This window comes from Variovorax trehalosi (assembly GCF_051216415.1).
In the GTDB taxonomy this organism is placed as follows: domain Bacteria; phylum Pseudomonadota; class Gammaproteobacteria; order Burkholderiales; family Burkholderiaceae_C; genus Variovorax.
Map to the genome: position 1 here is coordinate 556,313 of NZ_JBPJZG010000002.1, position 110,481 is coordinate 666,793.

108 protein-coding genes, 2 pseudogenes and 1 riboswitch (2 of these 111 only partly in view) are annotated in these 110,481 nt (G+C 67.2%); of the genes and pseudogenes, 42 read left to right on the forward strand and 68 right to left on the reverse strand.

Annotated features, from left to right (window positions below; all coding sequences use genetic code 11):
• Window positions 1-986: the 5' portion of an MATE family efflux transporter gene (locus ACSFA7_RS10600; RefSeq protein ID WP_435499312.1), read on the reverse strand. Its footprint begins 499 nt before the window's first position; the window shows 986 of its 1,485 coding nt (coding positions 1-986); its start codon is at window positions 984-986; its stop codon lies beyond the left edge, outside the window.
• 59 nt (window positions 987-1,045) lie between these two features.
• Between ACSFA7_RS10600 and ACSFA7_RS10605 the strand changes: the two genes are divergently transcribed.
• The 6 genes and pseudogenes from ACSFA7_RS10605 to ACSFA7_RS10630 all read left to right on the forward strand — a co-directional run bounded on the left by ACSFA7_RS10605 (window position 1,046) and on the right by ACSFA7_RS10630 (window position 3,406).
• Window positions 1,046-1,216, forward strand: coding sequence for a hypothetical protein (locus ACSFA7_RS10605; RefSeq protein ID WP_172672148.1), 171 nt, complete (start codon window positions 1,046-1,048; stop codon window positions 1,214-1,216).
• Window positions 1,217-1,310: 94 nt separating this feature from the next.
• On the forward strand, window positions 1,311-1,631 hold the full coding sequence (locus ACSFA7_RS10610) for a hypothetical protein (protein ID WP_435499313.1): 321 nt from the start codon (window positions 1,311-1,313) through the stop codon (window positions 1,629-1,631).
• A gap of 8 nt (window positions 1,632-1,639) precedes the next feature.
• Window positions 1,640-2,215: a hypothetical protein gene (locus tag ACSFA7_RS10615; protein WP_435499314.1), complete on the forward strand. Its 576-nt coding sequence runs from the start codon at window positions 1,640-1,642 to the stop codon at window positions 2,213-2,215.
• A 5-nt stretch (window positions 2,216-2,220) separates the two neighbouring features.
• Window positions 2,221-2,322: pseudogene (locus ACSFA7_RS10620) on the forward strand (MerR family DNA-binding transcriptional regulator); the annotation flags it as partial.
• 5 nt (window positions 2,323-2,327) lie between these two features.
• The gene (locus ACSFA7_RS10625) at window positions 2,328-2,483 is read left to right on the forward strand and encodes a hypothetical protein (RefSeq protein ID WP_435499569.1); all 156 of its coding nucleotides are present in this window, start codon (window positions 2,328-2,330) and stop codon (window positions 2,481-2,483) included.
• A gap of 35 nt (window positions 2,484-2,518) precedes the next feature.
• Entirely contained in the window at window positions 2,519-3,406 is an 888-nt protein-coding gene (locus ACSFA7_RS10630) for an EamA family transporter (RefSeq protein ID WP_435499315.1), read from the forward strand.
• Here the strand turns inward: ACSFA7_RS10630 and ACSFA7_RS10635 are convergent.
• The 13 genes from ACSFA7_RS10635 to ACSFA7_RS10695 form a co-directional block, all read right to left on the reverse strand.
• Entirely contained in the window at window positions 3,403-4,335 is a 933-nt protein-coding gene (locus tag ACSFA7_RS10635; RefSeq protein WP_435499316.1) for a fatty acid desaturase family protein, read from the reverse strand. The genes ACSFA7_RS10630 and ACSFA7_RS10635 overlap by 4 nt on opposite strands.
• Window positions 4,336-4,396: 61 nt before the next feature.
• Complete coding sequence (locus ACSFA7_RS10640; RefSeq protein WP_435499317.1) at window positions 4,397-5,065, reverse strand: GntR family transcriptional regulator; 669 nt, start codon at window positions 5,063-5,065, stop codon at window positions 4,397-4,399.
• Between the two features lie 20 nt (window positions 5,066-5,085).
• Window positions 5,086-6,363: an FAD-dependent oxidoreductase gene (locus tag ACSFA7_RS10645; RefSeq protein ID WP_435499318.1), complete on the reverse strand. Its 1,278-nt coding sequence runs from the start codon at window positions 6,361-6,363 to the stop codon at window positions 5,086-5,088.
• Window positions 6,360-6,608, reverse strand: coding sequence for a (2Fe-2S)-binding protein (locus ACSFA7_RS10650; protein ID WP_435499319.1), 249 nt, complete (start codon window positions 6,606-6,608; stop codon window positions 6,360-6,362). Before ACSFA7_RS10650 ends, ACSFA7_RS10645 begins: the two co-directional genes overlap by 4 nt.
• Complete coding sequence (locus ACSFA7_RS10655; protein ID WP_435499320.1) at window positions 6,605-7,708, reverse strand: NAD(P)/FAD-dependent oxidoreductase; 1,104 nt, start codon at window positions 7,706-7,708, stop codon at window positions 6,605-6,607. Before ACSFA7_RS10655 ends, ACSFA7_RS10650 begins: the two co-directional genes overlap by 4 nt.
• A gap of 10 nt (window positions 7,709-7,718) precedes the next feature.
• Complete coding sequence (locus tag ACSFA7_RS10660) at window positions 7,719-8,654, reverse strand: 4-hydroxyproline epimerase (RefSeq protein ID WP_435499321.1); 936 nt, start codon at window positions 8,652-8,654, stop codon at window positions 7,719-7,721.
• Window positions 8,655-8,665: 11 nt separating this feature from the next.
• The gene (locus tag ACSFA7_RS10665) at window positions 8,666-9,799 is read right to left on the reverse strand and encodes a branched-chain amino acid ABC transporter substrate-binding protein (protein ID WP_435499322.1); all 1,134 of its coding nucleotides are present in this window, start codon (window positions 9,797-9,799) and stop codon (window positions 8,666-8,668) included.
• Between the two features lie 36 nt (window positions 9,800-9,835).
• Complete coding sequence (locus ACSFA7_RS10670; RefSeq protein WP_206176293.1) at window positions 9,836-10,750, reverse strand: dihydrodipicolinate synthase family protein; 915 nt, start codon at window positions 10,748-10,750, stop codon at window positions 9,836-9,838.
• A 172-nt stretch (window positions 10,751-10,922) separates the two neighbouring features.
• On the reverse strand, window positions 10,923-11,897 hold the full coding sequence (locus ACSFA7_RS10675; protein ID WP_435499323.1) for a tripartite tricarboxylate transporter substrate-binding protein: 975 nt from the start codon (window positions 11,895-11,897) through the stop codon (window positions 10,923-10,925).
• 37 nt (window positions 11,898-11,934) lie between these two features.
• Window positions 11,935-13,140: a M20 aminoacylase family protein gene (locus ACSFA7_RS10680; protein WP_435499324.1), complete on the reverse strand. Its 1,206-nt coding sequence runs from the start codon at window positions 13,138-13,140 to the stop codon at window positions 11,935-11,937.
• A gap of 106 nt (window positions 13,141-13,246) precedes the next feature.
• Complete coding sequence (locus ACSFA7_RS10685; protein WP_435499325.1) at window positions 13,247-14,101, reverse strand: pirin family protein; 855 nt, start codon at window positions 14,099-14,101, stop codon at window positions 13,247-13,249.
• The gene (locus ACSFA7_RS10690) at window positions 14,098-14,685 is read right to left on the reverse strand and encodes an NADPH-dependent FMN reductase (RefSeq protein WP_435499326.1); all 588 of its coding nucleotides are present in this window, start codon (window positions 14,683-14,685) and stop codon (window positions 14,098-14,100) included. Before ACSFA7_RS10690 ends, ACSFA7_RS10685 begins: the two co-directional genes overlap by 4 nt.
• 40 nt (window positions 14,686-14,725) lie before the next feature.
• Window positions 14,726-15,112 (reverse strand): DoxX family protein, encoded by a 387-nt coding sequence (locus ACSFA7_RS10695; protein WP_435499327.1) that lies wholly within the window; start codon window positions 15,110-15,112, stop codon window positions 14,726-14,728.
• A gap of 85 nt (window positions 15,113-15,197) precedes the next feature.
• Between ACSFA7_RS10695 and ACSFA7_RS10700 the strand changes: the two genes are divergently transcribed.
• Window positions 15,198-16,169 (forward strand): LysR family transcriptional regulator, encoded by a 972-nt coding sequence (locus ACSFA7_RS10700; RefSeq protein WP_435499328.1) that lies wholly within the window; start codon window positions 15,198-15,200, stop codon window positions 16,167-16,169.
• Window positions 16,166-16,642, forward strand: a complete 477-nt coding sequence (locus ACSFA7_RS10705; protein ID WP_435499329.1) for an FKBP-type peptidyl-prolyl cis-trans isomerase — start codon at window positions 16,166-16,168, stop codon at window positions 16,640-16,642. The genes ACSFA7_RS10700 and ACSFA7_RS10705 overlap by 4 nt, the downstream gene beginning before the upstream one ends.
• A 9-nt stretch (window positions 16,643-16,651) precedes the next feature.
• Here ACSFA7_RS10705 and ACSFA7_RS10710 read toward each other — a convergent pair whose 3' ends face one another.
• Window positions 16,652-18,274, reverse strand: coding sequence for a CYTH and CHAD domain-containing protein (locus ACSFA7_RS10710; RefSeq protein ID WP_435499330.1), 1,623 nt, complete (start codon window positions 18,272-18,274; stop codon window positions 16,652-16,654).
• A 174-nt stretch (window positions 18,275-18,448) separates the two neighbouring features.
• Between ACSFA7_RS10710 and ACSFA7_RS10715 the strand changes: the two genes are divergently transcribed.
• Both ACSFA7_RS10715 and ACSFA7_RS10720 read left to right on the forward strand, forming a co-directional pair.
• Entirely contained in the window at window positions 18,449-18,871 is a 423-nt protein-coding gene (locus ACSFA7_RS10715) for a VOC family protein (protein WP_435499331.1), read from the forward strand.
• A 159-nt stretch (window positions 18,872-19,030) separates the two neighbouring features.
• Window positions 19,031-20,086 carry a pirin family protein gene (locus ACSFA7_RS10720; protein WP_435499332.1) on the forward strand — a complete coding sequence of 352 codons (1,056 nt, stop codon included), beginning with the start codon at window positions 19,031-19,033 and terminating at the stop codon, window positions 20,084-20,086.
• Window positions 20,087-20,107: 21 nt separating this feature from the next.
• Here ACSFA7_RS10720 and ACSFA7_RS10725 read toward each other — a convergent pair whose 3' ends face one another.
• From ACSFA7_RS10725 to ACSFA7_RS10735, 3 genes are all read right to left on the reverse strand, one after another.
• Window positions 20,108-20,398, reverse strand: a complete 291-nt coding sequence (locus tag ACSFA7_RS10725) for a YciI family protein (protein WP_435499333.1) — start codon at window positions 20,396-20,398, stop codon at window positions 20,108-20,110.
• Between the two features lie 99 nt (window positions 20,399-20,497).
• Entirely contained in the window at window positions 20,498-21,508 is a 1,011-nt protein-coding gene (locus ACSFA7_RS10730; RefSeq protein ID WP_435499334.1) for a Bug family tripartite tricarboxylate transporter substrate binding protein, read from the reverse strand.
• Window positions 21,509-21,580: 72 nt separating this feature from the next.
• Window positions 21,581-22,672, reverse strand: a complete 1,092-nt coding sequence (locus tag ACSFA7_RS10735; protein ID WP_435499335.1) for a tartrate dehydrogenase — start codon at window positions 22,670-22,672, stop codon at window positions 21,581-21,583.
• Window positions 22,673-22,786: 114 nt separating this feature from the next.
• Here ACSFA7_RS10735 and ACSFA7_RS10740 point away from each other — a divergent pair, with 114 nt between their 5' ends.
• The 3 genes from ACSFA7_RS10740 to ACSFA7_RS10750 all read left to right on the forward strand — a co-directional run bounded on the left by ACSFA7_RS10740 (window position 22,787) and on the right by ACSFA7_RS10750 (window position 25,193).
• Window positions 22,787-23,707, forward strand: coding sequence for a LysR family transcriptional regulator (locus ACSFA7_RS10740; RefSeq protein ID WP_435499336.1), 921 nt, complete (start codon window positions 22,787-22,789; stop codon window positions 23,705-23,707).
• Window positions 23,708-23,793: 86 nt separating this feature from the next.
• Window positions 23,794-24,861, forward strand: coding sequence for a M4 family metallopeptidase (locus ACSFA7_RS10745; protein WP_435499337.1), 1,068 nt, complete (start codon window positions 23,794-23,796; stop codon window positions 24,859-24,861).
• Window positions 24,858-25,193 (forward strand): protealysin inhibitor emfourin, encoded by a 336-nt coding sequence (locus ACSFA7_RS10750; RefSeq protein ID WP_435499338.1) that lies wholly within the window; start codon window positions 24,858-24,860, stop codon window positions 25,191-25,193. Before ACSFA7_RS10745 ends, ACSFA7_RS10750 begins: the two co-directional genes overlap by 4 nt.
• A gap of 3 nt (window positions 25,194-25,196) precedes the next feature.
• Here the strand turns inward: ACSFA7_RS10750 and ACSFA7_RS10755 are convergent, their stop codons facing one another.
• Entirely contained in the window at window positions 25,197-26,525 is a 1,329-nt protein-coding gene (locus ACSFA7_RS10755; RefSeq protein WP_435499339.1) for an Nramp family divalent metal transporter, read from the reverse strand.
• A gap of 118 nt (window positions 26,526-26,643) precedes the next feature.
• On the opposite strand from ACSFA7_RS10755, the gene ACSFA7_RS10760 reads away from it, so the two are divergent.
• The 3 genes from ACSFA7_RS10760 (at window position 26,644) to ACSFA7_RS10770 (ending at window position 28,262) form a co-directional block, all read left to right on the forward strand.
• Window positions 26,644-26,952, forward strand: coding sequence for a putative quinol monooxygenase (locus ACSFA7_RS10760; RefSeq protein ID WP_435499340.1), 309 nt, complete (start codon window positions 26,644-26,646; stop codon window positions 26,950-26,952).
• An 89-nt stretch (window positions 26,953-27,041) separates the two neighbouring features.
• A complete protein-coding gene (locus ACSFA7_RS10765) occupies window positions 27,042-27,647 on the forward strand; it encodes a YajG family lipoprotein (RefSeq protein ID WP_435499341.1) in 606 nt (201 codons plus the stop codon).
• Window positions 27,648-27,662: 15 nt separating this feature from the next.
• Entirely contained in the window at window positions 27,663-28,262 is a 600-nt protein-coding gene (locus ACSFA7_RS10770) for a hypothetical protein (protein WP_435499342.1), read from the forward strand.
• 18 nt (window positions 28,263-28,280) lie between these two features.
• On the opposite strand, the gene ACSFA7_RS10775 is transcribed toward ACSFA7_RS10770, so the two are convergent.
• The 3 genes from ACSFA7_RS10775 to ACSFA7_RS10785 form a co-directional block, all read right to left on the reverse strand.
• Window positions 28,281-28,880, reverse strand: a complete 600-nt coding sequence (locus tag ACSFA7_RS10775; protein WP_435499343.1) for a hypothetical protein — start codon at window positions 28,878-28,880, stop codon at window positions 28,281-28,283.
• 111 nt (window positions 28,881-28,991) lie between these two features.
• Window positions 28,992-29,993: a type I glyceraldehyde-3-phosphate dehydrogenase gene (gene gap / locus ACSFA7_RS10780; protein ID WP_257863071.1), complete on the reverse strand. Its 1,002-nt coding sequence runs from the start codon at window positions 29,991-29,993 to the stop codon at window positions 28,992-28,994.
• A 60-nt stretch (window positions 29,994-30,053) separates the two neighbouring features.
• On the reverse strand, window positions 30,054-32,156 hold the full coding sequence (locus ACSFA7_RS10785; RefSeq protein WP_435499344.1) for a transketolase family protein: 2,103 nt from the start codon (window positions 32,154-32,156) through the stop codon (window positions 30,054-30,056).
• 147 nt (window positions 32,157-32,303) lie between these two features.
• On the opposite strand from ACSFA7_RS10785, the gene speD reads away from it, so the two are divergent.
• From speD to ACSFA7_RS10805, 4 genes are read left to right on the forward strand one after another with little or no spacing between them, the layout of a single operon-like run.
• On the forward strand, window positions 32,304-32,684 hold the full coding sequence (gene speD, locus ACSFA7_RS10790) for an adenosylmethionine decarboxylase (RefSeq protein ID WP_435499345.1): 381 nt from the start codon (window positions 32,304-32,306) through the stop codon (window positions 32,682-32,684).
• 26 nt (window positions 32,685-32,710) lie between these two features.
• Complete coding sequence (locus tag ACSFA7_RS10795; RefSeq protein WP_435499346.1) at window positions 32,711-33,439, forward strand: nucleotidyltransferase family protein; 729 nt, start codon at window positions 32,711-32,713, stop codon at window positions 33,437-33,439.
• Window positions 33,436-34,380, forward strand: coding sequence for a hypothetical protein (locus ACSFA7_RS10800; RefSeq protein WP_435499347.1), 945 nt, complete (start codon window positions 33,436-33,438; stop codon window positions 34,378-34,380). Before ACSFA7_RS10795 ends, ACSFA7_RS10800 begins: the two co-directional genes overlap by 4 nt.
• A 6-nt stretch (window positions 34,381-34,386) precedes the next feature.
• Window positions 34,387-35,790 carry an aminopeptidase P N-terminal domain-containing protein gene (locus tag ACSFA7_RS10805; protein WP_435499348.1) on the forward strand — a complete coding sequence of 468 codons (1,404 nt, stop codon included), beginning with the start codon at window positions 34,387-34,389 and terminating at the stop codon, window positions 35,788-35,790.
• A 19-nt stretch (window positions 35,791-35,809) separates the two neighbouring features.
• On the opposite strand, the gene ACSFA7_RS10810 is transcribed toward ACSFA7_RS10805, so the two are convergent.
• The 14 genes from ACSFA7_RS10810 to ACSFA7_RS10875 all read right to left on the reverse strand — a co-directional run bounded on the left by ACSFA7_RS10810 (window position 35,810) and on the right by ACSFA7_RS10875 (window position 56,270).
• Window positions 35,810-36,175, reverse strand: a complete 366-nt coding sequence (locus tag ACSFA7_RS10810; protein ID WP_435499349.1) for a DUF3325 domain-containing protein — start codon at window positions 36,173-36,175, stop codon at window positions 35,810-35,812.
• On the reverse strand, window positions 36,175-37,815 hold the full coding sequence (locus ACSFA7_RS10815; protein WP_435499350.1) for a PepSY-associated TM helix domain-containing protein: 1,641 nt from the start codon (window positions 37,813-37,815) through the stop codon (window positions 36,175-36,177). The genes ACSFA7_RS10810 and ACSFA7_RS10815 overlap by 1 nt, the downstream gene beginning before the upstream one ends.
• Window positions 37,812-38,120 carry a DUF3649 domain-containing protein gene (locus tag ACSFA7_RS10820; protein WP_435499351.1) on the reverse strand — a complete coding sequence of 103 codons (309 nt, stop codon included), beginning with the start codon at window positions 38,118-38,120 and terminating at the stop codon, window positions 37,812-37,814. Before ACSFA7_RS10820 ends, ACSFA7_RS10815 begins: the two co-directional genes overlap by 4 nt.
• A 153-nt stretch (window positions 38,121-38,273) precedes the next feature.
• Entirely contained in the window at window positions 38,274-39,626 is a 1,353-nt protein-coding gene (locus tag ACSFA7_RS10825; protein WP_435499352.1) for an esterase-like activity of phytase family protein, read from the reverse strand.
• Window positions 39,627-39,701: 75 nt separating this feature from the next.
• Window positions 39,702-42,023 carry a penicillin-binding protein 1C gene (gene pbpC / locus ACSFA7_RS10830; protein WP_435499353.1) on the reverse strand — a complete coding sequence of 774 codons (2,322 nt, stop codon included), beginning with the start codon at window positions 42,021-42,023 and terminating at the stop codon, window positions 39,702-39,704.
• A gap of 20 nt (window positions 42,024-42,043) precedes the next feature.
• Complete coding sequence (locus tag ACSFA7_RS10835; protein WP_435499354.1) at window positions 42,044-48,061, reverse strand: alpha-2-macroglobulin; 6,018 nt, start codon at window positions 48,059-48,061, stop codon at window positions 42,044-42,046.
• Window positions 48,062-48,181: 120 nt separating this feature from the next.
• Complete coding sequence (locus ACSFA7_RS10840; protein WP_435499355.1) at window positions 48,182-48,658, reverse strand: DUF2269 family protein; 477 nt, start codon at window positions 48,656-48,658, stop codon at window positions 48,182-48,184.
• Window positions 48,655-49,035 (reverse strand): DoxX-like family protein, encoded by a 381-nt coding sequence (locus ACSFA7_RS10845; RefSeq protein WP_435499356.1) that lies wholly within the window; start codon window positions 49,033-49,035, stop codon window positions 48,655-48,657. Before ACSFA7_RS10845 ends, ACSFA7_RS10840 begins: the two co-directional genes overlap by 4 nt.
• Window positions 49,032-50,150, reverse strand: a complete 1,119-nt coding sequence (locus ACSFA7_RS10850; protein ID WP_435499357.1) for a saccharopine dehydrogenase family protein — start codon at window positions 50,148-50,150, stop codon at window positions 49,032-49,034. The genes ACSFA7_RS10845 and ACSFA7_RS10850 overlap by 4 nt, the downstream gene beginning before the upstream one ends.
• Window positions 50,147-51,778 (reverse strand): FAD-dependent oxidoreductase, encoded by a 1,632-nt coding sequence (locus ACSFA7_RS10855; protein WP_435499358.1) that lies wholly within the window; start codon window positions 51,776-51,778, stop codon window positions 50,147-50,149. The genes ACSFA7_RS10850 and ACSFA7_RS10855 overlap by 4 nt, the downstream gene beginning before the upstream one ends.
• Window positions 51,779-51,788: 10 nt before the next feature.
• Window positions 51,789-53,330 carry a polyamine aminopropyltransferase gene (locus ACSFA7_RS10860; protein ID WP_435499359.1) on the reverse strand — a complete coding sequence of 514 codons (1,542 nt, stop codon included), beginning with the start codon at window positions 53,328-53,330 and terminating at the stop codon, window positions 51,789-51,791.
• Window positions 53,331-53,344: 14 nt separating this feature from the next.
• Entirely contained in the window at window positions 53,345-53,563 is a 219-nt protein-coding gene (locus ACSFA7_RS10865; RefSeq protein ID WP_093055038.1) for a DUF350 domain-containing protein, read from the reverse strand.
• A 57-nt stretch (window positions 53,564-53,620) separates the two neighbouring features.
• The gene (locus tag ACSFA7_RS10870; RefSeq protein WP_435499360.1) at window positions 53,621-55,108 is read right to left on the reverse strand and encodes a DUF4178 domain-containing protein; all 1,488 of its coding nucleotides are present in this window, start codon (window positions 55,106-55,108) and stop codon (window positions 53,621-53,623) included.
• Window positions 55,109-55,211: 103 nt separating this feature from the next.
• Window positions 55,212-56,270, reverse strand: coding sequence for an SPFH domain-containing protein (locus tag ACSFA7_RS10875; RefSeq protein WP_176661159.1), 1,059 nt, complete (start codon window positions 56,268-56,270; stop codon window positions 55,212-55,214).
• Between the two features lie 178 nt (window positions 56,271-56,448).
• On the opposite strand from ACSFA7_RS10875, the gene ACSFA7_RS10880 reads away from it, so the two are divergent.
• The 4 genes from ACSFA7_RS10880 (at window position 56,449) to ACSFA7_RS10895 (ending at window position 60,097) form a co-directional block, all read left to right on the forward strand.
• Window positions 56,449-58,797, forward strand: a complete 2,349-nt coding sequence (locus ACSFA7_RS10880) for an NADP-dependent malic enzyme (RefSeq protein WP_206176331.1) — start codon at window positions 56,449-56,451, stop codon at window positions 58,795-58,797.
• Window positions 58,798-58,980: 183 nt separating this feature from the next.
• Window positions 58,981-59,394 (forward strand): guanyl-specific ribonuclease, encoded by a 414-nt coding sequence (locus ACSFA7_RS10885; protein ID WP_206176332.1) that lies wholly within the window; start codon window positions 58,981-58,983, stop codon window positions 59,392-59,394.
• Window positions 59,395-59,444: 50 nt separating this feature from the next.
• A complete protein-coding gene (locus tag ACSFA7_RS10890; RefSeq protein ID WP_086011111.1) occupies window positions 59,445-59,870 on the forward strand; it encodes a barstar family protein in 426 nt (141 codons plus the stop codon).
• A 77-nt stretch (window positions 59,871-59,947) separates the two neighbouring features.
• Complete coding sequence (locus tag ACSFA7_RS10895; protein ID WP_176660962.1) at window positions 59,948-60,097, forward strand: hypothetical protein; 150 nt, start codon at window positions 59,948-59,950, stop codon at window positions 60,095-60,097.
• Between the two features lie 49 nt (window positions 60,098-60,146).
• On the opposite strand, the gene rsmA is transcribed toward ACSFA7_RS10895, so the two are convergent.
• Genes rsmA through ACSFA7_RS10910 form a run of 3 tightly spaced genes read right to left on the reverse strand, consistent with a single transcriptional unit; the run spans window position 60,147 to window position 64,962 of the window.
• Window positions 60,147-60,911 (reverse strand): 16S rRNA (adenine(1518)-N(6)/adenine(1519)-N(6))-dimethyltransferase RsmA, encoded by a 765-nt coding sequence (gene rsmA / locus ACSFA7_RS10900; protein WP_435499361.1) that lies wholly within the window; start codon window positions 60,909-60,911, stop codon window positions 60,147-60,149.
• 4 nt (window positions 60,912-60,915) lie between these two features.
• Entirely contained in the window at window positions 60,916-62,325 is a 1,410-nt protein-coding gene (locus ACSFA7_RS10905) for a peptidylprolyl isomerase (RefSeq protein WP_435499362.1), read from the reverse strand.
• Between the two features lie 21 nt (window positions 62,326-62,346).
• On the reverse strand, window positions 62,347-64,962 hold the full coding sequence (locus ACSFA7_RS10910; protein WP_435499363.1) for an LPS-assembly protein LptD: 2,616 nt from the start codon (window positions 64,960-64,962) through the stop codon (window positions 62,347-62,349).
• Window positions 64,963-65,199: 237 nt separating this feature from the next.
• On the opposite strand from ACSFA7_RS10910, the gene ACSFA7_RS10915 reads away from it, so the two are divergent.
• The 5 genes from ACSFA7_RS10915 to ACSFA7_RS10935 all read left to right on the forward strand — a co-directional run bounded on the left by ACSFA7_RS10915 (window position 65,200) and on the right by ACSFA7_RS10935 (window position 70,460).
• Complete coding sequence (locus ACSFA7_RS10915; protein WP_435499364.1) at window positions 65,200-66,378, forward strand: aminoglycoside phosphotransferase family protein; 1,179 nt, start codon at window positions 65,200-65,202, stop codon at window positions 66,376-66,378.
• Window positions 66,379-66,447: 69 nt separating this feature from the next.
• Window positions 66,448-67,191, forward strand: coding sequence for a 16S rRNA (uracil(1498)-N(3))-methyltransferase (locus tag ACSFA7_RS10920; protein WP_435499365.1), 744 nt, complete (start codon window positions 66,448-66,450; stop codon window positions 67,189-67,191).
• Window positions 67,192-67,283: 92 nt separating this feature from the next.
• Complete coding sequence (locus tag ACSFA7_RS10925) at window positions 67,284-68,639, forward strand: M20/M25/M40 family metallo-hydrolase (RefSeq protein WP_435499366.1); 1,356 nt, start codon at window positions 67,284-67,286, stop codon at window positions 68,637-68,639.
• Between the two features lie 99 nt (window positions 68,640-68,738).
• Window positions 68,739-69,200 carry a YidB family protein gene (locus tag ACSFA7_RS10930; protein WP_198785438.1) on the forward strand — a complete coding sequence of 154 codons (462 nt, stop codon included), beginning with the start codon at window positions 68,739-68,741 and terminating at the stop codon, window positions 69,198-69,200.
• Between the two features lie 90 nt (window positions 69,201-69,290).
• Window positions 69,291-70,460 (forward strand): MFS transporter, encoded by a 1,170-nt coding sequence (locus ACSFA7_RS10935; RefSeq protein WP_435499367.1) that lies wholly within the window; start codon window positions 69,291-69,293, stop codon window positions 70,458-70,460.
• 10 nt (window positions 70,461-70,470) lie between these two features.
• Here the strand turns inward: ACSFA7_RS10935 and ACSFA7_RS10940 are convergent, their stop codons facing one another.
• Both ACSFA7_RS10940 and ACSFA7_RS10945 read right to left on the reverse strand, forming a co-directional pair.
• Window positions 70,471-71,325, reverse strand: a complete 855-nt coding sequence (locus ACSFA7_RS10940) for an alpha/beta hydrolase (protein ID WP_435499368.1) — start codon at window positions 71,323-71,325, stop codon at window positions 70,471-70,473.
• A 73-nt stretch (window positions 71,326-71,398) separates the two neighbouring features.
• Window positions 71,399-72,910 (reverse strand): M20 family metallopeptidase, encoded by a 1,512-nt coding sequence (locus ACSFA7_RS10945; protein WP_435499369.1) that lies wholly within the window; start codon window positions 72,908-72,910, stop codon window positions 71,399-71,401.
• A gap of 90 nt (window positions 72,911-73,000) precedes the next feature.
• On the opposite strand from ACSFA7_RS10945, the gene ACSFA7_RS10950 reads away from it, so the two are divergent.
• A complete protein-coding gene (locus ACSFA7_RS10950; protein WP_435499370.1) occupies window positions 73,001-73,783 on the forward strand; it encodes a DUF72 domain-containing protein in 783 nt (260 codons plus the stop codon).
• On the opposite strand, the gene ACSFA7_RS10955 is transcribed toward ACSFA7_RS10950, so the two are convergent.
• A complete protein-coding gene (locus ACSFA7_RS10955) occupies window positions 73,780-74,301 on the reverse strand; it encodes a bactofilin family protein (RefSeq protein WP_435499371.1) in 522 nt (173 codons plus the stop codon). The genes ACSFA7_RS10950 and ACSFA7_RS10955 overlap by 4 nt on opposite strands.
• 134 nt (window positions 74,302-74,435) lie before the next feature.
• Here ACSFA7_RS10955 and ACSFA7_RS10960 point away from each other — a divergent pair, with 134 nt between their 5' ends.
• The gene (locus ACSFA7_RS10960; RefSeq protein WP_435499372.1) at window positions 74,436-75,362 is read left to right on the forward strand and encodes an ion transporter; all 927 of its coding nucleotides are present in this window, start codon (window positions 74,436-74,438) and stop codon (window positions 75,360-75,362) included.
• On the opposite strand, the gene ACSFA7_RS10965 is transcribed toward ACSFA7_RS10960, so the two are convergent.
• From ACSFA7_RS10965 to ACSFA7_RS10980, 4 genes are all read right to left on the reverse strand, one after another.
• Window positions 75,307-75,894 (reverse strand): IMPACT family protein, encoded by a 588-nt coding sequence (locus ACSFA7_RS10965; RefSeq protein WP_435499373.1) that lies wholly within the window; start codon window positions 75,892-75,894, stop codon window positions 75,307-75,309. The genes ACSFA7_RS10960 and ACSFA7_RS10965 overlap by 56 nt on opposite strands.
• A gap of 16 nt (window positions 75,895-75,910) precedes the next feature.
• Window positions 75,911-76,498, reverse strand: coding sequence for a methionine biosynthesis protein MetW (gene metW, locus ACSFA7_RS10970; RefSeq protein ID WP_435499374.1), 588 nt, complete (start codon window positions 76,496-76,498; stop codon window positions 75,911-75,913).
• The gene (gene metX / locus ACSFA7_RS10975; RefSeq protein ID WP_435499375.1) at window positions 76,495-77,652 is read right to left on the reverse strand and encodes a homoserine O-succinyltransferase MetX; all 1,158 of its coding nucleotides are present in this window, start codon (window positions 77,650-77,652) and stop codon (window positions 76,495-76,497) included. The genes metW and metX overlap by 4 nt, the downstream gene beginning before the upstream one ends.
• 122 nt (window positions 77,653-77,774) lie before the next feature.
• Entirely contained in the window at window positions 77,775-78,338 is a 564-nt protein-coding gene (locus ACSFA7_RS10980; protein WP_013544354.1) for a TMEM165/GDT1 family protein, read from the reverse strand.
• 9 nt (window positions 78,339-78,347) lie between these two features.
• Window positions 78,348-78,535: riboswitch (yybP-ykoY riboswitch) on the reverse strand.
• 261 nt (window positions 78,536-78,796) lie between these two features.
• Here ACSFA7_RS10980 and ACSFA7_RS10985 point away from each other — a divergent pair.
• Window positions 78,797-79,351, forward strand: a complete 555-nt coding sequence (locus tag ACSFA7_RS10985; RefSeq protein ID WP_435499376.1) for an RNA recognition motif domain-containing protein — start codon at window positions 78,797-78,799, stop codon at window positions 79,349-79,351.
• A gap of 80 nt (window positions 79,352-79,431) precedes the next feature.
• Here the strand turns inward: ACSFA7_RS10985 and ACSFA7_RS10990 are convergent, their stop codons facing one another.
• From ACSFA7_RS10990 to ACSFA7_RS11005, 4 genes are read right to left on the reverse strand one after another with little or no spacing between them, the layout of a single operon-like run.
• Window positions 79,432-80,220, reverse strand: a complete 789-nt coding sequence (locus tag ACSFA7_RS10990; protein WP_435499377.1) for an SDR family oxidoreductase — start codon at window positions 80,218-80,220, stop codon at window positions 79,432-79,434.
• A 19-nt stretch (window positions 80,221-80,239) separates the two neighbouring features.
• Window positions 80,240-80,893, reverse strand: coding sequence for an LPS export ABC transporter periplasmic protein LptC (gene lptC, locus ACSFA7_RS10995; RefSeq protein ID WP_435499378.1), 654 nt, complete (start codon window positions 80,891-80,893; stop codon window positions 80,240-80,242).
• Complete coding sequence (locus ACSFA7_RS11000) at window positions 80,890-81,438, reverse strand: KdsC family phosphatase (protein WP_206176357.1); 549 nt, start codon at window positions 81,436-81,438, stop codon at window positions 80,890-80,892. The genes lptC and ACSFA7_RS11000 overlap by 4 nt, the downstream gene beginning before the upstream one ends.
• Complete coding sequence (locus ACSFA7_RS11005; RefSeq protein ID WP_435499379.1) at window positions 81,438-82,439, reverse strand: KpsF/GutQ family sugar-phosphate isomerase; 1,002 nt, start codon at window positions 82,437-82,439, stop codon at window positions 81,438-81,440. Before ACSFA7_RS11005 ends, ACSFA7_RS11000 begins: the two co-directional genes overlap by 1 nt.
• A gap of 86 nt (window positions 82,440-82,525) precedes the next feature.
• Here ACSFA7_RS11005 and ACSFA7_RS11010 point away from each other — a divergent pair, with 86 nt between their 5' ends.
• Window positions 82,526-84,511 (forward strand): monovalent cation:proton antiporter family protein, encoded by a 1,986-nt coding sequence (locus tag ACSFA7_RS11010; RefSeq protein ID WP_435499380.1) that lies wholly within the window; start codon window positions 82,526-82,528, stop codon window positions 84,509-84,511.
• A gap of 108 nt (window positions 84,512-84,619) precedes the next feature.
• Here ACSFA7_RS11010 and ACSFA7_RS11015 read toward each other — a convergent pair whose 3' ends face one another.
• The 8 genes and pseudogenes from ACSFA7_RS11015 to rpmH form a co-directional block, all read right to left on the reverse strand.
• Window positions 84,620-85,285, reverse strand: coding sequence for a zinc ribbon domain-containing protein (locus ACSFA7_RS11015; RefSeq protein WP_435499570.1), 666 nt, complete (start codon window positions 85,283-85,285; stop codon window positions 84,620-84,622).
• Window positions 85,286-85,486: 201 nt separating this feature from the next.
• Window positions 85,487-85,558 (reverse strand): annotated as a pseudogene (locus ACSFA7_RS11020) (zinc-ribbon domain-containing protein); the annotation flags it as partial.
• 92 nt (window positions 85,559-85,650) lie between these two features.
• Window positions 85,651-86,112 carry a Crp/Fnr family transcriptional regulator gene (locus ACSFA7_RS11025; protein WP_206176361.1) on the reverse strand — a complete coding sequence of 154 codons (462 nt, stop codon included), beginning with the start codon at window positions 86,110-86,112 and terminating at the stop codon, window positions 85,651-85,653.
• 101 nt (window positions 86,113-86,213) lie between these two features.
• Entirely contained in the window at window positions 86,214-87,626 is a 1,413-nt protein-coding gene (gene mnmE, locus ACSFA7_RS11030) for a tRNA uridine-5-carboxymethylaminomethyl(34) synthesis GTPase MnmE (RefSeq protein WP_435499381.1), read from the reverse strand.
• Window positions 87,627-87,703: 77 nt separating this feature from the next.
• On the reverse strand, window positions 87,704-89,395 hold the full coding sequence (gene yidC / locus ACSFA7_RS11035) for a membrane protein insertase YidC (RefSeq protein WP_435499382.1): 1,692 nt from the start codon (window positions 89,393-89,395) through the stop codon (window positions 87,704-87,706).
• Window positions 89,392-89,679 carry a membrane protein insertion efficiency factor YidD gene (yidD, locus tag ACSFA7_RS11040; protein ID WP_013544365.1) on the reverse strand — a complete coding sequence of 96 codons (288 nt, stop codon included), beginning with the start codon at window positions 89,677-89,679 and terminating at the stop codon, window positions 89,392-89,394. Before yidD ends, yidC begins: the two co-directional genes overlap by 4 nt.
• Window positions 89,676-90,086, reverse strand: a complete 411-nt coding sequence (locus ACSFA7_RS11045) for a ribonuclease P protein component (protein ID WP_435499383.1) — start codon at window positions 90,084-90,086, stop codon at window positions 89,676-89,678. The genes yidD and ACSFA7_RS11045 overlap by 4 nt, the downstream gene beginning before the upstream one ends.
• Window positions 90,087-90,172: 86 nt before the next feature.
• Entirely contained in the window at window positions 90,173-90,307 is a 135-nt protein-coding gene (gene rpmH / locus ACSFA7_RS11050; RefSeq protein ID WP_007834827.1) for a 50S ribosomal protein L34, read from the reverse strand.
• Between the two features lie 300 nt (window positions 90,308-90,607).
• Between rpmH and dnaA the strand changes: the two genes are divergently transcribed.
• The 3 genes from dnaA to gyrB all read left to right on the forward strand — a co-directional run bounded on the left by dnaA (window position 90,608) and on the right by gyrB (window position 95,939).
• Complete coding sequence (gene dnaA / locus ACSFA7_RS11055; protein WP_042577248.1) at window positions 90,608-91,987, forward strand: chromosomal replication initiator protein DnaA; 1,380 nt, start codon at window positions 90,608-90,610, stop codon at window positions 91,985-91,987.
• Window positions 91,988-92,075: 88 nt separating this feature from the next.
• Window positions 92,076-93,182: a DNA polymerase III subunit beta gene (gene dnaN, locus ACSFA7_RS11060; protein WP_206176367.1), complete on the forward strand. Its 1,107-nt coding sequence runs from the start codon at window positions 92,076-92,078 to the stop codon at window positions 93,180-93,182.
• A 135-nt stretch (window positions 93,183-93,317) separates the two neighbouring features.
• Window positions 93,318-95,939, forward strand: coding sequence for a DNA topoisomerase (ATP-hydrolyzing) subunit B (gene gyrB, locus ACSFA7_RS11065; RefSeq protein WP_435499384.1), 2,622 nt, complete (start codon window positions 93,318-93,320; stop codon window positions 95,937-95,939).
• Window positions 95,940-95,985: 46 nt separating this feature from the next.
• Here gyrB and ACSFA7_RS11070 read toward each other — a convergent pair whose 3' ends face one another.
• Entirely contained in the window at window positions 95,986-96,543 is a 558-nt protein-coding gene (locus ACSFA7_RS11070; RefSeq protein WP_435499385.1) for a DsbC family protein, read from the reverse strand.
• A 44-nt stretch (window positions 96,544-96,587) separates the two neighbouring features.
• A complete protein-coding gene (locus ACSFA7_RS11075) occupies window positions 96,588-98,861 on the reverse strand; it encodes an aminotransferase class V-fold PLP-dependent enzyme (RefSeq protein ID WP_435499386.1) in 2,274 nt (757 codons plus the stop codon).
• Between the two features lie 143 nt (window positions 98,862-99,004).
• Here ACSFA7_RS11075 and ACSFA7_RS11080 point away from each other — a divergent pair, with 143 nt between their 5' ends.
• The 4 genes from ACSFA7_RS11080 (at window position 99,005) to ACSFA7_RS11095 (ending at window position 102,243) form a co-directional block, all read left to right on the forward strand.
• Window positions 99,005-99,472, forward strand: a complete 468-nt coding sequence (locus ACSFA7_RS11080; RefSeq protein WP_435499387.1) for an Lrp/AsnC family transcriptional regulator — start codon at window positions 99,005-99,007, stop codon at window positions 99,470-99,472.
• Window positions 99,473-99,729: 257 nt separating this feature from the next.
• Complete coding sequence (locus ACSFA7_RS11085; protein ID WP_206176373.1) at window positions 99,730-100,254, forward strand: hypothetical protein; 525 nt, start codon at window positions 99,730-99,732, stop codon at window positions 100,252-100,254.
• 113 nt (window positions 100,255-100,367) lie between these two features.
• The gene (locus ACSFA7_RS11090) at window positions 100,368-100,862 is read left to right on the forward strand and encodes a hypothetical protein (protein ID WP_435499388.1); all 495 of its coding nucleotides are present in this window, start codon (window positions 100,368-100,370) and stop codon (window positions 100,860-100,862) included.
• Between the two features lie 133 nt (window positions 100,863-100,995).
• The gene (locus ACSFA7_RS11095) at window positions 100,996-102,243 is read left to right on the forward strand and encodes a metallophosphoesterase (protein WP_435499389.1); all 1,248 of its coding nucleotides are present in this window, start codon (window positions 100,996-100,998) and stop codon (window positions 102,241-102,243) included.
• 21 nt (window positions 102,244-102,264) lie between these two features.
• Here ACSFA7_RS11095 and ACSFA7_RS11100 read toward each other — a convergent pair whose 3' ends face one another.
• Window positions 102,265-102,762: a polyhydroxyalkanoate granule-associated phasin gene (locus ACSFA7_RS11100; protein ID WP_435499390.1), complete on the reverse strand. Its 498-nt coding sequence runs from the start codon at window positions 102,760-102,762 to the stop codon at window positions 102,265-102,267.
• 200 nt (window positions 102,763-102,962) lie between these two features.
• Here ACSFA7_RS11100 and ACSFA7_RS11105 point away from each other — a divergent pair, with 200 nt between their 5' ends.
• Entirely contained in the window at window positions 102,963-103,538 is a 576-nt protein-coding gene (locus ACSFA7_RS11105; protein ID WP_435499391.1) for an acyloxyacyl hydrolase, read from the forward strand.
• Between the two features lie 3 nt (window positions 103,539-103,541).
• On the opposite strand, the gene ACSFA7_RS11110 is transcribed toward ACSFA7_RS11105, so the two are convergent.
• From ACSFA7_RS11110 to ACSFA7_RS11120, 3 genes are read right to left on the reverse strand one after another with little or no spacing between them, the layout of a single operon-like run.
• The gene (locus ACSFA7_RS11110; protein ID WP_435499392.1) at window positions 103,542-104,498 is read right to left on the reverse strand and encodes a lysylphosphatidylglycerol synthase domain-containing protein; all 957 of its coding nucleotides are present in this window, start codon (window positions 104,496-104,498) and stop codon (window positions 103,542-103,544) included.
• A 13-nt stretch (window positions 104,499-104,511) separates the two neighbouring features.
• Window positions 104,512-105,774: a cardiolipin synthase ClsB gene (gene clsB / locus ACSFA7_RS11115; protein ID WP_435499393.1), complete on the reverse strand. Its 1,263-nt coding sequence runs from the start codon at window positions 105,772-105,774 to the stop codon at window positions 104,512-104,514.
• A 13-nt stretch (window positions 105,775-105,787) separates the two neighbouring features.
• A complete protein-coding gene (locus tag ACSFA7_RS11120; protein WP_435499394.1) occupies window positions 105,788-106,576 on the reverse strand; it encodes an endonuclease/exonuclease/phosphatase family protein in 789 nt (262 codons plus the stop codon).
• A 244-nt stretch (window positions 106,577-106,820) separates the two neighbouring features.
• Between ACSFA7_RS11120 and ACSFA7_RS11125 the strand changes: the two genes are divergently transcribed.
• Window positions 106,821-107,255: a serine/threonine protein kinase gene (locus ACSFA7_RS11125; RefSeq protein WP_435499395.1), complete on the forward strand. Its 435-nt coding sequence runs from the start codon at window positions 106,821-106,823 to the stop codon at window positions 107,253-107,255.
• A gap of 92 nt (window positions 107,256-107,347) precedes the next feature.
• Here ACSFA7_RS11125 and ACSFA7_RS11130 read toward each other — a convergent pair whose 3' ends face one another.
• From ACSFA7_RS11130 to ACSFA7_RS11145, 4 genes are all read right to left on the reverse strand, one after another.
• Window positions 107,348-107,914, reverse strand: a complete 567-nt coding sequence (locus ACSFA7_RS11130) for a Spy/CpxP family protein refolding chaperone (protein ID WP_435499396.1) — start codon at window positions 107,912-107,914, stop codon at window positions 107,348-107,350.
• A 153-nt stretch (window positions 107,915-108,067) separates the two neighbouring features.
• Window positions 108,068-109,141, reverse strand: coding sequence for a flavodoxin family protein (locus ACSFA7_RS11135; protein ID WP_435499397.1), 1,074 nt, complete (start codon window positions 109,139-109,141; stop codon window positions 108,068-108,070).
• An 80-nt stretch (window positions 109,142-109,221) separates the two neighbouring features.
• The gene (locus ACSFA7_RS11140; RefSeq protein WP_435499398.1) at window positions 109,222-110,118 is read right to left on the reverse strand and encodes a pirin family protein; all 897 of its coding nucleotides are present in this window, start codon (window positions 110,116-110,118) and stop codon (window positions 109,222-109,224) included.
• Window positions 110,119-110,169: 51 nt separating this feature from the next.
• Window positions 110,170-110,481, reverse strand: partial view of a hypothetical protein gene (locus tag ACSFA7_RS11145; RefSeq protein WP_435499399.1) — the 3' portion only. Its footprint extends 246 nt past the window's final position; the window shows 312 of its 558 coding nt (coding positions 247-558); its start codon lies off the right edge, out of view; it ends in the stop codon at window positions 110,170-110,172.

Below are 110,481 nucleotides of genomic sequence, written 5' to 3' on the forward strand. Positions count from 1 at the left end.
ACCATGAAGAGCAGGCTGTCGCGCAGCCCTTCCTGCACGCGGCGGTATTGGCCGGCACCGAGGTTCTGCGCCACGATCGGCCCGACCGCACCGCTCAGCGCGTAGACGAGGCCGAAGGCCACCGGACTCAACCGGTCGATGGTCGCCGCGCCCGCAACAGCCGACGGCCCGAACTGCGCGATCGCATGCGTGACGAACGCAGCGCCCACGGGCGTCGCGAGGTTCGTCAGCACCGCCGGCCCCGCAACGCTCGCGAGGGCACGCGCATCGCCGGCCAATTGCGATGCCTCGAAGCGCCCGAGCATCCGGTGTTTCACCATCACGCCATGCAGCCCGATGGCCGCGAGCACCATGCGCGAGACCACCGCGCTGATGGCAGCACCGTCGAGCCCCAGCCCGAAACCGAAGATCAATATCGGATCGAGCACCGCCGTCACGAAGGCCGCCGCGAGCGTGACCGTCATCGAGCGGCGCGCGTCGCCAATGGAGCGCAGGAGGGCCGAGCACGCCATGCCGAGGCCTAGCAGCGGCAGCGTGTGCACCGTCACCGCGAGGTAGCGCTGCGCGAGCCGCGCCGTCTCGCCCTCGGCGCCGAGCGCGTGCAGGGCAGGGTGCAGGAAGAAGGCCGTGCCGCTTCCCACCACCACCGACGCGGCCGTCATCAGCACGAGGCTCGATGTAGCGATGCGTCGCGCATCCGCGGCGCGCCCCGCGCCCACCGTGCGCGACACCACGGCCGCGATGCCGATCGTCAACCCGATGCACAGCGACGCATGAAAGAACCCCACCACGCCCGCGAAACCGACCGCCGCCGCGGTCTCTTTCTCCCCGAGCAGCGAGATGTAGAAGAGGTTGATCAGGTCGACCGCGAACACCGCGATCAGCCCGATGGCACCGGTGCCGGCCATCACGCAGACATGGCGCAGCAGCGAGCCCGAAACGAAGCGCGGACGCTCGACGGCACCCGCCGTTTCGGTTATTGGCATATGAAATCCTCGATGTGGCCTAATTGCAGGTTCGAACATTACTTTTACCCGAGCTTTTCATGCCCAAGACATTCCGTACCGAAGCCGAACGCGTTGCCACCCCGAAGCCGACGCCGCTGCCCGGCTACACGCTGCCCAAGTCCGGTGGCGGCCAGAAGGTCAGCCTGGAACGTGGCACTGCAACGCGCAGCAAGAAGAACCCTGGCAAGCGCGCCAAGAAGGGCGGCTGATCCAGCCCCTCTGGCTCCCCGGGAGCCACGACGAACGCGCCCCTCGGGCGCGTTTTGTCATTGGGCCAGCCATAAAGCCGCGAACAAAGCTGCCATGTCCGACGACAACCAGATCTTCATTCCGCCCTCGTTCTTCGCGGTCTACAGCGATGCGCGCCAGCGCCTTAGCGAACCGATCGGCGTGGTGCGCGAGCGCTACGAGATCTGCGAGGACCTGGCCAGCCACCTCGTGAACCACGCGCAGATCCAGCACCACACCGAGGTGCCGGTCGAAAGCGAGATCCTGCGGCGCATTCACGCCGGGCTCGCGACGCCGGAATCGGGCGTGTCGCCCGCCGAGGCCGAATGGATCGTGCAGCGGCTGGCCGAGCTGCTGGGCTGGCCCGGCCCCGGACCCGAACCGGCGCAGGCATAGCGCGCACCATGAAGCGCCTGGCCTTCGCCCTGTTGGCGTACGGCGCCCTCGGGCAGGCCATCGGCAAACCAATGGCTTCCTGCACGCTGGGAAGCGACGGGCGCAGCCAAGTCGCGACGCTGTCGAGCCGAAGGCCCATCGCCGACACCGCCATCTACGAACTCCAGCTGGGCAAAGGCCCGCGCCGCGCGTTGTTCGGCAGCCGTGAGCCCGATGATTCGCGCGGCCTGGACGTGCGCGTACGGTGCACGGGCACACACCGCCGGGCCTTGGTCGTGATGGGCGAATTCATGTCCGCCGGCTATCCGCGCGGCGTCGTGATCACCGCCGCGCCGCGCAGCCGCCGCTTCGAGCGCCTCGATTTCGCCGAACGCAATGCACCCGGCTGGCTCTATCTCGGCAAGAAAGACAAGCTGCTGGTGTTCCCGCCCGGCGGACGCATGGAAACCGAGGGCCGCTACCTGGTCTATCGTTTCGTCAACGGCAAAGGGCAGAACAGCGGCGAGGACATCGTCGACGCCCTCCCGGCCGCGCGCGACTACCAGCGCATCCGGCTCGGACCGCTGAAGAAGACCGGAGGCTGAACACCATGCTGCTCAAGGTCGGCGAACTCGCCAAACACACCGGCCTCACGGTGCGCATGCTGCATCACTACGACGCCATCGGGCTGCTCGCCCCCTCGGCGCGGTCGCGAAGATGGGACTCAACATCGCAGCCACCTCGCTCGTGGCGCTTGCGAGCTACCAGCTGCTGGTGCGCTACACGCCCGTCGGCACGCTGCTGAACGGCCGGCGCGCCGAGAAGCGTTCGAATGGGAAGCCGACGAAGGCACGCGTCTTGGCCGCCAAGTGACGCGAGGGGCCGGGCCAACGGGCTAAATTCGGCCCATGACCAGCCGAACCTCCGACGTTCTCCTCACCGCCACCGCGCCCGCCATCTGGGGCAGCACCTACATCGTCACCACCGAACTGCTGCCCGCGAACTACCCGCTGCACGTCGCGCTGCTGCGCGCATTGCCGGCGGGGTTGCTGCTGCTCCTGATCGTGCGCCAACTGCCCGAACGTGCGTGGTGGGGCCGCATCTTCGTGCTGGGCGCGCTGAATTTCTCGATCCTCTGGGCGATGCTGTTCGTCGCGGCCTACCGGCTGCCGGGCGGCGTTGCGGCAACGATCACGTCGATGCAGCCGCTGTTCGTGGTGTTTCTGGCCAGCCTTCTTCTCGCATCGCCGATCCGCGTGTTGTCGATCGCAGCGGCCGTGATCGGGATCGGCGGGGTCGCGCTGCTGGTGCTGACACCCAACGCGGCGCTCGATGCCATCGGCATCGCTGCCGCCATTGCCGCCGCGGTGTCGATGGCCTTCGGCACGGTGCTCAGCCGCCGCTGGCAGCCGCCGGTTTCGGCGCTGACCTTCACGGCATGGCAGCTGACGGCGGGCGGATTGCTGTTGCTGCCGGTCGCGCTGCTGCTGGAGCCGCCGCTGCCCGCGCTCACCGCGCAGAACTGGATCGGCTTCGCCTGGCTCGGCCTTGTGGGCGCCGCGCTGACCTACATCGTGTGGTTCCGCGGCGTGGCGCGGCTGGAGCCCTCGGCGGTCGCGCCGCTGGCCTTCCTGAGCCCGGTGACGGCGGTGATCCTGGGCTGGGCGCTGCTGGGACAAAGCCTGTCGGTGCTGCAGGTCGTGGGCATCGCCATCGTGATCGCGAGCATCTGGCTGAGCCAGCATGCGCAGCGCGGTGTGCAGCCCCCGGTGATCGCGCGGCCAGCGACCCGTTAAGCGGGCTGCGCCGCCGTCGCCTGCCTCAGCAGGTGCAGGTAGCCCGGCTGCACTTCCATCCGTTCCGTGATACCCCGGCGCAGCAGCAGGCGATGCGCCTTCGGCAGCGCCCAGCACGGCAGGCTGGTGAACATGTGGTGTTCGCAGTGGTAGTTGACCCAGTAGGGCGCGATGAAGATGCGCTCGACGAGGTTGGCATGCGTGGTGCGCGCCTGGCGCAGCGGATCGGCCTCGTTCTGCGCGACCAGCGCATGCTCGGCGATGTTGCGCACGCGGCTCACGAGCGGCAGCCAGGTCGCCATCGGCAGCAGCCACATCAGCACCCAGGCCCACCAATAACCTGCCACGGCAAAGGCCAGCAGTCCGAGGCCGTTGCCGACGAGGAAGCGCTTGTTCTTCGCGATCTCGCGGCCGAACACTTTCAATGCCGACTCGCCCGGCGCGCGCTGGCGGATCCCCTCGGCAATGTGCCCGAAGCGCTGCTTGTAGAAGGTCTGCCCGCTCAGGTCGCGCACGACCTTGCGCCACATCGATTCGCGCGTGATCGGAAAGGGCGCCGACAGCACGAGGTCCGGGTCTTCGGTCTGCTGCACGAAGCGGTGGTGCTGCAGGTGGTACGGCCGGTAGTCGCGCAGCGTGGACGAGCACAGCCAGTGGCCCACCCAGTCGTTGACCTTGCGGCTGCGGTGCAGGCCCGCGTGCGCCGCGTCGTGCATGAGGATGAAGAGCCCCAGCTGCCGCGCGCCGACGACCGGCACCATCACTGGAATCGTCCACGGCCACACGATGCCCGCGAGCATCGCCGCGCCGATCACGCCCCAGCAATGCGCCACCAGCCACAGGCCCTTCCATGACGAACGGCTCGTGAGCGACTGCCACTCTTCGGGCGTGAAGAAGTCTTCGGGTTGGGCGCGGGGTGCGACGGCCATCGGGCCAGTATGCGCCGCGGGCCGCGGCAAATCACGCGTAGTTCCCCCGTAGTCCTTCGACCTATTTGTCGATGATCTTGCGGGCGAAAAGCTCGAGGTAATCCATGAGGCGCTCGGCGCCTGCGACCGCTGCGGCCTCGTCGCCGGTCGCGATGCCCTGGGCGAGTTCGAGGTGCGCATTCGCGCCTTCGACGATCTCGCCTTCGTGCTGGTAGGCGTACCAGAAGCGGCGGCATTGCACGATGGGCGGGATGACCGCCTTCACCGCCGAATCGTTGTGGCTCGCCTGGTGGTTGACGAGGTCGAGCGCATGGTCGGCGCGCATGTAGTCGGTCAGGTCGCCGCGGCCCGCGGCCTCGACCATCGCCTCGGCGCAGCGCACGATGTCCTTGCGCTGCAGCGCGGTCGCGCGGCGCGCCGAGCAAGCCGCGATCACGCGTTCGAGCACGCGCCGGGTCTGGATCACGTCCAGGTGATCGGCCAGGTCGATGGCCGACACCAGCAAGCCGCGGCGCGGCTGCTGCACGATGAGCCCGATCGACACCATGCGCATCAGCGCCTCCCGCACCGGCGTGCGGCCCAGGCCCGTGCGCTCGGCGAGGTCGGCCTCGACGATCTGGCTGCCGGGCTGCAGCTGCATGGTGGACAGCAGCGTCTCGATGGCGTCGTAGGCCACGTCGGCGGCGCGGCGCTTGGGCGGGGGGCGGGGAGGGGTCTTCGGGGGGGCCATGGTTTTCTTCGGATGCGGCCTCATTGTCGGGCGTCGCCCGGCCCGGCCAAGCCAGCCAGTGTGGCGATGCGCACCGGCGACAGCGGCGGGCGCGGCGCGGGCGGTGCCCAGCCGAAGAGAAATTGCGCCGCGTCACCGCACACGCGGCCCTGGCAGGCGCCCATGCCGCAGCGGCGGTGGAGCTTGGCGTCGGTCCAGCCGGTGCAATCCGCGAGCGCGGAGAAAGGGACGTCTTCGCAACGGCACACGAGGGTGTCGGGCTGCGGCATCTGCCTGATCTCGGGGGCCAGCGCGAAGCTGCGATGCAGTTGCGCGGCGAAGGCGTCCCAGCGAGCGCGTTCGGCTTCATGTTGTTTCGCGGCGCGCTCGTTGCCGACGGCTGCGTGGCCGGCGATGGAACCTTGCGCGAGCGCGCGTTCGCTGCCGCCGAAGCCGGTGCATTCGCCGGCGGCGTAGACGTCGGGCAGGCTGGTGAGCTGTCGCGTGTCGACGGCCAGCGCCTGCGGGCCTTCGGCCGCGAGGGCGCAACCGAGCAGGCGACCGAGTTGCGTGTTGGGCGTGAGGCCGAAGCCGCAGGCCACGCGGTCGCAGGCGATTTCCACTTCGCGCCTGCCCTGAAGAAGCCGGACCGATTCGACCTGCGTGCCGCCTTGCGCCGAGACGATGCGCGACGCGGTGCGGTACTGCGGATCGGCCAGCGTCACCGACTGCGCGGCCTTGCCCGGCCAGCGCCAGAGGTTCGCGGCAAAGCCCGCGACTGCCGTGAATGAAGCCTGCTCGGCGATGCGCACGACCTTCGCGCCCGCCGCGCGTGCCGTCGAAGCAGCGGCGAGCAACAGCGGACCGCTGCCCGCGATCACGATGCGCTCGCCCTCGACCGGCAGGCCCGCCTTGACGAGGGCCTGCAAACCGCCTGCGCCCGTCACGCCGGGCAGCGTCCAGCCCGGAAAGGGCAGCAGCAGTTCGCGCGCGCCGGTGCAGAGGATCAGCTTCTTCCACTGCATGCGCCAGCCGCGCTCGGCGTCTTCGAGCAGCAGTTCGTTGGGCGCAGGCGCGGCGATCACGCGCGTGCCGCTGCAGATGCGGATGTTGGCGTGGCGCGCGAGTGCATCGCGCCACTTGCGCGCGGCGGCAGGCAACGATGCGCCGGGGCCGTCGCGCCAGATCTGTCCCCCGGGCACGGGGTTATCGTCGATCACGACGATCGATGCGCCGCTCGACGCAGCAGCGACTGCGGCCGCCATGCCGGCAGGGCCCGCGCCGACGATCAACACATCGCAGTGTTCGAGCGCGGTCATTCCGAGGTCTCCACGCGCATGCCTTCGCCGCAGACTGTCTGGCAGGCGAGCCTGCGCCGACCGTCGATCAACACGCGGCATTCCTGGCACACGCCCATGCCGCAGAACGGCGCACGCGACTGGCCCGTGACGGAGGTTCGGGCCACGCCCATGCCACCGGCCACGCGCAACGCGGCGGCGACAGAACTGCCCGCCTTCACGCGCACGAGGTTGCCGTCGATGTGCAGCAGGGTGTGATTGCTCATGCCATCTCTCGCAGGCCGCGCGGCGCATACGGCGCCGCATCGAATTCGGGCGCAGCGCCGGTCATCAGCGCCGCGAGCAGGTGCGCGCTGCCCGGCGCTGTGGTCACACCAAGGCCTTCATGGCCGACAGCGAGCCAGAGCTTTTCTCGCCACGGGTGCTTGCCCAGCAGCGGCAAGCCATCGGGCGAGGCGGCGCGCATGCCGGTCCACGAGCGCACCGCATTGAGGCTCGCGAGACCCGGCAGGTAGTCGAGCGTGCGCTGCAGCATGCGCGCGAGCATCGGCGCTTCGACGGCGGGATCGGTGGTGTCGAACTGGCGCGAGGAGCCAATCAGCAGTTGCCCCGTGGGCCGCGGCTGCACGTTGAAGGCGACCGAGTCGCCGTCGCTGTGATGCGCGCTGGTCACGTAGCCGAGTTCGACGAGCTGGTGGTGCACCGTGCCCGGGTAGCGGTCGGTGATCAGCAGGTGGCCCTTCTTCGGGCGAATGGGAAGTTCGGAGCAGAGCGTCGTCGCCTCGATGCCGTTGGCCAGCACGATCTGCGGTGCGGCGCGGCGGGTGCCGTCGGCGAGACGCAGCGTGCCGTCGTCTTCGATCGTCTCGACCTTCGCGTGCTCGATGCGGATCGCATCGCCGCCCTGGCCGAGCAACCAGCGCGCGGCATTCGGTGCGTAGAGGATGCCGTCGCCCGGCACTTCAAGTGCGCCCGCAAGGCCCTTGCGCAGCGTGGGTTCGGCGCGCGCCAATGCGGCGGCGTCGAGCAGTCGGCTTTCGATGCCGTCCGCGCGCAGGCGTTGCTGCTTGCGTTCGGCCTCGGCCATTTCTTCTGCGTTCGCCGCGATCCAGAGCGTGCCGCAGGCGCTGTAGGCGCAGTCTTCGGGCATGTGCGGAGCGAGTGCGCGCCATCGCGCCGTCGAATCGCGGCTCAATGCGAGCTCCGCCGGGTTGTCGTCCATCACCACGAGGTGACCCATGCCCGCGCCCGTGGCGCCGCCGATGCGCGCGTCGAGCACCAGCACCCGGCGCCCGGCCTGTGCCAGCGCGTGTGCGCAAGCGGCGCCGACGATGCCGGCGCCGATGACGATCACATCCGCGTTCATGCCAGCGGCGTCAGAGACGGATGCCCCATCCGAAGGGATCGTTGTCGTCGACCAGCAGCGTGGCTTCGGCGCTGATGTGCGCGCGGCCGCGCAGGGTCGGGATGACCTTGTCGCCGTCCATCGTGTAGCTGGCTTCGAAGCGGCTGCCGATCACGCTGGCCTGCATCCACGTTTCGCCCGGCGCGAGCTTGCCGTCGGCGGCCAGGCACGCGATCTTGGCGCTGGTGCCGGTACCGCAGGGCGAGCGGTCGTAGGCGTTGCCGGGGCAGAGCACGAAGTTGCGGCTGTCCGCGCCTTCGTCGTCGTTGGCGAAGAGTTCGATGTGGTCGATCTCCGCGCCCTCTGCGCCCGTGATGCCCTGCGCCGCGAGCGCGCGGCGCAATGCGGCGGTGTAGTCGGTCAGCGCCGCGAGGTTGTCGCTCGCCACACGCTGGCCATGTTCGCTCACCAGGAAGAACCAGTTGCCGCCCCAGGCCACATCGCCGCGCACGGCGCCGTGGCCCGGCAGCTCGACCGCCACCTGGTGCAAATGCCGGTATGCCGGCACGTTGCGCACGCTCACCGAGCCATCGGCGTGCAGCGTGGTCGTGACCGTGCCGACCGGCGTCTCGATGCGGTGCTCGCCCACGCCGATGCGCCCCATGTGCGCCAGGCTCGCGACCAGCCCGATGGTGCCGTGGCCGCACATGCCCAGGTACCCGGCGTTGTTGAAGAAGATCACGCCCGCGGCGGCATCGGGCGACACCGGCTCGCACAGCAGCGCACCGACCACTACGTCGCTGCCGCGCGGCTCCAGCACGGTGGCCGCGCGCCATTTGTCGTGCTGGTCGGCCAGCAGCGCACGGCGCTCGGCCATGCTGCCGCCGCCCAGGTCGGGAAACCCGCCGATCACAAGGCGCGTGGGCTCGCCGCCCGTGTGCGAGTCGACGATCTGGATGCGTTGCATGGGCTGTCCGTTCAGTAGCTGGCGATAGGGACGGGAGCGGCGTTCTTGAAGGTGAAAACCGTGATCGGCGCCTGCTTCATGTTGCCCTTGTCGTCGTACGAATAGGTCGCGGCCACGCCCTTGTAGGTGTCCTTGTAGAGCTGTGCGCCCACCTTGTCGGGGTCGATCGAGTTGGCCTTCTTCATCGATTCGCCGATGAACAGCACCTGGTCGTAGTACGAGGCGGCGTACGCATCCGCATCGGCGTTGAAGCGCTTCTTGAACTTCTCCTTGAAGGCCGGGCCGCTCTGCGCCTTCTCGAGGATCGAACCGCCCTGCGCGCAGTACACGAGGTCGTTGACCGCGTCGCCGCCGAGCTTGCCGGTGGCGGGGCTGCAGACGGTGTCGCCGCCCAGGAGCTTGCCGGGCACGGCCAGCTGCTTCATCTGGCGCGCCATCGGCGCGGCCTGCGGCGCATAGCCGCCGAAGAAGATCGCCTCGGGCGCCTTGGCCTTCATGTTGGTCAGGATGGCGGTGAAGTCCACGGCCTTGTCGGTGGTGAATTCCTTGCCGACCACCGTCAGGCCCTGCTTCTGCGCTTCCTTGGTGAACTCTTCGGCGAGACCCTGGCCGAAGGCGGTGCGGTCGTCGATCACGCCGACCTTCTTGACCTTCAGTTCCTTGGCTGCGTACACGGCCATGCTGGAGCCGATCTGGTTGTCGCTCGCGATGATGCGGTACAGGTTCTTGTAGCCGCCCTGGGTCACCTTCGGGTTGGTGCCCACGGTCGAGACCATGGTGCCGCCATCGCTGTAGATGCGCGAGGCGGGAATCGCCACGCCCGAGCAGTACGGGCCCATGACGAACTTGACGCCGTCGTCCACGAACTTCTGCGCCACGCTCACACCGGTCTTGGCGTCGCACTGGTCGTCTTCGGAGACCAACTCGAACTTCAGCGTCTTGCCGCCGACGCTGAGCTTCTTGGCGTTGAGCTCCTCGATCGCGAGGCGCACGCCGTTTTCATTGTCCTTGCCCGCGAACGCGTTGGGACCCGAGAGGGGACCGCTGTGGCCGATCTTGACGACCTGCTCCTGCGCACTGGCCTGGCCTGCGACGGCGAGCGCCACGAGACCGATGAATGGAACCATGCTTGCTTTTGTCTTCATGCTTCTTCCTAGGTTGGGACAATGAAAGGGCGGTTATTACACAACCGATTGGTACTGCGCCGGCCGGGTCGCCAGTGCCTTCTTCACGATGTTCTCGATGAAGGCACGCTCCTCGCCGATGAGCGGCAGGCGCGGGCGGCGCATGTGCTCGGTGCCCACGCCGACCAGCAGGTCGATGAGCTTCAGGTTCTGCACCAGCTTGGTCGATACATCCAGGTGCAGCATCGGCGTCATCCACTGGTAGAGCTTGAGCGCCTCGGCGAACTTGCCGGCCTTCATCAGGTCGTAGAGCGCCACCGTCTCGCGCGGGAACGCGCAACCCACGCCCGCCAGCAGGCCATCGCAGCCGAGCGCCAGGCCTTCATAGGCGAGGTCGTCCACGCCCAGGAACAGCTGGTAGCGGTCGCCCACGGTGTTGCGCAGGTCGGTGATGCGGCGGATGTTGTCGGTGCTCTCCTTGATGGCGGCGATCCACTCGCAATCGGCCAGCTCGACCATGTGCTCGGGCTTGAGGTCCACGCGGTAGGCCACCGGGTTGTTGTAGACCATGATGGGTTTCTGCGCCGCGTTGGCGATGGTGCGCACGTTGAGCATGGCTTCGCGCGCATCGGCCACGTAGATCACAGAGGGCATCACCATGAAGCCGGCCACGCCCAGCTTGTTGGCGCCGTCCACGTAGCGCAGCGCCTCGCGGGTGCTGGTTTCCGACACGTTGGCCAGCACCGGGATGCGGCCGTCGGCGGCTTCGAGGGCGATCTTGGCGACCTGGAGCTTTTCTTCGAGCGTCAGCGTGCTGGCTTCGCCGAGCGAGCCGCAGGTGACCAGGCCGTGGATGCCGTTGCGGATCTGGAAGTCGATGTGGCGCGCGGTGCCCTCGGCATCGATGCTTTCGTCGGCGTGGAACTTGGTGGTGATGGCGGGGAAGATGCCTTGCCAGCGGGGATTGCTCACGGGTTGCTCCTGAGGGATGACGGTGGGAAAGGCCTGCACTTTAAATATATTAAGGATATATCGTCAAGCTGCCCACGACGGATCGGCCCGCTTGTTTCATCGGTGTTTGCCCTGCCATCGAAAGGAATACCGGTGTGACAGGCCGGCGTTCCGGCGCCGGCCACACCGAGGGTCAGTCGATCTTCGCCCCCGAAGCCTTTACCACCACCCCCATCGCATCCCAGTCAGCCCGCAGCAGCTTCTGGAATTCTTCCGCGCTCTGGCTGCGCGGCTCCACCCCCAGCCGCTTGAAGCGCTCCTGGATCGCCGGATCGGCCAGCACCTTGTTGGCCGCGGCGTTGATCCGCTCGACCTCGGCCTTGGGCGTGCCGGCCGGCGCGAGCAGGCCGATCCACGAATCGAAGGCGTAGCCCGGCAGGCCGCTCTCGGCCACGGTCGGCAGCTTGGGCAGGAAGGGGCTGCGCGACTGGCCGGTGGAGGCGAGCAGCTTCATGCGCGCGTCGTCCTGGAAGCCCATCACCCCGATGCTCGAGGAGATGACCGCCTGCACCCGGCCAGCGAGCACTTCGTTGACGGCTTCGCCGGTGGACTTGGTCGGGATGTGCGTCATCTGCAGGCCGGCCTTTGCGAGGAAGGACGCCATCGCCAGGTGCGTCGCGCTGCCGTTGCCCGCCGAGGCGTAGTTGTACTTGCCCGGATTGGCCTTGACCTCCTTGATGAAGTCGGCCGTGCTCGACACGTTCATGCCGCTCGCCACCGCCAGCACGTAGCCCGCGTTGCCGACGTTGGCCACGCCGACGAAGTCCTTCAGCGGGTCGTAGGACAGCTTGCTGTACAGGAAGGCCGCGATGTTGTGGCTCGCGGCCGCGAGCACCAGCGTGTTGCCGTCGGCCGGCGCGCGCGCCACGATGGCCGCGCCCACGGTGCCGCCCGCGCCCGCTCGGTTCTCGACGATGGCGCTGCCGTTGAGCGCCGCGCCCAGCTCGTTGTTGAAGGCGCGCGCCACCGTGTCCTGCACGGCGCCGGTGCCGAAGGGCACGATGATGTGAATCACGCGCTGCTGCGCATGGGCAGCACCGAAGCTGCAGAGTGCCACGGCGGCGGCAACCGCAGCCAGCGAACGTCGGGTGAACAGGGTGGAAGTCATCGAGGTGGCCGCTTTCATCATCAACAGGAAGAAGAACTCAGATGCCCGACGGCAGCCAGCGCTGCACCAGCTTCACGAAGTAGCTGGCACCGATCGGGATGATCTCGTCGTTGAAATCGAACGAGGTGTTGTGAATGATGCAAGGGCCGGGCCCGTGGCCGTCGAGCCGGTGGTCGCCGTCGCCATTGCCCAGGAACGCATAGCAGCCGGGCCGCGCGAGCAGCATGTGCGCAAAGTCCTCGGCGCCCATCACGGCGGGGAAGTCGTCGGTGACCATGTCGTCGCCCACCACCTCGCGCATCACGCCGGCGGCGAAGCGCGCCTCGGCCGGATGGTTCACCGTCGGCGGCGAGGAGCGGTTGAAGTACACCTCGGCCGTGCAGCCATGCGCCGCCGCCACGCCGGCCGCCACTTCGCGCAGCCGCGCTTCGAGCTTGTCGATGGCCTCGATGGAGAAGGTGCGGATCGTGCCGCCGACCGTCGCCACGTCGGGAATCACGTTCGGCGCATCCGAGCCCTGCAGCTGCGTGACCGCGAGCAGTGCGCGCTCGGTGCTGGGAATGGCGCGCGCCACGATGGTCTGCAGCTGCTGCGCGAGCGTGACCACCGCGGCCACCGGGTCGATGCCCGTGTGCGGCATCGAAGCGTGCGTGCCGCGCCCGTGCACGGTGATCTTGTAGGTGTTGCTCGACGCCATCAGCGCACCTTCGTTGAGCGCGAAGCGGCCTACGTCGCCGACCGGAAAGTTGTGCAGCCCGAAGACCGCGTCGCACGGAAAGCGCTCGAAGAGGCCCTCGTCGATCATCTTCTTGGCGCCGGCTTTGCCCATCTCCTCGGCGGGCTGGAAGATGAAATGCACGGTGCCGTCGAAATCGTCCGGCCCTTGTTGCGACAGGTGCCAGGCGGCGGCCAGCAGCATCGTCGTGTGGCCGTCGTGGCCGCAGGCGTGCATGCGGCCGGGGTTGGTGGACTTGTGGGCGAATTCGTTGGCTTCGTGGAGCGGCAGCGCGTCCATGTCGGCGCGCAGGCCGATGGTGCGTTTGCCGGTGCCCTTGCGCAGCACGCCGACGAGGCCGGTGCCCGCGATGCCGCGGTGCACCTCGATGCCCCATTCGGCGAGCAGGTTGGCGACCTTCTCGGAAGTGCGGTGTTCTTCGAAGCCCAGTTCTGGATGGGCGTGGATGTCGCGTCGGATGTCTACGAAGCGGGCGGCGTTGCTGGCGAAAGCGTCGACGATGTTCATGGCGGGTGGAGGCTGCGGGGAGTCGTTCGAAGCGAACGATTCTGGCGCAGCCGCCCGCCGGGCGCACGCTGGTTTGCGCGCGGTTTTCTCTCGGCCTGCAGGCGGATCAGCCCAGCCGGCCTTCCTGCCGCAGCTTCGCGCCGATGCGCCGGATCTCCGCCTCGCCCTGGTCCAGCGTCGCGCGGCTCGTGTGCACCGAGTAGTGGCCCATCACGAGTTCGTGCGGATGCTTCACCGCCGAGCCCAGCACGAACGAGGTGTCGCCGCGCGCCGTGAAATCGATGGACTCGCCGGACTCCTCGAACACCGCGAGTTCGCCAGTGTCGATAGGCCCGCCTGCATCGAGCCGACCCGCATTGACCGCAACCCAGCCGACCGTGTGGCCGGCGGGCGGCGTGTAGCGCCAGTGCTCGCCGTCCTTGAGCTGCACGGCGAGGTAGTTCATCGGCGCGGGTGCCGGAATGGCGCTCTGCGCCGCGCCGTAGCGTCCGAGCAGCACGCGCGCCGGGCCCTCCTGCGGCACCTGCGAAGGCGCGAGGTAGAAGCTTTGCGCAGGCGCGTTCTCTTCCGAGGCCGGCAGCGCCACCCAGAGCTGGAAGCCGCGCACGCGCTTCACGCCCGGCGCGGGCGAGCCGGTGTGCCACACGCCGTTGCCCGCGCGCATCCACTCGACGCCGCCGCCGCGCAGCACGCCCTGTTCGCCGGTCGTGTCTTCGTAGAGCGTGTCGCCTTCGATCAGCCAGGTCAGCGTGGCGATGCCCGAATGCGGGTGCATGCCGAAGCCCTTGTGGCCACCGCCGACATCGAAGCCGAAGAGGTCCAGGAACACGAAGGGCTTGAGGAACTCGCCCAGGTCGCCCGGGCTCATGAGCCGCGTGATCGGCCCGTGCTGCGCGCCGCGCGTGCGATAGACGATGGCGCGGGCTTGCGTCGAGACTGGGGCTGCAACTGCGGTGGTCATGCGGCCTCCCTCGCTGCCTTCAGCGCGCGGGTCCACCACGCGAGGTCGTCCAGCATGCCGGTGGCGGCCTGCGCAAGGTGCGGGAAGTCGTCGAAGCTCTTGCCCTGCTGCCAGATGCCCAGGAACTCGACCATGCCGATGTGCACGGCGTTGCGCACCGGTGCCATCTGCATCTCGACCGCGACCAGCCGCAGCTGCTCCACCGCGCGCGCCGCGCCCACGCCGCCGTAGCCCACGAAGCCGATGGGCTTGCGGATGAATTCCTTGTAGGCCCAGTCGATCGCGTTTTTCAGCACCGCGCTCGGGCCGTGGTTGTATTCGGGCGTGACGACGATGAGCCCGTCGAAGGTGGCGAGCTTGGCCTGCCAGCGCTGCGCGGTCTCGTTCTTCACCGGGCCCCAGGCGGGTGCGCCGGCTTCGTTGAAGAAGGGCAGCGGGTGGTCGCGCAGGTCGACCAGTTCGAAGGCGAGGTCGGTGCGCTGCCTGGCGATCTCGTGGATCCACTGCGCGGGCTTCTCGCCGAAGCGGCCTTCGCGGGTCGAGCCGAGGACGATGCCGATGAGCGGTTTTTGCTGTGGGGTCATGGGGTACTTGCTCCTGAATGGGGTTGGGAAGAAAGAGGGATCAGGCCGTGATGGCCGCCAGCCGCGGCACGGGCCGCAGCCGCCACGCCACGAAGGCCGAGAGCAGCATGAGAACGACGGCCGGCACGGCATTGCCGCCGATCAGCACGAGGTGGGTGGCCGCGCCGCAAGCCATGGTCACGGCCAGCAGCAGGGCGCCGAAGAACCCCGTGGCAGGCAGGAGCATCAGCAGCGCACCGCCGACCTCGACCACGCCCGTCACATAGCGGAACCACTGCCCGAAGCCGATGGCATCGAACACCTGGACCATCTGCGGCACGCCGGCCAGCTTGGCGGCGCCGGCCGCGCCGAAAGCCAGCGCCAGGACGATGCGAACGCCCCAGACGATGCGCCGCTGGAGGGGAGAAAGAGAGGATGAGGAAGTCATGGGTACAAGGTTAGGGTCGCACCCATTGATCGACTAGACGGTAGAGTCGGATTGCACTCGTCCATCTATCGAAGGAATCAACCCCATGCTCGACCTCAACGACATCGCCATGTTCGTGCAGGTGGTCCGCCACGGCAGCTTTGCCGAAGCCGCCCGGCGGCTCGGCCTGCCGCCCAACACCGTGAGCCGGCGCATCCAGCAGCTCGAGGCGCAGCTGGGCACGCGGCTGATGCAGCGTTCGACCCGCAAGCTCACGCTCACGAGCGCCGGGCAGGCGTTTCACGAGCGCTGCGCGGGGGCGGTCGATGGGCTGGTCGACGCTGGGCAGGCGCTGATCACCGGCAGCCAGGAACCCAGCGGGCTCGTGCGCGTGGCGGCGACGGCGGATTTCTTCGATTTCTTTCCGATGGAGTGGGTGGCCGACTTTTTGGCGGCGAATCCGCTGGTGCGCGTCGATTTCGTGCTGAGCGACGCGAAGGCCGACCTGATCGCCGATCAGATCGACGTGGCGTTTCGCGGCGGGGCGCTGCCGGACTCAGGCTTCGTCGGCCGCAAGCTCCTAGGGCCGCGCACGGACGGGATGGTGGCGAGCCCCGCGTACATCGCCGCGCGCGGCGCGCCCGCCACGCTGCAGGAACTGGCGGATCACGACTGCGTGACGGCAGCGCATCCGAGTGGGCGGGCGACCTGGCGCGTGACCGGGCCCGATGGGGTGGACGAAGAAGTGCAGGTCACCGGTCGTTTCTGCGGGAACACCGCGCAGGCGCTGCGCAAGGCAGCGTTGGCCGGGCTGGGCATCGCGCTGCTACCGCCGTCGATGGGGCGGCTCGATGTGGAAGCGGGGCGGCTGGTGCCGGTGCTGCCACAGTACCAGCGCACGGGGCATGGGCTGAGCGTGCTGTACCCGAGCCGCAAGCACCTGCCACTGGCGGTGTCGGCGTTCATCGGGATGGTGATGGAGAAGCTGAGTACGGAGGAGATGCTGCCAGCGGCGTTCAAGTCGTGGGAAAACCCGGCGCCGACGGCGAATCGATTTCCACAGAAAATGCCCCGATGAAAATCGAAAAAGACACCGTCGTCACCATCAAGTACAAAGTCTCCGACGCTCAGGGCAAGCTCATCGAAGCCAGCCCCGAGCCGATGGCCTACCTGCATGGCGGCTACGAGAACACCCTGCCCAAGATCGAGCAGGCGCTCGACGGCAAGGAAAAGGGCTTCCAGACCGTTCTGAACCTCGCCCCCGAAGACGCCTTCGGCCAGCGCGACGAGGCGCTGGTTCGCACCATCCCCAAGACCGAATTTCCGCCGGGCGTGAAGGTGGGCGGGCAGCTTCAGGGCCGGCTCGACGATGGCACCGAGCACGTCTTCACCGTGACCAAGATCAAGGGCCCGGTCGTGCTGCTCGACGGCAACCATCCGTGGGCCGGCAAGGCGCTGAAGTTCAGTCTGCAGGTGACGGACGTGCGCGCGGCGCTGCCGGTGGAAATCGAGCACCGGCACGTGCATGGTGCGCACGGGCACCATCACTAATTCTTTACGTTAGCGGGCGCGCGCCGCCTTGGTCCAGAACCGCGGCGCCTCCTCAATCCCGCCCAGCGCCTTGCGACATGTCTTCGCATGGACCGCATGCCTCGCACTGAACCATCCCACCGCAAACCACGCGCGCCCATCGCGCGCCGTGGCTTCGCGATAGAGCGCGAGCGCGACGGCTTCGTCGTTGAATTCGCCCAGTGCGTCCTGCGCGGGGCGCAGGTGCTTCAGGTAGCGCTCGGCGGCTGACGACGACGACTTTCCCTCCGCATCGGCGAACAGCGGCGCGACGAACTCGGCGAGGTAGCGCAAGCGCTTGAGCCGCTTGCGCACGCGGTGCTGGCTTTCGGTGTCGAGCGACTCGAAGCGCTTGCCGTCGCGCACCGCCTGCTTGTGCAGGTGCTGCAGGCGCTTGCGCAGGAAGCGGCGGGCGTCGTTGAGGCTCATCGGGGTCGGCGCCGAAGGGGTTTCGTCGGTTGCCTCGACATCAGTGGCCTTCGGCGCGACTTCTGCTGGCGCTGTCGCGGTGAATCCGATCAGCGAAACCAGCACCGACTGGAACGCCGGCGCACGCACGACATCGCCGGACGACCGCGCATCGGCCATCGCGTCGTCACCGCCCGCCAGCGGATCGAACTCCGGCGCGCCCGCTTCGCGCAGTTGCGGCTGCGCCAGCTTCACCACCTGTTCGCGATCGCGCAGATCGCCGAGCGCGCGGAAGGCGTCGACCAGCGGTGGCTCCCATGCGGCCGTGTCGAAAAGATTGGTGCCCGCATCGAGCCCCGCCAGTTCGCGCAGCGCGGTGCGCAGGCGCCGGATGCCGATGCGCAGTTGGTGGATCTGTTCTTCGTCGGTGCTGCCCGCGGCGATCTCGCTGGCGTTGGGCAGCATCTGCGCGAGACACGACGCGACCACGGCCGGCTGGATCGCGCGGCCGTCGAGCTTGTCCTTGCCTTCGGGGAAGCGCGGCGTCTCGGCCTTCACGGCCGGCACGACCTCGACCTTCGCCAGCAGCCGCGCGCCGCGCTCGGCCTTGGACACGGTGCTGAACCACAGCCCATGCTGCTGCGACCACCGGCGCGCGAGGGACACGAGCCCCTGCACGTCGCCGCGCTTGAGTTCCAGCTCCAGCTCGCACACGGGCGATTCGGACTGCTCGGGCGTGCCGGCGTAAGCCACGACCTTGCCGACATCGAGCGCCATCTCCACGACCGCGCCGCCGGGCCCGGTGACGCGCACGTCGCGCGTGAGCCGCACGATGTCGGTGGACTGCCGCTCCACCAGCGGCGCACCGCTCGCGGTCAGCACCTTGGCGAGCCGGTCGCCCACGGGCGTGCCCTGGTGGCGCTGCGGGTCGATGGCGGGCGATGCGGCGGCGGTGCCAAGGTCGACGTTGTGTTCCAGCCGGTGCAGCGCGTTGTCGCCCGTCGCCTTGACGGTCTGCACCCAGCGCCGTCCTTCCTTGCGCAGCCGCAGCACGATGCCCTCGGCGGCGAGTGCCTGGTCGGCGGTGTCGAAATAGCGCGCCTGCAGGCGGGTGCGCACGACGGTGCCGCGCCGCAGCGCCGCCTCGACGGCCTTCAGCCGGTCGGCGGGGATCTGAAACTTGAACTCGATTTCCATGGCGGCCATGATGCCCCGCCTTCTTCAGCCTGGACGCAATCTCCCAAGGGCCGGACCGGGCAAAAACAAAGATTCGAAAAATCATGTGGACGCCGTCCATTTTCTTTGGTATCCTTTGTGGACGGTGTACACAACACGCCGGCAAACCTCCAGATCCAACCCTTCATCGACACAGGAAACACCATGGCCAACAAGCAGATCTTCGTGAACCTCCCCGTCAAGAACCTCGAAAAGACCAAGGCGTTCTTCGCCGCGCTGGGCTACACCTTCAACGCGCAGTTCACCGACGCGAATGCCGCCTGCATGGTGATCGAGAAGGACAGCATCTTCGCGATGCTGCTGGTGGAAGACTTCTTCAAGACCTTCACGACCAAGAGCATCACCGACACCAGCAAGAGCACCGAGGTGCTGGTGTGCCTCTCGTGCGAGAGCCGCGCCGAGGTCGACGCGCTGGTCGCCAAGGCGGTGGCCGCCGGCGGCACCACGCCGCGCGAACCGCAGGACTACGGCTTCATGTACGGCCACGGCTTCCAGGACATCGACGGCCACCTCTGGGAGCTGATGTACATGGACCCCAATGCCGTCGTGCCGCACCAGAACGCCTGATGCGCTGAAGAAGAAGAACAGGCAAGCGCGATGCCCATCGTTCCATACGCGCTCTTCACTGTTGCAGGCAAGGTACCTACCGGAAGGCGGCGGCGCCCCGATATTCCTGGCACTGGCACGGCATCATCGGCCGAGCCCCCCATGGAAAGGAATATCGAAATGTCCGACAACAACAAGGGCCCCATCGTCCAGGTCAAGCCGCTCGGCTTTCCCTGGCAGACGATCGACCCGTTCCTGTTCTGCGTCTATCACGACGACGCCTACCCCAAGGCCAACGGGCACATGGGTCCCGAGGCCTCGCTGGCCGGCCGCCAGATCGGCCAGGACTTCAGCCGCAAGGACGGCTGGAGCATGTACCACGGCGACACGGTGCCGGGCTTTCCCTCGCACCCGCACCGCGGCTTCGAGACGGTGACCATCGTGCGCAAGGGCCTGGTCGACCACTCCGATTCGCTGGGCGCCACCGCGCGCTTCGGCGGCGGCGACGTGCAGTGGCTCACGGCCGGCAAGGGCATCGTGCACTCCGAGATGTTCCCGCTGCTCGATGCGGGCGCGCCGAATCCGCTGGAGCTGTTCCAGATCTGGCTCAACCTGCCGGCCAGGAACAAGATGGCCGAGCCGCACTTCACGATGTTCTGGTCGGACGCGATTCCGCGCTTCGCCTCCGACGACGCGAAGGGCGGCCGCACCGAGGTGGCCGTCATCGCGGGCCGGCTCGGCGACGCGGTCAACGGGCAGGACCCGATCCAGCCGCTCGCGCCACCGCCCGCCTCATGGGCCGCGCAGGACGATGCCGACGTGGCGATCTGGACGATCAAGATGACGCCCGGCGCGCAATGGACGCTGCCGGCCGCCACGGGCGAAGGCACGCGGCGGATGCTCTATTTCTTCAAGGGCGCGGCCGCGCAGATCGGCGGCGAGCGCATCGAAGGGCCGGTCGCGGTCGAGTTGCGCGCAGGCGCGGCCGTCGAGCTGGTCAACGGCGACGACGAGAGCGAGTTCCTCGTGCTGCAGGGCCGCCCGATCGCCGAGCCGGTGGCGCAATACGGCCCCTTCGTGATGAACACGCAGGCCGAGATCAGCCAGACCATGGCCGACTACCGCCGCACGCAATTCGGCGGCTGGCCCTGGGACGATTCGGCACCAGTGCATGACGCCAAGGCCGCGCGCTTTGCGCGGCATCCGGGCGGGCGCGAGGAAGTGCCGGGGGCTTGAGCGAAAAAAGACGTTCTGGGGTCAGAACGTCTTCAATGCCTCGATGCTTGGCGCCGTCATGCTGGGGATGAACTCGGTCACGTCCACACGTGCCACGCCGCCCTGCACGAACGGGTCGCGCGCCAGCACCGCCTGCAGCGCCTCGCGGTCGCCCGATCGCGCGAGGATCACGCCACCCGTGCGCGGCACCTGCCGGCCGGAAGCCACGAACAGGCCGCTCTCGTAGTGCTTCTTGAGCCACACCATGTGCGGGTCCATCAGCGCGTCGACTTCTTCGAGGGGGCGGGTGTAGGTGAGGGTGACGATGAACATGTGCAGGATGGCGGGTGAATACGGAAGCCCCGATCCTATGGCCTCGATGAGGCATCTGCACCACCAGTGTGTGACGCACTGGTAACGATGCGCGTCGCTCTAGTCGATTGCCACACCGCCTTCTTTCACCAACTTCGCGAATCTGGCGGTTTCCTCGCGGATCTGTCGCGCCATGTCGTCGGGCGAGCCGCCCAATGGCTCCGCGCCGATGGCCTGCATGCGCTGCACGAAGTCGGGCGACTTGATGATCTTCACCATCTCGGCGTTGAGCCGCGCGACGATGTCCTTGGGCGTCGCGGCCGGCGCGAGCACGCCGAACCAGGTGCCGATGTCGAAGCCCTTGAGGCCCGCTTCCTCAAGCGTGGGCACGTCGGGCAGCACCGACGAGCGGCGCGCCGTGGTCACGGCCAGCGCGCGCAGCTTGCCGCCCTTGATGTGCTGCAGCACCGGCGTGATGGTGTCGAAGGACATCGCCACCTGGCCGCCGAGCAGGTCGGTGGTGAGCGGGCCACTGCCCTTGTAGGGCACGTGCAGCAGCGTGGTGCCGGTGCTGGCCTGGAACTGGGTGCCGATCAGGTGCTGCGCGGTGCCGTTGCCGTTGGAGCCGTAGGCCAGCTTGTCGGGCGCGGCCTTGGCGAGCGCCACCAGTTCGGCCACGTTCTTCGCGGGCGTGTTGGCCGGATTGATGACGAGCACGTTGGGCACCATCGCCACGACGGTGATGGGTGCCAGGTCTTTCTGGAAGTCGTAGGGCAGCTTCTTGTAGACGCTGGTCGCAATGGTGTGATGCACGGCGCCCATCAGCAGCGTGTAGCCGTCGGGCCTGGCCTTGGCGACGTAGTCGGCGCCGAGCGTGGCGCCCGCGCCCGGCTTGCTCTCGACCACCACCGGCTGGCCGAGCGATTGCGAGAGCTTGTCGGCCAGCGCGCGCGCCAGCACGTCGGTGGTGCCGCCGGCCGGGAACGGCACGACGAGGCTGATCGGACGCGTGGGCCATGCGGCCGGTTGCGCGAAAGCCAGCCCGGCGACGCCGAGGCCGAGCGCCAGCGCGCCGGCCTGAAGCATCGTGCTACGACGACGCGCACTCTTGTTGAAAGTGAAAGCTGTCATGGTCTTGTCTCCGGCTTGTTGTGGTCGTGATGTCCGCGCGCATCGAGGCGCGCTGTGACTGCGGTGAAAGAGTCAGGCCGCGAGGCGCTGCCGCACACCGGCGATGTGCTCGCACACGGCGCGCGTCACCTGTTCGGTAGTGGCGCTGCCGCCGAGGTCACGCGTGTGCAGCGAAGCGTTGGCGGTGACGTGCTCGACCGCGTCCATCACGCGGCGCGCGGCCTCCGCTTCACCCAGGTGCTCGAGCAGCATCACGACCGACCAGAAGGTGCCGACCGGATTGGCCAGCCCCTTGCCCATGATGTCGAAGGCCGAGCCGTGGATGGGCTCGAACATCGACGGGTAGCGGCGCTCCGGGTCGATGTTGCCGGTGGGCGCGATGCCCAGGCTGCCGGCGAGCGCGGCCGCAAGGTCGCTGAGGATGTCGGCGTGCAGGTTGGTCGCGACGATGGTGTCGAGGGAGGCGGGCCGGTTGACCATGCGCGCGGTGCAGGCGTCGACCAGTTCCTTGTCCCAGGTCACGTCGGGGAACTCCTTCGAGACCTGCAGCGCGATCTCGTCCCACATCACCATCGCGTGACGTTGCGCATTGCTCTTGGTGACCACGGTGAGCAACTTGCGCGGCCGCGATCGGGCCAGCTTGAAGGCGAACCGCATGATGCGTTCGACGCCCGCGCGGGTCATCATGCTCACGTCGGTCGCGGCCTCGATCGGATGGCCCTGGTGCACGCGGCCGCCGACGCCGGCGTATTCGCCTTCGGAGTTCTCGCGCACGATCACCCAGTCGAGCTGGCCCGGCGCGCAGCGCTTGAGCGGACCGTCGATGCCCGGCAGGATGCGTGTGGGCCGCACGTTGGCGTATTGGTCGAAGCCCTGGCAGATCTTCAGGCGCAGGCCCCACAGCGTGATGTGGTCGGGGATGTGCGGATCGCCCGCGGAGCCGAAGAGGATGGCGTCCTTTCCGCGGAGGGCCTCGAGCCCGTCGGCCGGTATCATCTCGCCGTGCGCGCGGTACCAATCGCCGCCCCAGCCGAAGTCCTCGAACGTGAAGCTCAGCGAGCCGCCGGAGGCCGCGGCCAGCGCCTCCATCACTTCGCGCCCGGCCGGGATCACTTCCTTGCCGATGCCGTCGCCGGGAATGGTGGCAATGCTGTAGCTGCTCATCGTCGTCCTTCAATGGATTGCTTCTGGGAGCTGCCACTGTAGGATTCGATGCACCGAACGATTCACGCCAGAAGTGAATCCATCCTTAACCTCAGTTCAACAATCGGATCGTCCATGGTTTCTCCGATCCAGCCTGCCGAACTCGGCTTCTTCTCCACGCTCGCGGCCTGTGGCAGCCTGAGTGCGGCGGCACGCGAACTGGGCATCAGCACACCGGCCGTGAGCAAGCGGCTCGCGCAGATGGAGGCGCGCATCGGCGTCACGCTGGTGAACCGCACCACGCGGCGCATGAGCCTCACGCCGGAAGGCGAGCTCTATGTGGAACATGCGCGCGGCATCCTCGGCGCGATCGACGACATGGCGCAGTTGCTGGGCGAAGCGAAGGCGGAGCCGCGCGGCTTGCTGCGCGTGAACGCCACGCTGGGTTTCGGACGCAGCCACGTCGCGGCGCTGATCTCGAAGTTCGCGCGCAAGCATCCGGAAGTCGAGGTGCAACTGCAGTTGTCGGTGAACCCGCCGCCGCTCACGGACGATGCCTTCGACGTCTGCATCCGCTTCGGCGCGCCGCCCGAATCGCGCGTGATCGCGCGGCGCATCGCGTCGAACCGGCGCCTGTTGTGCGCCTCGCCCGCGTACCTTGCACGGGCCGGACAGCCCAAGGTGCCCAACGACCTCGCGCGCCACCGCTGCATCGGCATTCGCCAGGGCGACGAGGCCTACGGCGTGTGGCGCCTGAGCTCGGGCCGCGGCGCCGCGCAGCACACCGAGGCCATCAAGACGCGCGGCGCGCTCAGCACCAACGACGGCGAAATCGCGGTCAACTGGGCGCTCGACGGCCACGGCATCCTGATGCGCGCCGAATGGGACATCGCGCGGTACCTGCGCAGCGGACGGCTGGTGCAGGTGCTGGCCAACTACCGCACGCCCGATGCCGACATCTATGCGGTGTACCCCCAACGTCATCAGCTGTCGGCGCGTGTGAGAGCTTTCGTTGACTTCATCGCGGCAGCGCTTGAAAACGGCAGCATCCGGTGACACCTGCAAAGAGACTGCGGCGACACGGATCAGCGGCTTTCTGCTACCGTATTTTTCATCGCTGATTGCTCACCGGAGAACCGCCCATGCCGCTTCGCCCGCCACCGATCCTGCCGCCCAGCTTCGTACCGCCGTACCTGCTGGACCGGCTCGCGGCGCACGCCGATGCGCCCGTCAGTGCGCGCGCGGCCAACACGCTGATGATCGATCGCGAAAACCGCGGGCTGCGCGAATTTCTCGCGCCCAAGGTGTCGTCGAGCCCCGCGCCGCAGTACACGAAACGAAGCTCGCCCGAGCGCAAGATCCATGACGCGGGCAACGCCACGCAACTGCCCGGCAAGCTGATTCGCTCCGAAGGCCAGGCCGCAAGCAAGGACCTCGCGGTCGACGAGGCGTACGACGCCCTCGGCGCCACCTGGCGCCTGTACCACGACATCTACGAACGCAACTCCATCGACGGCGCGGGCATGCCGCTCACAGGCAGCGTGCACTACGGCAACGACTACGACAACGCTTTCTGGAACGGCACGCAGATGGTGTTCGGCGATGGCGACGGCGAAGTCTTCAACCGCTTCACCATCGCCGTGGACATCATCGGCCACGAACTCACGCACGGCGTGATCGATCACGAGTCGGGATTGGTCTACCAGGGCCAGTCAGGCGCGCTCAACGAATCGATCTGCGATGTGTTCGGCGCGCTCGTCAAACAACATGTGCTCAAGCAGACCGCGCAGCAGGCCGACTGGCTGGTGGGCGCCGGCCTCTTCATGGAAACAGTGAAAGCGCGCGCCCTGCGCTCGATGGCCGAGCCCGGCACCGCCTACGACGACCCGGTGCTCGGCAAGGACCCGCAGCCGGCGCACATGAAAGACATCGTCGTCACGCGGCAGGACAATGGCGGCGTGCACATCAATTCCGGCATTCCCAACCGCGCCTTCTACCTGGCCGCGACCGCCATCGACGGCCCCGCGTGGGAGACGGCCGGCCGCATCTGGTACGACACCGTGTGCGACCGCCGGTTGAAGCAGGATGCGGATTTCGCCGCCTTTGCCGAACTGACCGTGAGCGCCGCCGCCAGGCGCTTCAGCCCCGGCAGCGCGGCGCACAAGGCGGTCATTGCCGCATGGAACACCGTGGGAGTCACCGCATCATGATCCACCTGCCGCCCCTGAACGACGCCACCATCGTGCGCGTGACGCGCGAAGGCGGCATCGCCTACTTGCCGGGCCTCGCACGGCCGCGCAGCTTCCAGCTGGGCGACTGCACCGAGGAACTGCGCCAGCAGATCGACGACGCGCTGCAGAGCGCCGCACCGCACGCCGAGGAAAGCAGCGCGGCATCGCCGGGCGGCGACCAGCGCGTCTACCGCGTGGAGGTGGTGATGGAGAACACGGCCACCGCGAGCTCGGTCAGCTTCGACGTGCCCGAGACCGAGGCGCCCGCGGCGCTGGTGCATCTCTGGAAGGATGCGGGCAAGCGCCGCTGAGCTTCAGCCTTTGCCGAGGACCACCGAGCCGATCAGCCACACGTTCGCAGCGCTGATCACGCCGAACAAGCCCCAGGCCAGCAGCTTCACCACGGCGCCGTTGGCAAAGCCGCCCATCATCTCGCGGCTGCTCGTGAAGCGGATCAACGGCCACATCGCAAACGGCAGCTGGAAGCTCAGCACCACCTGGCTCAGCACCAGCATCTTGCCCACGCCGCCATCGCCGAACCACCAGACGCCGAGGAACGCCGGCCCCAGCGCGAGCGCGCGCGTGAGGAGGCGCCGCTGCCAGCAGGGGATCTTCAGGTCGAGAAAACCTTCCATGATGATCTGGCCCGCGATGGTGCCGGTGAAGGTCGAGCTCTGCCCCGAGGCCAGCAGCGCAATGCCGAACAGCGTGGCCGCGAACGCGCTGCCGACGATGGGCTCGATGAGCCGGTAGGCGTCGTCGATCTCGGTCACGTCCTGGTGGCCGGTGGCGTGGAAAGCGCTGGCCGCGAGCACCATGATGGCCGCGTTGACCAGCAGCGCGAGCGACAGCGACACCACCGCATCGAGCGTGCAGAAACGCACCGCCTCGCGGCGCGCCGCATCGGTGTCGGCGATGAGCCGCGTCTGCACGATGGACGAATGCAGGTACAGGTTGTGCGGCATCACCGTCGCACCGACCACGCCGATGGCGAGGTACAGTGCGCCCGGCTGCTGCAGCCGCTCGAAGCTCGGCGCAAAGCCCATCGCCACGCCGAACCAGTTGGGCTGCGACATGGCGAGCTCGACCACGAAGCAGCCCGCGATGGTGCCGACCAATCCGAGCACGATGGCCTCCACGCGCCGGAAGCCGGCGCCCTGCAGGCCCAGCACGAGCAGCGTGTCGAAGGCCGTGATGGCGATGCCGACGGGGATCGAGACGCCGAACAGCAGATGCAGTGCAAGCGCGCTGCCCAGCACCTCGGCGAGGTCGCAGGCCACGATGGCCAACTCGGCGCCGAGCCAGAGGAAGCGGTTCACGCGCGGCGAATAGTGTTCACGGCAGGCGCGCGCCAGGTCCTTCTGCGCCACCAGCCCGAGCCGCACGCACAGCGTCTGCAGCAGCATCGCCGCAAGGCTCGCGAGCAGCACCACGAAGAGCAGGCCGTAGCCGAAGCGCGAGCCCGCCTCGATGTCTGTCGCCCAATTGCCAGGGTCCATGTAGCCCACAGAAACCAGGAGGCCCGGGCCCGCGTAGCGCAGCAATTTTTTGCCGAAGGGCAGGTCCTGCGGGACCGCCACGCTGCCCTTGACTTCGGAGGGACAGAAGGGCGCAGTGGCCGTGCGGGGGAGCGGAAAGAACATGCGGGCGATGATAGGGTGGGGCACCGGGTCTCGTGCGGGACCTGCGCCGCGGCGCCGGATCTTTTAGATTCGACGTTTGCCATCCCATCACCTTCACACCACCCCGGAGTTCATTCCAATGATTCACGTAGTTGCTGTCCTCACCGCCAAGCCCGGCCAACGCGCCAAGCTGCTCGAAGCCTTTGCCGCCAACCGCGCGGCCGTGCTGGCCGAAGAGGGCTGCATCGAGTACGGCGCGACGATCGATGCGCAAGGCATTCCCACCTCGAAGGCGAGCTTCGGCCCTGACACTTTCGTGGTGATCGAGAAGTGGGAAACGCTCGCTCACCTGCAGGCGCATGCCGTTGCGCCGCACATGAAAGCCCACGGCGAGAAGACCAAGGAGCTGGTCGAGAGCAAGCTCATTCACGTGCTCGAACCCGTCTGAGGTTCTTCCCTTAAGGACCTTCGCGCGCGGCGCGAGGCGTGCTACCTTCGCGCCGGGGAGCAGACATCTCGGACGAGGGGACTCGAGACATGGCGATCGTTTTCAGACCGCATGGTTTGCGCCTGCACGCTTTCGCAGCCAGGCTCGGCGCACTGACCGCACTGCTGCTCGCCACCGGTTGCGCACAACTGGGCGCACCGCCCTACGCCGCCGACTACGAGGCGCTCGACCGCCTCGAGGCGAACAACCCCGGCAAGGTGGCGGTCGCCAAGGTGCAGCCCACCGACCCGAACGACAAGATCAACACGCTGAGCCTGCGCCGCGCCAGGCTGGTGTCGCCCAGCGGCACCTTCGCGCAGTACCTCGAAGACGCGCTGATGCGCGACCTGAGCGAGATCGCGGTCTACGACCCGAAGGCGCCGACCCGCATCGCGGCGCGCATCGTCGTCAACGAACTCGACCTCGGCGTGATCAACGGCACCGGCCGCATGGACGTGGAGGTCACCGTCACGCGCGATGCGGCGCAGAAGCTGAAGAAGACCTACCGCGGCGAGATCGCCTTCGACTCGAGCTACGCGAACATCGTGGCGGTGCCTGCAGGGCAGGCCGCCTACCCGAGGCTGGTGCGCGCGCTGCTGCGGCAGGTGTATGCCGATCCCCAATTCGTTGCGGCCATTGCATCGTCTGCACCATAGGACCGGAGAAGCCCCATGACGTTTCTGCTTTCTTCTCCGATGCACCGGCTCGCTGCCGCGCTGGCAACCGCCGCCCTGCTGGCCGGCTGCTCCCATCCGATCACGATGATCACGGAGACCGCGCCGCCGCGGTCCATCGCCCATCTCATCCCGAAGAAGGTCGCCTATGTGATGACCGACGCGCAGCGCGACCTGCAGGTCACGACCGCCGGCGGCAGCGGCGACCGGGTGAGCTATTACCCGTACCGCGACCTGGAGAAGTCCATTCGCGATGCACTGCGCGGGGTCTACCGCAACGTGATCGTCGTGCGCACCGCCAACGACGCAAAGGCCAACGAGGCGGCGGGCGTGTCGCTGGTGTTCACGCCGCAGATCAAGACCGATTCGAGCTCGTCCTCGTGGATCACCTGGCCGCCCACCGCGTTCACGGCCGAGGTGTCGTGCGTGGTGACGGACACGGCAGGCGCCGAAGTCACGCGCGTGCGTGCGGTCGGCAACGGCACGGCGGAGTTCGGGGAGTTCAATGGCGACTACGGCTTGGCCGCGCGGCGCGCGGCCAGGCAGATGACCTCGCAGCTCAGCAGCGAGATCCGTAGGAACGAGAAGCTGCAGTGAGCACCTCGCACATGCGCTTCAGTCCAGACGTTGGTTGACCACGCGCGCCACGAAGTTTTCCAGCGAGACCCGGATCGCCTTTTCAGTGGCTTTCCCAAGGGCTTCAGCACCCACGGGGCATTGGCCGTCGACCGACTCTTGACCAAAACCGCGCACCGTGGTCGTTGCGAGTTCCCGGCCTTCGGCGGAGACCGCAGTGGTCTTGATGGATATTTCGACACTCGCATCCGCGGTGGGCACGAAGAAGCCTGGCTGGAACCGCAAGCGCGGGTTGAAGTCATCGAGGGCAAAGGTGTAGAGCACCCCATCGTTGCCCGCTTCCGAGGCCGTCGAAATCGGCACCACCGACGAGTGCGCCGCCGAGACGGTGCGCACGATGGACGTCTTGACGGCCGTGCCCACTGCCACCGGAAAGCTGTGTGCGCCGCAGATGTGGCCCGGCTTGACGACTTTCTCGAGCGTCGCCAAATCGCTCGACACGGCAACGTACGCCTTGCTCGACTGGACCCGATCGCGGCGGACTTCGTAGGCCGCGGATGTACTCCCGACTTCTGCTCTGTGCGCGCAGCCCGCCATCAAAAGGGCGCACGCACCCATGCCAATCAGTCTTCCGATCACACGCTTCTCCTCGTAATGAATTGTTATTCGATTCTAGGAGGGGTTCGGACACCCGCCGGGGCATGAAAAAAACGCGCCCTCGGGCGCGTTTTTCATTGAAGCCGCGAAACCTTACTTCGACACGACCTTCACCATCTCGAGGCACTTGTTCGAGTAGCCCCATTCGTTGTCGTACCAGCTCACGAGCTTCACGAAGGTGCTGTCCAGGGCGATGCCGGCTTCGGCGTCGAAGATCGAGGTGCGCGGGTCGCCGCGGAAGTCGGTGGCCACGACCTTGTCTTCGGTGTAGCCCAGCACGCCCTTGAGCGCGCCTTCGCTCTGTGCCTTCATTTCGGCGCAGATTTCCTTGTACGTGGCTTCCTTCTCCAGCTCGACCACGAGGTCGACCACCGACACGTCGGAGGTCGGCACACGGAAGCTCATGCCCGTGAGCTTCTTGTTGAGCTCGGGGATCACCACGCCCACGGCCTTGGCTGCGCCGGTGCTCGAGGGAATGATGTTTTCCAGGATGCCGCGACCGCCGCGCCAGTCCTTGTTGCTCGGGCCGTCCACGGTCTTCTGCGTGGCGGTGGCGGCGTGCACGGTCGTCATCAGGCCGCGCTTGATGCCCCACTTGTCGTGCAGCACCTTGGCGAGCGGCGCCAGGCAGTTGGTGGTGCAGCTGGCGTTGCTGATGATGGCTTCGCCGGCGTACTTCTTGTCGTTCACGCCGTAGACGAACATGGGGGTGTCGTCCTTCGACGGTGCCGACAGGATCACCTTCTTGGCGCCCGCGTCGATGTGCTTCTGTGCCGTTTCCTTCGTGAGGAAGAGGCCGGTCGATTCGAGCACGATGTCGGCACCGACTTCGTTCCACTTGAGCTGCGACGGGTCGCGCTCTTGCGTGAGGCGGATCTTCTTGCCGTTGACGATCAGCGTGTTGCCTTCGACCGTGACTTCACCCTTGAAGCGGCCATGCACCGAGTCGTACTGGAGCATGTAGGCGAGGTAGTCGGGCTCGAGCAAGTCGTTGATGGCAACGATCTCGATGTCGTTCTTGAAGTTCTGCACCGCTGCGCGCAGCACGTTGCGACCGATGCGGCCGAAGCCGTTGATACCGAGTTTGATAGCCATCTGACTTGCTCCTAAGGTTGAAAAACTTGTGATCGGACGGGAAGAAATACCGAGGGACGATCAGTCCCGCAGCGCCGCTTCCACGGTGGCGGCAACGTTTTCCGCCGTGAACCCGAAATGCTTGAACAGCTCCGGCGCCGGTGCCGATTCGCCGTACGTGTCGATGCCGACGACGGCCGCGCAGCCGTACTTCCACCAGCCGCCGGTGCAGCCCATTTCGACGGCGATGCGCGGAATCTTCTTCGGCAGCACAGCCTTCTTGTAGGCCACGTCCTGGCGGTCGAAGGTGGTGGTCGAGGGCATCGACACCACGCGCACGGCGATCTTCTTCTCGGCCAGCAGCTTCTGGGCAGCCAGCGCGAGCGGCACTTCGGAACCGGTGGCGATGATGACCGCCGCGGTCTTCTTGCTCTTGAGGCCCACGGTCTCGGGCTCCGAGAGTATGTAGGCACCGCGGCTGATGTCGCCGAGTTCGCTCTTCGGCGCGTAGGCGATGTTCTGGCGGCTCAGCAGCAGCGCGGTCGGGCGCGACTGGTTCTGCAGCGCCACGGCCCAGGCCACGGCGGTTTCGGCCGTGTCGCCCGGACGCCAGACGTCCAGGTTCGGAATCAGGCGCAGCGATGCGGCGTGCTCGATCGACTGGTGCGTCGGGCCGTCTTCGCCGAGGCCGATGGAGTCGTGCGTGAACACATGGATCACGCGGCGCTTCATCAGCGCGGCCATGCGGATGGCGTTGCGGCTGTAGTCGCTGAAGGTGAGGAAGGTGCCGCCGTAGGGGATGTAGCCGCCATGCAGCGCCACGCCGTTCATGATGGCCGCCATGCCGAACTCGCGCACACCGTAGTTGATGTGGCGGCCGATGGTGCCGTGCGGCACTTCGACCGGGGCTTCGGGCTTGGCTTCGTCTTCGGCGCCTTGCTTGGCTTCGACGGCCGGCACGTTCATGACCACGGCGCCGGTCTTCGCATCGAAGCGCAGCGCAGCAGTGCTCTTGGTGTTGGTGAGGTTCGAGCCGGTCAGGTCGGCGCTGCCGCCGAGCATTTCGGGCAGTGCGGCCGTGAAGGCTTCCAGCGCGAGCTGGCTGGCCTTGCGGCTGGCGACGGTCTCGCCCTTGGTGTGGGCGGCGACCACGGTGTCGAAGGCGACCTGGTGGAAGTTCTTGGGCAGCTCGCCCTTCATGCGGCGGGTGAACTCGGCGGCCAGCTCGGGGAAGGCGGCTGCGTAGGCGGCGAACTTCTCGTTCCAGGCGGCTTCGGTCTTGGCGCCAGCGTCCTTGTGGTCCCAGTCGGCGTACACCTCGGCCGGGATTTCGAAGGGCGCGTAGTGCCAGTCGATCGCGTCGCGGGTGAGCTTGATTTCCTCGGCGCCGAGGGCTTCGCCGTGTGCCTTGGCGGTGCCTGCGCGGTTCGGGCTGCCCTTGCCGATGGTCGTCTTGCAGATGATCAGCGTGGGCTTCGACTCTTCCTTCTTGGCCTTGGCGATGGCCTTGGACACGTCCTTGGCGTCGTTGCCGTCGATCGGGCCGATCACGTTCCAGCCGTAAGCCTTGAAGCGTTCTTCGGTGTTGTCGATGAACCATGGCTTGACCTGCCCGTCGATGCTGATGCCGTTGTCGTCGTACAGCGCGATCAGCTTGTTCAGGTGCCAGGCGCCGGCAAGGGCGCAGGCTTCGTGGCTGATGCCTTCCATCATGCAACCGTCGCCGAGGAAGGCGTAGGTGTGGTGGTCGACGATGTCGTGGCTCTTGCGGTTGAACTCGGCGGCGAGCAGCTTTTCAGCCAGCGCGAAGCCCACGGCATTGGTGATGCCCTGGCCCAGCGGGCCGGTGGTGGTTTCCACGCCGGGGGTCACGTCGATCTCGGGGTGGCCCGCGGTCTTGCTGTGCAGCTGGCGGAAGTTCTTCAGTTCGCCGATCGGGAGGTCGTAGCCCGTGAGGTGCAGCACCGAGTACAGCAGCATCGAGGCGTGGCCGTTGGAAAGCACGAAGCGGTCGCGGTCGAACCAGTGCGGGTTGGCCGGGTTGTAGCGCAGGTGATCGCCCCAGAGTGCGACGGCCATGTCGGCCATGCCCATCGGTGCACCGGGATGGCCGGAATTTGCTTGTTGGACGGCATCCATAGCCAGAGCGCGGATTGCGTTGGCCATCAGGGCGTGGTTTGCCATGTGCGGTGGACTTTCGGAGGGAAAAGGGAGGTTTGGGGTCGGGAGAACCCGCGATTTTACCGGGCGAGCCCCGGCCGGCCTCGATACGCCCCGAACACCCTTCCGATGTTCTCTTGTGCACCGGGTCGGCTGCTAGAGTTGCCACCCATGCAAGGGCTGCACCTCACCGCCGATCTCCACGACTGCCAATGCGGTCTCCAATGGCTCACCGACGGCCCTGCGCTAGGGGCGGTCTGCATCAAGGCGGTGACGGCCGCGGGGCTGCAGGCGGTGGGCAAGATCGTCCATTCCTTTCCCGCTACGCCAGAGGGGCCGGGCGGGGTGACGGCCACGGTGCTGCTGGCCGAATCGCACCTGTGCATCCACACCTGGCCCGAGCAGCGCGGCGTGACGCTCGACGTGTACGTCTGCAATTTCGGCGGCGACCATTCGGCCAAGGCGCATGCGCTGATGGAGTGCCTGGTGTCGCTGTTCCAGCCCACGCACAGCGAACGCAACGAGCTGCAGCGCGGCCGCGTCGCAGCGTGAGCACGGCGATTTCCCCCGTGCGGGCGATGATCCTTGCCGCCGGCCGCGGCGAGCGCATGCGCCCGCTGACCGACGCCACGCCCAAGCCCCTGCTCGAAGTGCGCGGCAAGCCGCTGATGCAGTGGCCGATGGAAGCATTGGCCGACGGCGGGTTCACCGAACTGGTGGTCAACACGGATTGGCTGGGCGCGCAGATTTCCTCGCGGTTCGGCGCGAACCCCTTGCTGGACGGTCGCAGCGCGCTATCGATTTCATACTCCGACGAGGGCCACGACTTCGGCGGCGCGCTGGAGACGGCCGGTGGCATCGTCCGCGCACTGCCGCTGCTTGGCGAGGTGTTCTGGGTCGCTGCCGGCGACGTCTTCGCGCCCGGCTTCCGCTTCACGCAGGCTGCGGTCGACCGCCTCCTGGCCAGCGGCAAGCTGGCGCACCTGTGGCTGGTGCCGAACCCGGCGCACAACCTCAAAGGCGATTTCGGCCTCTCCACCGAGGGACTCGCGCTGAATCAGGCAGCAGAGAAACACACCTTCTCGACCATCGGCCTGTACCGCGCTGCGCTCTTCGCCCCGCCGTACTGCAACGTCCCGTCCGGCAACCCGGGCGGCGTCAAGGCGCCGCTGGCGCCGATCCTGCGGGCCGCGATGGGCAATGAACTCGTGAGCGCCGAGCTCTACATGGGCCCATGGACCGACGTGGGCACGCCAGAACGCCTGCAGCAACTCAATGTCGGCGTCCCGCCGGCACCGCCCGCATGACACTCGCCTCGCTCCCCGACGCATTGCGTGCGCTGCCGCAGCGCGTTCACGACCTGGCCCTGGAAACGGCCGCCGAACGCAACGACGGTGCACCCGAAGACCCGCTGACCGTGCCGCTCTACCAGAGCGACTTCACGCGCGTGAGCCTCGCGCCCATGCGCCAGGGCTGGCATGTCGAGTACTTCGGCGAGACCTGGGACGAGGCTTTCGACGAGACCCTCGCCTGCCTCTGCCGGCAGGAGGTGGCCGACTGCATCACGTCGCTGTCGTTCAGCGGCATCGACAGCGGCGCGAACGGCACGCGCGAATGGACTTTCACGCCGCTGCTCGACAGCCCGGTGACCTTTCCTCGCCTGCGCTCGCTGTTCATCAAGCCGACCCAGCCCGAGGACCACAACCAGTCCCTCGTGTGCACGCGCGACGCCATCCTCGAGGAAGGCGGTGACATCGCACGCTGGGTTCGCAAGACGCCGCACCTGAGCGAGCTCACGGTACCCAACGCGCCGAACGCAGATTTTTTCGCCGTGCCGCTGCCGCAGTTGAGCAGCCTGAGCATCGGTGCGCAGTTCGACACGCAGGCGTTCATCCGCAACCTTGCCGCATCGGCGAATCTGCCGCACCTGACGCTGCTGGACTTCTCGGAGTCGATGGAGCAGCAGATGACGTGGCCGGCAGAGCGCCAGCCGGGCGGCATCACCGCCTTCGAAGACTATGAGGCCCTGCTCCAGAGTCCCCTGGGCGCGCAGTTGCGCGTGCTGATCTTGCGCAACACCTGCCTGGACCTGGCGCAGCTGCAGCACCTGCAGGCCCTGCGCAGCGGGCTCCAATTCATGGTCATCCAGTCAACGATCGGCGGCTACGTCAGCCACTTCGCGCAGGATGTGTTCCCATGGCGCCACCTGGTCCCCGCGGACCCCGGACTGGCACCGTTTCGAAAGTGAAAACCCATGCCCACTGATACCGCGAACTACACCAAGATCTACGCCGAGCGCCGCGCGCGCCTCGCCTCGCAACTGGGCAAGGACGGCATCGCCATCATCCCGACCGCGCCTGAGCGCCCGCGCAACCGCGACACCGACTTCCTGTACCGGCACGACAGCTACTTCTATTACCTGACCGGCTTCACCGAGCCGAACGCCTGGCTGGTGCTGGCCGGCGACGGCCGCGCTACGCTGTTCTGCGCGCCGAAAGACCTGGAGCGCGAGATCTGGGACGGCTACCGCCTCGGCCCCGAGGCGGCGCCCGCGGCGCTCGGCGTCGACGAGGCCTTCTCGGCCGCCGACCTCGACGCGAAGTTGCCCAAGCTGCTGGAAAACCGCTCGACCGTGTGGTTTCCATTCGCGATCCACAAGGGCCTGGAAACCCGCATCGACGGCTGGCTGCAGTCGGTGCGCGCCCGCGTGCGCTATGGCGCGCTGTGCCCCGAGGAGCAGCGCGACCTGTGCGGCCCGCTCGACGAGATGCGCCTGGTGAAGGACGCGCACGAGCAGGACATCATGCGGCGCGCCGCGCAGATCAGCGCCCGCGCCCACGTGCGCGCGATGCAGCTGTCGTCCCGCATGCTGCGCGAGGGCAAGGACGTGCGCGAGTACCACCTGGATGCCGAGCTGCTGCACGAGTTCCGCTTCGGCGGCTCGCAGTACCCGGCGTACTACTCCATCGTCGCGGCCGGCGCCAACGCCTGCGTGCTGCACTACCGCGCCGACGCCGCGCCGCTGCGCAAAGGCGAGCTGGTGCTGATCGACGCGGGCTGCGAGCTCGACGGCTACGCGAGCGACATCACCCGCACCTTCCCGGCCGACGGCAAGTTCACCGGCCCGCAGCGCGCGCTGTACGACCTCGTGCTCGCGAGCCAGGACGCATCGGCGGCGGCCACCAAGGCCGGCAACCGCTTCACCGACTCGCACGACGCCGCGGTGCGGGTGCTGGCGCAGGGCATGCTCGACTTCGGCCTGCTCGACGCCAACAAGGTCGGCAGCGTGGAGGACGTGATCGACTCGCGCGCCTACTTCCAGTTCTACATGCACCGCACCGGCCACTGGCTGGGCATGGACGTGCACGACTGCGGCAGCTACGTGGAGCCCACGCAGGTGGACGAAGTGAGCGAGCGCAAGGATCCGCTGTCGAACGAAGTCATCAAGAACCGCCCGAGTCGCATCCTGCAGCCCGGCATGGTGCTGACGCTGGAACCCGGCATCTACGTGCGGCCCGCCGACGGCGTGCCTGAGCAGTTCCACAACATCGGCATCCGCATCGAGGACGATGCGATCGTCACGGCCACCGGCTGCGAGCTCATTTCGCGCGGCGTGCCGGTGAAGGCGGACGAGATCGAGGCGTTGATGCGCGGCTGATCACGCACCGAGCTGCTTGCTAAGTTCCTGACGCCGCAAGCAGCAGACAGGCCAGCAGCCCGAACAGCGCAACCGCTGCAACCGCGGACGCGATCCAGTGAAAGCGCCGCGGCGCGTATCCCAGCAATCCCACGGTCGCCAGCGCCGCCGTGGTGAGCGCGCCCAGCCAGAGCACCCAGCCGATCGCGCTGCCCGCCGCCTGCAGGCTCGCGCCGAGCGACACGCACAGCAGCGCGGTGCCGCCCAGTTGCAGCCAGCGGCGCCAAGGGCCCGGCGTGCTGCCGCGGCCGAAGACGTCTTCGCTGTGGCGGTCCATCGCGAGGCTCAGCGCGCAGAAGCCGGCGAGCGAGGCCGCGAACACCACGGCGAGAAGCAGCGCGCCCATCAGGAGCCCTGGCCCGACGCGGCGAGCCCCGGCGGCGTGCCGGCCACTTGCTTGGCAACCGCCTTGCGGCGCTTGCACTCCACGAGCCAGGCCGCGCCGGCGAGCCCCAGCCCCAACGCGATGACGACCAGATCGAAGCCCGCCACCGCGCTCGGGCCTGCGCGCAGGCTCACCGTCAACGGCGCGGGACCGGTGAACGCGTTCAACACCGGCAGCAGCACGAACAGCAGCGCGCCGAGCGCGAGCTGCGCCTGCCACATGCGCAGCGTCGGCCGCAGCAGGCCCAGCACGGCACCAGCGCCCCAGACGATGAAGAACCAGCGGATCTCCGCCTCACCACGGTCGGCCACATCGAGCGGCAGCAACCGGTTGGCCCAGAAGAAGGCCGCCATCGCCATCGGCAGGCCGGCGATCGCACCGAGGTTCAGGCCGTCGACCAGGCGCAGGCCGAAGCCGATGCGGCCGCCCTGCTTGAGTGTCTTGGCGAACTTCTGGCGCTCCTTCACGGCCCAGAGCAGGAGCCCGGTGGCCACCATCAGGCAACCGGCAAGTCCCGAGAGGAAGAACAGGGCGCGCAACAGCGGATCGGCGAAGCGGCCGATGTGCAATCCGTAGAGCACGCCGCGCGTCTCGGCCGCGGCCTTGGGCACGTCGCCGAAAGTGCCGATCTGCGCGCCGGTGACGCCGTTGAACTGCATCGAGGGCTGATCGGACGAAAGCCGCTGGGTGCCGGCGCGGGCAATGGACACGACCGCGTTCGCATCGTTGGGAAAGTGCACGGTGATGCGGCCGACGGGCGCGCCGTTCCAGTGGGAGGACGCCGCTGCCACCATCGGTGCGATGGGCGCCAGCGGCGCCTTCGTGCCGGAGGCCTTGAACTGGGTGCGGCCGCCGCCGGGGAAGGCCTCGGCGAAGAAGGCCTCGGTGCCGCCGTGGTCCTTGTAGGCGGCCTGCGGCGCCCAGGGCATGTACATGAACATCAGCGTGACCAGCCCGGTGTAGGTGATCATGGCGTGATAGGGCAGCGCGAGCACCGCGGTCACGTTGTGCGCATCGAGCCACGAGCGCTGGCCCTTCTTCGGGCGGAAGGTGAAGAAGTCCTTGAAGATGCGCCGGTGCGTGACGATGCCGCTGAAGATCGCGACCAGCATGAACATCGCGCAGAAGCCGACGATCCAGCGGGCCCAGATCGCGGGCATGTAGTGCAGGTCGAAATGCAGGCGGTAGAAGAACTCGCCGCCGCGCGTCTCGCGCGGTGCGGTGACCGCCTGGCCCGTGGCGGGGTCGAGCAGTGCCACGTCGAAGCGGCGGCGCCGCTCGACGGGCGCGGCGCCGGCCGGCGGGGGCGGCTTGAGATACAGCACGCTGGTCGACGGCTCACGCTCGGTCGGCAGCGTGATGAACCAGCGGGGTGCGTCGGGGCTGCGCTGCTGCAGGAAAGCGACCGCCGTTTCCGTGGCCTTCGCCTGCGGCGCGGCGTTGGGCGTCACGGCGTGCAGCTCCGGCTTCATCCAGAAGGTGATCTCGTCCTTGAAGTACGACGCGGTGCCGGCGGCGAACACCATGAAGAGCACCCAGCCGACCAGCAGGCCCGACCAGGTGTGCAGCCAGGCCATCGACTGGCGAAAGCCCTCCTTCATGCGCCGCCTCCGCCCGACCGGGTGAGCAGCAGCAACAGCAGGCCCGGTGGCACCGCCGCGACGGCGAGGCCCGACCATGCGCGCCACGCGGTGCGCGCGGCAAAGACCCACATCACGGCGAGCGCGAAGACGATGAAGGACGCCAGCGTGCCGGTCATCACAGCTTCGCTGCGGGCCATGCCGAAGGCGGCGGGCAGGCACAGGGCCAGGGCGGCGGCACAAAGCGCGGCAACGCCGTAGCCGCCAGCGATGGCGGCGACCGCACGCGAGGCCACGCCGAGGCGATAGCGAAAGCTTGCGCTCACAACGCGTGCCGGACGGCGTACGAAGTCGTTCGGGAATTCATGGAAAGAGGGGGAAAGAAACGGGAGCCAGATGAGAATCATACTCATCTGGACCGGTTTCCCTCTCAACGCCCGGCCATGAACCGGGGATATCGCGGCTCGGCCTGCTGCGCTTTACTTCGCCTGCAGCAACGCGCCGGCTTCGAGCAGCACCAGTTCGTTGTCGTCCGCCTTGTTCGGCTCGCGGCTGCTGGAGAACGGCAGGTTGTTGTCGTTGCCGACCACGATGTGCGTGGCATCGATCACGTCGACGTTCTCGATCGTGAAGAACGGGAACTTGAGCACGCCGTCGTTCAGCGGCTTGCGCGCGAGCTTGTCCGGATCGGCAATGTTCAGCAGGTCGATGTAGCCGATCTTGCGCACCGCGCCGCCCGCGTTCGCATCGCTCAGCTCGACCTTGTAGACGCGCTTGAACTTCGCGATGTCGTGGAAGCAGTCGGTGCGCTTCTGGCCTTCGGGGCAGGCTTTGTCGCTGGTGCCTTCGCCGTTGTCGCGCTCGATGATCAAACCGGTGGTGCCGTCGATCATGTTGAAGTCGCCGATGGCATTGCCGTTGGCTTCGAGCGGGTACTTCCAGTGGCGGCCCGTCCATTTTTCAGACGCCACGTCGAACTCCAGTACGCGCAGCGCTTCCTTGCCGTCGACCTTCTCGTAGTCCTTGGCCTCGGCGTTCCACACCGGGCCTTCGAGCAGCGCGTAGAGCTTGCTGCCGTCCTTCGACGACGCCATGCCTTCGAAGCCCTTGGAGCGCTTGATCTGGAAATCGACCGCGCCGCCCGGCACGCCCGGCGTGGTGACCGCCGGATGGTCGGGTGAGCGCACGGCCTTACCGTCGACCTGCGTGTCGAACACAGCGAGCACCTTGCCCTTGAGGTCGGCCTTGATCAGGAAGGGGCCGAACTCCTCGCCGATCCACAACGCGCCGCCGGCGAACTGGAAGCTCTCGGGGTCGAAGTCCGAACCCGTCAGGTAGCGCTGCTTGGTGCCTTCATGAACGATGCGGAACGGCACCTTCTTGTCGGGGTCGTGCAGGAAGATCGTGTTCAGGCGGTTGAACTTGCCGCTCTTGAAGTCCACCTTGTAGTGGTTCAGGTAGAGCATGAAGTCGGGCGAGTTGGCCTTCGCGCCGGCGCCGTTGTCGGTGAGGATCCAGAACGAGCCGTCGTCCATCTTCTTGATGCCCGAGTGGCCCTGCAGCGGCTGGCCCTTGAACGGCACCGAGACGCCGGTGCCGCGGCCGCCCGAGAGCCCTTCGACCGTGCCCAGCGCCTCGACGCGCTTGCCCGAGGTGAATTTGCCGCTCACCTGCAGGTCGGCCGGCGCATCCTTGGGCGCAGCGACGAAGCTCTGCGCGGGCAGCACGGCGTGGCCGGAGAGCGTGGCGGGGAAGGCGGTCTGTGCAGCTGCGCTACCGCAGGCGAGTGCGGCTGCAAGGGCGATGAAGGAGAGAGAAGCAAGACGCGTCATGGGCAGAAGAAAGGTTTCAGTCGAAACGCGAGACCTTGCCGATTGCGCGTGACGGCGCCGTGACATCCACCGGCTTCAAGGTGCGATGTCCACCGTCACTTCGCGCGACTCGGCGCGGCCCTGGTCATCGACCGCACGCAGCACGTAGCGCCGGCCTGAATCGGCCATGTCGGGCATCCACGTGATGCCTTCGCCGGGCGCCGCCTTGCCGACCAGTGCGTCATCGGCGAACCAGTAGATCGTCTGCGTGCCCGCCGCTGCTTCGGCGCGCAGCACGAGTGGCTCGGGCTTCTTCACGCGCAGCGTGTGCCGCACGCCGCGCAAGGGCGAGGTGATGAGCGGCGCCGTCTCCGAAGCCTCGCCCTTCTCGCACCCATCGGTCGGCAGGCTCGCGCGCGGCAGGCCCGCCTGGCGGAACAGCCGCCGCATGTCGCTGCCCCACTGCTCGACCACCTGCTGGCGCGCATTGGGCTGCGGCCCGCACACCACTTTGCCGGTCGTCTCGTCGACCCACACGGCGCGGTGCAGGTTGCTCACCTGGATCGGCGACTTGCCGGCGATGAACCACGTGGTGGTGCGCACCGGGCACAGCGCATCGGGCAGCCCGCCCGTCGCGGTGCACACCTCGACCTGGCGCAGGTCAGGCGGCTGGCGCGTCGCGATCTCGCCGGGATCGAGCCGCTCCGCACGCAGCGCATCGACCATGCGCAGGAACAGCGGCGCGGCCGCATCGACGCCCACCAATGCGGGGTTGCTCGTGCCATCGAAGTTACCGACCCACACCACGAGCACATGGCGACCGAACACGCCCGCGGTCCACGCATCGCGAAAGCCCCACGACGTGCCCGTCTTCCATGCGATGGCGGGGCGCGCGGGCAGCGTGGTGTCGGGGCGCGGCGTGTGGCGCAGCATGTCCAGCGTGATGAACGATGCCTCTTCGCTCAATAGGCGCAGCGGCTGCGCCGGCCGCTCGTCAGGCGTGGGCTGCGTGTAGCGCACCGGCTGCGAGATGCCGCCATTCGCCAGCGTCGCGTAGAGGCCCGCGAGCTCCTCGGGCGTGACCTCGCCGCCACCCAGCACCAGCGCGAGGCCGTAGTGCGATTCGCTCTGCAGCTTCTGCACGCCAGCGAGCCGCATGAAGTCGTAGAGCCCGGGCTTGGAGAGCTTCGCGGCCACGGACACCGCCGGTATGTTGCGGCTGCGGATCAGCGCCTCCTGCGCGGGCAGCGGGCCGGCGAAGCGGTGATCGAAGTTCTCTGGCGTGTAGGGGCCGAAGGAAGTCGGGGCGTCCTTCAGCATCGTCTTCGGATGCAGCAACCCCTGGTCGAGCGCGAGCGCATAGATGAAGGGCTTGAGCGTGGACCCCGGCGAACGCTTGGCCTGCGTGCCGTTGACCTGCCCCGCGATCGCGTCGTTGTGCCAGTCGGCCGAGCCGATCAGCGCGCGCACCTGCATGGTCGAGGCATCGAGCAGTAGCGCGCTCGCATTGGTCATGCCCACGTCGGCGTGCGTGCGCAGGTACTGGCCCATCACGCGTTCGAGCGTGGCCTGCATGCGCAGGTCGATGGTGGTGCGCACTTCCTGCACACCGCGCTCCTGCGCGAGCAGCATGTCGGTGGCGTGCGGTGCGAGAAAGGGCAGGCTGCCGCGTGACTGCGCCGAGAGCGCGAGTTGCGCATCGGGCGCGTGCTGCTTCGCGGTGGGATCGCGCTCGGCCCACAGCGCCCACAGGCGTTCGCGCGCCGATTGCAGCTCGGCATTGCGGCCGCGCTCGGCGATGCGCTTGACCGGGTTCTGCGGAATCACCGCGAGCGTCAGCGCCTCGGGCAGGCTGAGCTTGGCGGCGTCCTTGCGAAAGTAGATGAGGCTCGCGGCCTGCACGCCTTCGATGTTGCCGCCATAGGGCGCAGTGTTGAGGTAGGCCTCGAGGATCTCGCGCTTGCCGAAGCGCGCTTCGAGCCAGAGCGCCGCGCCGATCTGCGCGATCTTGCCCAGGGCCGTGCGGCTGTCGATGCCGTAGACGCGCCGCGCAAGCTGCATCGTGAGCGTCGAGCCGCCCTGCCTGCGCTCGCCGCTCGCGATGCGCCACGCACTGCGCGCGAGCGCGGCGGGGTTGACGCCGGGATGCGCGTAAAAGCGGCGGTCTTCGTAGAGCAGGACGGCATCGACCAGCGTCGGAGAGATGCGGTCGAGCGGGACCCAGAGGCGGTATTGCTCGTCGCTCGCGAGCGTGAGGCGCAAGAGCTCGCCGCCTTGCGCGTACACGGCGCGCGAGCTGCCGACAGTTTCGCTCAAAGGCGCGTGCGGCCAGAAACGCAGCAGCGCAAGCAGGAAAGCAACCCCCAGCGCCCACAGCGCGGGCTTGCGGCTCCTTCCCAGCTTCACACTGAAGCGCATGACTGTCTCGCTGCCCTGCGTCAGTTCGCGATGACCTGGAAGCGCGCACCCGCCGAGCGCGAATACACGCGCCGGTCGTACATCGCTTCGCCATACGCGGCCGGCACCACGAAGTCGCCGACGTTGGTTGCGCGCGCCTTGTAGGTCACTTCGAGCAGGTTCTTGTCGACGGCACCGTAGAACACGACGCGGTCTTCGCGGATGTCGGCGTACTGCACCTTCCACGAGCCGCCGCCGCCAAGGCGCTTCTTCCAGATCGGCGCATCGGCATTGGCCTCCTCGTCGTCGCCCACGGCCTGCAGCACCGGCTCCAGGCCACCGGGCAGCAGGTCGACCAGCGCCACGTCGTTGAGCTGCGCGCGCTCCAGGCTGCGCACGCGCACCCGCACCGTGACCTCTTCGCCGAGCTTCGCCTTGGTGATCGGGTTGCCCTTGGCATCGAGCACTTCATGGAAGATCTCCAGGCCCTGGTTCACCGGCGCCGTGGCCACGTTGCGCTCGAAGCCCTGCTCAGCCCAGCTGTAGTACAGGTTGAAGTCGCTGTCGTTCGACAACTTGAGCTTGGCCGTGCCGGCCGGCACCGCCGCACGCGTGATCGGGTTCACCGAGCCCAGTGCAAGCGCCGCGGCCTGGCCTTGCGCATTGACGGTCTGTGCCGTCAGCTTGCCATCGGCGTTCTGCGCCACCGCTTCGAAGTACGCATCAACCGCGAGCAGCATCGAGGCCGACGACAGGCTGTTGTACCAGCCGTCGCGCACCATCGCGCCCATGCCTTCCCACACTTCGGGCTTCAGCGTCTTCAGGCGCGAGGGGAAGTGGCGGCCCACCAGGTGCAGCGTCATGCTGTCGTGCACCAGCGGGTCGTAATAGGCACCCCACACGTTGCGGCGCTGCTTCTTCTCGGTGCGCGCGAGCAGGTCGGACCACACCGGGTTGAGCAACTCGTTCGCCACCTGCTCCTGCTTCACAAGCTGGTAGCTCGCGGCGAGGTACACGGCGCCCAGGTCGTCGCTCCAGCCTTGCGTCTGCTTGTTGCGCCACGCTTCGCGCAGGTTGGCCAAAGCGGCCGGCGCGATGATGCCCTGGCGCGTGAGCAGGTAGGCCGCCTGCGTGCGCTGGCGCCATCCGTCCAGCGAGCTGTCGCCGCTGCCGAGCCAGCCCTGCAGATACGTGTTCGCCTTCTGCAGCAGGTCCTGCGGCACGGGCAGCTTGTGGTCCTTGGCTTCGATGAGCAGGTGCACCGCGTAGAGCGTGGCAAACGGATCGGTTCCGGCGCCCGGCCACAGCGAGAAGCCGCCGTCGGCCGTCTGCCGCGCACGCAGCTGCACAAGGTAGCGCTCGAAGGTCTTGCGCGCCTCGGGCATCGGGCCCTGTTCCGGGGTACGGCCGCGCGCCATTTCCTTCACCAGCTCGGGGCGGCCCGACAGCAGCACGGCCGGGAAGGTCTGGCTCGTGATCTGCTCGGTGCAGCCATGCGGATAGACCTCCAGGTACTGCATGAGGCCGGTTGCGAAGGCCCACGGCGCAGCCGATATCGCCACATCGCTCTTGCGGAAGTTTGGATACAGGTCGGCCTTGCTGCTCAACTCGCCCGCGCGCTGGAAGCTGCCCGCCTGCACCAGCGTGACGAATGGCGACGCAGGCCGCACGCTCACTTCGGTCGAGAGGCGCGCGCTGAAGGTCTTGTGCGTCGAGGTGAACACCAGCGCGGAAGAACCCAGCATCGCCTGCTCGCCCGGCTTGGCGCGCACGTTGAACCTGGTGCTCGCTTCGCCGCGCTCGTTGACCTTGAGCGTCTGCGTCGCATCGCCCACCACTTCGAGCCCGCCCGAGGCGGTGAGCGTGAGCGCAATGGGCACGTCCTTGCCCGAGCCCACGATGTTGTTCGCGAGGCCCACGCCCACTTCGACGGTGTCGCCGGGCGCCATGGCGAGCGGCGCGTTCGGCAGGATCACCATGTCGCCGCGCACCACGGTGCGGGTGCTCTTGGCGGCGGTGGTCTCGTCATTCACCGCGACGGCCATCACGCGCAGGCTGCCGTTGAAGCTCTCGGGCACGGTGTAGCTGAACTCGCGGCTGCCGTTCACATCGACCAGCCCCGACCAGTAGGCCACCGGCTTGTCGCGCTTGCGCTTGAACGGGTTCAGGTGCTTGCCCAGTTCGCCTTCGCCGTCACCGCCGGGGGCGGCACCCTGCATGAGCTTCTTGAACTCCGGCAGGATCAGGTCGAGCGTCTGCAAGGTGCCCACTTCGAGCGCGCGCTTCTGGAAGAAGTGCTTGAGCGGATCGGGCGTCTTGTAGCGTGCCACCTGCAGGATGCCTTCGTCCACCGCGAACAGCACAGCGCGCGTGGGCTTGTCGCTGGTGAGCTTCATCTTCACCGTCTGGCCGGGCTTCACGAGTTCGCTGCTGGTGAGCTGCAGGTTCGCGGTGCGCTTGGCCAGGCTGGTGGCAAAGGGAATGACGCCGTACGACAGCGGGCTCATGTAGACCTCGTCCGAGGCCGGGTCGCGCACGAAGTGCACGTTGATGTAGCCGGTGCCCTCGAAGTCCTTGGGCAGCGTGATCTTCTGCACCGAGGCGGTCTTGTCGGTCTTGAACCACGCGTGGGCGTAGACCTTGTCGCGCTCGATGGTGATGAGGCCCGCGCCCACGTAAGGCGCGCGGATACTCACCTCGATCTCCTGGCCCGGCTCGTAGTCCTTGCGGTCGAGCGTGAGCTGCAGTTCGGCGTTGCGGTCCAGCGAGCGCGAGACGTTCGCGTTGCCCGCCACGCTGTACTCGACGCGGTTCAGCTCCAGCCCGCCGGCATTGCGCACCACGTAGGCGAAATTGCCGGGCGTGGAGGTGTTCAGCGCAATGGTGTTGCCGGCCGCGACGATGGCCAGCGGCTTCTCGTCGATCACGATTTCCTTCTTGCGCGACTCGTAGCGGTAGAGGCCGTTGTCCTGCTTCACGAGCACCGACAGCACCTTGCGCTCCACGCGCTCGATCTTCAGGGCGTCGACGGCGGTCTTCTTCGCCTGCGGGTCGATCGCGATCACGGTGGCATTGCGCGCGGCGCCCTTGCTCACGTAGCTGGTGTCGCCATCTACCTTCACGCCCACGAGGTAGGGCATGTCGCTCACCAGCGTCTGCGCCTCGGCCGAGACGCTGCGCCCGCCTTCGGGCTCGAAGGCCTTGGCGAGCACGTGCACCTGGTACGTTGCCGCATCGAAGCGCGAGAGGCGCAGGTCGAACTCGGCCTTGCCCTCGGCGCTGGTCTGCACGCTGCCCAGGTCGTCGACCTGCTTCTCGGTGGCGCGCTGCGGATCGAAGAAGGCGTAGTCGGCGAACGCGCGGAACACCGGGAAGGCCGGGCTCAGCGTGAGCGTGCCTTCGACCTTGCGGTCGGGCGCGGGCGTGCCGAAGAGGTTCTGCACGTCGATGAGCGCCTTCAGGTCCTTGGGTTTGACCCAGCCCTCGGCCACTTCGCTGCTGAGCTTGGCGACGACCTTGGTGCGGTCGGGCAGGAACTCCTGCACCTTCACCGTGGTGCTGCCGATCAGGAGGCCCTCCACCTCGGGGTTGCCGGGCGACGATTCGCGCGGCAGGTAGAGGTTGACGGTGTAGTTGCCGGTGGGCGAGGTGTCCTGCGTGGTGTGGGCGATTTCCGCCGCGCCGCCGGGACCGAGCTTGAGCTTTTCGCGGCGCACGCTGAGGCCGCGCGCATCGATGATCTCGGCTTCCAACGGCAGGTCGCGCAGCGACGTGGCCCAGTTGCCGGCCTTCACCATCATCGCGATGTGCATGGTGTCGCCCGGGCGGTAGATGCCGCGGTCGCTGAACACATACGCCGTCATCTGGTTCGGCACGCCGGCCGCGCGCAGGCCACCGACGTCGAAGCGCGAGATGTCGAGCGTGCGGTCGGTGCGGTTGAAGGGCAGGAAGCTCAGGTCGCCGTCCTTGCGCACGACGAGCACCACGGGAGCCTTCTCGCGCTGGTAGCCGGCGAGGTTCGGCAGCTTGGCGGCGCCCGTGGTGTCGGTGGATTGCGACGCGACGATCATGCCGTTGCGGCCCCACACCTCGACCAATGCGCCGGCAACCGGCTGGCCGTTGGCGATGCTCTGCACGAACACGTCGCGCGTGCCGTCGAGCGACTTCTTGGCGACGATGCCCAGGTCGGTGACGAGCACCAGGCGCTGGTCCTTCTGGTCTTCGGGGTTGCCGCTTTCGGGGTCGCCTTCGCCCTCGGACTGCTGCTCTTCCTGCTGTTCTTCTTCGGGCTGCGCCTGTGCAGCCTCACCCTCGGTCGCCTCCGGCTTCTTCTTGGCCTTGGGATCGAAGCCCTGCACCTTGAGCAGGAAAACGCCGCGGCGGTCGGCCACGTCGCTGCGCAGGTACTCGGCGAAGTCGACGGTCTCGTAGTGCGCCTTGCCGGCGGGGATGCTGAGCGGAATCTCCTTCTGGAAGCGGTCGACGAGGTTGTCCGACTGCAGGCTGCCGTTGAACTGCGGATGCGCGAAGTCTCCATTGCTCTGCGTGACCAGGTGCTGCAGTTGCTGCGGCAGCAGGCGGCCGATTTCGAGGCGGATGCCGGGCAGGTCGCGCACCAGGATCGGCAGCTTGCGCTCGCCCGAGAGTGCGAGCAGCGAGCCCTGGCTCATGATGGTGAGCTCGGGCGCGAAGGTCTTGAGCAGGCGCACGTCCTGCCGCGCCGCGCCGAGCTGATAGCCGCCCGGCGTCTTCAGGCCTTTGGCCACGCGCACCAGCAGGTAGCGGCCGCCCTCGGCTTGCGGCAGGCGGAAGCTGACCATCTCGGTCACTTCGCGCTCGCTGGCGATGGGTTGCAGGGTGATCTTCTTCGCGCGGCGCAGCACGGCGTCGGTGACCTTCGAGGGGTCGGCGGACCAGTCGAACTTCTCTTCCGGGTCGCCCTTGGCTTCTTCGGTGGCGGGCAGCAGCCAGGCCTGTACCACGCGCGCCATTTCGCGCTCGTGCACCGGCATCGAGGCGGTGACGTGCATCACATGCTCGGGCTCGCCGTTCTCACCGGTGACGATGGTCGGGTCGATGCTCGAGATGTCGAGGCTGAAGAGGCCGGGGATGTCGACCGCGCGCGAGATGTCGTTGCGCTGACCGGGACCGCCCTTCTGTGCGACCGCGCCGGAAGTGAGGCTGAGCACCACAGGACGGGTCTTCTCGGGAATGGGCAGCGGCTCGGACTGCAGCGTGGCGGTGAGGCGCAGCTTGTCGTAGCTGACGGTGAACTTCTCGCTCGCGCACTTGCCCACGCTGAAGATCGAGGTGCCGCAGGCCTGGTCATAGGTCAGCACCAGACGCTTTTCGAATTCGGCGGTGTTCACAGGGTGCGAGAAGCGCACCTGGAAGAGCGCGCGCCGCACGTTGGCCTGCACCGGGTCTTGATAGAACTCCGCGCCCGCGATGCGCGCGTTGAACTCGGGCGAGGTGAACTCGTACTTGCGCTGCTCGATCTCGATGTGCGGCGCGAGCGCGTCCTTCGAGAGCTGCACCTTGTAGGGCTGGCCGACCGGCCAGTCCTGCGCGGGAAGAAACTCCAACTTCTTCTGGCTGCTCCACGTCCAGCGCCCGGCAATGGCGGGCTCGATGGTGACGCCGGTCGCCTCCTGGCCGATGCGCGCAATGGGCGCGACTGAAGCGGAGAAATTGATGACGACCGGGTTAGGCCCTTTGTCGTTTTCGATCTGCGTGCGTGGCGGCGGCACGATCTGCGCGGCGGAAACGATGGGCTCGACGCGATCGGGCGTGAGGCCGTGCCACCACTTCAGCACATGCGGGCTGGCGAACCAGCCGGCGAGCACCAGCAGCGCCAGCACCACCACCCAGGCCAGCCGTTGCTGCAACCACTGCAGCCCGAAAAGAAGAAAGGCGCCCACGATGCGCAGCCACCCCGGGGGTCGCCAGGAACCGATGAGTCCGCGTGCCAGCGGACGCAGGAAACCGAGCGCACGGCTGAGGCCGGTGAAGAGCACGTCGCTCAGCGACGCGAGTTTTCGATTAGCAACTTGAAGCATGGAAGCTCCCCCGATGTTTTTGTTGGCGCCTGGCAGTCTCTGGTCGATCTGTGAAACCACGGCGCTGTGTGTGAAGTCTGCGTGAAAACTGCACGGGCTCGCGCACCGGCCCGGTTCGAATCAAAGGGAAAGGGCGGGCTTGTTCACCATCAACCAGAACACGACGGCCATGGCCACGAAGGCCGGGTAGCCGAGCAGTTCCCAGTAGCGTTGGTAGCGCGCATACAGCGGCGGCAGCGGCAGCGCGTCCTGGTGCGCCTGCCCGGCCATCGCTGCCATGCGAATCTGCAGCCACACCACCGGCAACCAGCAAAGGCCCGCGAAAACGAAGAGCCCCAGCGACACCGCAAGCCACGGCGTCGAGAGCGGCCAGCCCGCTATGTGGGCCAGCGCAAAGCCGGTGACCGGCTGCAGGATGACCGTGGGCGTGGTGAACCACCAGTCCGCGCGCACCACCAGCCGGCTCACCACCGCCTGCGCCGGCACGCTGCCGCTGCGGTTGGCAAAGAACATGTAGAAGGCCGAGCCCAGCCCCGTGCCGACCATCAGCACGCTGGAGACGATGTGCAGCCACTTGAGGACGAGGTAGGTGTTCATGGCGTGGCGCGCCGCCGGTACAGATGCCAGAGCAGCGCGGCGATGGGCAGGTTCTTGAGCAGCGGGCCTAGCGGATGAAGCCACAGCGTGGGCTGGAGGAAGGTGGCCACCGCAGTCATGAGCAGCATCAGGCCGAGGGCCGCGAGGTAGGTGGTACGACCGGGCCGCAACCAGAGCGCCAAGCCGATGGCGAGGTCGGCTACCGCACCGCCGACGATCAGCAGCTGCACCAGCCACGGCGGCGATGCGATCCCGGCCTCGACCAGCACCTGGCGGCTTTGGCCGTTGAGTTCGACGATGCTGGCGAAGGCCGTGAACAGCCAGACCGCGACGAGGCTCAGGCGCAACAGGCGGTCGTCGTCGGTCGGGCGGGTCATGGGGCGGACGCCGTCTCGTCGATCACATCCGTCACCATGCCCCAGCGTGCGAACTCGGGCGCGAATTCCAACAGCGTGAGCAGGCCGGCGCAGGCATGTGCGCCGACAGGGAGCGCATCGCCGCGTGCAATCCTGCGGGCCAGCAGGATTGCGGCCATGCAGGGAATCTCGGGGCCGTGGTTGTCGTCCGCCGCGATGTGCCAGGCGCGGCGCGCTGCGGCACCCTGCGCATCGATGCCTTCGACGCGCACCACCATGCCGCCCAACGCAGTGCCGAGCGCATCGAACACGCCACCCGCCGAATGCAGCAACGGCGCCAGCTTCTGCGGAGCGCGCAGCAGACCCACGCGATGCATGAACGCCAGGAAGGCGAAGGCCTGCTGCGCGATGCCGACTTCGAGCGCCGCGCGAAACATGACCGACTGCACACCCGCATAGCGCGCCGGAAAGAGTTCGAGATCGGGGATGTCGCACAAGGCACCCCGGCGCGGCCGCATGCGCGCGAACTGCACATTCACCGGGTTCGCCCAGCCCGCCTGCTCGGTCCATCGACCGTCCTGCCAAACACGGATCGGTTCGCCGCAGTAGGCAAGCACGCCCGCGAGCGTGGCCTCGCCGCGCGGTGCGCCTTGCGCCGGCGCGATGCAGATGTCGATGCTGCGGATGCCTTGCCAGCCGGCCGCGAGATGGTCGATCACCGCCGAGGAAAGCGCCGGCACGGTGCTGGCGCCTGCAACGGCGGTCCGGCCGGCGTTGCGGAAGGTGGCATCCATCGCGGCAGGAAAATCGCAGACGAAACGGCGGCCGTCGGCCAGGTCGATGTAGTGCGCACCGGCCGCCGCGACGGCCTGCGGCACGCGGTAGTCCTGGTTCTGGAACGGGCCGGCGGTGTGGATGACGAGATCGACGCCGAGGTAGTCCAGGCCCTGCGCGAGATCGGGCGACTGCGCATCGACGCGCACACCGCGCGCATTGCCGCCCAGTGACTGCGCGAAAGCCGTCGCCCGCTCCAGGTCGCGTCCACCGACCAGCAGCTCGATGCCCGCATCTGCTGCCAGTGCACGGCAGATGCGCGCACCGAAATTTCCGTAGCCGCCGAGTACGAGTGTCTTCATGCCAGGCTCGCCCCAGCGACGTGGCCGCGCGTGAAGGCCTCCTCGAAGATCGAGTAGCCCGACCAGTCCGCGTGCGCGAACGACAGGCGCCCCGCGATGACGCTGCCGCGATGCGCATCGTCCGGCGCCCTGCGCTGCGAACCGATCTCCGCCAGCAGTCCGGGCCGGGGGATCGACATGGCATGGCCGTAGCGCGTGATCTCGATGCGCGTGGCGAGCGAAGGCAGGTCCGGATGCGGCACCGACAGCTCGGCGAGCAGGTCATCACGCCAGCCGGTCCAGGGGCGCTCCAACAGCAGCTTGCGGCCATCGGCGGTGTCGTAGCTGCTCGGGCCCAATGGCCGATACCAGCTCAGCACGGTGCCGCGCGGCGTGGGGTCGAGCGTCTGATGGCGCGCATCGACATAGCCAAGGCCGCGCGTGCCGTAGATCACGTTGTCCCAGCTCGGCGCAGCGCCCACGTGGTCGGCCAGCGGCCCGCGCAGGTGCACATTGGCGACGAGCCAGGGCGCGTAGCGCACATGCGCGGCGGCGTGCTTCAGCACCTCGGGCGCGTTCTCGACCACGCGCGCCGCGATGAACACCGGCAGCGCGACGATGCAACGCTCGGCCTGCCAGCGCACCAGCGACTTCGATGCGGCATCCCATGCATCGACCTCCACCCCACCGCGCAACTCGGCAATGCGCGTGACGACCTGCCCCGTGCGCAGCCGCTCGCCGAGCGGCGCAGCCAGTTGCCTGGTGAGCCAGCCGTTGCCCTCGGGCCAGGTGAGCACGCCATCGCGCTCAGGATTCGCATCGTTGGCGCTGCCGCCCGGATCGCCGGGCGCGTGAAAGCCATGCCGGCTCGCGAAGTAATGGATGCCGGCCCAGGCCGAGACCTGTTCGATGCCCGCGCCGTAGTCGTCGCGGCAGCAGTAATCGAGGTACCAGCGCAGTTGCACGTTGCTGAAACCTTCACTGTCGAGCCAGCTTGAAAAAGCGATGGCGTCGAGCGCCAGCAGTTCAGGCGTGACCGCGACCTTGAGCGTCGGAATGGCGAAGTGCGCCGCGTGCTGCAGCGCGTCGATGCGCTGCGCGAACTTGCGGTACTGCGCCTGCGTGTCGGCGCCCACGCCATGCACGGGGAGCAGGCCGTCCTGCCATTCGCCGTGGAAGAACAGGCGCTCCTGCGGGCTGTGGCAAAGGGTGCGCTCGTCGTATTCCCAACGGCCCGCCACGCGCCGGCGAAGGCCCAGCTCCTCGAGCAGGTCCTGCACCTCGCGCGCATCGTCGCCGGGCACCGGCAGGTAGTGCGCGCCGAGCGGGCAGGCGATGCCGTTGACCACGCCGCCGCGCGCGTTGCCGCCGGCGGTGTCTTCGAGTTCGAGCAGGGTGAAGTCTTCGATGCCTGCAAGCCGCAGCGCGCGAGCTGCCGCAAGACCGGCGACACCGCCACCGGCGATCACCACGCGCGTGCGCTTGACGGTCGCGGGCGCCTGGCCCTTGAGCGTGCCGTCGCGCATGGCGTGGCCGCGCGCGACGTCGATGCCGGTGAAGCCGCCTTCGATGGGCGGCGGCACCTCGCACCCAGCCAGCGCCAGGGCGCCCGCCGCACCCGCCACGCCGAGGAAGTCGCGCCGTTGCATGGTGTCGAAGCTAGTGCGCCATGACCCTGCCCCACTCCTGTTCATAGGTGGTGACAAGGGTCTGGTTCGACAGGCGATTCACCTCGGCCGGCACGCGCGCCATGTCGAGCGGAAAGTCGAACATCAGAGGCAGCGTCGAAGGCGAGAGGAATCGCAACCCCGAAGGCAGCGCATCGGGCATCCGGTACGGCCGGCGGCTCGCGATGATGTAGCCCCATTCGCCGAAGCTCGGCACATGCGCGTGATAGGGCGTCGCACGCAGACCTACCGATTCGATGGTCGTCGCCACGGTCCAGTAGCTCTTGCGCGCCACCAGCGGCGAGGTCGTCTGGACCACTGCGTAGCCGCTGGCCGACAGGCGTTTTTCGAGCAGCGAATAGAAGCTGTTGGTGTAGAGCTTGCCGATCGCGAAGTTGGTCGGATCGGGAAAGTCGACCACGATCACATCGAACATGTCGCCCGGCTGCTGCAGCCACTGGAAGGCATCGGTGTTGACGATCTTCACCTTGGGCGACGACAGCGAATGCGCGTTGAGCGCGGCCAGCGTTTCATGCTCGGTGAAGAGTTTCGTCATGTTCGGATCGAGCTCCACCAGCGTGACCGATTCGACCGAGGGGTACTTGAGGATCTCGCGCACCGCCATGCCGTCGCCGCCGCCGAGCACCGCGACCTTCTTCGGTGCACCCTGCGCGGCCATCACCGGATGCACGAGCGCCTCGTGGTATCGGTACTCGTCGCGCTCGGCGAACTGCAGGTTGCCGTTCAGGAAGAGGCGGTGCCCGAGCTGCCCACGCGTGACCACAATGCGCTGGTAGGGCGAGGTGGCGCTGAACACAATGCGGTCTTGATAGAACTTGTCTTCGGCCAGCGTGGTGATGTGGTCGGCCCAGATGAACGCACCGAGCAGCGCGGCCAGCGCGAGGAAGCAGGCCGCCGCATGCGCGCCGATGCGCCGCAATTCATGGCGAAAGAGCCACAGCGCCCACACTGCCACCGCCGCGTTCATGAAGCCGAACAGCAGGCCGGTGCGGATCATGCCCAGCTGCGGCACGAGGATCAGCGGAAACGCCACCGACACCGCGAGCGCGCCCAAATAGTCGAAGGTCAGCACCTGCGACACCAGATCCTTGAGCACGATGTTGCGCTTCAGGATGCGCATGACCAGCGGGATCTCGAGCCCGACCAGCGTGCCGACGACCATCACGAGGCCGTAGAGCAGCAGGCGGAATGCGCCCGGCACGTAGGCGTTGGCCAGGAACAGGATCGCTGGCAGCGCGCCGCCGATCAGCGCCACCAGCAACTCGATCCGAAGAAAGTGCGCCGGCAGCTGGCGGTCGAAATAGCGCGAGAGCCAGGAGCCCACGCCCATCGCGAACAGGTAGGTGCCGATGATGGTGCTGAACTGCAGCACCGAGTCGCCGAGCAGGTAGGAGCTCAGCGCCGCCGCGCTCAGTTCGTAGACCAGCCCGCAGGCCGCGACCACGAACACGCTGGCGAGCAGGGCGATCTCGACGGGCTGCGGCCCGCGCGCATCGGCAGGGCGCGCGGACACTGCCGCCTCTTCGTTCAATGGATTGCTGCGGCGACGATGATGCAGATGCCCAGGCTCATCGCGGCAACCACGAGGCCCAGCGCCACGTTCTGCTTCTCGACGATCTCGCCCCACAGGTCGTAGGGCGTGATCTTGTCGATGATCAGGAAGCAGAGCCAGAAAATCACCACGCCGATCAGCGCGTACACGAGCGATCCGAGGACCACGCCCGGTTTCAGCCATTCAAATCCCATGGGGACCTCCAGTCGTAGCAGTAGTAAGTGAAATTTCGATGGGCAAAAGCATCTCCGTCATTTGTGGCCGCCGCCGCTCGAAGAGCCGCCGTACGAGCCGCCCGAACTGCGGTAGCCGCTCGAGGAGCCGCCACGGCCGCTGCAGGTGCTCAGGATGATCAGCAGGATGATGATGACGACGATGATCAGGATGATCGTGCCGCAGCCCATGCCCGATGCGGCGCTCACCGGCAGCGCGTCGCCGCGCTTGAACATGTCCTTCTTGGCGTCGAGCTTGAAGGCGGTCGCGACCACGCCGCTGTCCAGCTTGATGCCCGACGACCACGTCAGCTCATTGGCCGAGCGCTCCATTGACAGCAGCGCAGGGCCGCTGGCGAAGTCGCGGTTGAAGGTTTTTTGCCCGCGCTCGACCTGCCAGTAGAACTCGCCCGCCACGTAGGTGGTCTCGGCGTTGTAGGCGTACTGCTGCTGGTAGCGCTTGCTGAGGTAAGTGGCGGTGCTGCCGTTCTCGGCCATCACCGGCGCGCCGGTGGTCGGCTTGACCATGCTCCAGCCGTCCTCGGCATCGACCAGGAAGCTGAAGCCGCGCTTCTTGTTGTAGAGCAGGTACTCGTCCCAGCCGAAGTGCTCGTCGTCGCCGGGCTCCACGCCCATGCGGTGCTGGAAGCCCACCACCTGCCACTGCGCGCCCTGCAGCTGGCCCATGGTGCCGAGAGCGATGAGCGGGCGCACCGGCTCGTCCTGCGTCGCGTGCTTGAGCTCGCCGCCGATGCCCTGCGACAGGTCGATGATGCTGTTGCACGAGCGGCAGGTGATGCTCTTGCTGTCGGCCAGGTTGACGGTGACCGGCGAGCCGCAGTTGGGGCAGTTGAAGCTGCGGCCCTTTTCATCCTTCGCCGATTCCTCGCGCAGGCCGGCGAGCTGCAGGTCTTCGAGCTGCACCGAGCGGCCGAGATAAGCGCTGGGCTTGGCGGTGCCGTAGTCGATGCTGAGCACCAGCCCCTTGTCGTTGCGCAGCTCGACCATTGCGAACGGCCGGCCGAGATCGGGCAGGTGCGGCAGCTCGCCCTGCGCGGAGGTGAGCGCCACTTGCTCGTTCGAGGTGACGGTGTAGCTCTGGCCGGCGAAGGCGCTGGTGGCACCCACGCGCAGGTCGACCGGCGGCGGCGCGGTGCGCTGCAGGTCGAAGGGCAGCGCGAAGACGTAGGCGCCGTTGTCCTCGCTGAGGATGGCGGTGCGCTCGTCGTCGAGCGCGGCGATCCATTCAGTCCAGCGGCCGCCCGGGTAGGTGTATTGCAGCCGGCCGATCAGCGTGAAAGGCTTGTCCTGGATGCGGCCGGTGGCGAACAGCTGCAGCGGGCTGAAGTCGTCGAACAGCTCCGCCATCTTGCCGGTGCGCGCGAGCGTCTCGCCCTGACGCACGACGGTGCTCTGGCAATAGGGACAGACCGCGTGCGTCGATTGCGCCGAGCGGAATTCGACCGGTGCGCCGCAGCCGGGGCAGGGCGCGCGGTAGTAGCGTTGGTTGCCGGTTTCCTCAGCCATGGCGTATGCGCCATGGCTCGGAGGGCCATGATTTTCTCAAGCCAATGAGGCTTCCGACGCCCGTCGAACGGGCGTCAGGCGCTATCGAGGACATAGCGCCGGGTCAGACGAGCTTTTTAAGGAGATCGGCCTTCTTGGCGTCGAACTCTTCCTGCGTCAGGATGCCCTTGGTCTTGAGCTCGCCGAGCTTTTCGAGCGTGGTCATCACGTCGGCCGGACTCACGACCGCCACGGCGGGCTGCGAGGCGGCGGCCGTATTGGCCGCGGCTGCCGCAGCGGCATTCGGGCTCAGGCCCTGTGCGAGGTTCTGTGCCAGCACCTGGCCGAGCGCCACGCCGGCTCCGAGGCCCATAGCATCGCCCACGACACCGCCGCCGTTGGCCGCGCCTTCGGCGAACTTCGGAATCGCCTGCGCCGTCTGGTACTGCATGAACTTGCCCATGTCGTTGCCGACCATGCCCATGCCGATCTTCTGGTCGAGGATCTTCTGCAGCTCTTCGGGCAGCGAGACGTTCTGGACCGTGATGTTCTCGAGCTTGATGCCGATCTTCTCGAACTCGGGCACGAGCTGCGCGGCGAGCGCCTGCGCAAACTGGATCTGGTTGGCCGCAAGGTCAAGGAAAGGCACGCCGCTGGAGGCGATGGCGTTGCTGATGTTCTGCAGCACCAGGCCTCGCAACTGGCCGTCGAGATCGGCCACGCTGTAGATGTCGCGCGTACCGGAGATCTCGGTGTGGAACAGCTTGGCATCGCCGATGCGGAAGCTGTAGTTGCCGAAGGCCCGCAGGCGCACGGCGCCGAAGTCCTTGTCGCGGATCGTGATCGGCTGGGGTGTACCCCACTTCTGGTCGACCTGCTGGCGGGTGCTGAAGAAGTAGACGTCGCTCTTGAAGGGGGACTCGAAGAGCTTGTCCCAGTTCTTCAGGTACGTGAGCACGGGCAGGGTCTGCGTCGTGAGCTTGTACATGCCGGGGCCGAACACGTCGGCCACCTTGCCTTCGTTGACGAAGACGGCCACCTGGGATTCGCGAACGGTGAGGGAGGCGCCGTTCTGGATTTCCATCTCGGCCATCGGGAAGCGCCAGGCCAGCGTGCCATCGCCGGTCTCGGTCCACTGGATGATGTCGATGAACTGTTTCTTGATGAAATCCATCAGGGCCATGGTTGCTCCTCGTCAGGTGTTTTCAGGTTTTGTCCGAACTGTGCATATTGCCACACGACCTTGACGAAACACCCGTGCTTTTGGTCATGGGCGCCACCGGCCATGCGGCGTATGGCTTTACGAACCGAGGTCTACAATCGGCGCCCCCAGAAGAAGCGCCACCAGGAGCTACAGGCACATGTCCGATTCGACCCCTTCGACCTCATCGACTCCCACGCCCGAAGACAAACGCGCCGAGCTGCGCCGTGCCGCCCTCGAGTACCACGAGTTTCCCGTCCCCGGCAAGATCGCCATCGCGGCGACCAAGCAGATGGTCAACCAGCGCGACCTGTCGCTGGCCTACTCGCCCGGCGTGGCAGCGCCCTGCGAGGAAATCGTCAAGGACCCGCTGAACGCCTTCAAGTACACCTCGCGCGGCAACCTCGTCGGTGTGATCAGCAACGGCACCGCGGTGCTCGGTCTGGGCGACATCGGCGCGCTGGCGTCCAAGCCGGTGATGGAAGGCAAGGGCGTCCTCTTCAAGAAGTTTGCCGGCGTCGATGTGTTCGACATCGAGATCGACGAGAAGGACCCGGCCAAGCTGGTGGAGATCATCGCTTCGCTGGAGCCCACCTTCGGCGCCATCAACCTCGAAGACATCAAGGCCCCGGACTGCTTCTACGTGGAGCGCGAGTTGCGCAAGCGCATGAAGATCCCGGTGTTCCACGACGACCAGCACGGCACGGCCATCACCGTGGCGGCGGCCATGGTCAACGGCCTGAAGGTGGCCGGAAAGAACATCGCCGACGTCAAGCTAGTCACCTCGGGCGCGGGCGCCGCGGCGCTGGCCTGCCTGAACCTGCTGCTCAAGGTGGGCCTGAAGCGCGAAAACGTGTTCGTCACCGACCTGGCCGGCGTGGTCTACGAAGGCCGCGAAGAGCTGATGGACGACGACAAGCGCCAGTACATGCAGAAGACCGAGCTGCGCAAGCTCGCGCAAGTGATCGTCGGTGCCGACGTGTTCCTGGGCCTCTCGGCCGGCGGCGTGCTCAAGCCCGAGATGGTCGCCAGCATGGCGGCCAAGCCGGTGATCTTCGCGCTGGCCAACCCGAACCCCGAGATCGCCCCCGAAGACGCGCACGCAGTGCGCCCCGACGTGATCATGGCCACGGGCCGCACCGACTATCCGAACCAGGTCAACAACGTCCTGTGCTTCCCGTACATCTTTCGCGGAGCGCTCGACTCCGGCGCGACCACGATCACCGACGAGATGGAAATCGCCGCGGTGCACGCGATTGCCGATCTGGCACAGGCCGAGCAGAGCGAACGCGTCGCTGCCGCGTACGTCGGTGAAAAGCTGTCCTTCGGCCCCGAATACCTGATTCCGAAGCCCTTCGATCCGCGCCTGATGATGAAGATCGCGCCGGCGGTGGCCAAGGCGGCCGAGGAAAGCGGCGTGGCAACGCGTCCGATCAAGGACATGGACGCCTACCGCGACAAGCTGCAGAACTTCGTCTATGCCTCGGGCACGACGATGAAGCCGATCTTCGAAGCGGCCCGCCGCGCCTCGAAGAAGCGCGTGGCGTACTGCGAGGGCGAAGAAGAGCGCGTGCTGCGCGCCGCGCAGATCGTGGTCGACGAGGGCATCGCGCGCCCGACCCTCATCGGCCGCCCCGCCGTCATCGCACAGCGCATCGAGAAGTTCGGCCTGCGCCTGAAGGAAGAGCTCGACTACGACATCGTCAATGTCGAGCAGGACCACCGCTACCGCGACTTCTGGCAGACCTACCACCGCATGACCGAGCGCAAGGGCCAGACGGTGCAGACCGCCAAGATCGAGATGCGCCGTCGCCTCACGCTGATCGGCGCGATGCTGCTGCACAAGGACGAGGTCGACGGCATGATCTGCGGCACCTGGGGCACCACGTTGATCCACCTGCACTACATCGACCAGGTGATCGGCAAGCGCCCCGGCGGCTGCGAGAGCACCCCGCAGGACGTGCCGGTGTACGCCTGCATGAACGGCCTCCTGCTGCCCGACCGCCAGGTGTTCCTGGTCGACACGCACGTCAACTACGACCCCTCGCCAGAGGAACTGGCCGAGATCACGACGATGGCGGCCGAGGAAATGATGCGCTTCGGCCTGAAGCCCAAGGCGGCGCTGCTGTCGCATTCCAACTTCGGCACCAGCAACGAACCCAGCGCCATCAAGATGCGCAAGACGCTCGACCTGCTGCGCGTGCAGGCGCCCTGGCTCGAAGTGGACGGCGAAATGCACGGCGACGTGGCCCTGGACAGCAAGCAGCGCGCGGTCGTCATGCCGCACAGCGCGTTGGCCGGTGACGCCAACCTGTTGGTTTTTCCGAACATCGACGCTGCCAATATTTCGTACAACCTGCTCAAAACAGCGGCGGGCGGCAACATCGCGATCGGGCCGGTGCTGCTCGGCGCGGCCAAACCTGTGCACATTCTCACGGCCAGCGCGACCGTTCGCCGCATCGTGAACATGACAGCCTTGACAGTGGCTGACGCAAACGCCGAGAGATAGGCTATTTGGCGATAGTGGACGCTGACTTAGCGGGCCACTTCCGCCCCTCGCGACTGCTCAAACTTTGAGCAGTCGCTTGCTATTTTCGCCAGCGTGGTGCACACTCGCGGGCTTGAATTTGCGGGTTAACCCCGAGGTTGAGCGCAATTCGAAACCCCCCGCTCTTTTCTCCTGTGGTGTCCCATGGCGGCTTACGCCTCGATCACGTCCTCTGTCTCAAAGTTTGCGCTCACCAGCCTGATGCTGTTGGCGTTGACGACGGGGGCAGAGGCCCGCGGATGGTTCGGCGCAGGAAAAACGTCCGCTGAGGAATCGATTGCACTGACCGATCTCCCGGTCCAGGGCCAGCGAACCTATCAGGCCATCTTGAACGGTGGCCCCTTCCGGTACGAAAAGGACGGCACTGTATTTGGCAACCGCGAGCGTCTCCTGCCGCCGGCACGGCGCGGCCACTACCGCGAGTACACGGTGACGACACCGGGTTCTCGCAACCGGGGTGCCCAGCGAATCGTCTGCGGTGGCGAACAACGCACGACGCCCGAGGCCTGCTGGTACACGGCAGACCACTATGCAAGTTTCAGACGGATTGCGCCATGAGCGATAAAAACGACCTGAGTGGCGCCCCGAAGCGCCCCGAAGAAATGATGATGACTATGGAAAGACCAGCGGAGATGACCTTATCCCTTCGTGCCGTACGCCCGAACATCGTGCAATCGATCCGCGCGTTCCGCGTGAACGACCTGCAGGACGCTGCCAACGCAGCCGGCCAGCACTTCCTGTACGCCAACCTGGGCAACGCCCAGACCAAGCAGGACGTGCTCGACCTGATCGCCCAGCAGTTCACCTTCCCGGCGCACTTCGGCAAGAACTTCGACGCGCTGTACGACTGCATGACCGATCCGTTGCATAAATCGGGCCCGCAGCCAGGTTTTGTCATCGTGCTCGAACAGATCCCGGCCAACGCCAAGTTCGACAAGGAAGCGCGCGAGCAGCTGCTCGACATCTTCCGGGACGCTTCGGATTACTGGGGCGACCGCAAGGTCCCCTTCCGGTGCTTCTATTCTTTTCTGTAGCCCGTTCTGCATCTACCAGCCAAGCAGAACGGGCGAACGAGGCTCAGCCCAACGCTGAAACCCTCGATGGCATCGAAGTGAACCCCAACGCCGCCGCAGCAACGGCCGCCGCCAGCACCGAGCCGGCCGGCGAAAAAATGCCGACCGACAAACTGGTCGACGTGTCGCCCCTGGCGCTGCGCATGAGCAGCCCCTTCAACGCGGGGTACTGGCTGGCCGCCGCGTAATCGCAGCAACCTGCCTGAATGAAAAAAGCCCGTCGTCGACGGGCTTTTTTCATGGGGGAACGGCCTGGGCCAGTGCGACGTATTCGGCGACCGGCACCTCCTCGGCGCGCCGCTGGGGATCGAACTCTCCCTCGAAGCCGTGCTCCTCCAGCCATTTGCCCAGCGTATGCCGCAGGATCTTGCGGCGCTGGCTGAAGGCGACCTGCACGATCTCGCCAAGCCGGGCCGCATCGACCGCCGGCGGCTGCGCCAGCGGCACCATGCGCACCACGGCGCTGTCCACGCGCGGCGGCGGATCGAAGCTCTCGGGCGGCACGAACAGCACGTTCTGCATGTCGTAGCGCCACTGCAGCATCACGCTCAGGCGGCTGTAGTCCGAGGTGGCGGGCCTGGCCACCATGCGGTCGATCACTTCCTTTTGCAGCATGAAGTGCTGGTCGGCGATCAGGTGGGCAAAGCCCAGCAGGTGGAACAGGATCGGCGTCGAGATGTTGTAGGGCAGGTTGCCCACCACGCGCAGCGGCTTGGGGGCAACCTTGGCCGCGAGCTCGGCGAAGTCCACCTTCAGCACATCGGACTCGATGACCTCCAGCTGCGGATGCTCCCGCAGGCGCTTGGCCAGATCGCGATCGAGTTCGATGACCGTCAGGCGCCCGAGCCGCTCGACCAGCGGCTGCGTCAGCGCCGCGAGCCCCGGGCCGATCTCGACCATCGCATCGCCGGGCTGCGGCGCGATCTCATGCACGATCGCATCGATGATCCCGCCGTCGGACAGGAAATGCTGCCCGAACCGCTTCCTGGCGATGTGTGCCATCGGATCAGGACTGCGGCGGGTCGCGGTATTCCACGTAGGCGCGTGCACGCACTTCCTGCACCCAGGTGGTGAAGGCTTCCTCGACGCGCTGTTCGCGCAGCACGTTGCGCGCGGCTTCGCGCTGCTCCGTCTGGGTCAGCTTGGAGTCACGGCGGCCGACCACCTGGATCAGGTGCACGCCGAAGCGCGAGACGAGCGGGTCGCTGATCTGGCCCGGCGACAGCCGGTCCATGGCTTCCTCGAACTCGGGCACGAACTGGCCGGGGCGCGACCAGCCGAGGTCGCCGCCTTCCTTGGCGCTGGCGTCCTGCGAGTTGTCGCGCGCGAGGCCCGCGAAGTCGGCCGTGCCGGCCTGCACGCGGCGCTTGAATTCCGCCAGCTGGGCCACCGCCTGCGCCGTGGTGCGCTTGGGGTCGTTGAGCAGCAGGATGTGGCGCACCTGGGTCTGCGTCACGGTCGCGTCGAGCGAACCGATCTGCGCCTTGGCCAGGACCTTGAGCACATGGAAGCCGGCGCTGGAGCGCACCGGGCCGGCGATGCCGTTCACCGCCGTCGACTGCACCGCGTCGACGAACAGCGGTGGATAGCGGTCGGCGCTGCGCATGCCGATGGCGCCGCCGTTGGCGCGGTCGGGCGAATCGGAGTTCTCGCGCACCAGCTTGTCGAAGTCCTCGCCGGCGCGGGCGCGCTCGGCAAGGCCCTGGGCCTTCTTCTGCGCGGCAGCTATCTGGGCGTCGGTGGCGTTCTCGGGAAGGGCCACGAGCACCTGTGCGAGGTTGAGGTTCTGCAAGGCCGCGTTCTTGACGTTCGAGTTGCGCTGGTCGCGCAGGTACTCGTCGGCCTCGGCATCGCTGATCTTGACCTTCGACTCGACTTCGCGGTCGCGCAGGCGGGTGAGCAGCAGCTGGTCGCGCAGGTCGCTGCGGAAATCCGCCAGCGCAATGCCTTCGGCGGCCACGCGGCGGCGCAGCTCGACCAGGCTGATCTCGTTCTGGCGCGCCACGGTCTGCTCGGCCTGGTCGATCGCCACGTCGTCGACCTTGATGCCGTTTTCCTTGGCAAGCTGCAGCTGCGCGCGCTCGACGATCAGGCGCTCGAGCACGAGGCGCGTGAGCTCGCCGCGCGGCACGCGTTCGGCGTCGGGGTTTTCCTTGAGCAGGCGCGTCACACGCGACTGCACGTCGGTGTTGGTGATCGGCTCGGAGTTGACCAGCGCGACGATGAATTCAGCCGCCCGCTGCACGGGCGCCGCCGCCGGCGCGGCCGGGGCGCGCTGCACCGGCGGGGGCCCCAGGCGCGGACCGGCGCGCATGATGTCCGTGATGCCGCTGCCAGAGCGGAAGCCCTGCGCACCCGACGTTGCGGCCATTGCCGCAAGGCAGCCCAGGGTGATGATGGAACGGATGTGTTTCATGGCGTTGCTCAATCAGTCGTCTCAGTCGTAATTGGTGAAGCGGCTCGGCGCCTCGCCAGGTTGGCGCAGGGGTTCGTAGCGCTGGATGTTCTGCCGCAGGGCCTGCATCGGGCTGGAGCCGATGCTGGAGAAGCCGACGAATTCGAGCTGGAACATGATGCGGGTGTTGGCCGTCACCTGGCCGGTGGTGATGCGCTGCAGCACCACGCGTCCGATCCAGCAGCAGCCGTCGTACTCGAAGCCGAGCACGCCGTCGGTGAGCTTCTTGTCCTGCAGGTCGTAGTTGAGACGGCCCACCGCATACCAGCGGCCGCCGCCCTGGCCCTTGCCCGGACCGAGGTTCTTGCCCTTGTCGCCCCACAGATCGTTGAGCGGCCATTGCCAGCCCACGTCGATCGACTTGTTGCCGTCGTTCACCGCCGTGGTGTTGGGGTTGGCCAGCAGCGCCGCCTGGTAGGCCGCACTCGGGGCCTGGTAGCGGAACGCCACGCTGAGGTTGTGGTACGGCTCAGGGTTGTAGCGTGCGCTGAGCGCTGCGCGGGTGGACTTGCGCGAGTCGGGGTTGTACTGGACAAGTGCGTCCGTGCTCCACTTCGGCGTCCAGTTGATCTGGCCGCCGACGAGGAAGTCGCTCGCGCGGTCGGTCACCGGCAAGCCGCCGGGCAGCGTGACCTTCTGGTCGGCAAAGCGCAGCCGCTGCGCGATGCCGATGCGTGCCGCCTCGACGCCGGTGGCGGGGTCGATCAGGCGGGAGGTCACGCCGAGCGTGAGCGCGTTGGTGTCGGAGATGCGGTCGCCGCCCGAGAACGCGTTCTCGGTGTAGATCGTCGCGAAGCTGAAGTCGTTGGCGGCCGAATCGTAGTTCGGCAGCCTGCTCTGGTCGCGGTACGGCGTGTAGACGTAGTAGGCGCGCGGCTCCAGCGTCTGCCGGAAGGCACGGCTGAAGTAGTTGGCGTCGCGCTCGAAGATCAGGCCGCTGTCCAGACTGAAGGTCGGCACCGTCCGGTTGGCCGAGGTCGGAAAGAAGTACAGCGCGCCGTTCTGGCGTGGCACGCCGTTGACATATTGGACCCCGTTGACCGTGATCGTCGGGATCTCGTTCTGCGGCCGGTAGAAGTTGTAGGTGGCCGTGTTCAGCTGCAGCTTCGGAATGACGAACGAACTCGGCGTGATGAACGGCCGGCTGATCGCGAGGTTCGCCATGGCGCGGTCCCCATCGGGCTGCGACTGCTGGGTGAGGTCGAAGCCGGGCTGGCCGCTCAGGATCGAGTTGACGCGGAAGCGCGTGTAGTCGAGGTTCAGTGCGACGTCGAAGCCGTGCCAGTCGTACTTGTTGTAGTTGGCCGTGATCTGCGGCATGCGGTCGTACGACGGCACGATCGGCGACAGGTTGTACTGCAGCGTCTGGTAGCGCAGCGTGCGGATTGCGCCGCTCCAGTCGTCCTTGCTCCAGTTGAGCGATGCCTCGTTTGGCAACTGGCGCTGCGCCAGCGTCGGCGTGCGCGTGAAGTCGCGCCAGTAGTCGTTGTCGCTGACGCGGTTGATGTTGATGTTGGCCGACAGCGAATCCAGGCCGAGCGCCTTGGCGTCGAAGTCCTGGTGGTGGTTCGCCCAGATGCCCCAGCGCTTGGTGCTGCCGGGCGCCCGGGTCAGGTCCTTGGCCTGGATTTCTCCGTTGGCCAGCTGCTGCAGCTGCGAGGCGCGCAATTCGTTGTAGCGCTGGCCCACCAGGCGGTCGGCGCCCATCAGGTCCAGGCGGATGCTGCCGTTGTATTCCTTCTCCAGGTACCGGAACTCGGTGCCCAGGTTCAGGCCGCGCTTGCTCATGATCGTCGGCGTGATCGTGGCGTCGCGGTTGGGCGCGATGTTCCAGTAGTACGGCTGCGAGATCTCGATGCCGTTGGTGTTGTCCACGCCAATGGTGGGCGGCAGGAGGCCGCTCTTGCGCGCGTTCGACAGCGGGAAGCTCACGCTCGGGATCGGCGGCGTGCTGATGCCCATGAAGCTCAGGCGCGCGTTGGTGGCCACGCCCTCGTTCTCTTCGGTGTCGGTGGTGATCGTGGCCGCAGTCAGGAGCCACGCCGGCATCCAGCCCGGAAAGTCTTCGCGACGGCAGGTGGTGTAGGTGGCGCGCCGGGCGATCGACACGTTGGAATCGACGAAATCGATGCGCTCCGCATCGCCGTGGCCGCCGTTCGCGAGGAACCGGTAGCGCACGTTGTTGAAGAAGCCCTCGAAGGTCTCGAGCTTGAGTTCCAGCTCGGGCCCTTCGTACACGTTGCCGGCCTGGTTGACCCTCACATTGCCCTTGGCCTTGGCGCGGTCGTCGGGCTGGTAGTACTCGAGGCGGTCGGCGGTGATGGCGACCGGGCCGCGTCGCAGCGTGGCGTTGCCTTCGACCACGGTCTCGAGGTCGGGGCGGCCGGACATGCGGTCGCCGGTGACCAGGCTGGGCAGCTGGCCGCGCTCGGCGGGCGGGATGATTTCGGTGAGCAGCGGGGTGCGCTTGAGCGTCAACGGGCCGTCGAGGCCGGCGGCGGACTGCGCGAAGGCGCCGTGCGCCTGGAGCAGCGCCAGCGACAGCATGGCCAGCTTCAGCGGCGGGCCGGCACGTCGCAGGGCAACACGTCGGCTCATCAAGCCTCCCGCCAGGCCGTTCCGAGGAAAGCCCGCGGCTCCCCCGAGGAGAGCAGCGAGCGCACAAGGTGCCAAGCGTGAGGGCTTTGGGTCGTAGGCATCGGTTCGGAACGAAAGATCGTCGGGGAGACGGCGCGGCAGGCCGGCGGGTTGCAGGGGCCGGCAGCAACCTTTGCTCGATCGGTGGCCGACCGGAGGGGGTTGCCGCGCCAGGCGGATTTGTAGAATCGATTATCCATGACAGCACCCCCGCCCCCGGCCGCATTGGCCCCACGCCCCGCCGAGACCATTCTCTGGACAGATCCGCAGCGGGCCGAAGTGTTCCGGGGCTGGCTGACCGGCATTGCCGCCGACCAGCATCTTCTGCCCGACACCGTGCGCCTCGCCTCGGCCGATGCGAGCTTCCGCCGCTATTTCCGCGTCGACACCCGCATCCCCGGTACGCCGACGCGCATCGTGATGGACGCCCCGCCGGACAAGGAGAACAGCGATCCCTTCGTGCAGGTGGCCGGGCTCATGGCCGAGGCCGGCGTGACCGCGCCCAAGGTGCTCGCGTGGGACCGCCCGAACGGCTTCCTGCTGCTGGACGACCTGGGCCGCCAGACCATGCTCGACGTGATCGACCCAGCCCAGCCCGACGCCAGCCGCCCGCTCTACGACCAGGCGATCGACGCGCTGATCCGCTGGCAGCTGGCCTCCCAACCCGGCGTGCTGCCGCCCTACGACCGGGCGCTGCTCGAGCGTGAACTGGCGCTCTTTCCCGAGTGGTATATCGGCCGTCATCGCGGCGTGGCCATCGAGGGCAAGCTGAAGGAGCGGCTCGAACGCAGCTTCAAGCTGATCGTCGAGAGCAACCTGGCTGCTCCCAGCGTTTACGTGCACCGCGACTTCATGCCGCGCAACTTGATGATGAGTGTGGCCCCCACGCTCGGCACTGGCGTGTCCTCGCTGCCCCCCGAGGGGGCGCTCGCCGCCTTGGGGCGGCCCGGCGGCGGCTCGGGTACCGCCCTGGGCGTGCTCGACTTCCAGGACGCCGTCTACGGCCCCATCACCTACGACATCGCCAGCCTGATGCGCGACGCCTTCCTCAGCTGGGACGAGGAGTTCGTGCTCGACATCACCGTGCGCTACTGGCAGGCGGCGCGCAAGGCCGGGCTGCCGGTCGACGAGGATTTCGGCGCTTTCTATCGCGCCGTCGAATGGATGGGCCTGCAGCGCCACCTGAAGGTCGCCGGCATCTTCGCGCGCCTCACGCTGCGCGACGGCAAGCCCCGCTACCTTGCCGACACGCCGCGCTTCATCGCCTACATCCGCGCCACCGCCAGCCGCTACATGGAGCTCACGCCGCTCGTGCGCGTGATCGACGAGGTCGAGGGCACCTCCGCGCTCACCGGCTTTGCCTACGGCCGGGTCTGAAGCGAAATTTACAAAAACCACCGGTGATGCCCGCATCACGGCTGCATTCTTCGCTCCTTATTTCATAGCATGCCCCGTTTCCACTGTTCCGTACCGTTGAGCGCCGGCGCCGCTTTCGCGCTGCCGCCCGGGGCCGCGCGCCACGTGCAGGTGCTGCGGATGCAGCCGGGCGATGCGCTGACCCTGTTCGACGGGGCAGGCGGCGAATACGAGGCCACGATCGAGCGCATGGGCCGAAGCGACGTCGCAGTCACGGTCGGCGCACACCACCCCGTCGAGCGCGAAGCGACGCGCGCGGTCCACCTGGCCGTCGGCATGCCGGCCAACGAGCGCATGGACTGGCTGGTCGAGAAAGCCACGGAGCTGGGCGTCGCGAGCATCCAGCCGCTGGCCACGGCGCACGGTGTGCTGCGTCTTTCGGGCGAGCGCGCCGAGAAGAAACGGGCGCACTGGGAGGCCATCGCCATCGCGGCGTGCGAGCAGTGCGGCCGCAATCGCGTGCCGGTGATTCACCCGGTGCGGGCGTTCTCGGGCACTTCGGGCTGGATCGATGCGCAGGGCGAAGGAAGCGCCATGGCGCGCTTCATCCTGAGCCTGGCCGAGGGCACGCAGGACATTGCCGCAGCCGTTGCGACACACGCCCCTGGCAACCGCGACGTGCGCGTGCTGAGTGGCCCCGAAGGCGGCCTCAGTGCCGCCGAGGAGCAGGAAGCGATCGCACGCGGCTTCGCACCGGTCACGCTCGGGCTGCGGGTGCTGCGCGCTGAAACCGCCGCGCTCGCGGCACTGGTGTCGCTCGGCGGCCCCTCCTGAAAAGGGGGTGTTTTCCGCGACGCGCGCGCGGACAGGCTGCGGAAGAATGGTCGCTTCACCCATTCCTCACGACCAAGAAGGACCTTCCGCCCATGTCCCGTTCGCTCCGACTCGCGCATTTCGCTCCTCTCGTTCTTGCAGCGCTCTGCGCCGCACACGGCGTCCATGCCCAGAGCAACGCCGTCGCGCCCACGCCGACGCAGGTCAGCCCTGAAGTCGACAGGACCTACACCCAGCTGATGGCCTCGCCCGCGATCCAGAAGCTGCTGGACGCGGTCAAGGCCGACCACGAGCGCGCGGTCGAAGACCTGAAGATGCTGACCGAGATCGAAGCGCCGCCTTTCAAGGAGCAGAAGCGCGCCGAAGCCTTCCTCGCACGCATGAAGGCGCTGGGCCTGGCCGACGCGAAGATCGACGCAGAAGGCAACGTGGTCGGCCTGCGCAAGGGCGTGGGCAACGGCCCGAAGCTGTTGATCTCCGCGCATCTCGACACGGTCTTTCCCGCCGGCACCGACGTGAAAGTGAAAGAGCGCGACGGCCGGCTCCACGCGCCGGGCATCGCGGACGACACGCGCGGCCTCACGGTGCTGCTGTCTTGGCTCAAGGTGCTCAACGACAACAAGGTGCAGACGGCGGGCGACCTCCTGATCGTCGGCAACGTCGGCGAGGAAGAGCTGGGCAACCTGCGCGGCATCAAGGCGATCTTCCGCGACCACCTGGACATCGACGGCATGGTCGGGCTGGAGCCCTCGCCGGACGGCCATGTGCTGGTGCTGGGCACCGCGAGCCATCGCTATGAAGTCACCTTCAAGGGACCGGGCGGCCACAGCTTCGGCGCGTTCGGCCAGGTGCCCAGCGCGATCCACGGCATGGGCCGCGCGATCGCCAAGATCGCCGATGTGCGCACGCCGAGCTTTCCCAAGACCACCTTCACCGTCGGCACCGTGGGCGGCGGCACGTCGGTGAACACCATCGCGCCCGATGCGCGCATGGCCATCGACATCCGCTCGGACGACATGGCTTCGCTGCTGGAGACCGAGAAAAAGATCCTCGCGGCCATCGACGAAGCCGTGGCCGAGGAGAACAAGCGCTGGAACGTGACGACGCTGAGCGCGAGCCACAAGCTGATCGGCGACAGGCCCGGCGGCCGCACCCCGACCGACTCGGTGATCGTCGAGGCCGCCACGCGCTCGAACACCGCCTTCGGCCAGAAGACGCTGCTGCGCGGCGGCAGCACCGATGCCAACGTGCCGATCTCTCTGGGCATCCCGGCCATCATCATCGGGGGAGGCGGCAAGTCCTCCGGTTCCCATGCGCTGAGTGAGTCGATCGACGTGACAGATGCATGGAAAGGCGCGCAGAATTCGCTCGTGACGGTGCTCGGACTCGTCGGCGTGCAAGGGGTGACCCCCGCACTGCTGCCCAAACGCCCGGCACGCATCAAGTAATTTGTCACGTTGCAAGTTCGAAAAGTGGGGCTCCACTTACGGCTTGCGGTCCGTCGCACGGAAAATGCGTCGGTTCTGTCACACACCAAGGAAATGACCATGGGATTGCTCGATTCAGTACTCGGTCAAGTGCTCGGAGGCGCTGGCCAACAGCAGCAACCGCAAGGCGGAGGCATCGGGGGATTGGGAGATCTCGGCGGCCTGGCCGGCGCACTGGGTGGCCTGCTCGCCAACAACGGCGGTCAAGGCGGCCTGGGGGGTCTGGTCTCGAAGTTCGAGCAGGCCGGGATGGGCGATGTCATCGGCTCGTGGATCGGCAAGGGAGACAACCAGCCGGTGTCAGGCGACCAGCTGCAAAACGCACTCGGTGGCGACACCATCGCGAACATTGCGGCCAAGCTCGGCATCAATGCGCAAACGTTGCTGCCGATGCTCGCCACCATGCTGCCGGCGCTCATCGACCAGCTCACGCCCCATGGCAAGGTGCCGGACCAAGGTCTCGGCAACCACGACGATCTGCTGGGTTCGCTCAGCGGCTTGCTGCAAGGCAAGCAGTCCTGAACGAGGCCTGCCTCATCAGAATTCCGGCGCCCGCGAGGGCGCTTTTTTTTGGCTGGCGCCCAGGCGACGAATCCCGTAGAACCCCCTGCCATGAACCGCAACCTCTGGCTCCTGGCCATCTGTCAGGGCCTCTTCCTGACCAACAACGTCACCTTCATTGCCATCAATGGACTGGTGGGCCTCGGAATCGCGCCGCGCGGCTGGATGGCGACGCTGCCGGTGATGGGCTATGTGGTGGGCGGTGCGCTCACCACCGGGCTGGTGGCGCGCACGCAGCAGCGCTTCGGGCGGCGCGGATCGTTCCAGATCGGACTGGCCGTGGCGCTGGCGTCTGCGCTGCTGTGCGCGTACGCAGCGATCTCGAAGAACTTCTGGCTGCTGTGCTTCGCCACCGTGGTGGCCGGCTACTACAACGCCAACGCCAATCTCTACCGTTTTGCAGCGGCCGAACTCGCGGCGCCGGAATGGCGCGAGAAGGCGGTGTCACTGGTGATGGCTGGCGGGCTGATCGGCGCGGTGGCGGGCCCGAACCTCGCGTCCGCCACGCGCGAACTCTTCGCCGTGCCGTTCGCGGGCGCCTACATCTCGCTCGCGGCGGTGGCGCTGCTCTCGATGGCGGTGATGCGCTTCATCGACTTCCCCGCGCCCCTGACCCGCCAGCAGGCCCTGGGCGGACGACCGCTCTCCGAAATCATGCGGCAGCCGGTGTTCATCGTCGCCGCCGCCGCGGGCGCCCTGGGCTTCGGCGTGATGAACCTGCTGATGGCCGCCACGCCGATCGCGATGCAGATCTGCAGCCTGCCGTTTTCCGACGCCGCGCTGGTGCTCGAATGGCACGTGATCGGTATGTTCGCGCCCGGCTTCTTCACCGGCCACCTCATCCGCCGCTTCGGCGCGCTGCCGGTGATGGGCGTGGGGCTCGCACTCAACCTCGGCTGCATCGCCGTCGCGCTGTCGGGGGTGGAGCTGCAGCACTTCCTCGTGGCGCTGTGCCTGCTCGGCGTGGGCTGGAATTTCCTGTTCACCGGCAGCACGACGCTTTCGCTCACGGCTTACACCGCAGAGGAGCGCGACCGGGCCCAGGGTGCGCTCAATTTCTGCGTGTTCGCGACGCTGGCGCTGACCTCGTTCGCCTCGGGCGTGCTGGTCACGACCCAGGGCTGGCAGCTGCTGAACTACGGCTCGCTGGTGCCAGTGGTGCTGACCGGCGCGGCACTGCTGTGGCTCGCGCGGACGCGGCGGCGCTCGGCTGCTGCCTGAGGCTGTTCGATCAGTTCGACGGAAACCGCTTGTCGAGCCAGCGCTGCAGCGTGGCAAACACCGGCTCCGCGTCCAGCTCATTGAAGATCTCGTGGTACAGGGTCTCGAAGCATTGCGCTTCGACCATGCCGCTGGGCGCTGCGGCGGCTGCGAACGCACGGCTGGCGGCAGGCTTCACGAGCCGGTCGTCGCCCGCATAGATCAGCAGCGTGGGCGCCGGCCAGCGCGCCGCCGCCTGCTGCACCGTGGCTCCTTCGTACGCAAGGAAACGCGCGAGCCGACTGCCGATACGGTCGTGCGTGAGCGGATCGTCGCGGTAGGCCTGCACGACGGCGCGGTCGTGCGAGAGGTAGTTGTCGTCCAGGCCATTGCCCACGCGCAGGTTCGGCGCGATGCGCGGCAGCACCGCGAGCAGCGCTTTCTGAAACCCGCTCAGGCCCGGATCGAGCCCCGGCGACGAGAGCACCAGGCCATCGACAGGCCGCACGCCGCGCGCCACCAGGCTGGCCGCGACCAGTCCGCCGAGGCTGTGCCCCAAGAGCACGACCGGCACACCGGGGTTCTCGCGGCGCGCATCGTCGATCACCAGCGCGAGGTCGTCGACCAGCCGCAGTTCGCTCGGCAATCCGCCGCGCGCGCCGGTCGATTCGCCATGGCCGAAATGGTCGTGCGCCCAGACGGCGAAGCCCCATTCGTGCAGCCGCTTCGCGAGCCCGTGGTAGCGCCCCGCATGCTCGCCCAGCCCATGGACCACGATCACCACAGCGCGCGGCGTCCCGGCGACGGGCAATCGGCGCAAGGCCAGCGTCTGACCGTCCGGGGTAGACAGCGGCACGCGCTGCGGCAACGGCAGCGCGTCGCTCATTGGTGCACCCTTGGCGCTGCGCGCCTTCCCGCCAAGCGGGAGCGAGCTTGCTTGGGGCGGCCCGGCGCGTCGCTCAAGCGGTCACCGGCTCCGCGGCGGCGGCGCGGTGCGCTACCGGCAGGGCCGCAATCACCTCGGCCACGGCGGCCGTCAGCTTCTTGGCGTAGGGCACATGCAGGAACTCGTTGGGTCCGTGCGCATTGCTCTTGGGGCCAAGCACGCCGCAAACCATCATCTGCGCCTTCGGGAAGCCGGCGCTCAGCATGTTCATGAGCGGGATCGTGCCGCCCTGGCCGATGTAGCCGCAGGACGCGCCGAAGTGCGCCTGCGAGGCCTTGTTGAGCGCGTCCTCGAACCACGGCGTGATCGTCGGCGCGTTCCAGCCGGTGGCGCCGCCGTTGCTCTCGAAGGTGACACGGGCCTGGTAGGGCGCGTTGTCTTCCAGCAGCTTCTTGAGGTTTTGCACCGATTCGGCCGCATCGACCAGCGGCGGCAGGCGCAGCGAGAGCTTGAAGGCGGTGTAGGGGCGCAGCACGTTGCCCGCATCCTTCAGCGCCGGAAAGCCTTCGGCGCCGGTGACCGACAGCGTGGGCTTCCAGGTGCGGTTGAGCAGCGCTTCCACCGGATCGGTGGTGGTCGGCAGCGCGAACATGGTCGAGCCGCCGCAGTCGTAGTGCGCCCACGGGAAGCGCTTGTAGACCTCTTCGCCGAGGATCGCCGCGGTGGCCTTGGCCTGCGCGAGGCGGTCGGCCGGCACTTCGCAATGGAAGCTCGCGGGCAGGAGGCGCCCGGTGGCGCTGTCTTCGAGGCGGTCGAGCACCTGCCGCATGATGCGGAAGCTTGAGGGCACGAGGCCGGACGCGTCGCCCGAGTGGATACCTTCGGTCAGCACCTCGACCTTGAGCGTGCCGCTGGCCATGCCGCGCAGCGAGGTGGTGAGCCACAGCTGGTCGTAGTTGCCGGCGCCGGAATCCAAACAGATCACCAGCTCGACGTTACCCAGGCGCGGGCGCAGCGCGTCGACGTAGGGCAGCAGGTCGTAGGAGCCACTTTCCTCGCAGGTCTCGATCAGGCCGACGATGCGCGGATGCGCCACGCCCTGGGCCTTGAGCGCCTGCAGCGCGGCGACGCTCGCGTAGACCGCGTAGCCGTCGTCAGCGCCGCCGCGGCCGTACAGCAGGCCGTTCTCGTACTTGGGCGTCCAGGGGCCGAGGTCGTTGCGCCAGCCGGTGAATTCGGGTTGCTTGTCCAGGTGGCCGTACATCAGCACGGTCTCGCCCATGTCGGTGCCGGTGGCCGGCACCTCGAAGAACAGCACCGGGGTGCGGCCTTCGAGGCGAACGATCTCCAGCTTCAGGCCCTCGACCTTCTGGGCCTCGACCCAGGCGGCCGCATTGCGCAGCACGGTCTCCAGGTAGCCATGGGCCGACCAGTCCTTGTCGAAGCCGGGCGACTTGGCCGGGATGGCGATGTAGTCGGTGAGTTGCTTGACGATGTCGCCGTCCCACTGGGCGGTGACATCGGAGAGGGCGCGCGTCGCGTCGAGCGTGCCGGCAGGCATTTCGCGGTGCAGGGGGGCATTCATCGGTGGGTTCTCCGCGGGGACGAAAAAACGCATTTTGCGCCTCACGGCGACCGCGCGTAGAGTGCGGGCGATCTCAACCCGGAGCGCAATGTGAGCATGGCAACGACGACTCGGATCAAGGTGGGCATCGGCGGCTGGACCTACGAGCCCTGGCGCGACAACTTCTACCCCAAGGGGCTCGCACAGGCCAAGGAGTTGAATTACGCGAGTCGTCATGTGAGCGCCATCGAGATCAACGGCACCTACTACAGCACCTTCAAGCCCGAGACCTTCCGCAAGTGGCATGCGGACACGCCGGAAGACTTCATGTTCTCGATGAAGGCCTCGCGCTTCACTACCAACCGCAAGGTGCTGGCGACTGCGGGCGAGTCGATCCAGCGCTTCATCGACAGCGGCGTGAGCGAGCTGGGCGACAAGCTCGGGCCGATCGTGTGGCAGTTCATGCCAACCAAGCAGTTCGATGCGGAAGACTTCGAGGCGTTTCTGGAACTGCTGCCGAAGAAGGAAGGCAGCCGCGTGCTGCGCCACGTGATGGACGTGCGGCACGAGAGCTTCATCACGCCCGCGTACAAGGCGCTCGCGAAGAAGCACAAGGTCTCGACCGTGTTCACCGACGCGGACAAGTTTCCGTCGTTCGAGGAGCCTGAAGGCGACGTCGCCTATGCGCGGCTCATGATGGCCGACGCGAAGCTCAAGACAGGTTATGGACCGAAGGCGCTCGACACCTGGGCCGAGCGTGCGCAGGGTTGGACCGGATCGCCGAAGAAGCGCGACGTGTTCGTCTACTTCATCAATGGCGCCAAGGAAAGAGCACCGGCCGCGGCCGGTGCATTGTTGGAGCGCCTGGGGTGGAAGCCCCCCGTGGAGGCTTAGGCTGCGGCCTGGAGCGACGGCTTGGCGCCGAAGCTGATCTCGCCGGACAGCTGGCCTCCTTCCTCGATCACGATCTTGCCGTAGCGGATCTTGCCGGTGACCTTGCCGGTCGAGTGGATCACGAGCTTCTCGCGCACCGTGAGGTTGCCGTCGAAGATGCCGCGGATTTCGGCGATGTCGATCTCGGCCGAGCCCTTGAACTCGCCCTGTTCGGCGATCTGCATCAGGCGCGAGTCCATGGTCGCTTCGACCAGGCCTTCGACCACGAGCGTGTCGCAGTCGGTGATCTCGACGCCCTTGAGCTTGATGTTCGGGCCGACGGTCAGTTTGCTGCCGCCTTCCTTCGCGACGGGTGCTGCTGCCGCGGCGGCGAGGCCACCTTGCTGCGCGGTCAACGACGAGGGATTGACGGGCGTGCCCGACAGATTGGTGCCGGAACCGACCAGCGGTGCAGGACGGGATGTCAACGAGTCGGTGTCACGATCGCGCTTGCCGAAGAAGGGGGACTGTGTAGCCAAAGGGGAGCTCCTCAAGAAAGGGACTATCGTAAGAACGCACTTACGGCTTACCGCACTTCATTGCGCAAGAGGCGTAACCGGATAAAACCACACGCCTCGACAATGGGACCCCAGTAGACCTTAAACGACGGAAGATGACGACCCCCTTGCAAATCACCGCCGCATCCCCCGCCCACATGGTCACTGACTCGCTCACCGGCGACGCCCGCTTCGGCAAACCCGAAGAAGGCTGGCGGCGCGCGTTGTTCTCGGTGATCTTCGAGTCCGAATCGCGGCTGGGCCGCCTGTTCGACCTGATTCTCATCGCCGTGATCGTGACCAGCGTGGCGGTGGTGATCCTCGATAGCGTGCAGGCGATCCACCTGCGCGCGGGCCATGTGTTCGGCGTGCTCGAATGGGTCTTCACTGGGCTCTTCACGCTCGAGTACATCGGGCGGCTGGCCTGCGTGAAGCGGCCCCTGCGCTATGCCACCAGCTTCTATGGCGTGATCGACCTGCTCGCGCTGCTGCCGACCTTTCTCGTGGCGCTCGCGCCGGAGTTCGCCTACCTGATCGACGTGCGCATCCTGCGGCTCCTGCGCGTGTTCCGGATCTTCAAGCTCTCGCGTTATTCGGCAGAGTACCGCGCGCTGGTCTCGGCCGTCGCGGCGAGCCGCCGGAAGATCACCGTGTTCGTCGGCTTCGTGATGCTGGTGGTGCTGGTGATGGGCACGCTGATGTACGTGGTCGAGGGGCCGGTGCACGGCTTCACGAGCATTCCGGTGGCGATCTACTGGGCCATCTCGACGATGGCCACGGTGGGCTTCGGCGACCTCGTGCCCAAGACCGACCTGGGCCGCGCGATCGCCTCGGTGATGATGCTGCTGGGCTGGGGCGTGCTGGCCGTGCCGACCGGCATCGTGACCGCCGAGATGGCGCGCCGCGGGCCCGACGATGAGGCCGTGCCGCTGACCGGACGCGGCATTCTGGCGATGACGCCGCCGCCTGCCGCGCCGCCGCGGCGACTTACGCCGGCGGCCAGACGACGCGCCCTTGCGCAGCATCGTCGAGGCGGGCGATGAAGGCATTCGCCTCGGGGTCGGGGAGCTTGAAGGCGAAGAGCACGTCGTTGCCATGCTGCACGTCGTCGAGCACCGCACCGACGGCTGCCATCTCGCGCCGTACCAAGCCTTCGAGCGCATAGGGCACGGCGCAGCGCAGACTGCGCTGCCGCACCAGCGGCACGAGCGTGGCACCGATCAGGGCTTGCGCGATGGCATCGGTGTAGGCGCGCACCAGGCCGCCGGCGCCGAGCTTCACGCCGCCGAAGTAGCGCACCACGGTCGCGAGCGAGCCTTCGATCTGTTGATGGCGCAGCACTTCCAACATGGGACGGCCCGCCGTGCCGCCGGGTTCGCCGTCGTCGTTGGCGGCCGACTGACCGCCCGCCATCAGGGCCCAGCACACGTGCGCGGCCGCGGGGTGCTGCGCGCGCAGCGATGCAACGATGGCCAGCGCGGCCGCGCGATCGGCCACCGGTTGCACGCAGCCGATGAAGCGGCTCTTCTTGATGACCAGTTCGCTGTGAACCGGCTGCGCCAGCGTGAAGCTCATGCGACGCAGCCCTCCCTCAACCGCCCCGCTCGAACTTGAAGACCGCCGTGCTCGCGCGCGCGTTGGGCAGCCAGCGCACGTCGCGCCCGTCCTGCAGCCCGAACGCATCGAGCACGCGCAAGTTGTTCTTGCCGGCCAGCACCTCGAAGTCCTTGAAGGTGCCGACGCGAATGTTGGGTGTGTCGTACCACTGGTAGGGCAGGCGGCGCGTCACCGGCATGCGGCCGCGCGCCACGCTCAGGCGGTTGGGCCAGTGCGCGAAATTGGGGAACGCGACGATGCCGATGCGGCCGACGCGCGCGGTCTCGCGCAGCATCACCTCGGCATTGCGCAGGTGCTGCAAGGTGTCGATCTGCAGCACCACGTCGAAGGAGGCGTCGTCGAACATCGCGAGGCCTTCATCGAGGTTCAGCTGGATCACGTCCACACCGCGGCGGATGCACTGCAGCACGTTGCCGTCGGCGATCTCCACGCCATAGCCGGTGCAGCCGCGTTCACGCTGGAGCAGGTCGAGCAGGGCGCCGTCGCCGCAGCCGAGGTCGAGCACGCGCGCGCCCTCGGGCACGAGGGCCGCGATGAGTCGTTGGTTGTCGAGGTCGCTCATTGGAACTCCTTGGCGACGCGTTCGAAATACGAGCGCACCACGCCCATGTAGCGCACGTCGTCGAGCAGGAAGGCGTCGTGGCCGTGCGGCGCGTCGATCTCGGCGTAGCTCACGTTGCGGCGGTTGTCGAGCAGCGCTTTCACGAGTTCGCGACTGCGCGCGGGGGAGAAACGCCAGTCGGTCTTGAAGCTCACGAGCAGGAACTTGGCGGTCGCCTTCGCGAGCGCGGTGCTGAGCTGGCCGCCGTGGCTGCGCGCGGGGTCGAAGTAGTCGAGCGCGCGGGTGATCAAGAGGTAGGTGTTGGCGTCGAAGTACTCGCTGAACTTGTCGCCTTGGTAGCGCAGGTAGCTCTCGATCTGGAACTCGACGTCCTGCGTGGAGTAGCGGTAGTCCAGCCCCGCCGCCTCGCCTTCGACGGCGCTGCGCAGGATGCGCCCGAACTTCTCGTTCATGACGTCATCGCTGAGGTAGGTGATGTGGCCGATCATCCGCGCGATGCGAAGGCCTCGCTTGGGAATCACGCCGTGTTCGTAGAAGTGGCCGCCGTGGAAGTCGGGGTCGGTCACGATCGCGCGGCGCGCGACTTCGTTGAAGGCGATGTTCTCGGCCGTGAGGTTGGGCGCGCTGGCCACCACCACGGCGTGGCGCACGCGGTCGGGGTACTGCAGCGTCCACGACAGCGCCTGCATGCCGCCGAGGCTGCCGCCCATCACCGCGGCGAGCGTCTGGATGCCCAGCGCATCGAGCAGCACGGCCTGCGCATCGACCCAGTCTTCGACGGTGACCACCGGGAAGTCGGCGCCGTAGACGCGGCCGGTGGCGGGATTGACGTGCATCGGGCCGGTCGACCCGAAGCAGGAGCCGAGGTTATTGACGCCGATCACGAAGAAGCGGTCGGTATCGACCGGCTTGCCCGGGCCGACCATGTTGTCCCACCAGCCCTCGGAGCGGGCCTGGCCTTCGTAGACACCCGCGACGTGGTGCGAAGCGTTCAGCGCATGGCAGACCAGCACTGCGTTGCTGCGGTCGGCATTGAGCGTGCCGTAGGTTTCGTAGGCGAGCGTGTAGTCGCTGATCGATGCGCCGCTGCGCAGGGCCAGCGGGCCTGCGAACTGCATCGACTGCGGACTGACGACCAAAGGAGGTGACGACATGAATGAAAAAACCCGGCCTCGCCAAAAACGAGCCGGGTCCGACTGCCGTCTTTAGCTGAATTTATAAAGCGCCCGCAAGCTGTAGCAAATCGGCGCGACGGGCAGTATATCGCCCCCTCGAATTACCAGCCGACGATCATCACGATGCCCAGCACCAGGAAGATCGCCGCCGAGATGCCGTGCACGAGCTTGATCGGCACGCGCCGCACGATCTTCTCGCCCAGCCACACCACCGGCGCATTGGCCAGCATCATCCCGAGCGTGGTGCCGGTGACGACCCAGAAGTAGTCCTGCGTGAAGCGGGCGGCGAGCATGACGGTGGCGATCTGGGTCTTGTCGCCCATCTCGGCCAGGAAGAACGCGATGAGCGTGGTGCCGAAGACGCCGAAATGCGAGGCGCCGGGGGCGTCGTCATCGTCGAGCTTGTCGGGAATCAACATCCAGACAGCCATCGCGATGAAGGAGCCGCCAAGAATCCAGCGCAGCACCTCGGGGCCGAGCCAGCGCGTGATGTAGTTGCCGACGGCACCCGCCAGGGCATGGTTGACGATGGTGGCGGCGAAGATGCCGAGGACGATGGGCCAGGGTTTCCTGAAACGGGCCGCCAGGAGAAGGGCCAGGAGTTGGGTCTTGTCGCCCATTTCCGCGAGCGCGACGACGCCCGTTGCTACGAGAAAAGCTTCCATGATGAACGTGGGGTTCCTTGGGCCGAAGGACGCAATTGACCGTGCAACACCTTCGGCCATATTCCCGAAGTTGCACGGTCAAAGGTCTCGCCAGGTGTGTTCACTGCACGCGCCATGTCCTGTGTGGGGCAGGACAAGTCTGTTGACGCGGGCCCTTCTCGAAAAACGGAAGGCGGCTACTCCCCAATGACGGGGCGAATTCTAGCTGTAACGCCAATCACCTCATTCCGATTCGGTAAGCGTGCGCTAGCTTTCCAAGGTTTTGACAAGTGCTACTCCAAGTAGCAAATTCCTGCTTGCTTTTTTGATATTTCACCCATAATGCACGAGCCTCCCTCTTCATTTTGGTCGGGGGGTAGTTCGGTGATCGGTCAGTTTCGCGCGACTCGACGGCTCTCGTTTGAGTGATGCTTTCGGGACTCCATCGCTTTTCTTGATGTGTTTATAGGAGTCCCTTGATGGGCAACAAACTGTACGTCGGCAACCTGCCTTATTCGGTGCGCGACGGTGATCTCGAACAGGCATTCGGGCAGTTCGGCGCAGTGACCAGCGCCAAGGTCATGATGGAACGCGACACCGGTCGCTCGAAAGGCTTCGGCTTCGTCGAGATGGGCAGTGACGCCGAAGCGCAAGCTGCCATCAACGGCATGAACGGCCAGCCCCTGGGCGGCCGCAGCGTCGTCGTCAACGAAGCGCGTCCGATGGAAGCACGTCCCCCGCGCAGCGGTGGTGGCGGCTACGGCGGCGGCGGTGGTGGTTATGGCGGCGGTGGTGGCGGAGGCTACGGCGGCGGTGGTGGTGGCGGCTACGGTGGTGGCGGCGATCGCAGCGGTGGCGGCGGTGGCCGTTCCGGTGGTGGCGGCTACGGCGGCGGTGGTCGCTCCGGTGGCGGCGGCGGTGGTGGCGATGGCGGTTTCCGCAGCCCCTACGGCGCAGGTCCCCGTGGCGGTGGCGGCGGTGGTCGCTCCGGCGGTGGCGGCGGCTACGGCGGCGGTGGCAACAGCGGCTACTGAGCGCTCGCACACAAAACAAAAGGCTCCTTCGGAGCCTTTTTCATTGGGCGCTCGCCAGGCCGAGCCGGCCGGCAGGACGCTCAGCTTTCGCCGCTGCGCTTCTTGCGCTCACGGCCCTGCACGACGCGGTCGAGCAGGGCGTTCGGCAACATGCGCATGATCTTGGCGATCACGCCCATCTGCCAGGGGATCACGCGGTAGCTGGTGCCGGCCTCGATGGCGCGCAGCGCCTGGTCGGCGAAGTCCTCGGCCTTCATGAGAAAGGGCATGCCGTAGCGGTTGCCCTGCGTGAGCGGCGTGTCGATATACCCTGGGCAGAGCGTGACGACCTCGACGCCGCTCTTGTACAGCTCGCCGCGCAGGCTCTCGCAATAGGCGACCACCCCGGCCTTGCTGGCGCAATAGGCCCCATGCCCTGGCAGCCCGCGGATGGCCGCAACGCTCGCGATGCCGACCAGCCGCCCACTGCCGCGTTGCCGCATCGCCGCGACGAACGGATGAAAGGTGGCCATCAGGCCCACGTTGTTGGTGGCGAAGGTGCGCGCCATCACGTCGATGTCCTCGCGCTCCGTCGTGTCGATGCCGACGCTGATGCCGGCGTTGGCGATCACCACGTCGGGCAGGCCCTGGCGTTCGATGCAGGCGGTACCGGCGGCCACGATGCTGTCGGTCTGCGCCACATCGGCGCTGTAGATCTGGTAGCGGCTCGCGTCCAGTTGACGCCCCGTTGCCCAGGCTTCGATCTCTCCAGTGCGCCGGGCAACCAGCGCCAGGCGATAGCCCGCGTCGTAGAAACTTGCCGCCAGCGCCTGGCCGATGCCGCTCGATGCGCCGGTGATGAAGACCAGCGGGGCCGACGGTGTGTTCATGCGGGAGGGTTTTTCTTCTTCAGCGCGGCTTGCCGCCCGGGGTGGCCGCCGACGGCACCAGCAACCCGCGCACCCGGCCGGTCAGGTTGGCCACGCCGCTCAGGTTGTCGTAGTCGAGGTTGTCGGCGGTGAACTGGTCGGTGCCGCGGATCAGCGTGACCGGCTGGTTCGACGTCACCCGCTCGGTGTCGAGGAAGGCATGCAGGAATTCGCCACGGAACTCCAGGCGCGGCGTCGGCTTGCCGTTCGCACCCACCGAAGGATCGCGAATGACGACCGCGTTGCCGAACAGCTGGATCTCGCTGCCGTCCGAATTCGAGATCCCTCGCTTGGCCGTGGAACGGGTCGTATAGCCCTGCGGCGAGACGGAACGCATGTTCACGTCATCGACCTCGACGGTGTCGGTGTCCGGGTAGTGCCGGCCTTCCTTGCCGTGCAGTTCGCTGCGCAGGTCGCCGTTGGGCAGGAAGTTCTTGATCACGAAATCGCGCATGAAGTAGTCGGGCTCGTGCGTGGGCGCTGCCTTGACGGTGGGCTCCAGCAGCTTGGGCGCGTTACGCACCAGCCAGTAGGTGCCGAGCGCCACGGCCGCCGTCAGGATGATCGGCAGATAGATCGTCGCGCGGTCGAGCACGTCGCGCACCCGGCCCCATGCGCTTTTCAGGTTGTTCATGGGTTCGGGCCTCGCGCGGCGTCGAGCAGGTGCCGGTACTGGCCGCAGGCCGTGAGCAGCAGGTCGCAGAATTCGCGTGCCGCGCCTTCGCCGCCGCGCGCCTGGGTGACGTAGCGCGCAATGCCACGCACTTCGATGTGCGCATTGGCCGGCGCCGCCGCAAAGCCGACACGGGTGAGCACGGGCAGGTCGGGCCAGTCGTCGCCGATGGCTGCGGCCTGCGCCCAGGTGAAGCCGAGTTGCTCGAGCATGGCTTCGGCCGCAGGCAACTTGTCCTCGGTGCCGTAGCGCACGTGTTCGATGCCGAGTGCCTCGAGCCGCACGCGCAGCGGCTTGGAATCGCGCCCCGTGATCACGGCCGGCACGATGCCCGCCAGCTTCAGCAGCTTCAGGCCGTAGCCGTCCAGGATGCTGAATCGCTTGAGCGTTTCGCCGTGTTCGGTGAAGTAGACGCCGCCGTCGGTCAGCACGCCGTCGATGTCGAAGAAGACGATGCGGACATCCTGCGCGGCGAGCAATGTTTCGGCCTGGAACGCGAGCGGCATCAGATGACTTTCGCGCGCATCAGGTCGTTGATGCTCAGCGCGCCGATCAGGAGGCCCGCCGTGTCGACCACCAGCACGCTGGTGATGCGGTGGTTTTCCATCAGCTCGGCCGCCTCGACGGCCAGCGCGTCAGCGCGCAGCGTGCGGGGGCCGCGGTGCATGACGTCGGCGGCCGTGAGGGCGCGCAGGTCGGCGCCGGTCTCGACCTTGCGGCGCAGGTCGCCGTCGGTGAAGATGCCGATCGCGCGGCCCTCGGCATCGACCACGGCGGTGGCACCGAGCCCCTTGGAACTCATCTCGCGCATCAGTTCGCTCAGCGATGCGCCGGGCGCGACGCGCGGCACCTCGGTGCCCGAGCGCATGACATCGCTCACATGCGTGAGCAGCTTGCGCCCCAGCGCGCCACCGGGGTGTGAGCGCGCGAAGTCTTCGGAGCCGAAACCGCGCGCATCGAGCAGCGCCACCGCCAGCGCATCGCCCATCGCCATCTGGGCGGTGGTGCTCGCGGTGGGGGCGAGGTTCAGGGGACACGCTTCCTTGGAGACGCCCGCGTCGAGCACGATGTCGGCATGGCGCCCGAGCGTCGAATCGGCGCGGCCGGTGATGGCGATCAGCGGCACGCCCTGGCGCTTGACCACGGGCAGGATCACCGTGAGTTCCTGGACCTCGCCGCTGTTGGAGATGGCCAGCACCAGGTCGACCGCCTTGATCATTCCCAGGTCGCCATGGCTGGCCTCGGCTGGGTGCACAAACATCGCCGGCGTGCCTGTGGAGGCGAGGGTGGCGGCGATCTTGCGGCCGACGTGGCCGCTCTTGCCCATGCCCATCACGACCACGCGGCCACGCACCTCGAGGATCTTGCGCACGGCGTCGACGAAGCTGGGACCGACGCGGGTCTTCAGACCGAGGACGGCTTCGGCTTCGATGTCGAAGGTCAGGCGTGCCCGAGCGAGGATGGCTTCGGGGTCGACCACGGGGGCCGGGGCGGGGCGGGAACTCATTGCCGGATTTTACGGGCCACCCAAGGCCGAAGACGGGTTGTCCCGGGGAAGCCCGGGGCACGGACATTGCTCTAGCATCCGCACCCATGTCTTCCTTCGATCTCACGCTGTTGTACCTGCTGGCCGCGGTGATCGGCGTGGTGGTCTGCCGGTCGCTCAAGCTGCCGCCGATGCTGGGCTATCTCTCGGCGGGCGTGCTGATCGGGCCGCATGCGCTGGCATTGGCGCAGAACTCCGAGGGCATCCGGCACCTGGGCGAGTTCGGCGTGGTGTTCCTGATGTTCGTGATCGGGCTCGAATTCAGCCTGCCCAAGCTGCGGGCGATGCGCAAGCATGTGTTCGGGCTCGGCCTCCTGCAGGTGCTGCTCACGATGGCCATCGCCACGGCCGGCGCGCTCATCATCGCCACGCAGCTGCCGCCGGCCTGGCGCCTGGGCTGGCAGACGGCGCTGGCGCTCTCGGGCGCGCTCACCATGAGCAGCACCGCCATCGTGGTCAAGCTGATGGCCGAGCGGCTCGAACTCGAGAGCGAGCACGGCAAGCGCGTGATGGGCGTGCTGCTGTTCCAGGACTTGGCCGTGGTGCCGCTGCTGGTGCTGATCCCCGCGCTCGGCGCGCCGCCCGAGGCGCTGGCCAAGGCGCTCGGCCTCGCGCTGGTGAAGGCGACGGTGCTGATCGGCCTGCTGCTCTACGGCGGCCCGCGCGTGATGCGCTGGTGGCTCACGCTTGTCGCCCGGCGGCGCAGCGAGGAACTCTTCATCCTGAACGTGTTGCTGATCACGCTGGGGCTCGCATGGCTCACGGAGCTGGCCGGCCTGAGCCTCGCGCTGGGCGCATTCATCGCCGGCATGCTGGTCTCGGAGACCGAATACAAGCACCAGGTCGAGACCGACATCCGCCCGTTCCACGATGTGCTGCTGGGGCTGTTCTTCATCACGGTGGGCATGTCGCTCGACTGGCACATCGTGGTCGACCGCTGGCTGCTGGTGGCCGTGCTGCTGCTGGTGCCGCTCTTCTTCAAGCTGGCGCTGGTGACGGTGCTGGCGCGGGTGCTGGGCGCGACCTCGGGCGTGTCGCTGCGCACCGGTCTTTATCTTGCGCAGGCCGGCGAGTTCGGCTTCGTGCTGCTGACGCTCGCGCAGGAACGCAGCCTGCTGCCGCCCTGGCTCGCGAACCCGGTGCTGGCCTCGATGGTGCTCTCGATGCTCGCGACGCCGTTCATCATCATGTACAGCAACGCCATCGTGCGAAAGCTGGTGGCCAGCGACTGGATGCAGCAGTCGCTGCAGATGACGAGCATCGCGCGCAAGACCATCAACACCGCCAAGCACGTGATCATCTGCGGCTATGGCCGCTGCGGCCAGAACCTGGCGCGCATCCTGGAGCGCGAGGGCATTCCGTACATGGCGCTCGACCTCGACCCCGACCGTGTGCGCCAGGCCGCCGCCGCCGGCGACTCGGTGGTGTTCGGCGACGCAGCGCGGCTGCAGGCGCTGATGGCCGCGGGCCTCGCGCGCGCCAGCGCGGTGGTCGTGACGTACCTCGATGTGCCGGGCGCGATGAAGGTGCTGGCCAACACCCGCGCCCATGCGGCCCATGTGCCGGTGATCGTGCGCACGCAGGACGACCACGACCTCGAGAAGCTGCAGGCCGCCGGCGCGACCGAGGTCGTGCCCGAGGCCATCGAAGGATCGCTGATGCTCGCGAGCCATGCGCTGGCGCTGGTCGGCGTGCCGATGCGGCGCGTGATCCGCGTGGTGCAGGACCAGCGCGACGCGCGCTACAACCTGCTGCGCGGCTACTTCCACGGCGCCGACGACGACAACGCCGACGAGATCGACCACGAGCGGCTCAACAGCTTCACCCTGACGCCCGGCGCGCGCGCCATCGGCCACACCCTGGAGCAACTGGCGCTGGACACGCTGGGCGTGCGCGTCGCCACCCTGCGCCGCCAGGACGGCCAGGCCCGCGTGCCCACCGGCGAGACCGTGCTGACGGATGGCGACACGCTGGTGCTCTCAGGCAAACCCACCGCCCTGGCCATCGCCATCGACCGCCTTCAAAAGGGCTAAGGGGCCCTTCGGGAAATACCGCGGAACCGGCTTTGCCGGGCCGCAGGTATTGCCCCCGGTGGGGGTAGGCACAGCGGACACGAAGTGCCGCGCAGCCTGGGGGCGAGCTCAGTTAATCAGGGCGGGGTTGCGCTTTTCTTCGTCGATGCGCTGCTGGCGCCGCACCGCTTCGCACTGCGCATGGGCCTTGAACTCGGACTTCAGGCACTGCGTCGCCATGCACTGGGCCTTGGCGATGAAGTTGCGGTCGCCGCACAGGGCCTGCGGGTCGGCGGGAGCGGCCGGGGCAGCGGGCGGCGATGCCGTTGCGACGGCGGGTGCCGGGGCCTCGGGCGCCGCGGGCTGCGGCGTGGCCGTCGCCTGCTTGCGCGGCGGCTTGGCTGCAGGCTTGGGCGTCGCCACCGGCGCAGCGGGGGCGGCCTCTGCCGCGGGCGCCTCGACGGCCGGCGTCTCCGGTGGTACGGCAGATTCGGCGGGCGGCGGCTCGGCGACTGGCGGTGCGGCAACAGCAGGCGCGGGGGCGGGCACAGCGACGGGCGGAGGCGGAGCCTCGGCCTGCTCGGCGGCCTTGCGCGTGCCATAGCCGTACCAGCCAGCGACGACCATCACCACAGCGACCGCCAGCAGGCCCAGCCAGAGAACGAGGCCCCGCCGACGCAGCGGCGGTTCGGGGGGCTCGGGCGGCCGGGGCACCTTGACCCGCGAGCGCTTCCGCTCGGACCGTTCGCTGCTGGAGGACGACGACGCGGTCGACTGGCCGGGTGCCAGGATCACGGTTCGCTCATCCCCCGGCGCAGCAGCAGGCGCCCTGCCGAAAAAGCTTCGCGAGGACGGCGCAGGCTCAGGGAGATCGAACAGCGGAGCCGGGATCGTCGGCGCGCGCAGCTGGGCCGGCGCGGTGGTGGCCCATTCGCGGTCGGCCTGGCTGTCCGGGCTGGGAGGGGGAGGAATCCGGCTCGCCGTGGCGGACAGCGTTGTGCCGCAGCTCTTGCAGAAATTCGCGCTCTCACGGTTTTCCGTGCTGCAGACCGGACAGATCGAGGCCATGGCTTACTTACTGACTACTCTCGGGATCGAAAACAAGAACTTGCTGCGGGTGCGGCCTGCGGACCTGGGCTTGGCTGGGCGCCGAAGACGCCTCAGGTCACCGCCACGCGCTTGGAGCGGTGCGCCATGCGCTTGGCGATCACGGCGCCGAGCGCCATCGCGATCTCCAGTGCCATGTTGGGCTGGCGGTTCGACATTTCCGCAAAGCGGATCGCAGTGAGGCGCCAGACGCGTCCCGCGCCGGTGACGACCACGTTGGCCGCATGCGGCTGGCGCGAGAAGAAAGCGCCTTCGCCCACCACAGAGCCCGGCGTGAGCACGGCCAGGCGCATCTGTTCCTTGCTGCTGACGCGGTGCACGCTGATGGCGCCGCTTTCCACGAAGAACACCGAGCGGTCGGGCGTGTTCTGCTCGATCAGCACGTCGCCGACGCCGGTGTCGATGGGCTGCAGGTAACCTGCCACCGTGTCCCATTGCTGGATGGTGAACGTCAACGCAAACGCGTCGGTGCTCGTGTTTTCCGCGATGGCGCGGCTCAGGTTCTGGATGGACATTTTTTCTTCGGCCCCCGCATGTGAGTCGAAGTATCCGCGAAGGCCACGAGTTTGGGCTACAAGTGTTTACGTTTCGCCCGGCGACGCGTCGCCATGTGTCGCTATTTCCCGATACAGAAGCGCGAAAAGATGACACCCAGCAGGTCATCCGAGCCGAACTCCCCGGTGATCTCGTTGAGCGCGTTCTGCGCCAGGCGCAGCTCTTCGGCCAGCAGGTCGAGCAATTGGGCCTGTGCCGCGAGGTGGCTTGCGGCCAGCGCGAGGTGCGTCTCGACCCGGCCGAGTGCCTGCACGTGGCGCGCCCGCGCAAGGTAGACGCCTTCGGGCACGGACTGCCAGCCGGCCATCGCCAGCAATTGATCGCGCAGGGCCTCGATGCCAACGCCGGTCTTTGCGGACAGCGCGATGCCCCGGGTGGGAGCGGCGGCAGTCGGCGCGGCGTCCTGCTTGTTCCAGACATCGAGCACCGGCACGCTCGCAGGCAGTTTGCCCTGGAGCCCGCGCAGGATCTCCGCATCGGCGGCGGCGTAGTCCGGCTGGTCGGCGCGCGTCAGGTCGTGCAGGAACAGCACGGCATCGGCGCTCTCGATCTGCCCCCAGGCGCGCGCCACGCCGATCTGCTCGACCTCGTCGCTGCTTTCGCGCAGGCCGGCCGTGTCGGCCACGTGCAGCGGCACGCCGTGGATCTGGATCGTCTGCGAGACAACATCGCGCGTGGTACCCGCCACGGCGCTCACGATGGCCAGCTCCGCGCCGGCCAGGGCGTTGAGCAACGAGCTTTTGCCCGCGTTCGGCTGGCCTGCGATGACGACCTTGATGCCTTCGCGCAGCAGGGCGCCTTGCTTGGCACGCTGCTGTACCGCGGCGAGTTGCGACTGCAGCTTCGTGAGTTGCCCGGCCGCATCGGCTTTCTGCAGGAAGTCGATCTCCTCTTCCGGGAAATCGAGCGTCGCCTCCACCAGCATCCGCAGGTGGATCAGCGCATCGCGCAGTGTGTGGATTTCGCGCGAGAACGCGCCCGACAGCGAGCGCCCGGCACTGCGCGCGGCCGCCTCGGTGCTGGCGTCGATCAGGTCGGCGATGGCCTCGGCCTGGGCCAGATCGATCTTGCCGTTGAGGAAGGCGCGCTGGCTGAATTCGCCGGGCTCCGCCACGCGCAGGCCGGGAAGACGCGGGCGCCCAGTGACCGGGTCGGCTTCGGCCGCCGCTTCGAGGCAGCGCGCCAGCAGCAACTGCAGCACGACCGTGCCGCCATGCGCCTGCAACTCGAGCACGTCTTCGCCGGTGAAGGAGTTCGGCGAAGGAAAGTGGATCGCCAGGCCGTGATCCACTGGCTCGCCGTCGGCGTCCCGGAACGGCAGGTACGTCGCCTCGCGCGGCTTGAGCGCGCGCCCGCAGACCGCATCGATCAACGGCGCCAGCCGGGCGCCGGACACCCGCACGATGCCCACCGCCCCGCGCCCCGAGGCGGTGGCGATGGCGACGATGGGATCGGAGGTGCGGGCGAAGGTCATGGCAAGAGCGCGATTCTTTCAGCAAAAAGGCAAAGGGCCGCGGATGCGGCCCTTTGCGGTAGTGGAACCCGTGCGGCTTACTTGCCCAGCACGCCCAGCCGCTTGTTGATGAACCACTGCTGCGCGATCGACAGCACGTTGTTCGTGATCCAGTACAGCACCAGGCCGGCCGGGAAGAAAATGAACATCACGCTGAACGCGAGCGGCATGATCCACATCAGCTTGGCCTGCATCGGATCGGGCGGCGTCGGGTTGAGCCAGGTCTGGAACAGCGAGGTGGCCGTCATCACGACCGGCAGGATGTACCAGGGGTCCGGCGCCGAGAGGTCGGTGATCCAGCCGATCCACGGCGCGTGGCGCATTTCGACCGACGACAGCAGCACCCAGTAGAGCGCGATGAACACCGGGATCTGGATCACGATCGGGAAGCAGCCGCCCATCGGATTGACCTTCTCGGTCTTGTAGATCCGCATCATTTCCTGCTGCATCTCTTGCGGCTTGTCTTTGAGCCGCTCGCGCATTTCCATGATCTTGGGATTGATGGCCTTCATCTTGGCCATGCTGGCGTAGGCCTTGGCGTTGAGCCAGTAGAAGGCCGCCTTCAGCAGCACCACCAGCGCCACGATCGCCCAGCCCCAGTTGCCCAGGAAGCCGTGCAGCTGGATCAGCAGCCAGTAGAGCGGCTTGGAGATGATCGCGAAGATGCCGTAGTCCTTCACCAGGTCCAGGCCCGGGGCGAGGGCTTCGAGCTTCTTTTCTTCCTGGGGACCGGCGAACAGCACGCTGCTCACGACCTGCGTGGCGCCCGGGGCGATCTTCGGCAGCGTGGCCACCATGGCCACGGTGAAGAGGTTGTCGCCCAGGTCTTTCACGCGGAATTCGCGGCGCAGCTGCTCGCTGGCGGGGTCGCCCTTGAGCAGCCAGGCCGACGCGAAGTAGTGCTGCACCATCGCGATCCAGCCGTCGTTGGCGGGCGGCGGCGGTTCGATCTTGCCCTTGGCGATGTCCTTGAAGTCGAGCTTGTGGAACTTCTTCTCGTTGGTGTACGCGGCCGGACCGGTGAAGGTGTTGGTGCCGAACATCGTGCTGCTGGCCACCGTGCCGTGGCGCAGCAGCTGCATGTAGAGCTGCGCGTCGCGCGGCTGGTCGCTCACGTTGGCGATCTCGTGGCGCACGCCGATGGTGTAGTCGCCGCGGTGGAACACGTAGGTCTTGGTGTACTTCAGGCCGCCGACGGGGGCGCTTTCGAAGCTCACTTCCAGCGTGTTCTGGCCGTCGGCCATTTCGCGCGGGCCGGCCTTCGCCGTCATTGGCGTCAGGTGGTTGGGGAAGCGGTCACCCGAGTCGACCTGGTTCAGGAGGCCGGTCTGCGCCACGTAGCGCGTGGCTGGCGAGCCGTTTTCGAACAGCACGACGCGCTTGGTGCGATCTTCCTCGTCGTACTTCTGCAGCTCCAGGTGATTGACCGTGCCGCCTTCGCTGTCGATCGTGGCCTTGAAGAGATCGGTGGTCACGGTGACCTGCTCGCGGGGCGCGGCCGCCGCAGCCTGCGTGGGCACGGCGCCCGCGTTGCCGGTGGTGCCGGACGCGGTTGGTACACCGTTGTTGGCCGCGGGCGTGGTGCCGGCCGGGGCGGTGGCCACGGCAGCCGGCTTGCTGGACGGCAGGAAGGTCGGCTTGTTGCCGTTGAAGACCTGCCATTGGTCCCACAGCAACACCAGCGAGAACCCAAAAATCACCCACAGGATCGTGCGGCGGATATCGTTCATGACGAAGACTTCTTGTCGGAGGAGAGAAGAGACGAAAACAGCGAGCCTGACTTGTCAGTGCGACACGGTGATTTCGGTGGAACCGGATCGTGGCCGCCCTGGCACCAGGGCTGGCAGCGCGCGATGCGGTGCAGGGTGAGGTAGCTGCCCTTGAGCGCACCGTGCACTTCCAGCGCCTCGATCGAATACACCGAACAGGTCGGCGTGAAGCGGCACGACTGGCCGAGCCAGGGGCTCAGCAGCAGGCGGTAGCCCTTCACGAGGCCGATCAGCAGGCGTTTCATGAGGAGGAGGCGGAAGAAGAAGGCGCCGGCGAGCGCGCGGCACGCGCCAGCAGCTGCTGAAGTTCGGCGCGCACGGCGCCCTTGAGCTTGTCCGAGGAGGCGCTCACGAATTCCTTGCGGTCGAAACCTGCCCGCAGCCGCACCACGTGCGCAGCACGAGGCAAGCCGACGTCGGGCGCGGCGCTCACGGTATAGATTTGGCGCTTGATGGCGTTGCGCGTGACCGCGCGGCGCGCCCAGCGCTTGGGCACCATGGCGCCCAGCCAGACATCGTCGGACGCGAACAGCGGCGCTGCGCTCGATGCGAGATCGAGCGCACAGCGGTGCAATGCGAAATGAGCAGTGCGCGCCACGGTGGCACCTGCGAGGACGGCCTGGAATTGCGCGCGGGTCTTGAGCCGCTGCATGGAAACCGAGCCGGACACGCCGTGTGCGCTAGCTGAGGGAGCTGGCGCTGGCGGGTCGGCTGCTGGCAACGGCAGGTGGGTTGCCGTCAGACGGCCAGGCGCTTGCGGCCCTTGGCGCGGCGTGCGTTGATGACGGCACGGCCGCCGCGGGTCTTCATGCGGACCAGAAAGCCGTGGGTACGGGCGCGGCGGACTTTGGATGCTTGGTATGTGCGTTTCATGATGGTTCCTGATTCCCTGATTTCCGCATGCGAAAAGCAGAGCGGGCGCTGGGGAGCGTGTTTCGGATGGCCCCCGAAAGACGCAATGAGGTTTTCAGGGAAACCCGCAATTATCGCAAACATTCCGTCCGGGAACAATCTTCGACTGGATTTGCGGGCCTTTCGCGGCCGTTTCGCGGCCGTCCACAGCGTGTGGATAAGGTTTTGACAAGTTAGAATGCCCGGCGCCTTCCAGCAGAGAATATCCACAATACCTATACCAAGAAATGCCCGAGGGATTCACCACTTTTCAAAGCGCCCATGTCGACTGACGGCATCGGCGAAAGCCTCTGGCAGGCCTGCGTCGACCAGCTCGCGCAGGAGTTGTCCGAGCAGCAGTTCAACACCTGGATCAAGCCCCTGACAGCACAGGTCGCCGACGACCTCTCGCGCATGACGGTGTTCGTCGCCAACCGCTTCAAGCTCGACTGGATCCGTGCCCAGTACGCCGGCAAGATCGCCGCCATGGCCGAGAAGATGTACGGCCAGCCGGTGGCCGTCGAGTTAGCGCTTGCTCCTCGTGAAGCGCCCGTGCGCTCTGCGCCCGTGGCCGTGATGACCGAGACCGATGTGCCGCGCGACGTCGCCGGTCCGGGCGAAGAGCCAGCGGCTGCCGGCTTCAAGAACCGCCTCAATTCAGGCCTCACTTTCGACACCCTCGTCGAGGGCACGGCCAACCGCATGGCACGCGCCGCCGCGATGCACGTGGCTGGCATGCCGGGCCACCTGTACAACCCGCTTTTCATCTACGGCGGTGTCGGCCTGGGCAAGACCCACCTGATGCACGCTGTGGGTAACCGGCTGCTGGCCGACCGGCCCGATTCCAAAGTTCTCTACATCCACGCCGAGCAATTCGTGTCGGATGTGGTCAAAGCCTATCAGCGCAAGACTTTCGATGAGTTCAAGGAGCGGTATCACTCGCTCGATCTGTTGCTGATCGACGATGTGCAGTTCTTCGCCAACAAGGACCGGACGCAGGAAGAATTCTTCAATGCGTTCGAGGCCCTGCTCGCCAAGAAGTCGCACATCGTGATGACCAGCGACACCTATCCCAAGGGCCTGGCCGACATCCACGAGCGGCTGGTTTCGCGCTTCGACTCGGGCCTGACGGTGGCGATCGAGCCGCCGGAGCTCGAGATGCGCGTGGCCATTCTTATCAACAAGGCACGCGCCGAATCGGCCGAAATGCCGGAAGAAGTGGCCTTCTTCGTCGCCAAGAACGTGCGCTCCAACGTGCGGGAGCTCGAAGGGGCGCTGCGCAAGATCCTGGCTTACTCGCGCTTCAACCAGAAGGAGATCTCGATCGCCCTGGCGCGCGAGGCGCTGCGCGACCTGCTGTCGATCCAGAATCGCCAGATCTCGGTCGAGAATATCCAGAAGACGGTGGCGGACTACTACAAGATCAAGGTCGCCGACATGTACAGCAAGAAACGCCCGGCCAGCATTGCGCGGCCGCGGCAGATCGCGATGTACCTGGCCAAGGAGCTCACCCAGAAGAGCCTGCCGGAAATCGGCGAGCTGTTCGGCGGGCGCGATCACACGACGGTGCTGCACGCGGTGCGCAAGATCTCGGGCGAGCGCCAGCAGCTCACCGAGCTCAACCAGCAGCTGCACGTCCTCGAACAGACGCTCAAGGGCTGAAGCCGGATGTCATCCGAAATGCCCCTCGCGACAGCGGAGAATGGCGTCTTACAAGCTGATTCAAAGAGATAGAGAAGAGGAAGAAGACATGATCGTTTTGAAGGCAACCCAAGACAAGGTTCTTGCTGCGCTGCAGTCGGTGGCGGGCATCGTGGAGCGGCGTCACACCCTGCCGATCCTGGCGAACGTGCTGATCCGCAAGACCGGCGGGCAGCTCCAGCTGACCACCAGCGACCTCGAGATCCAGATCCGCACCACGGCCGAGCTCGGCGGCGACGAAGGCAACTTCACCACCACCATCGGCGCGCGCAAGCTCATCGACATCCTGCGCACCATGCCGGCCGACCAGACCGTGAGCCTCGAGTCGAGCGCGAGCAAGCTGGTGCTCAAGGGCGGCAAGAGCCGCTTCACGCTGCAGTCGCTGCCCGCCGAAGACTTTCCGCTGGTGCAGGAAGCTGCCAACTTCGGCCCCGTGTTCAGCGTGCCGCAAAAGACGCTGAAGGACCTGCTCTCGCAGGTCTCGTTCGCGATGGCCGTGCATGACATCCGCTACTACCTGAACGGCATCCTGTTCGTTGCCGAAGGCAAGCAGCTGAGCCTGGTGGCCACCGACGGCCACCGCCTCGCGTTCTCCTCGGCCACGCTCGACGTGGAAGTGCCGCGCCAGGAAGTGATCCTGCCGCGCAAGACCGTGCTCGAGATGCAGCGCCTGCTGTCCGACGCCGAAGGCGCGATCGAGATGCAGTTCGCGAACAACCAGGCCAAGTTCAGCTTCGGCGGCATGGAGTTCGTCACCAAGCTGGTCGAGGGCAAGTTCCCCGACTACAACCGCGTGATTCCGAAGAACCACAAGAACACCGTCACGCTCGGCCGCGCGCCGCTGCTGGCCAGCCTGCAGCGCACCGCCATCCTGACCAGCGAGAAGTTCAAGGGCGTGCGCCTGAACATCGAGCCGGGCACCTTGCGCATCGCATCGAACAACGCCGAGCAGGAAGAAGCCCAGGACGAACTCGACATCGACTACGGCGGCGACGCCATCGAAATCGGCTTCAACGTCACCTACCTGATCGACGCGCTGTCGAACATGGACCAGGACATGGTCAAGCTCGACCTGGCCGACTCCAACAGTTCAGCGCTACTGACCATCCCCGAGAACGCATCCTTCAAATACGTCGTGATGCCGATGCGTATCTAGCAAACAGACAACAAAGCGCCTTGCGCAGACAACCCGCGGCCCTCCGCGGGTTTGCGCTTTCAAGAGGCGGCGAATCGAGATCTTGAGAGCCCGAAAAATCACGTCAATGCCGTGAGAGAGATAGAGGAATATCGAATGAGTGCAGAAGAAAACAAGCCCGAAGTCCCGCACACCGAGCCGGTCTACACGCCTGAAGTCCAGATCGTCGCGCCCGAGGTTATCCTGGCCGACACCAGCTACGGCGAAGGCGCGATCACGATCCTGGAAGGGCTTGAAGCCGTGCGCAAGCGCCCTGGCATGTACATCGGCGACACCTCCGACGGCACGGGCCTGCACCACCTGGTGTTCGAAGTCGTGGACAACTCCATCGACGAAGCGCTCGCGGGCCATTGCGACGACATCGTCGTGACCATCCACAGCGACAACTCCATCTCCGTGACCGACAACGGCCGCGGCATCCCGACCGGCGTGAAGATGGACGACAAGCACGAGCCCAAGCGCTCGGCCGCCGAAATCGCGCTCACCGAGCTGCACGCCGGCGGCAAGTTCAACCAGAACAGCTACAAGGTCTCGGGCGGCCTGCACGGCGTGGGCGTGTCCTGCGTGAACGCGCTGAGCGTGAAGCTGCGCCTGATCGTGCGCCGCGAAGGCAAGATCCACGAACTCGAATTCAGCCGCGGCTTCGTGCAGAACCGCCTGCTCGAGACCGTGAACGGCTTCGAGGTCTCACCCATGAAGATCATCGGCGACACCGACAAGCGCGGCACCGAAGTGCACTTCCTGCCCGACACGGAAATCTTCAAGGAAAACAACGATTTCCACTACGAGATCCTCTCCAAGCGCCTGCGCGAGCTGAGCTTCCTGAACAACGGCGTGCGCATCCGCCTCCTGGACGAGCGCACCGGCAAGGAAGACGACTTCTCGGGCGCCGGCGGCGTGCGCGGCTTTGTCGAGTTCATCAACAAGGGCAAGACCGTCCTGCACCCGAACTCGTTCTATGCAGCGGGCGAGAAGCCGGCCGACACCTACGGCGGCATCCCCGGCACGCACATCGGCGTGGAAGTGGCCATGCAGTGGAACAGCGGCTACAACGAGCAGGTCCTCTGCTTCACCAACAACATCCCCCAACGTGACGGCGGTACCCACCTGACGGGCCTGCGCGCCGCGATGACCCGCGTCATCAACAAGTACATCGAAGAGAACGAGTTCGCCAAGAAGGCGAAGGTCGAAGTCACCGGCGACGACATGCGCGAAGGCCTGTGCTGCGTGCTGAGCGTGAAGGTGCCCGAGCCCAAGTTCTCCAGCCAGACCAAGGACAAGCTGGTGTCCAGCGAAGTGCGGGCGCCAGTGGAAGACATCGTCGGCCGCCTGCTCACCGACTACCTGCAGGAGCGCCCGAACGACGCCAAGATCATCTGCGGCAAGATCGTGGAGGCCGCCCGTGCCCGCGAAGCGGCCCGCAAGGCCCGCGAGATGACGCGCCGCAAGGGCGTGCTCGACGGCATGGGCCTGCCCGGCAAGCTGGCCGACTGCCAGGAGAAAGATCCCGCCCTGTGCGAGGTCTACCTGGTGGAGGGCGACTCCGCCGGCGGCTCCGCCAAGCAGGGCCGCGACCGGAAGTTCCAGGCCATCCTGCCGCTGCGCGGCAAGATCCTGAACGTGGAGAAAGCGCGCTACGAGAAGCTGCTCACCAGCAACGAAATCCTGACGATGATCACCGCGCTGGGCACCGGCATCGGCCGCGCGGGCGCCACGACCTCGGGCGGCGGCGCGGACGACTTCAACGTCGCCAAGCTGCGCTACCACCGCATCATCATCATGACCGACGCCGACGTGGACGGCGCCCACATCCGCACGCTGCTGCTCACGTTCTTCTACCGGCAGATGCCCGAGCTGGTCGAGCGCGGCCACATCTACATCGCGCAGCCGCCGCTCTACAAGGTGAAGGTCGGCAAGGAAGAGCAGTACCTGAAGGACGGCCCCGCGCTCGATGCCTTCCTGCTCAAGGTGGCGCTGAAGGACGCGCGCATCGAGACCGGTGGCGCGAGCTCCACCACGCTCACCGGCGACACCCTGGCCGAGCTGGCGCGCAAGCACCAGGTGGCCGAGGCCGTGATTGCGCGCCTGCGCAACTTCATGGATGCCGAGGCCCTGCGCGCCATCGCCGACGGCGTGGCGCTCGACCTGGACACCACGCCCGCCGCCGAGGCTTCGGCCGTGGCGCTGCAGGCCAAGCTGCGCGAGCTCAACACGACCGGCGTGCCGGCCGAGGTGAGCAACGAGTTCGATGCCCGCACCGACAAGCCGCTCCTGCGCATCAGCCGCCGCCACCACGGCAACATTAAGAGCAGCGTGATCACGCAGGACTTCGTGCACGGCGCCGACTACGCGGCACTGGCCGAAGCCGCCAACACCTTCCGCGGCTTGCTGAGCACCGAAGGCGCGCTGGTCAAGCGCGGCGAAGGCGAACGCGCCAAGGAAGAAAAGGTCGACGATTTCCGCCAGGCCATGAAGTGGCTGATCAGCGAAGCCGAACGCGCCACCTCGCGCCAGCGCTACAAGGGCCTGGGCGAGATGAACCCCGAGCAGCTGTGGGAAACCACCATGGACCCGACCGTGCGCCGCCTCTTGCGCGTGCAGATCGACGACGCGATCGAAGCGGATCGCGTGTTCACGATGCTGATGGGCGACGAGGTGGAGCCGCGGCGCGAGTTCATCGAGCAGAACGCGCTGCGGGCGGCGAATATCGACGTTTGACGGCTTGACGCTGGTTCGCCAAGCGCGGTGCCACGGTGTGGCGCCGTCACTTGGCCGAAGCGGCGAGCAGCCTCGCTATCCATTGGGCGGGAATCGCACCAGGGACCCTGGTGCCGTCATTGAAGATCAGCATCGGCGTCCCTTCGGCCTTGTATCGGCGGCCGAGCTCCATGCCGCGCTGCAAGCCGCCCGTATCGCAACTGTCCGGTGCGTTGGCGGGTGCGACGCCGGCTTCGACCCAGTAGATCCAGGCCCTCTGTTTTTCCTTGCTGCACCAGATGCTGCGTGACTTGCCCTGCGAGTCCGCGCCGAGCACGGGGTAGAGGAACACGTAGACCGTGACGTCGCCGATGGCCTTGAGGTCCTTGTCGACTCGCTTGCAATGGCCGCAGTTCGGATCTGAAAAAACCGCCAGCCTGCGTTTGCCGCTGCCGTGCACGATCTTGATCGCGTCGCCCAGAGGCAGCTTGTCGAAGTCGAAGCGCTCGATTTTTTCGAAACGCCCTTCAGGAGAGCTGTCGTTGGCACCAGCATGGCAAGCGCTCGCCAATGCGAGCGCGCCCAGCGAGCCAAGAACGAGGAGAGGGCGGCGTGAGAGCTTCATGGGCGATAGATAGATAGATAGATCAACGTGATTACAGGCAGGCGTCATGCCATTTCGGCGCACGGCTTCGCGACAGCATCCGAAGCCGGCCCGGGCCACAGCGCGAGACCGCCTGCCAGGCTCCATGCCTGCGCATGGCCAAGACGACGCAGCGCCTTGGCCGCCTGCGAACTGCGATTGCCGCTTCGGCAATAGAACAACACCGGAGTTCCGGCCGGCAGCGACAGCCAGCCAGGCAGCGCATTGAGCAGACCCGACAGCGGCACGGCCTCGCAGCGCACATGCGCACCGAACGCCGGCGCATCGCCCAGGCGCTGCTCGTAGGGTTCGCGCACGTCCACCAGCACGAGGTCGCGATGCGACTGCAGCAACTGCCGCACTTCCGCGGCATCCATTTCGCTGCGGCTGCAGCCAACGTCGCCATCGATCCGTGCTCCGCATGCCAGGGTCTGGTACTCGGTCAGCGCGAGGTCCTTCTCGAGTTCGGCCTTCGCGGCGGCGAACTGCTGGGCGTCGATGTGTCCATGCAGCACCTGCGCCAGCAGCGGCTGGACGGCGCATTCGCCAGCCATGGTGCTGGCGAAGCGGTTGTCGTAGTCATGCCCTGGAAGCAGCAGCGTGCCGGTCCCCACGGTCTGCGCCAGCGTCTTCAGCGAAGGGCCGAACGCCAGCGGCGCGCTTTGGGCGAAGTCGCTGCGCCCGAGGGCGCCGGGCATCACGGTGTCGCCGACGAAGGCCAGGCGCAGGTTCGTCTGCGCATCGCGCAGCAGGTAGGCGGTGGAGTCCGCCGTGTGTCCCGGGACGGCCAGCCGGGTCAGCGTCTGCGCGCCGAGGTGCAGCGCGTCGACACCCAGAGGCCAGCCGAGTGCATCGACGTCGCCCGACGCAAGAAGCCGTGCGGGCAGGGCCGCGCGCAGTTCGGGGCCCGATGAGGCGTGGTCGCCGTGGCTGTGCGTATCGAGCACCGCAACCAGTGTGCAGGCCTGGCAGTGAAGCAGCTGCGCGATGCGATCGGTCAGCTCCGGCAGCGGGTCGATGACCACGCAGCGCCGGGTCGCTGCATCGGCCAGCAGGTAGCAGCACGCACCGTCCACCACAAGGCGCGTCAGGCCGTCGAGTGCGTCGCCCGGCTGGGCTTGTCCGGGTGCGGTGGCCGTATTCATGCAACTGGCGCGCAACGACGCACCGCAGACGCCGATGCGCGCGCAGGCTTCGTCGATGAACGCCGCATCGCTGGCAGGGCCGAACGACAGGCGCACGGCCGAGGTCGTTTGCCACGCCGGCAATCCCATGGCCTCCAGCACATAGCTCGGCAGCGCCTTGGACGCGCCGCAGGCCGAGCCCCCGCTCACGCGCACGTCGGCAGCGTCGAACAGATCCAGCAGGAGCTTCGAATTCAGGCCCGGCACCGAGAAGTTGAGCGTCGTGGGCAGGCACAGCGCGGGCGGCGCGTTGAACACCACGCCGGGGAAGGCATCCTGCAGCGCCGAGGCGATGCGATCGCGGTAGGCCGCGAGCGTGTCGCGATCCCGGAAGGTCCGCCCCTCTTCGAGCGCCGCCAGCACCGCACCGAGCGCGGCGATGCCCGACATGTTCTCGGTGCCCGAGCGCAACGCGCCTTCCTGGCCACCGCCGGCCATCAGCGGCGTGAACGGCGCGCCGTCGCGCACATACAGCAGGCCGATGCCCTTGGGCGCGTAGAGCTTGTGTCCGGAGAAGGGCGCGTAGTCGATGCGATGCGTGCCCAGCCGCAGCGGCAGCTTGCCCAACGCCTGCACGCTGTCGACCATCCAGAGGGCGGGGCTTGCGGTCAGCACCTCGGCAATGCCGTCGAGGTCGCTGATGACGCCGGTTTCGTTGTTGGCGGCCATGGTGCAGACCAAGCCGGCGCGGCCCGCATGGGCGCGCAGCCACGCCAGGTCGTGACGGCCGTCGCGTCCGACCGGAATGGGCAGCACCTGCAAGTCCAGGCCCAGCAGCGCGTTCCAGTGCCGAATCGCCTCCGGCACCGCCTTGTGTTCGGTTGCACCGTAGAGCAGACAGTCGACGTCCTTGCGCCCGCGCAAGGCGGTCAGCGCCGAGAGCACGGCCGTCTGGATGCCTTCAGTCGCCCCGCTGACAAAGAGCAACTGCCCCGTGGGCGCGCCGAGCACGCGGCGGGCTCGGGCTCGCACCGCGTCCATCAGGGCCCGTGCCTTCAGGCCCGTGTTGTGGACGCTGCTGGGGTTGCCGAATTCGCTGGCCATCGCCGCAAGTGCTGCGGCGCGCGCTTCGGGCAACACCGGCGTCGTGGCATTGGTGTCGAGATAGATGTCCATTCGGGGATTCGCAGTCGGATGAGACGGGCGGCAACAGCGCCGCCCACCCGAAGGAGTCTGACGATCCAGACCTGAAAGCCGGTTGCCTTTTGGGCGGCCAATTCCAATAGGATTGGAATCAATTTCTACAGATATATAGATTCATGAAATTGGATTCCATAGACCTCAAGATTCTCGACATCCTTCAGCGCGACGCCGAGCAACAGGTGGCGCAGATCGCCGAACGGGTGGGCCTTTCCGCCACGCCCTGCTGGCGACGCATCCAGCGCATGAAGGAGGCGGGCGTCATCACGCGCCAGGTGGCCTTGCTCGATCCGCAAAAGATCAATGTGGGCGTGACGGTGTTTGTGTCGGTGCGCACCAGCACGCACACGCAGGAATGGTTCGACCGCTTCACGGCCACGGTCGACGCCATTGCGGAGGTGGTCGAGTTCTACCGGATGAGCGGCGACGTGGACTACCTCCTGCGCGTGGTGGTGCCCGACATCGCCGCCTACGACGCCGTCTACAAGCGGTTGATCGCGGGGACCAACCTTCATGACGTCAGTTCCAGCTTTGCGATGCAGGAGCTGAAGCAGACGACCGCCTTGCCGCTCGGCTATGTGTTGTAGGTCGCTTTGCACCGCCGCGGGCGCGGGCCATGCACCCGTGCGGATCGGCCTCAAGAGCGTTGCGTCTCAGGGTTTCCGTGAGGTCGGCGTCCGAAACAGGCTGCGATGCCCGTCACACAGCCGTCATCAGCTATTAAAACAATAGCGTTCAACTCTGTTTCGAGGATCGTTCCTCGTAAACGCTATATCTAGCCCGACTCTTGCTAAGCAAAATCCTCGACGGATTTCACGTCATGCAAGATCGAGGACAACAAGCAATGAACCCTATGCGTCTCCGGCGGCCCTTGGCCGCTTTGGTACTGGGCGGTACAGCAGCATTCCTCGGCGCCGTTTTGCCGGCCCACGCTTTCTCGAACCCGCCCATCCAGGTGGCGCAGGGCATCGAGTACATGTGCGGCGGCGCAGCCAAGGGCGAGGCCGACTTCATGGAAATGGTGGCGCCGCGCTGGGCTGCGACGATCGAGTTGGGCGTGAGCGACGGCAAGGGCGCGCAGCTTCTCGGCTTCCCGGCCAAGGCCTCGGTCCAGATCCGCCAGAAATACACCGGCCAGGCGGTGATGGACGTGGAGACGCAAGCGCCCTACATGCTCGCGCGCCTCAACCCGGGTGCCTACGACGTGAACGTCACGCTGGGCGGACTCACGCTCACGCAGTCGCTGATCGTGATTGCCGGTTCGCCGGCCCGCGCGTCGTTCCTCTGGCCGTCGAACTTCGATATGGCCTCGGTCACGCCCCCGATGCCGCAAACGCAGGCGCTGGCGCAGACCTCCGCGGCCCGCTGAGCGAGCCTCGCACCACGGCCGCATTCGCGGCCAGTGGTCAGCCTTTTCTAAGTCGTGCGCCGCACATTGGCGGCGTGGCTTTCGTCATCACGACCAGGAAAGGATTCAAGACCATGACCTCCCGTTTTTCTTCTTCCTCGAGCACGCGGCCGCTGGCGGCCTTCATGTTGTGCGGCGCCGTGCTGCTTGGGGCGCTGTCGTCGGCACACGCGACGGTGAATCCGCCGATCTACATGGCGCACGGCGTCGAATACATGAGCGGCGGCATCGGCAGCGATGAAGCGCAGCTGATGGAGACGGTCTCGCCGCGCTGGCCCGCCACCCTCGAATTCGCGGTCAAGGACCACAAGGGCAGCGCCGACTTCGCCGCCGGCGTGCACGTCACGGTGCGCGACAGCAGCGGCACCGCGCTGCTGGACAATGTGGTCTCTGGCGGCCCGTTCATGGTGGCGCGGCTGGAACCGGGCACCTATGAAGTCGAGGCGCGCATCGGCAGCCAGACGCTCAAGCAATCGTTGACGGTGCCGCATGGCGCATCCGCCAAGGCCATCTTCGAATGGCCGGCGGGCACCGACATGGCCTCGGCGGGCACGCGCACGGTGCAGTGACGCGGCGCCGCCGGCGGCCGGCGCCGCTCGCAGCAGCCGCGAAATTCTGACGCTCGTCAAGCCACGGCGCCCGCTATCCGGGCGTCGTGCGCTATAGAAAAAATAGCGAATGCGGCGCCTTTCCGCGTCTTGAATGCGCGGCATGCGCCTTGCAGGTGGTGTATCCCGGGCAGTGCCCGAACCCATTGCCCCGATGCCGATCCGCCCCCTGAGCGCTCTGACCGCGCTGCTGCACGTCTACATAGCGCTGCGCCTCGTGCCCGCGCTGGCCACGCTCACGCCCGCGTGGCCGCTGGCGCTGGTGCTGCTGGCGGTGTCGGCGCTGACGATTCCGCTGCCTTTCGTCTCGCGTCGCATTGCGGCCAACGCCTCGGTGGGCGAGGTGCTCAAGTGGGTCGGCCTGATCAGCATGGGCTGGTTTTCGTCGATGTTCGTGCTGACGCTGGTGCGCGATGCCGGCCTGCTGCTCACCTGGCTGGCGGGCGCGCTGGGCTTTGTGCAGGTGCGCTGGAATGCGCTCTTGCCGTGGAGCGCGCTGGCGGTGCTGGCAATGGCCACGGGCACTTCGCTCGTCGGCTTCATCAACGCGCGCCGCACGGCGAGCGTGAAGCGCGTCGAAGTGCCGATCCGCGGGCTGCCGACGGCGCTCGAGGGCTTCACGATCGCGCAGCTCAGCGACATCCACGTCGGGCCGACGATCCGGAGCGCGTACATCCAGCGCATCGTCGACGCGGTGAACCGGCTCGGCGCCGACGCCATCGCGATCACCGGCGACCTCGTGGACGGCACGGTGCCCGAACTGCGCGAACACATCGCGCCGCTCGCGGGGCTGCGAGCGCGCCACGGCACCTTCGTGGTCACGGGCAACCACGAGTACTACGCGGGCGCCCATGCATGGATCGACGAGTTGCGCCGGCTCGGGCTGAAGGTGCTGCTCAACGAGCACGTGGTGCTGCAGACGCGCAATGTGCGCGGCGCGCAGACTGATGAAGAACTCTTCGAAAGCGCCCTGGTGCTGGCCGGCGTGACCGACTTCACCGCCGGGCACTTCGATGCGGCGCATGCGAGCGATCCGCACCTGGCGCTGTTCGATGCGCCGCCGCTGGTGCACACGCGCGTGCTGCTGGCGCACCAGCCGCGCAGCGCAACGGTGGCGGCCGCGGCGGGCTACCAGCTGCAGCTGTCGGGCCACACGCATGGCGGGCAGTTCTTTCCGTGGAACCTGTTCGTGCCGATGCAGCAGCCCTTCACGGCGGGTCTGCACCGGCTGCACGACATGTGGATCTATGTGAGCCGCGGCACCGGCTACTGGGGCCCACCGAAGCGCTTTGGTGCGCCTTCGGAAATCACGCTGCTGACGCTGGTGCCCGCGCGGCCCTGAAAGCGCCGCGCTTCTCTCCCGTCAGGATTGCAGCTGGGCCAGCCGCCGCGCGTTCGACGTGGCCGCGGCGTGGATGGGCTTGAGGCCTTCGCGGGCGATGCGGGCGGCAATGCCGGAGAGCTGGCTGGCCGTGCTCGCCGTGCGGGTCGCGGTCTGCACGAAGGCGTCGCTGCGCGCGGCCGCCTGCGCGGGGGTGACACTGCCGGCCATCGAGAAGAAGGCCGTCGTGCCCTGAAGCCATTGCTGCAGCGCCTTGTTGGCCAGCGAGAAATGGCTGCTGTGCCACTGCTTGACCATCGCAATGCCCGATTCGCTGGCCGCGGCGAGCTTCTCGTGCCCCATGAGCTGGAACTCCGCGAGGTCGGCCGCGCTGGGCGTGAGTCCGGCCCTGGCGATGCGCTCGGTCCGCATGCGGATCACCGAGCCGGAGGACAGCAGCATCTCGTTGGTCTTGAGGGCCAGGTCGAGCCACTGCATGAGCGGATTGGCCAGACGGGCGGTGGTACTGAGAGATGACATATGGGGCCGATGCGTGGGGGGAGGAGAACCCACTATAGGCCTCGACCGTTTCGATTGCTGCAGCGCAGCAATATCAATCTGCATTCTTGTTGAACAAGTCCTACCTTTGGATGTGGAAATTACGTGCTGCGCCCGCGCCGGACGCTGGAGAAAGTAAATATTTGGACTTTCTCTCATCATCCGCATCGAGCACTCACAACATGAAAAAAAGTTCTTGCACGCCCCTGCGTGTCGCCGTGTTCGCAGGCCTTCTCGGCTTGCTCGGCACGGCGGCCCATGCTTCTGGCGACGACACCCGCGGCATCTACATCGACGGCGGCCACGCACGGCACGGGGAAAAGGGCGATACCAACTCGGTCAGCGTCGGCATGACAGTGCCGTGGTCGTTCAGCGAAAGACCACAAGGCAGCCCGTTCTCCTCGTACCTCGACTTCTACATAAGCAACTGGCATGCGCGCCCCCTCGACGACGGCCCACGCAATTTCGTCCAGATCGGCGCGATCTACACCTTGCGCTACCGCTTCGGCGACGGCGCATCGCCCTGGTTCGCCGAAGGCGGCGTCGGCGCGACCCTGATGGACCACGTCTACCGCACGCCCGATCGCAGCTTCAGCACGGCCTTCCAGTTCACCGAGGTGCTCGGCATCGGGCGCAGCTTCGGCGACAACGGGGCGCACGAAGTCTCGCTGCGGGTACAGCACGTCTCGAATGGCGGCATCAAGAAGCCCAACCCGGGCGAGACCTTCCTGCGCCTGCGCTACACCTACCACTTCTAGGATCTAGGCCAAGCGCTGCCGGCGACGGCGCGCGCGCATCTCCATGACCAGGTAAGCGCCCAACGCAACCGCCAGCGGCAGCAGGTAATACAGCCCCCGGTAAGCCAGCAGCGCCCCGAGCAGCGTGGCTCCGGGCACCTGGTACGACAGCAGCGCGACGAACACCGCCTCGAGCACGCCGAGCCCCGCCGGCACGTGCGTGACGACGCCGGCCACCGCGGCCACTAGCAGCACCGCGAGCACGTGCGGATAGCCGACCTCGCCCTGCAACAACAGCCAGATCACGCCGCCCATCAGCGACCAGTTCAGGCACGACATCGCCAACTGCAGCAGCGCCATCGCGAGCCCCGGCGTCTTGAACGTGTGGCCGCGCACGCGCCAGATGCGCCCCGCCGAGAAAGCACACAACGCCAGGTAGCCCGCCGACACCGCCAGCAGCACCGCGCCGAGCACACGGAGGCCCTCGCTGCCGATCTTCCATTCGGGCGGCAGCGTCATCGGCCAGAAAGAGAAGGCCACGCCAGCCACCACCAGGTAGCCGACCCAGTTGGTCAGCATGCTGAAGCCCAGCACGCGGGTGATGGTCTCGTTGCCCAGGCCCAGGCGCGAATAGAGCCGGTAGCGAAAGGCCACGCCGCCCACCAGCGAGCCGAAGTTCAGGTTGAAGGCGTAGCTGATGAAGGTCACGCCCATCACGGAGCCGGCGCCGAGCTTGTGCTTCGTCAAGTGCCGGCCCAGCAGGTCGTAGGTGCTGTAGAGCGCGAAGCTGCATGCGGCCAGCGCGCCAGCCGCGAAGAGCGTGGTCGCAGGCAGCGCACGGATAGCCTCGAGCACTTCGCTCCAGTCGATGGCGCGCGCCTGATTCACCAGCAGCCAGGCGACGAGCCCGAAGAAGCCCCACACGACCACCCGGCGGGCCCAGGGCCACCAGGGCTGGCGAGCGAGGGCCATCGTGGTCATCGGTTCATGGGCCTCATGCCGCTTCCGTCGGCGTGGCGCCGCCGGTGTGCTCGTTGTTCTTCTGCCGTTCGGCCAGATCGGTCGCCTCGGCGGGCGTCAGCCGCGGCACGTGGCGCGGCAGGCGGTCCAGCCACGCGGGATACCAGCGCAGGAAGTGGAAGATGAAGAAGCTGCGCACCAGCCGCCACCCGCTCCATTCGCTCGCGAGTTCGGCCGTGTCGATCTGCTTGCAGCTGTGCTGCATGAGCTGTTCCATGCGCTGCCACAGCACCTCGTTGAAGGCCTTGTCGCGCACGACCACGTTGGCTTCGAGATTGAGCGACAGGCTCAGCGGATCGAGGTTGCTCGAACCCACCGTGCTCCAGCGGTCGTCCATCAGCGCGACTTTGCCGTGCAGCGGCCGGTCGCAGTACTCGTAGATGCGAACGCCCGCGTGCAGCAGGTGGTGGTACAGCATGCTCGCGGCTGTCTTCACGATCGGCATGTCGGGCTCGCCCTGGAGGATGAGCCGCACGTCGACGCCGCGCCGCGCCGCGCGTCGCAGTTCCTTGATGAGCCGGTAGCCCGGAAAGAAATACGCATTGGCGATCACGATGCGCTCGCGCGCCGAGCGGATCGCGGCGCGGTAGTGGCGCTCGATGTCGTTGGTGTGGCGGCGATTGTCGCGCGTCACGAAGATCACGTCGGCTTCGCCGGCCGTGGTCTGGCGCACCGGCGGCGCCTGCTTGAGCCGGCGGCGGAACCACCCCGCACCCTTGCCGCCGACGGCAATGGCACGCAGCACGAACTGGTGGATCTCCGCCACGATGGGGCCCGCAAGTTCCACAGCGTAGTCCTGCTTGGCCTTGGGGCCGAAGTCGAGCAGGTGGTCGGCCGAGTAGTTGATGCCGCCCACGAAGGCGCGTTCGCCATCGACCACGACGATCTTGCGGTGCATGCGGCGGAACACGTTCAGCCGCTGCCCCATGAAACGCTGGCCGGGGTCGAACACCCGCACCTTCACGCCGACCGAGGTCAGCCCTTCGATGAATTCGCGCGAGAGGTCGGGCGAGCCGAAGCCGTCGATCATCAGGTCGACCTTCGCGCCGCGTTGTGCCGCTTCGCGCAGCGCCGCGTGCAACGCGAGGCCCACCTTGTCCTCGAACAGGATGAAGGTCTCGACGATGACTTCGCGCTGCGCCGCGCGGATCGCATCGAACACGCGCGGAAAGAACTCCTCGCCGTTCTCGAGCAGCTCGATGCGGTTCCCGCCGACCCAATGGTTGCCGTTGCTCATGGTGCCGTCCGCTTCAGAGATCGATGTCCGCCACAAGTGGCGCGTGGTCCGAGAGATGCGACCAGGGCCTGCGCGGCAGCACCACCGGCGCGTGCACGCCGGCGTTGCGCACGTAGATGCGGTCCAGCGGCAGCACCGGGAAGCGCGACGGAAAGGTCTTGGCGGCGCGCCCGTTGGCGTGCACGAACACCTCGCGCAGCGAGGCGCCTTTTTCGAGCACCTCGTGCGCGCGGCCGCGCCAGTCGTTGAAATCGCCCGCGACGATCAGCGGCGCATCGGCAGGCACTTCGTCACGCACGATGTGGCAGAGCAACTCCAGCTGTTGCTGGCGGTGCGCTTCGGCCAGGCCCAAATGCGCGCAGATCACGTGCACGTCGACCGTGCGGCCCGGCAGGCGCAGCACGCAGTGCAGCAGCCCGCGCTTCTCGGGGCCGCTCACCGACACGTCGTGGTTGCGGAAATGCACGATCGGAAATTTCGACAGCACCGCATTGCCGTGGTGGCCCTTCGGGTACACGGCGTTGCGGCCGTAGGCGAACTGGGGCCACATGGTGTCGGCGAGGAATTCGTAGTGCGGCGCCTCGGGCCAGTTGCTCACCTTGCGCGAGTGGCGCGAGTGCGTGCCCAGCACCTCCTGCAGGAACACCACGTCGGCGCCCACCGTGCGCACGGCGTCGCGCAGCTCGGGAAGGATGAACTTGCGGTTGAGCGCGGTGAAACCCTTGTGGGTGTTCACCGTCATGACCTTGAGCGAGGTCGGCGCAGGCGCGGCCGCAGCGGGGATCGGGGAGGTGGAAGACATCGGTTCTGGCGTTGTACGTGCCCGCGCCCGGCCTGCCTGTAGGAACGCGCCACCTTCTTCCGTGCCGTTCTCCGCACCTTTCGCGCGTGGGAGGTCGGCTCCTACAGGCAGGCCTGCCGCGCCCCGACACAGGCGCCTTTATCGGGCTCCTACGGTGACTTCAGGGCTTTGAAAAAGGAAGCCCAAGGTTTCCATCCTTTCATCCATGACTCATCCGAGACAACGCAAGCACAAGGAGCACCACATGAAGCAGCAACACTCGATTTTCCGAACGACGGTGATGGCAGCGCTCTTGGGCGTGGCCGGAGCGGCAATCGCCCAGACCACATCCATCCCCGCCCAGCCCGACCCGGCCGTGGGTGGCCAGGCGAGCACGATGACGCCGGCCGGCGTGGCGAATCCGACCCAGCGCCCCGACAACTCGATGCCCGCCTCCCGCGAGGCCGTGAAGGCAGAGGCACGCGTGCAGAACCGCAACAACGCCAACAGCATGGTGCCCAAGGGCGAGGCGACGACCACGATCAACCACCAGCCCAACGCCATGCCGCAGCCAACGGGCGAGATGTCACGTGCGGAAGTCAGCCAGCAGGCGCGCAAGGTGAAGCCGCGCTTCGGCGAGAAGGGCGAGCGTCCGGCGGTGCCGACCAACCCGACGGAAAAGACAGGTACGCCGCAGTAAGCAGGCACGGTGCCTGAACCAAGAAAGAAAGCCCGCAGCGCACAAGGCGCTGCGGGCTTTTTCGTGGGCCGCCGTCACCGGCGGCTGGCGACTCAGCTCTTGACGGGCGCTGCGTCGCGCGGACCGCCATGGTGGCCGTGACCGCGATGGAAACGGCCGCCGGCGTGCACCGTTTCAGCATCGAAGGTCTTCTGCTGCTCGGGCGTCAGCGCGGCATAGAAGGTCTTCGTGGCTTCGGCGCGCTTGGCGAACATCGCGCTACGCTCGGCTTGGCGGGTCTGCATGCGTTCCAGGCGCTCGGGCGTGGTCAGCTTGGCGAACTCGGCGCGGTCCATGCGTTGCGGACGGGCACCGGCCGGCGGCTGGTTGGCCGTGGTGTAGGTGGTCCATGCGCCTTCCTGGGCGGCGGTCAGCTTGAGCTTGTCCTTCAGCGCGGCGAGGCGCTTGGCACGGTGTTCCTTCATGCGCTCCATGCGCTGGGCCGGGTCCATGCGCTTGTGCTGCGCCTTGGGAGCGGCGGTGGTGTCGGCCTGGGCCACGGTGGCGGCAGGTGCCGGCGTGGTGGTCGCTGCCGGCGCTTGAGCGAAGGCACCCGAAGAGGCGAGGGCGGCGGAGCCCAGCAGGCTCGCCCAGACGATGCGTTGGCGAAGAGAAATCATGAGAAGTGCTTCCTTTCGAAGAAGCCCGCCACCGATGGGCAGCAGGTGAAGCGAAGTGTGGAAGACGTCTGTATCGCCTCCGTTAGCCTGAAGTGAGCTTGCGTAAAGAATGATGAATCGCACCCTCGCGCGCAGCACGTCCGCGTGATTTTTTTACTTGGGCCGGGGACGCTTCAGGCCCCGGTCAGGGGCCTGCAGTTTGCCGGCGCGCAACTCGCCCACCGCGCGGGCGACGGCGCGAGCCACGTTGCGCACTTCTTCCTGCACATCGGCGTCTTCGTCGAGCGTGTCGTGGCTGGTCGCATAGGGCTCGAAGTAGCCGATGTAGCGGTCCAGGCGCGCCTGCGTGCCGGCGTCGACGAGGCCCATCCAGTCGAGCCAGTCGGTGAGATTGCGGCGCAGGCTCTCGACACCGGCCACGTCGCCGTGCACCACCACGCCATAGACACGGCCGTCCAGGTGCTTGGGATAGCCCCAGCCCTCGAGTTCGAGCGCCTTGGCTTCCTCGGGCTTCTTGCCGTGAGTGCTGGTGGGGTCGGGGTTGCCGCCGTCGGCGCACACCAGCCGGTCGATCATCAGCTTCAACGGGCTGGTGGCCTGGTACCAGTGCGTGGGTGTGAGCAGGATCACGCCGTGCGCGGCGACCCAGCGCTCGTAGATCTCGTTCATCCAGTCGCCGGTCTGGCGCAGCGAGTGATTGGGGTAGCAGCTGCAGGGCCAATGGCACAGCGGCATCGCGGTGGAGACGCAGCCCTTGCAGGGATGGATCTGCCGCCCGTACTCCGAGGTGACGAGGCTCAGGTCGAGCACGTCGGCCTCGATGCCGCTGCATTCGAGCACTTCCTGCGCGAGCCCCGCGAGGCGCCAGGTCTTGGAGACCTCGCCGGGGCAGGTGCCGTCGTTGCGCGGGGAACCGTTGACCAGCAGCACGCGCGAGCGCGTCTGCGGCTGGCCCCATGCCGCCTGTGCGGCATCGATGCGCGCCTTGGCTTCGAGCCAGTCGACGGAGAGGTCGTAGTCGGGGTCCGCATACCCGGGCCCGGCCTTGCGCGTGACGGGCGCCTTGCGGCCTTCCTGGTAGGCCTCCCACGCGATCAGCTCGATGCGCTCGAGTGAGCCCGCCTCGGCCTTGAACGCAGGGTCCTGGAAGGGCTGCATGAAGCGGTCATGGAACTGGGCGCGCTGCAGCGTGTCGGGCGCCTGTCCTTTTCGGATCCTGGGGGGCATGGGCGCAATCTATGCGCCGCATGCCACGGAGCGGCCTGCACCGCGATGCCGACTTTCGGTAGGCCCGCGACTACAGCGACTCAGCCGAACTGGCCGTTCTGGAAGTCGTGCACGGCCTGCTTCACTTCTTCCTGCGTGTTCATCACGAACGGGCCGTATTGCGCGATGGGTTCGTGCAGCGGCCGGCCGGCAATGAGCAGCGCGCGCGCCGGGCTGTGGTTGGTGGCGCCGGCACGCAGCACCACGCCGTCGCTGCCGGCGTCGTTGGCGAGGATCGCCATGCGGCGCGTCGGCACTTCGCTCCCCGCGATCCAGAGCGATTCGCGGAACACGTAGACCAGCACGTTGTGGTCCGCGGGCAGCGGCTGCGCGAACTCGGCGCCCGGCGGCAGCGTGATGTCCAGGTAGAGCGGCTCGGTGTGCGCGCGCAGCACCGCGCCTTCGATGCCGTGGCTGGTGCCGGCGATCACGCGCACGTGCACGCCCCCGGCGGTGGTGTATTCGGGGATCTCTTCGCTCTGGATGTCGCGGTACCAGGGGTCGCGCATCTTGTCTTTCGCGGGCAGGTTGAGCCAGAGCTGAAAGCCTTCCATGAGGCCCTCTTCCTGCTCGGGCAGCTCGCTGTGCACGAGGCCGCGGCCGGCGGTCATCCACTGCACGCCGCCGTTCTCGAGCAGCCCTTCGTGACCGGCGCTGTCGCGGTGTCGCATGCGGCCCGCGATCATGTAGGTGACGGTTTCGAAGCCCCGGTGCGGATGGTTCGGAAAGCCGCCGATGTAGTCGCCCGGGTTGTCGCTGCCAAAGGCGTCGAGCATCAGGTAGGGATCGAGCCGTTTCTGCAGTGGCTGCTGCAGCACGCGGGTGAGTTTGACGCCGTCGCCGTCGCTGGTGGAGACACCGGCCACGATGTGGTCGAGGCCGCGGGGCGCGACAACGGGTTCGGTGGGGTGGTTGGCGTTTTTCTTCATGCGGCCCATGGTGTCACCAACCCCCTGACCGCACCACCGGTGGGGATGAGCGCATCCTTGTCAGCCGGCAGCCTGAAATTTCGCCCGCATGTGCTCCGGATACCACTTCGTGAAGCGGATCGCACCGACGATGGCCGCGACCGTCACCGCAATGCCCACCCACAAGGGCAGCGAGGGCATGTAGATCATGGCCACGTCCGCGAACACCATGAGCGCGAAGGCGACGGCCCATGCGGCGGTGATGACGTTGTTGACCAACCTGAAGCCCGGCTGCGTCCACACCTCGGGCGGCGTCTGCTCCTTCGCGTATTGCAACGTGAAGGGCTGGCCGACGAGCATCGAGGCCAGCACCACGATCAGGAGGCCGGCGTC

Coding starts and splice junctions, on each gene's coding strand:
- ACSFA7_RS10605 (WP_172672148.1), top strand. CDS start 1,046: ATGCCCAAGACATTCCGTACCGAAGCCGAACGCGTTGCCACCCCGAAG.
- ACSFA7_RS10610 (WP_435499313.1), top strand. CDS start 1,311: ATGTCCGACGACAACCAGATCTTCATTCCGCCCTCGTTCTTCGCGGTC.
- ACSFA7_RS10615 (WP_435499314.1), top strand. CDS start 1,640: ATGAAGCGCCTGGCCTTCGCCCTGTTGGCGTACGGCGCCCTCGGGCAG.
- ACSFA7_RS10625 (WP_435499569.1), top strand. CDS start 2,328: ATGGGACTCAACATCGCAGCCACCTCGCTCGTGGCGCTTGCGAGCTAC.
- ACSFA7_RS10630 (WP_435499315.1), top strand. CDS start 2,519: ATGACCAGCCGAACCTCCGACGTTCTCCTCACCGCCACCGCGCCCGCC.
- ACSFA7_RS10635 (WP_435499316.1), bottom strand. CDS start 4,335: ATGGCCGTCGCACCCCGCGCCCAACCCGAAGACTTCTTCACGCCCGAA.
- ACSFA7_RS10640 (WP_435499317.1), bottom strand. CDS start 5,065: ATGGCCCCCCCGAAGACCCCTCCCCGCCCCCCGCCCAAGCGCCGCGCC.
- ACSFA7_RS10645 (WP_435499318.1), bottom strand. CDS start 6,363: ATGACCGCGCTCGAACACTGCGATGTGTTGATCGTCGGCGCGGGCCCT.
- ACSFA7_RS10650 (WP_435499319.1), bottom strand. CDS start 6,608: ATGAGCAATCACACCCTGCTGCACATCGACGGCAACCTCGTGCGCGTG.
- ACSFA7_RS10655 (WP_435499320.1), bottom strand. CDS start 7,708: ATGAACGCGGATGTGATCGTCATCGGCGCCGGCATCGTCGGCGCCGCT.
- ACSFA7_RS10660 (WP_435499321.1), bottom strand. CDS start 8,654: ATGCAACGCATCCAGATCGTCGACTCGCACACGGGCGGCGAGCCCACG.
- ACSFA7_RS10665 (WP_435499322.1), bottom strand. CDS start 9,799: ATGAAGACAAAAGCAAGCATGGTTCCATTCATCGGTCTCGTGGCGCTC.
- ACSFA7_RS10675 (WP_435499323.1), bottom strand. CDS start 11,897: ATGACTTCCACCCTGTTCACCCGACGTTCGCTGGCTGCGGTTGCCGCC.
- ACSFA7_RS10680 (WP_435499324.1), bottom strand. CDS start 13,140: ATGAACATCGTCGACGCTTTCGCCAGCAACGCCGCCCGCTTCGTAGAC.
- ACSFA7_RS10685 (WP_435499325.1), bottom strand. CDS start 14,101: ATGACCACCGCAGTTGCAGCCCCAGTCTCGACGCAAGCCCGCGCCATC.
- ACSFA7_RS10690 (WP_435499326.1), bottom strand. CDS start 14,685: ATGACCCCACAGCAAAAACCGCTCATCGGCATCGTCCTCGGCTCGACC.
- ACSFA7_RS10695 (WP_435499327.1), bottom strand. CDS start 15,112: ATGACTTCCTCATCCTCTCTTTCTCCCCTCCAGCGGCGCATCGTCTGG.
- ACSFA7_RS10700 (WP_435499328.1), top strand. CDS start 15,198: ATGCTCGACCTCAACGACATCGCCATGTTCGTGCAGGTGGTCCGCCAC.
- ACSFA7_RS10705 (WP_435499329.1), top strand. CDS start 16,166: ATGAAAATCGAAAAAGACACCGTCGTCACCATCAAGTACAAAGTCTCC.
- ACSFA7_RS10710 (WP_435499330.1), bottom strand. CDS start 18,274: ATGGCCGCCATGGAAATCGAGTTCAAGTTTCAGATCCCCGCCGACCGG.
- ACSFA7_RS10715 (WP_435499331.1), top strand. CDS start 18,449: ATGGCCAACAAGCAGATCTTCGTGAACCTCCCCGTCAAGAACCTCGAA.
- ACSFA7_RS10720 (WP_435499332.1), top strand. CDS start 19,031: ATGTCCGACAACAACAAGGGCCCCATCGTCCAGGTCAAGCCGCTCGGC.
- ACSFA7_RS10725 (WP_435499333.1), bottom strand. CDS start 20,398: ATGTTCATCGTCACCCTCACCTACACCCGCCCCCTCGAAGAAGTCGAC.
- ACSFA7_RS10730 (WP_435499334.1), bottom strand. CDS start 21,508: ATGACAGCTTTCACTTTCAACAAGAGTGCGCGTCGTCGTAGCACGATG.
- ACSFA7_RS10735 (WP_435499335.1), bottom strand. CDS start 22,672: ATGAGCAGCTACAGCATTGCCACCATTCCCGGCGACGGCATCGGCAAG.
- ACSFA7_RS10740 (WP_435499336.1), top strand. CDS start 22,787: ATGGTTTCTCCGATCCAGCCTGCCGAACTCGGCTTCTTCTCCACGCTC.
- ACSFA7_RS10745 (WP_435499337.1), top strand. CDS start 23,794: ATGCCGCTTCGCCCGCCACCGATCCTGCCGCCCAGCTTCGTACCGCCG.
- ACSFA7_RS10750 (WP_435499338.1), top strand. CDS start 24,858: ATGATCCACCTGCCGCCCCTGAACGACGCCACCATCGTGCGCGTGACG.
- ACSFA7_RS10755 (WP_435499339.1), bottom strand. CDS start 26,525: ATGTTCTTTCCGCTCCCCCGCACGGCCACTGCGCCCTTCTGTCCCTCC.
- ACSFA7_RS10760 (WP_435499340.1), top strand. CDS start 26,644: ATGATTCACGTAGTTGCTGTCCTCACCGCCAAGCCCGGCCAACGCGCC.
- ACSFA7_RS10765 (WP_435499341.1), top strand. CDS start 27,042: ATGGCGATCGTTTTCAGACCGCATGGTTTGCGCCTGCACGCTTTCGCA.
- ACSFA7_RS10770 (WP_435499342.1), top strand. CDS start 27,663: ATGACGTTTCTGCTTTCTTCTCCGATGCACCGGCTCGCTGCCGCGCTG.
- gap (WP_257863071.1), bottom strand. CDS start 29,993: ATGGCTATCAAACTCGGTATCAACGGCTTCGGCCGCATCGGTCGCAAC.
- ACSFA7_RS10785 (WP_435499344.1), bottom strand. CDS start 32,156: ATGGCAAACCACGCCCTGATGGCCAACGCAATCCGCGCTCTGGCTATG.
- speD (WP_435499345.1), top strand. CDS start 32,304: ATGCAAGGGCTGCACCTCACCGCCGATCTCCACGACTGCCAATGCGGT.
- ACSFA7_RS10795 (WP_435499346.1), top strand. CDS start 32,711: ATGATCCTTGCCGCCGGCCGCGGCGAGCGCATGCGCCCGCTGACCGAC.
- ACSFA7_RS10800 (WP_435499347.1), top strand. CDS start 33,436: ATGACACTCGCCTCGCTCCCCGACGCATTGCGTGCGCTGCCGCAGCGC.
- ACSFA7_RS10805 (WP_435499348.1), top strand. CDS start 34,387: ATGCCCACTGATACCGCGAACTACACCAAGATCTACGCCGAGCGCCGC.
- ACSFA7_RS10810 (WP_435499349.1), bottom strand. CDS start 36,175: ATGGGCGCGCTGCTTCTCGCCGTGGTGTTCGCGGCCTCGCTCGCCGGC.
- ACSFA7_RS10815 (WP_435499350.1), bottom strand. CDS start 37,815: ATGAAGGAGGGCTTTCGCCAGTCGATGGCCTGGCTGCACACCTGGTCG.
- ACSFA7_RS10825 (WP_435499352.1), bottom strand. CDS start 39,626: ATGACGCGTCTTGCTTCTCTCTCCTTCATCGCCCTTGCAGCCGCACTC.
- pbpC (WP_435499353.1), bottom strand. CDS start 42,023: ATGCGCTTCAGTGTGAAGCTGGGAAGGAGCCGCAAGCCCGCGCTGTGG.
- ACSFA7_RS10835 (WP_435499354.1), bottom strand. CDS start 48,061: ATGCTTCAAGTTGCTAATCGAAAACTCGCGTCGCTGAGCGACGTGCTC.
- ACSFA7_RS10840 (WP_435499355.1), bottom strand. CDS start 48,658: ATGAACACCTACCTCGTCCTCAAGTGGCTGCACATCGTCTCCAGCGTG.
- ACSFA7_RS10845 (WP_435499356.1), bottom strand. CDS start 49,035: ATGACCCGCCCGACCGACGACGACCGCCTGTTGCGCCTGAGCCTCGTC.
- ACSFA7_RS10850 (WP_435499357.1), bottom strand. CDS start 50,150: ATGAAGACACTCGTACTCGGCGGCTACGGAAATTTCGGTGCGCGCATC.
- ACSFA7_RS10855 (WP_435499358.1), bottom strand. CDS start 51,778: ATGCAACGGCGCGACTTCCTCGGCGTGGCGGGTGCGGCGGGCGCCCTG.
- ACSFA7_RS10865 (WP_093055038.1), bottom strand. CDS start 53,563: ATGGGATTTGAATGGCTGAAACCGGGCGTGGTCCTCGGATCGCTCGTG.
- ACSFA7_RS10870 (WP_435499360.1), bottom strand. CDS start 55,108: ATGGCTGAGGAAACCGGCAACCAACGCTACTACCGCGCGCCCTGCCCC.
- ACSFA7_RS10875 (WP_176661159.1), bottom strand. CDS start 56,270: ATGGCCCTGATGGATTTCATCAAGAAACAGTTCATCGACATCATCCAG.
- ACSFA7_RS10880 (WP_206176331.1), top strand. CDS start 56,449: ATGTCCGATTCGACCCCTTCGACCTCATCGACTCCCACGCCCGAAGAC.
- ACSFA7_RS10885 (WP_206176332.1), top strand. CDS start 58,981: ATGGCGGCTTACGCCTCGATCACGTCCTCTGTCTCAAAGTTTGCGCTC.
- ACSFA7_RS10890 (WP_086011111.1), top strand. CDS start 59,445: ATGACTATGGAAAGACCAGCGGAGATGACCTTATCCCTTCGTGCCGTA.
- rsmA (WP_435499361.1), bottom strand. CDS start 60,911: ATGGCACACATCGCCAGGAAGCGGTTCGGGCAGCATTTCCTGTCCGAC.
- ACSFA7_RS10905 (WP_435499362.1), bottom strand. CDS start 62,325: ATGAAACACATCCGTTCCATCATCACCCTGGGCTGCCTTGCGGCAATG.
- ACSFA7_RS10910 (WP_435499363.1), bottom strand. CDS start 64,962: ATGAGCCGACGTGTTGCCCTGCGACGTGCCGGCCCGCCGCTGAAGCTG.
- ACSFA7_RS10915 (WP_435499364.1), top strand. CDS start 65,200: ATGACAGCACCCCCGCCCCCGGCCGCATTGGCCCCACGCCCCGCCGAG.
- ACSFA7_RS10920 (WP_435499365.1), top strand. CDS start 66,448: ATGCCCCGTTTCCACTGTTCCGTACCGTTGAGCGCCGGCGCCGCTTTC.
- ACSFA7_RS10925 (WP_435499366.1), top strand. CDS start 67,284: ATGTCCCGTTCGCTCCGACTCGCGCATTTCGCTCCTCTCGTTCTTGCA.
- ACSFA7_RS10930 (WP_198785438.1), top strand. CDS start 68,739: ATGGGATTGCTCGATTCAGTACTCGGTCAAGTGCTCGGAGGCGCTGGC.
- ACSFA7_RS10935 (WP_435499367.1), top strand. CDS start 69,291: ATGAACCGCAACCTCTGGCTCCTGGCCATCTGTCAGGGCCTCTTCCTG.
- ACSFA7_RS10940 (WP_435499368.1), bottom strand. CDS start 71,325: ATGAGCGACGCGCTGCCGTTGCCGCAGCGCGTGCCGCTGTCTACCCCG.
- ACSFA7_RS10945 (WP_435499369.1), bottom strand. CDS start 72,910: ATGAATGCCCCCCTGCACCGCGAAATGCCTGCCGGCACGCTCGACGCG.
- ACSFA7_RS10960 (WP_435499372.1), top strand. CDS start 74,436: ATGACGACCCCCTTGCAAATCACCGCCGCATCCCCCGCCCACATGGTC.
- ACSFA7_RS10965 (WP_435499373.1), bottom strand. CDS start 75,894: ATGAGCTTCACGCTGGCGCAGCCGGTTCACAGCGAACTGGTCATCAAG.
- metW (WP_435499374.1), bottom strand. CDS start 76,498: ATGAGCGACCTCGACAACCAACGACTCATCGCGGCCCTCGTGCCCGAG.
- metX (WP_435499375.1), bottom strand. CDS start 77,652: ATGTCGTCACCTCCTTTGGTCGTCAGTCCGCAGTCGATGCAGTTCGCA.
- ACSFA7_RS10980 (WP_013544354.1), bottom strand. CDS start 78,338: ATGGAAGCTTTTCTCGTAGCAACGGGCGTCGTCGCGCTCGCGGAAATG.
- ACSFA7_RS10985 (WP_435499376.1), top strand. CDS start 78,797: ATGGGCAACAAACTGTACGTCGGCAACCTGCCTTATTCGGTGCGCGAC.
- ACSFA7_RS10990 (WP_435499377.1), bottom strand. CDS start 80,220: ATGAACACACCGTCGGCCCCGCTGGTCTTCATCACCGGCGCATCGAGC.
- lptC (WP_435499378.1), bottom strand. CDS start 80,893: ATGAACAACCTGAAAAGCGCATGGGGCCGGGTGCGCGACGTGCTCGAC.
- ACSFA7_RS11000 (WP_206176357.1), bottom strand. CDS start 81,438: ATGCCGCTCGCGTTCCAGGCCGAAACATTGCTCGCCGCGCAGGATGTC.
- ACSFA7_RS11005 (WP_435499379.1), bottom strand. CDS start 82,439: ATGAGTTCCCGCCCCGCCCCGGCCCCCGTGGTCGACCCCGAAGCCATC.
- ACSFA7_RS11010 (WP_435499380.1), top strand. CDS start 82,526: ATGTCTTCCTTCGATCTCACGCTGTTGTACCTGCTGGCCGCGGTGATC.
- ACSFA7_RS11025 (WP_206176361.1), bottom strand. CDS start 86,112: ATGTCCATCCAGAACCTGAGCCGCGCCATCGCGGAAAACACGAGCACC.
- mnmE (WP_435499381.1), bottom strand. CDS start 87,626: ATGACCTTCGCCCGCACCTCCGATCCCATCGTCGCCATCGCCACCGCC.
- yidC (WP_435499382.1), bottom strand. CDS start 89,395: ATGAACGATATCCGCCGCACGATCCTGTGGGTGATTTTTGGGTTCTCG.
- yidD (WP_013544365.1), bottom strand. CDS start 89,679: ATGAAACGCCTGCTGATCGGCCTCGTGAAGGGCTACCGCCTGCTGCTG.
- ACSFA7_RS11045 (WP_435499383.1), bottom strand. CDS start 90,086: ATGCAGCGGCTCAAGACCCGCGCGCAATTCCAGGCCGTCCTCGCAGGT.
- rpmH (WP_007834827.1), bottom strand. CDS start 90,307: ATGAAACGCACATACCAAGCATCCAAAGTCCGCCGCGCCCGTACCCAC.
- dnaA (WP_042577248.1), top strand. CDS start 90,608: ATGTCGACTGACGGCATCGGCGAAAGCCTCTGGCAGGCCTGCGTCGAC.
- dnaN (WP_206176367.1), top strand. CDS start 92,076: ATGATCGTTTTGAAGGCAACCCAAGACAAGGTTCTTGCTGCGCTGCAG.
- gyrB (WP_435499384.1), top strand. CDS start 93,318: ATGAGTGCAGAAGAAAACAAGCCCGAAGTCCCGCACACCGAGCCGGTC.
- ACSFA7_RS11070 (WP_435499385.1), bottom strand. CDS start 96,543: ATGAAGCTCTCACGCCGCCCTCTCCTCGTTCTTGGCTCGCTGGGCGCG.
- ACSFA7_RS11075 (WP_435499386.1), bottom strand. CDS start 98,861: ATGGACATCTATCTCGACACCAATGCCACGACGCCGGTGTTGCCCGAA.
- ACSFA7_RS11080 (WP_435499387.1), top strand. CDS start 99,005: ATGAAATTGGATTCCATAGACCTCAAGATTCTCGACATCCTTCAGCGC.
- ACSFA7_RS11085 (WP_206176373.1), top strand. CDS start 99,730: ATGAACCCTATGCGTCTCCGGCGGCCCTTGGCCGCTTTGGTACTGGGC.
- ACSFA7_RS11090 (WP_435499388.1), top strand. CDS start 100,368: ATGACCTCCCGTTTTTCTTCTTCCTCGAGCACGCGGCCGCTGGCGGCC.
- ACSFA7_RS11095 (WP_435499389.1), top strand. CDS start 100,996: ATGCGCGGCATGCGCCTTGCAGGTGGTGTATCCCGGGCAGTGCCCGAA.
- ACSFA7_RS11100 (WP_435499390.1), bottom strand. CDS start 102,762: ATGTCATCTCTCAGTACCACCGCCCGTCTGGCCAATCCGCTCATGCAG.
- ACSFA7_RS11105 (WP_435499391.1), top strand. CDS start 102,963: ATGAAAAAAAGTTCTTGCACGCCCCTGCGTGTCGCCGTGTTCGCAGGC.
- ACSFA7_RS11110 (WP_435499392.1), bottom strand. CDS start 104,498: ATGACCACGATGGCCCTCGCTCGCCAGCCCTGGTGGCCCTGGGCCCGC.
- clsB (WP_435499393.1), bottom strand. CDS start 105,774: ATGAGCAACGGCAACCATTGGGTCGGCGGGAACCGCATCGAGCTGCTC.
- ACSFA7_RS11120 (WP_435499394.1), bottom strand. CDS start 106,576: ATGTCTTCCACCTCCCCGATCCCCGCTGCGGCCGCGCCTGCGCCGACC.
- ACSFA7_RS11125 (WP_435499395.1), top strand. CDS start 106,821: ATGAAGCAGCAACACTCGATTTTCCGAACGACGGTGATGGCAGCGCTC.
- ACSFA7_RS11130 (WP_435499396.1), bottom strand. CDS start 107,914: ATGATTTCTCTTCGCCAACGCATCGTCTGGGCGAGCCTGCTGGGCTCC.
- ACSFA7_RS11135 (WP_435499397.1), bottom strand. CDS start 109,141: ATGCCCCCCAGGATCCGAAAAGGACAGGCGCCCGACACGCTGCAGCGC.
- ACSFA7_RS11140 (WP_435499398.1), bottom strand. CDS start 110,118: ATGGGCCGCATGAAGAAAAACGCCAACCACCCCACCGAACCCGTTGTC.